The following is a 110,819-nucleotide window of genomic DNA, read 5'->3' on the forward strand; positions in this document are numbered from 1 at the left end:
GGACGGGAGGCACGATGGCCGAACGCATCCGAGGCAGGAAGGGCCAGGCACTGAGGCGCCGACGCCTCGCCCGCACCAACGGACTGTGTGAGGACTGCAAGGCCAAGGGAAAGATCACGGTGGCAACGATCGTCGACCACACCATTCCGCTCGCTCATGGCGGCGAGGATGTGGACGAGAACACCCGCAACCTGTGCGACCACTGCAACCAGAAGCGAACCGCCGAGCAGTTCGGACACCGGCAGACGGTAGGCACCGACGAGGACGGATGGCCCATAGGCCGGGGGGCGGCTGACGCTTCAAGGGCTTAGGGGCCGGACACCGCGCGGGTACTGTAATTTTCACAGTCGCGTAATTGCGATAGGGGGTTCGATGTCTCCACAGATCGAGAGCCGCCGCGTTTCCGACCTCATCCCGTATGAGCGCAACGCGCGCACCCATAGCGCGTCCCAGGTCTCACAGTTGGCGGCCTCGATCCGCGAGTTCGGCTGGACGAACCCGCTGCTGATCGACGGGAAGAACAACATCATCGCCGGACATGGCCGGATGCAGGCGGCGCTGAAGCTTGGCATCGACGAAGTGCCGGTGTTGGTCATTGATCACCTCGACGACGCGCAGCGGAAGGCACTGGGTCTGGCTGACAACAAGCTGGCGTTGAACGCGGCTTGGGACGAACAGATGCTAGCGCTCGAAGTCAGCGAACTTCAGGTGAGCGACTTCGACATGAAGCTGATCGGCTTCTCGAATGCGGAGATCGCCGACCTATCCGCCGAGGTGCAGTTCATGCCGGCCGACGAGGGCGATCAGACCCGGCTGGACGAGAAACCGCTGAAGATGTGTCCGGCGTGCGGCCATGAGTTCTAAGCCAACGCTTCGGCTCGATTGGGCAACCAGCGAGGCGGCGCAGTACGCGTGTCGGACCTGGCACTACACAGGCAAGATGCCCAATAGCGGCGTGAAGATCGGCGTCTGGGAGGACGACAAATTCATCGGCGTGATCCTGTTCGGGGTCGGCGCTGCGAACGCGACGAACGGGAAGGCATACGGCCTTGCCCGATCACACGAGATTGCGGAACTCCAGCGGGTCGCGCTGAAGGCGGGCCATGCCTATCCCGTGTCGAAATACGTCTCGATCGCGATCCGGATGCTGAGGAAGCAATCGCCGAAACTGCGCATGCTGATATCGTTCGCCGATCCCGCGCAAGGGCACCACGGCGGGATATACCAGGCAGGCAACTGGATTTACACGGGCCGGTCGGGAAGCGACCACGCCTTTCGCGTGAAGGGGGAGGTACTTCACTGCAAGACGGTCCATTCGCGCGGCTGGAAACAACAGGTCGCATGGCTGCGCGCCAACATCGATCCGAAGGCTGAGAAGGTAGTCGGCGAAGGCAAGTACCGATACCTGATGGCGCTGGACGCCGAGATCGCCGAGCGGATCGCACCGCTGGCGAAACCCTATCCCAAGCGTGCGAAAGAACAGGCCTCCGAGCGCCCCTCGGAGCTGGGCGGTGTAACTCCGACCCGCACGCTCCAGAACACGTAGGTCGCACCATGACACGAGGCCGCAAGCCGAAGCCCACTCACCTGAAGGTGGTCGAGGGCAACCCGGGCCGTCGCCCGCTCAACACGAAGGAGCCGAAGCCGAAAGGTAATCTCTACGATTGCCCCGAGCACCTGAACGCCGATCAGCGCAAGGTGTGGAAATATGCGATCGAGTGCGCGCCGCACGGCCTGCTGAAGCGTGTCGATCGCTCGGTGCTGTTGGCGTGGGTCGTGGCCGAAGACCTTCACCGACAGGCGACCGAGAAGTTGAACGAGCATTCGCTACTCATCTCGACGCCGAACGGAATGCCCGTCCAGACGCCCTACATCTCGATCATCAACAAGCAAGCGGCGATCATGGTGAAGGCTGCATCGGAGATGGGTTTCACGCCCGCGAGCCGAAGCCGCGTCGAGGTGGACGAACCCGAAGAGGGAAATGAGTTCTTCACCCGATAGGGCGACCGCCTACGGCAGAAAAGTCGTCGCCGGAAAGATTACCGCAGGCCCGCACGTCCGCAACGCCTGCCGCCGCCATCTGGACGACATCAAGACCGCGAAGAAGCGCGGGCTGCGCTGGAACAAGACACTGGCAGCGCGCGCGATCCGCTTCTTCGAGACGCAACTGAAGCTGAGCGAAGGGCAGTTCGAGGGGCAACCGTTCGAGGCGCAGCCCGCGCAGGATTTCATCATCGGATCGCTGTTCGGCTGGGAGCGTAAGAGCAGCGAACACGGCTGGGTTCGACGCTTCCGCCGCGCCTATATCGAGCAGGGAAAGGGCAACGGGAAATCGCCTCTGGCGGGAGGGATCGGCCTCTATGGTCTGATGGCCGACGGCGAGCCGGGCGCGGAAATCTACTCCGCGGGCGCGACCCGCGATCAAGCCGCGATCCTGTTTCGCGACGCGGTGAAAATGGTCGACCAGTCGCCGGAGCTCAGCAAGCGGCTGCGCAAGAGCGGCGGGCCGGGTCGAGAGTCGAACCTCGCCTATCTGCTGACCAGTTCGTTTTTCCGGCCGGTAAGTCGCGAAGCGAAGAAGACAGGCTCGGGCCCTCGCCCGCACATGGCGCTGTGCGATGAAATCCACGAGCATCCCGATCGCGGCGTCATGGAAATGCTTGAGCGGGGGTTCAAATTTCGTCGCCAGCCTCTGCTGTTGATGATCACGAACAGCGGCAGCGACCGCAATTCGGTATGCTGGGAAGAGCACGAACACGCGGTCAAGGTCGCGGCGGGCAATCTCAACGCGCGCAGTGACGACGCAGCCTATCTCGGTGAAGTGGTGGACGACACGACGTTCTCCTATGTCTGCGCGCTCGACAAGGACGACGATCCGCTCAACGATCCGAGTTGCTGGGAGAAAGCCAACCCGCTGCTCGGTGTGACGATCACCAAAGAATATCTGGAGATGCAGGTCGCTCAGGCGAAGGCCATGCCTGGGAAGCTCAATGGCATTTTGCGCCTTCACTTCTGCACATGGACTGACGCCGAAACGGCGTGGATGACACAGGCCAATCTGGCGCCCGCACTCGTCGACTTCGAACCGGTGGACGATCACGCGGGTGCGCCAGTCTTTATTGGTGCCGACCTTAGCCAGACGAAGGACATCACTGCCCTTGGTTACTGCGTGCAGACGGGCGCGGTTGAGGACGGCGAGCACGCAGGAAAGCCGATTTACGATGCGTGGGTTCAGGCGTGGACGCCCGGCGATACGATTGCCGATCGCGCACTTGCTGACAAGCAACCCTACGAGGTGTGGGTCAAGCAGGGTCATTTGAACGCGCCGAAGGGAAAGAGCATCAATTACCGCCACGTCGCGCAAGCGATCGCCGAGGCGGAACACGACTACGATATCCGCTGCCTCGCCTACGATCGCTACGCGTTCAGCCGAATGCTCGAACCGGAGATGCAGGAGCTGGGGCTGAGCGTCGAATGCGTCGAGCATCCGCAGGGCGGGACGAAGAAGGGTAAGCCGACCGAGGCCATGAAGGCCGCGGCGAAGAAGGCAGGACGCGAACCCGAGGGCCTGTGGATGCCCATGAGCGTCCGGCAGGTCGAGACGCTGCTGCTGGAAGGGCGGCTGCGCATCCAGCGCAATCCCGTGACCGTGAGCGCGATGATGAGCGCCGTCACCGACGAGGACCGCTGGGGAAACTATTGGCTCGCGAAAGAGCGATCCACGAACAAGATCGACGCCGCCGTCGCTCTCTGCATGGCGGTGGGGGCAGCCTGCGCATTCGAGAGCGCAAAGCCGAAGAAATATCAGATCCTCGTCGTCTGAAGGAAATCAGTACATGGAAAACCGCGCCTACAGCCTGCTGGAAATCAAGCAGGTCGATACCGAGGAACGTGTGATCGAGGGCATCGCCTCGACGCCGACCACCGATCGCCTCGGCGACATTATCGAACCGATGGGCGCGAAGTTCGCCCTGCCCATGCCACTACTGCACCAGCACAACCACAGCCATCCTGTCGGGCATGTCGAGTTCGCGCAGCCCACCGAGAAGGGCATTCCCTTCAAGGCGCGGCTGGCGCGGATTGACGAGCCGGGCGCGCTGAAGGATCGCGTCGACCTCGCTTGGCAAGAAGTGAAATCCGGCCTCGTTCGCGCCGTCTCGATCGGTTTCCGGCTTCTCGAGGATGGAGCCGAGGTCATGAAGGGCGGCGGCTTTCGCATCAAGAAATGGGAATGGATGGAGCTGTCGCTTGTCACGATCCCCGCCAATGCCGAAGCGACCATCCTTCAGGTCAAGACATTCGACCGTCTCGCTCTTGCGGGTGTGAGCCCCGCTGAAGGCGAGAAGGCAGCAATTCCGCAAGACGACCCGCCTGCCGCGTCCGGCAATTCCGTGCGCGTCGTCAAGCTGGATGACCCGGCCCGCGATCGGGCGAAACCCTTTGTCATCAAATCCATCAAGAGGATTGCATAATGGCGACTATCGCAGAGCAGATCGCGGGCTTCGAGCAGAAGCGCGCCTCGTTGGTTGCGGCCAACGAAACCATCATGACCAAAGCCGCTGACGACGGCACCACCCTGGACGAAGAGCAGTCGGAAGCGTTCGACGGCAACAAGGCCGACATCGAAGCGATCGACAAGCATCTCGACCGTCTCCGCGCAATGGGGAAGGCTGCGGCGAGCACCGCCGTGCCGGTCAACGGCGAAGATCCCGACAAGGCTTCTGCGTCGCGTGGCGGGGAGCGCATTCCCGTGCGGGTCGAAAAGAAGCTCGAACCGGGCATCGCATTCGCGCGCATCGCGAAGGTGAAGGCTCTCGCATCGAAGGACCAGATGAGCGTGCGCGAGAAGGCGCGCGACCTCTACGGTGAGCAGTCGGAGACGTTCGCGCACTTTAACAAGGCGGCCGTCACGGCGACCGACACCTCCAGCGCGCTCGTGGGGGATGAATCCTCGGCGTTCGCCGACTTCGTCGAGTACCTCCGCCCGATGACAATCATCGGCAAGTTCGGTCAGAATGGCGTTCCGGCCCTACGTCGGGTGCCGTTCCGCACTCCGCTTGTCGGACAGAGCACGGCGGGTTCGGCCAACTGGGTCGGCGAGGGCAAGGGGAAGCCGGTTACCAAGCCCGACTTCACCCGCACCACGCTCGATCCGCTCAAGGTGGCGGCGATCACCGTCGCGACCGAAGAAGCGCTGCGTGACTCCAGCCCTGCGGCTGAAGGCATCCTGCGCGACGATTTGGCGGCTGCGGTTGCCGAGCGTCTCGACCGCGACTTCATCGATCCGGCCAAGGCTGCGGTGGCGGGTGTCAGCCCGGCGTCGATCACCAACGGCGTCACGTTCCGCGTGGCGAGCGGCACCGATGTCGACGCGCTCCGCGCTGACGTGCAGGCGGTGTTCGCGAACTTCATCGCCGCGAACAATGCTCCGACCAGCGGCGTGTGGATCATGAACGGCATCACCGCCCTCGCGATCTCCATGCTCCGCAATCCGCTCGGCCAGAAGGAATATCCCGACCTCAACATGGGCGGCGGGACCTTCGAGGGCCTGCCGGTCATCGTGTCGGAATATGTCCCGAACGACTACGATCCCGACGACGCGGGCGCGGCGGAAGCCGGTTCGCTCATCGCGCTGGTCAACGCATCCGACATCTACCTCGGCGACGACGGCGGCATGGCGGTCGATCTGTCGCGCGAAGCGTCGATCGAGATGGCCGACAACCCGACGCAGGACAGCACGGGCCCGACGGCCGCGCAGCTGGTTTCGATGTTCCAGACCAACAGCGTCGCGCTGCGGGCGGAACGGACGATCAACTGGGCGAAGCGTCGTGCCACGGCGGTCGCTGCGATCGCCAGCGCCAACTACGCCTAACGGCTTGGGGAGGGGTCGCCATAGCCCCTCCCCTTTCCTTTTCAGGAGACGAGCATGACGAAGCGAAGCGGCTATATGACGCGCGCGCTGGCATCGAAAGATCGCCGCTATGCGCAGATCCTCGGCAAGCTCGGCTATTCGTCCGGCGACGTGGAGGTCGAAGAAGACCTGACCACGCTGCGCGCCGAGTACAAGGCGAAGATCGGGAAGCAGGCCTATCACGGCTGGGATGCTGCGACGCTTCGCGCGAAGATGGCGGAAGCCAAGTAGATGAAGATCCTTGGGGTCGAGATCACGCGGGCCTCGGTTGCGAAAGCGCTGAACCCCGTGGTCGGCGGCTGGCGCCGAGTCCTCGAATCCTTTTCTGGTGCCTGGCAGCAGAATGTCGAGATCGACCAGAAGACGGTCCTGACGAACCCCGTCCTTTTCCGGTGCATGACGTTGATCGCGACCGACATCGCGAAGATGCGCGTGAAGCTGGTCGAGAAGAAGGGCCGCGTGTCGATCGAGACGACCTCGCCCAGCTTCTCGCCCGTGCTCGCGAAGCCAAACGATTACCAGAACCGCATTCAGTTCCTCGAAAGCTGGATGCTGTCGAAGCTCGGCTACGGCAACGCCTACGCGCTCAAGGTGCGCGATCAGCGCGGCGTGGTCGTGAAGCTATTCATTCTCGACCCCAACCGCGTCCGTCCCCTCGTGGCGACGAATGGCGATGTCTATTACGAACTGCGCCGCGACGACCTCAGCAAGCAGAACGCCGAAATGGTCACGGTCCCCGCCCGCGAGATAATCCACGATCGAATCAACACGATCTTTCATCCGCTGATCGGCACGTCGCCGATCTACGCCGCCGGCCTCGCCGCCGTGCAGGGCGTGGAGATGCACAACCACTCGGCGAAGTTCTTCAAGAATGGAGCGCTGCCCAGCGGTTTCGTAAAGGTGCCCGGCGAGATCAAGCAGGAGCACGCCGACGAGCTGCGTGACCATTGGAACAACAGCTACAGCGGCGACAATGCGGGCAAGGTCGCGCTGTTGAGCGACGGCATGGAGTTCGTCGCGGTCACCGCCTCGGCGAAGAACAGCGAACTCGTCGAACAGCTGAAGATGACGGGCGAAGCCATCTGCACCGCTTTCGGCATGCCAGCGCACAAGGTCGGCGTCGGCGCGCCGCCCGCCTACACGAACATCGAGGCGATCAACCGCCAGTACTACACCGACTGCCTGCAGATCCACGTCGAGCAAATCGAGGAAGTGCTGCGCGACGGGCTGGCGCTCCCCGCTCCCTACGAAGCGCAGTTCGACACGGAATTGCTTCTGCGCATGGACATGGCGACGCAGGCCACCGTCGCAAAGGATCTGGCGGGCGCTGGCATCGCGAAGATCAACGAGATGCGCGAATGGTTCGGCTGGGAAGGCATCGAGGGCGGCGACACGTCCTACCTCCAGCAGCAGAACTATTCCCTGGAAGCGCTCAACAAGCGCGACACGCAGGACGATCCGTTCGCGAAGAGCGCGCCGCCCGCGCTGCCCGCGCCTGATAATGACGACGACGAAACCGAGGACGAGGCCGCCAAGGCCCTCGCCGCGATGAAGAAGGGGCTGGCATGAGCTTTGACGGACAGGCCTTCGGCACCGAGATGGTCGATGTCGTGAAGGGTTTCGTCGAGCGCGCGACAGCGCCGCTCGTCGAGGAGATTGCGCAGCTGAAGGCGCGCAAGTCGGTGTCGAAGGCGTTCATCGACCGCAACCACGAGTTGGTCCTCACCTACAGCGACGGGTCGACCGAAAGCCTCGGTATCGTGGTCGGGAAGAACGGTGAGCCCGGCGAGAACGGGAAACATGGCCTGAACGCCGAAGACGTGGACATGGAATTGCTCGAGGACGGCAAGACGCTGCGCATGAGCCTTGTCACGGGCGTGATCGAGCATTCGTTCGACATCTGCTTTCCGGTGATCGTCGATCGCGGCGTCTTCAGTGAGGGCAAGGAATATGCGCGCGGCGACGCGGTGACGTGGGCCGGATCGCTCTGGATCGCGCAGAAGGACACGAGCGAGAAGCCGGGGGGCGATGGGGACGATTGGCGTCTGGCGGTCAAGAAAGGCCGCGACGGGAAGGATAAGAGCTGATGGCGGCGCTCGTGACAATGGAGGAAGCGAAGCGCCAGTTGCGCATCATCGGAAACGAACACGACGAGGACATTGAGGACAAGCGCGTCCAGGCATCGGAGATTGTGATCGACTATCTCGACCAGCAGGCCGACGAAACGTGGACCGACGCGACCGTGCCCGACCACGTAAAGGCGGCGGTCCTTCTGCAGCTTCGCGCACTCTTTGACGGGACGCGTGACGGCATCCCCGACGGCGTGAAGGACATCCTTCGCCGCACTCGAAAGCCGACCTTGGCATGATGGACTCGCGCAAGCTTGATCGCCTCATCACGATCAAGCGGCCGGGCGCACCGGTTGACGATGGTTATTCAGAAGTGCCCGGTGCGCTCGAAACCTACGCGCAGCGCTGGGCATCGTGGATGCCCGCAAATGGTCGCGAGGTGTTCGAGAACCTCGGACGCGAGGCAAAGTCGGGCGGTTCCTTCTGGCTTCACTACGATGCGATCACGGCTGCGATCGAGCCTACCGACAAGATCGAGTGGGATGGTCGGCTTTGGGAAATCCTGAGCATCGCGCAGATCGGCCGGCACGTCGGCATTGAACTCATCGTCACGACGGAGGATTAAGACATGCTCGTTCGCACCATCCGCAAGCACCAGAACGCCTTCGGCGACAAATACACGAAAAACCTACGCAAGCATTACGAAGTCACCGACGAGCAGGGCCAGCGCCTGATCGCGCAGGGACTGGTCGAGGAAGTCGTCGCGAAGAAGGACGATGAAGGTCAAGTTTGAAGGCGGGCGGCAGCTCGAAGCCGCCTTCCGCGAACTGGACATCACGCAGGCGCGCAAGAAGGGGATCGCTCGCCGCGCCCTCGATCGTGCCGCCGAACCGATCCACGACGATTGGGCGGCGCATGTCGATAAGCAGTCGGGCGACATGAAGAAGTCCATCAAGATTGGCAGCCGGAAGGCCACAAAGGCCAATCGCAAGTTCGCGCGCGGCGCGGGCAAGGATATCGTCGAACGCTTCGTCGGCATCGACCTAACGGTCAACGACCGACTGGCTGTCTACGCGCCGATCGAGGAATTGGGCAGCGAGAAGCAACCCGCCAACCCCGCCGGTCGCGCGGCATTCGAGAGCAAGAAAAACGTCGCGCTGGATCGCCTCGGGGATGATCTCTGGGAGGAAATCGAGAAGGTGGCGAAGCGCGTGAACCGGAAGGTGGGAGCCTGATGGAAGATGCGCTGCGCACTCGGTTGAAGGCCGATCCGGCTGTAGCGGCGATCGTCGGTGCGGGCGTCTATTGGGATGAGCGACCACAGGCGACGGCCTATCCCGCCGTGGTGCTCGAAACGATCTTCGGCCAGCGCGACCAGCACCTGAAGGGGTTCGACGGCTTCCATTCGACGCGGGTGCAGGTGAACTGCTTCTCGACCACCAAGAAGGAAGCGGTTTCGCTTCGCGAGGCCGTGATCGCCGCCATCGTTCCCGCAGCGGCTGAAGGCGGCACCGAATTTCTGCGCGCGCAGGACATCGAGGTTCGGCAGGGACCGAAAAGCACCTCGACCGGCACGACGCACAACGAAATCGTCGAAGCGACGATCTGGCACGACTGAGCCAGCCACGGGGCATGCGCCCAACCCATAGCAAGGAAACGAAATGACGACAGAAGCCCGCATTGGGTGGGGCGCGGAGTTCCACCTCGACGACGATGGCGACACGCTGACCGAAATCGGCGAAGTCACCAATATCACCCCGCCCAACCCGCAGACGGAGGACGTGGAAGCGACGCACCTGAAGTCGCCGAACCGTCGGAAGGAATATATTGCGGGCCTGATCGAAGATGGCGAAGGCACTTTCGAGTTGAACCTCGTGCCTGGCTCCGACAGCGACACGCTGATCCAGACTGCGCAGAACGACGGCGTGGCGCGCGATTACAAGATCGTGATCCCCGACGGTGCGTTCGGCTGGGAAATCACCGGCACCTGCTACGTGAAGGGCTATGATCGCGGCAACATCACTGCCGGCGAGAAGATGACGGCCACGGTCACGCTGCGCTTCACCGGCGACAAGACCGAAGCGGCGGCGACTAGCTAATGGTCGCGCCGATCGACGCGAAGACGGAAATCGAGGTGGAGGGTGAGACGATCACTCTTCGCCTCAACTTCCGCACGCTGGCCCTTGCGAAGAAGGCTGGGGCGAACCTTATGAACGGCACCAGCATGGACGCGCTCGAAGTCGCTGCTGCGATCCGGTGCTTGGCTTCGGTCGACCATCCGAAGATGACCGACGAGGAAGGCCTCGCGATCGCCGTGGTGGCGAGCGACGAGGTGGCGGCCGCGATGGAGCGGCTGGCGGTGGACTTCGGATCGCGGGCGAAGGGGGAGCCGGGAAAGCCGGAGAAGGCGACGACCTAGACTACTACGAGCTACTGGCGAACTGGTGCGAAGCCGGTTTCTCGCCGGAAAGCTTCTGGGATCAGACGCCGCGATCGTTCGACGCTGCGATCGAGGGCGCGATCCGGCGCATCGATCGTGACATCGAGACCGGCCTTCAAGTCGCACACGCGATGGCGCGGTTCAACGCCGCCACCAAGACACGCGAGGGGCTTAAACCCTTTGCCGATTACGTCCGCAAAAAGCTGCGGTCGCCCGCCGAGATGGCCGCGATGTTGAAGTCGATGGGCGCTGGCAGCGACATGGTCGTGCGCCGGGTCGAGTTGAAAGGAAAATAGCATGGCGACGATGTTGGGAAGCCTCCTCGTCTCGCTCGGGCTGGAATCCGGTCAATTCAAGTCCGGCATGAGCGACGCGCAGAAGGAGATGGTGAAGACCGAGCGCAAGTTCATGAAGATCGGCTCGAGGATGCAGTCGATCGGTGCGAAAATGTCGCTTGGCCTGACCGCCCCCATTGCAGCGATTGGTGCCGCGGCCGTGCGCATGGGCGCCGACTTCGAAAAGAGCATGTCCAATATCTCCACGCTGGTCGACACGAACGTCGAGAGCATGGAGGCGATGAAGAACTCGGTGCTCGAAATCTCGAAGCGCACCCCCGTCGCGATCTCCGACCTGACCAGCGCGCTTTACGATGTCCGTTCGGCGGGCATCTCCGCCAGCGACGCTATGCAGGTGCTGGAGCGGTCGGCGCAGCTCGGCGTGGCGGGGCTAGGGTCCACGGCGGAGTCGGTCGATCTGGTCACGTCGTCGATCAACGCATTCGGCCTTGAAGGCGAGGAAGCGTCGAAGGTTTACGACAACATCTTCCGCACGGTGCAGGCGGGCAAGACGACGATCAGCCAGCTATCGCAGGGCTTCGGTTCCGTCGCTCCTGTCGTCGCGCAGGCGAATATCGAACTGGACGAATATCTCGCATCGGTGGGGGCCATGACTTCGGTCGGCCTTCCCGCCGCGCAGGCGCAGACGCAAATCCGCGCCGCCATCGCGGGGCTGTCCCGAGAAACGAAGGAAACGTCGGCGGTCTTCGAGACGTTGGGCGCGAAGAACTTCAAGGATCTGGTTGACAAGAGCGGCGGCATGGTCGCGGCGTTCCAGCGGATCGTCGAAGCCACGGGCGGCAGTGAAGCCAAGATCATCAAGCTGGTCGGTTCGGTCGAGGCGTTCAATGCGATCATGTCGCTGTCGGGACAGACCAACGAGACATTCACGAACACCCTGGCGGGCATGCGCGACGGAACCGATGCCGTTGGCGAGGCCTTCGAGAAACAAGCCGGCACGAGCGCGGCAAAGTGGCAGGAGGCGCAGAACTCGCTTCAGGCCAGCGCAATCAAGATCGGAACCGCCCTGGCGCCTGTCGTGTCGCAGCTCGCCGAGATGCTGGCGGGCCTTGCGGGCTGGTTCTCCAGTCTCAGTCCGGCATCGCAGAAGTTCGTGATCGCCCTCGCCGGTATCACCGCTGCGGCGGGACCTGTCTTACTGGTGCTGGGAAACATCGTGTCGATCATTCCCGCCCTCCTGAAGTTGGGGCCCGTATTCTCAGCTATCCGCGTCGCGGCGCTGGCGTTGATGACCAATCCGGTGATCCTCGGCTTCGCAGCGGTGATTGGAGCGATCTATCTGGCGTGGAAGAACTGGGACAAGATCGCGGCGATCGTCCAGAAGCTCTACAATGGCGTGAAGACGTGGCTGCAGGACAAGCTCGGCGCGGTTCTGCGGTGGGTGGGAAAGAAGGTCGAGAACCTTGCCCTGCCCTTCAAGGCGCTCTACACCGCCGTCGTCGGCAACAGCTACATTCCCGACATGGTGGACGGCATCGGGGCGCACATGAAGCGCCTCGACAAGCTGATGGTCGAACAGGCGGAAAATGCCACGGCCAAGACCGCGCAGAAATTCATGGAGCTGCGCGCGCTTCTCGATCGCCTGTTCCCGGAGTCGGCGCGGCTTCTTCAATTCAAGGCCGAACGCCAGCTTATCGCGGACAGCGACCTTTCGGATGAGTTGAAGGCGGCTGCCGATGCGAAGTTGGCCAGAGACTTCTTCAAACCGACGAAGCTGAATGTCGGCGATCGCATCCTTGGCCACGATCGTTTGGACGGGGAAACTGTCGCCGTTAGCGAAGGGCTGCGGGAACTTCCCCGCCTGATCGACTATGCCGCCGAGCGCATGGAAGATTTCAAACGTTTGGGCAGTGCGGCATTCGGGAAGCTTGGCGACGAACTGAAGGGCGTCGTAATGGGCTTCCAGTCGCTCGGCGATGCGGTGAAGAACCTCGCTTCCCGCCTCGCCGACCTCGCGTTCGACTTCGCGTTCAACTCTCTCGGTCGCGGCTTGAGTATTCCTGGCTTTGCGAACGGCACGAATTTCGCGCCGGGCGGACTGGCCTTGGTCGGTGAGCGCGGTCCGGAGATCGTCAACCTGCCGCGGGGATCGTCTGTCTACACCAACGAGCAAAGCGTTGGGATGATGGGCGGCGTCAAAATGACGATCGTCACCCCGAATGCCGACAGCTTCCGCCGTAGCGATCGTCAGATCGCGCGTCGGTGGCGACGGAAGGCTGTCTGATGGGAGGCTTCGTCGACGAATATCTGCCCGACGCCGTACCGGGCTATCCCTGCGTTTCGTCGCCTCGCACAAAGACCACGATCGTTTCGACGCACGGCGGGCGTGAGCAACGTAATCAGGAATGGGAGCACCCGCTCTACCGCTTCACGCTGCCACGGGGTGTCCGTGAATGGTCTGAAGTCGCTGCGCTGCGCGATCACTGGTTGGCGATGCGAGGACCGCTGCACAGTTGGCCGTGGGTCGATCCCTTGGACTTTACAAGCCGGGAGCTGACCGCGCCTAACCCCGACTACGATCCGCCGATCGGCGCGACCGACCAGGCGATCGGCACGGGCACCGGGTTCACCGACAAGTATCAGCTGGTGAAGCGGTACGTGCGGGGTGCGCAGACCTACGTGCGGCCGATCCATCTGCCGGTCGTCTCGACGGTCACGGTGGCGGTCGACGGGGACGTGGTGGATCCCGCTGACTTCTCGGTTTCGCGCGAGGGCGGCGTGGTGTCGCTGGCCGAGCCTCCCGGCAACGGGCTGGCGGTGACGGCGGGGTTCTTTTTTGATGTCGAGGTGCGGTTCGAGGACGACGACGTGTTCGAGGGCATCCTCCAGACGTGGCAGGCGGGCGGGTTCGCCGATCTCTCCTTTATCGAAGTCCGTCCCTGCTGAGGGGCTGACCTACTGACAATTCAAACGCTGGCGTCGGCATTGCCGCGCGGGGAGGTGTATTATCGCTAATAGGTGGTGCGACGGGCTGGCGCGGTACGGCGGCGACAAGACCAAGATGCTCAACGGCTCGTCGGGGCAGGCATGGGCGCAGAATGATGCCGACAGTGGATCGGGCGGCACGCTGTCGACCACGCATGCACGGACGGGCACGCACTGCTTTGTAATGGGGACGGGAACGCGTCCAAGGCTGCGCCGAGTGTTCGGTGCGGCGCTCCAGGAAGTCTTCCTCGGCTATGCGATGCGCTGTGGGGCGCTGCCGACCAACGAAACTTCGTCGGGAATTATTAGCAATGCCACGAGCGGCGGCGTCTGTCTCTTCCTGCTCGGCGACGCCTCGAACAACTCACAGGCTTCGATCTGGCTTGGCACCGACGGCGCGATCATCGCGCGCAATCGCGACACCCTCCTAGGGCGCAGCACACCAGTCGTCGGCAGCGGAGCGTACAACCATTTCGAGCTTTTTGCCGCCGCGGGCAACGGTACGAGCGGAGCGCTCGAAGTTCGCGTCAACGAGCAGACCGTCCTCAATCTCACTGGGATCGACACGGTAGCTAGTGCCAACCTCGAATTTAGTCAATTTACCGTCGGAGCAGGATCACTCGCCAATCAGGACGAACAGGATTATCGCTTTGCCGATTTCTTCTGCAACGACACGGTCGACGACGGGTCGGGGTGTGACACGTTCATTGGCGATTGCAAATCAGCGCTCCTGCAGTTCGACGGAGACACGGCGCAGGCCGACTTCCTAAAGTCGGCGGGTACGAGTGGGTACGAGCTGCTCGACCTGCCGATCGATGATGCCGGGCACATCTACGACACGACGGGCACGGCGCGGAGCGACTTCACGCTCGCCGACCTGCCTGCCAACCTCACCGAGATCCTGACGGCGCGGCCGTTCGGGCGGGTGAAGAAGGACGACGCTGGGACCGCGCTGTTCGCGCCAACTTTGGTGTCGAACGGCGATAAATCGGTGGTGACGCCGCAGCCGATCACGACGGGCTTCGCCTACCACGACAGCAACGTGCCGTTCGACCCCGACACCGGTGCGCCGTGGACGCCAGCGGCCCTCGCGGCGGCATTGGGTGTGATGGAGCGGACGGCTTAGCGTGACGCAGCAAAGCGTCAGCCAAGGCGGGGTGGAGATCCTCTACCGCGCGACGGCCGAGATGCGTGTCAGTCAGTCTGGGGTAGAGGCGCTTACGAAAGAGCGCCCCGCTATGCGCGTTTCGCAGGCTGGCATCGAGATGCTACACCGCGTCCTGCCGAGCTTCTCCATCAGCCAAGGTGGCATCGAATATCTGAACAAAGCCGCTCCCTGCGTGACGCACCTTGCGCAGATCTGGGCGATCAAGCGGTCGGACGGCGAAACGCTTCGGTTCACCAGCCTTGACCGCGACCTGGAATGGGGCGGGCAGACGTATCACGCTTGCGGGTCGATGAGCCCCAGCGCCAGCGAGAATGCGGCCGAAGCGGGGAGCGTGGGCAATATCGACCTGACCGGGCTTGTCGCGGCGGGGTATGTCACTGAAACCGACCTTCAGGGCGGGAAGTATGACGGGGCGCGGGTGCGAGCGGTGCTGGTGCCGTGGAAGGGTGCGGCGTCCGTTCGCGTGCTGCTGGACGGGACGTTCGGGCGGGTCGAGTTTGACGATCGCAGCTTCACGGTCGAAGTGACGGGATCGGGTGGTCGACTGGCGCAGACGCCGCTGGTGCGGACGATGAAGCCCGGATGCGATTATGTGTTCGGCGACAGATATTGCGGGCGCTCGCTCGACGGGCTGATCGTGTCGGGGGCAGTTGAAACGTCGGGCGACGGGCGCAACTTCACCGACAGCGCGCGTAGCGAGGCGGCGGGCTATTTCACGAACGGGATCGTCGCCTTCATCAGCGGCAACAATGGCGGGGTCGAAGCGCGGATCAAGGAGCATGGCGACGGGGGGCAGTTCACGCTGTGGCCGCGGCTGACGTTCCCGATCGCGGCGGGCGACGAGTATGAGATGACGCCCGGTTGTTCGCAGCATCGGGAGAGCGACGGCGGCACGAACGGCTGCATCTCGTGGGATAATTTTGTCAATTACGGCGGCGAGCCGGACAGCCCCGGCGGCGACGCGGTGGCGCGGCGGCCGGACGTGAAGAAATGAGCTTCAACCCCGCGATCTTCATCGCGCAGCTAGGTGCCAGCTATCTGTTGTCGCGCTTCTCGGCGCAGAGCGGGCCGGGCATCGACGAGCTTGCGGTCGAGATCGGCGATTATGGCGCGCCCAAGCCGCGTGTGTACGGGGCGGCGGTGCGTCTGTCGCTGCCGGTGCTGGCGTGGGACGGGCTGCTCGACGAGACCGAGCATGTGGTCGAGGATTATTCCGAGGTCGCGGGCGCGATCAGCGGCGCGGCGGCGGGGTTCCAGATCGGTGGGCCGATCGGGGCGGTGGTCGGCGGGGTGCTGGGGGGACTGCTGGGATCGGCGGCCCCCGAACAGAAATACTGGACCTATTCGGCAACTTGCGGGTGGCTGCTGGCGGATCGGATCGACGACAAGCCGATCGAGGGGCTGGGGTTGCTGTGGGGCCAAGGACGGCTGATCTTCGACTCCGGCGAGACGCCCGCGATCAGCGAGACGCTCGACGCGGACGGCAATCTGCTGAAGCGGGTGTACGGGGCCAACCGTTATTTCAAGAGCCTGACAATCTACGGCGGCGGGGACGAACAGACGGCCGATCCGGTGTTGGAGGGGCGGTTGGGCGACCAGCCCGGCTATCGCCACCGCGCCTATGTGGTGGTGGAAGACCTGCAGCTCGAAAATTTCGGCAATTCGGTGCCGGGGCTGGAAGGGCTGGTCGAGGCAAACGCCAATGTCACGCTGGCGGACTTTGCCGAGGCTATCTGTGCGCGGGCGGGGATCGACCCCGTCCGCAACCTCTCGACCACCGCGCTCATCGATATGCCGCTTCGGGGCTATGCCATCACAGGCGAGACGAGTTGCTGGGATGCGCTGTCGCCGTTGTTTCCCGTCTATCGCTTCGAAGCGGCCGAGCGGGGCGGACAGATCCAGTTCTTCGAGCGGGCGCAGGCGATGCGCGCGACCATCCCCACGAACGCAATGGGGGCGCACGAGGCGGGGACCAGCCCGAACGCGCCGTACCGCTTCACGCGGGCGCAGGACATCGAACTGCCGCAGGAAACGAGTGTCACTTTCATGGACCCGGCGCGCGATTACCAGCCCAACACCGCCTCGGCACAGGCGGCGCACGGGGACGCGCAATCGAACGTGTCGGTGAACCTCAACCTGGTGATGAGCGCGGAGGAAGGGGCGACCGCGGCAGCCACGCTACACTGGGATGCGTGGCTGGGGCGCACGACGCTGACGACGACGCTGACCGGCGCCTGGGCGGGTATCGCGCCGGGGGTGGCGTATGGCGTCCAGACGAAGGATGCGTCGGTGCTGCCGTTCATCGTGCGGCGGGTGACGCGCGGGGCCAACGGGCTGATCGAGGTCGAGGCGCAGTCGGACGAGGCCATCGCCTTCACGGGGCGGGCCTCGGGTGCGAACGCGCCTATCGAGCATGAAAGCACGTTGTTCGCCGACACGGTGGTAGTGCCGATCGACATGCCGATGACGAGCGACGGGCACGACGATTTCGGCTTTTACGTCGCGATGGGGGCGGGGCAGCGATACTGGAACCGGGGGCGGATCGAGGTGTCGAACGGCGGCACGTTCGCGACGTTGCTCGATCAGCCCGATGCGGCGGTGATGGGGGCCGTAGTCGGGACACTGGGGCCGGACGACGAGACGCTGACGGTCGAGCTGTTGCACGATGGCATGACGCTGGAGGATGCAAGCACGGCCGAGCTGGACGCTTACGCTAACTTCCTGTTTGTCGGGATGGGGCGCGGCGAATATATCCAGTTCGCCAGCACGACGAAGATTGCGCCGAAGACGTGGGAATTGAGCGGACTGCGGCGCGGGGTGCGCGGCAGCGAGGACTTCATCGACCAGCACAGCCCGGGCGAGATGGCGGTGGTGATGGGCGAAGGGGGGATCTACCGGATCCCAGTGACGGACGACAGCGGGTGGGGCGATGCGCTCAGCCTGCGCGGCGTGACTTTGTACCAGGACCCTGCGGGGGTGCCGGTGGTGCCGTTCACGAACGTAGGGATCGCCAAGCGCCCGTTCGCGCCCACCGACCTCGTCGGCAGCTTCGATGCGGGCGACCTCGACCTGGCATGGACCGACCGCAGCCGCTTCTTCGGCGCGGACGGCGATGCGCCGGCCGTGTTCGACGTCGAGATCGTGCGCGGCGGGGTGGTGGTGCGGACGCTGGCGGGTCTGTCGAGCCAGGCGGCGACGTATACGGCGGCGCAGCGGACGAGCGACGGGTTCGCGAGCGGGGAGCCGATCGGGGTGCGGGTGTACCGCGTGAACGACGACTTCGGGCGGAGCGCGCCGCTGGCGGACGAATATCTCGAAGCGCTGACCGCCCACAACAGCTTCATCACTGCCGACAGCACGATGTGGACGGCCGACGGGGAGTAAGATGGCGAAACAGACGATCGACACGGGTGCCGTGCCGAACGACGGCACGGGTGACAGCATCCGCACGGCCTTCGGGAAAGCGAACGCGAACTTCGACGAGCTGTACGACGGGGTCGATGGCAGCCTCGAGGTGGCGGCGAACCTTGCGGACCTCGCGGATGCGGCGGATGCGCGAGACAATCTCGACGTCTATTCGACGGGCGAGGTCGATGCCGTGGTGGCGGGAGCGGGAGGCGGCGGGGGCGGCGCGACCACGCTCGACGGGTTGACCGATGTCGACACGACGACGGCCGCCCCAACCGACGGGCAGGCGCTGATCTTCGACGATGTCGACGACACGTGGAAGCCGGGCGACCTACCAAGCGGCGGTGCCGGCGGCGACCTCTTGGCATCGAACAACCTGTCTGACGTCGCCGATGTCGAGGCATCTCAGCAAAACCTCGGCTTAGCGAATGTCGCTCTTGCACAGCCTGCCACGTTCAACTTTTCTGGCAACGGGGAAGCCCGCTTCTACGCCGATGTCGAAATGACGCTGACGCAGCAGGCCACTAGCGGCACGGGAACGATCGCCTACGAGAAGTCCACGACTGCTTCGCCCGCCACGTTCTCGGGCACGACCAGCCCGATCAGCTTGCAGGCCGGGGCATGGCTCAAGGTTACGGCGTCGGCGGTGACGGGCCTCGTCGCAGTCCATCTGAAGCGCACGGCATGATCGTTCAGACCATGCCGTACCCGCCTCCCGCCGGGGGCACTGCGTATCGCTACATCCGACTATTCTTTCCGGACGGCGCTGACATCAACGTTTCGGGTCGTGTCGGCCTGCGGGAAGTCGAAATAGCCGCCACCCTCGGCGGGCCGGATCAATGCTCGGCAGACGCCAGCATCAACCTGTCAGCCGCCGCCAGCAGCAGCAACGTCACTGGAAGCTACCTTCCACGCAATGCCTTTGATGGAATAACCAGCAGCGGCAACGGGTGGTGTTCCGGCACGGGTGCGGGGGTCAACGCTTGGATCAGATACGATTTCCAAACTGGCATTGGGTCACCTGCTGTCTGTTCGGAAGTTCGGGCGTGGCAGGGTTGGACAACCGTTTGCGGCAGCCCTTCTCGGATCGTCGTTCAAGGCTCGGATGACGCAGCCACCTGGACGACGCTCTTTGAGAGCGCGGCGGGACTCTCTTGGTCGGCCGGCGAAATGAAAACGATAACAGCCTGATGCGCGAGAGCAGCGCGGTCGCCCTGCTTAACGCGCTGCGAATGCGCGAAGGCAAGGCTGGGCTTTACGTCGAAAGGTGAGGCGTGGATCAGGAAGACCTCAAGAATATCGCGGCCGCCGCTTTCCCTCAACCGGTGGACAGTACGCGCGATTGGCCGCTCGACAAGTTCAACGAGCACATCGACGAGCGGATCGACCGGAAGGTCAACAAGCTGGTGGTCACGGTCATGTTGAGTGCGTTCGGGGTCATCCTTTCGGTGATCGTCGGCGCCTGGCACGTCTCCAACGAGCTACGCGACGCGGTCGTGCTTGCCGATAAAAGCGATCAGCGGCTCGATCAGCGTGCGTTGTGGATGCAGCGCCAGGAGCAGCACGATCGCGAGCAGGACCGCGTCCTGCGCCAGCTCGATCCGACCTACCAGCCTCCGGGCTTCCGGGAGACACCGTTATGACGATCTTCTCTACCATCGGCGACAAGCTGCGCCAGCGCTGGGCCGAACTGTCCTTGAATTCGATGCGGCTCGGCCTCGGCGCTGTGGTGCTGCTGCTCTACGTCTTTCTCGATGCGGGCGCGCTCTTGCAGCTGGCCCTGTTCCTGATCGAAAACCCGGCGGCACAGAAGGTGGGCGGACTGGCGGCGTCGATCGGGACTTACGAGGTCATTCGCTGGGCCCGCTTCTCCCGTCAGCAAAAGGTGACGGTGCAGGCCGACGGCCGCGTGATCCGCGCCGAGGGTGTCGAGCTGTGACCAAGGGCATTCCCGGAACCGCGATCGCCGCGATGTTGGCGATCGCCACGCCGCAGGTGGCGCAGCACGAAGGGCTGCGGCTCGAGCCCTATCGCGACGTCATCGGCGTCCCGACGGTGTGTTACGGCGAAACTCGGGTCGAGATGCGGGCCTACAGCAAGGTCGAGTGCGACGCGCTGCTCGCGAAGGCGCTTCGCAACGATTTCGGCCTGCGCGTCGCCAGTTCGGCGCCGGGGATATGGACCCAGCCATATGAATGGGCAGCGCACACCAGCCTAACGTTCAACATCGGCCTCGGCGCCTATCGCAAGTCGAGCGTCCTCCGGCTGTATCGCGAGGGCAAGCCGGTCGAGGCCTGCCGGTTCATGCGGCGCTACCGGTTTGCGGGCGGGCGCGTGATCCAGGGTCTCGTCAATCGCCGCGAAGGGCATGGCGCGACGATCGGGGAATATGAACTGTGCCTGGTCGGGGCGATACCCCGCCAGATTGGGGGAGATCGATCATGATACCGCCCGGGTCGCTCTCTATCGCATGGAATAGCATCCCGACCGTCGTGAAGTGGATCGCGCTTGCGGTTCTCGTCCTCGGCATCGCCTACTGCATCGGTAAGGCCGCAGGCAAAGACGATATGAAGCGCAAAAACGCCAAGGCGCAACTTGAGGTCGAGCGCACCGACAGCGCATCGAAGGAAGAGCGCGCGCAAGAGCGTGTCGTCGACCTGTCGCGCAATCGAGATCAGAAAGAGGAGTTGGACGATGTTCGTGAAGCCAATCCGCCTGGCGACGATCGCCGCCGTGCTCGTGGTTGCGCCATCCTGCGCCAGCAAGGGCGTCACGACGATGCCCGCGCCGCCGGCTGCTGACCTCGCTGTCGAGCCGGAACCGCCCTATCCGATCCAAGCGATCACCGCGCCGACAGAGGAAGAGCGGCAGGACGCCGAGGATGCGTGGGATGATGAAGTGCGGGTGTGGGGCGGTCGCGGATGGGCGCAGGTCGCCCGCCTGTGCCGCTGGGCGGTCGACGTGACGCGCTCGACGGTCCAGTGCCCCGCCTCCAGTCTTGAGGAATAGGCCGGGACCGTAGCCCCGACCTGTTAGGCTATCTCTCCAATTCCCCCAGAAGCCGTTTGACGTCCGCCTCGATGAAATCGAAGGGCTCCCCCTTCACCGGCAGATAATTGTCGAGTTCGTGGTGCTTAATCGCTTCGATCTTGACCTGAACGGCGGCGACATCGGGCGCCGGAAAGTTCACGAGCGTTATCGCCGCGTCCGCTGCGGGCTCGTCATAGGTGCGATAGCCGTGGTCGTCGGCCTTCGAACACCGCTCATGGGCCGCGCGTAGCCGTGGATCATCCTTGTTGCCCCTCGCCTCGCTTTCAGCGCATTCATATTCGTAATTCGCCCGCGCGATCGGACCGAAGTCGTAGTTGCAATCCTGAAGGGCCCGGAGCAGGCGCCAGCGCTTCTCCAGCGTCGCGAAATCGGTCATGCGCCCTCTCCTGACAGGAATCGTCTCGCGTCGGCCATCACTGGAATGACAAGGCGTTTATGCCAGGCCGGGATATACTCTCCGTCCTCGCTGTCGATAACGCGCTCAGATAACAGCTGATCCAGCTTCCATAAAAGCGCTGCAGGCCTCGGTGCCGGACAAATAAGTGCGCGGTCCCGAGCGTCGCCTACCGCCTCACCTACGGCGTCGATCTGCTCATTGATTTCATTCCAGCTCACACTGGCTTCGGCTTCGCGAAGCGCAGCGCGATATTGACGCACTCCATCGATCTTCGCCTCGAAGGTTTCCATTGTTGCGGGTGCGAACGATAGGGTCGACCATCCCCTTGAGCGGTACTTTTCGACCTGCTCGTCGAGGTCCATCGCGTGAGTGAGTTGGCGCTTATCGACGAACATGAAGAAACCGAAGTCGATGTAGTCCTCCGGCCTCGGCGCGGCCTTCTCCAGCTCTTCATTGGCCTGATCCCATTCTGCTGACTTCGCTTCATATGCGAGATCGGCGCGCTCGAATGCCTCGAACGCTTCGTCCCATTCGGACGTGTTCTGGTTTTCCATTGGTGGTCTCTCACAGTTTGGCTTTCCACAGCCGTGACCGCTTCGGGCGGTCGCCGGGGGTTGGAAACACGCTGTGAGACGTGTCGGCGGCTTTTAAGCTTGCGCTCTGGACATGACGCACCGCCCCCGGCTATAAGAGCCGAAGTCAGCGCGTCCCGCCAAGGACGCCTGGGCGAGCCGCCAAGCTCGCTTTCGCAGCAAAACCCACGCCAATGGGCAGAACTGCTATCACAGTCCGGGTTTCCACACCCAGCCGGACTTCTACCCGTCAAATCGCTGAGATTGCAACTCCCCTTCGGGGGAAACTTGCGTCCGCAATCCGCGCGGTCCAGCATCGTGCGATGGAACTGATCCTCGTCATCGCTGCCGTCGCCGCGCTGTTCTACCTGATGCGCCGATCGGAAAAGCCGAAGCCCGCGCCGCGCGAGCCGAGGCCGCTGGCCGAGGTGTTGCCCGAACGCTTCGTGGTTTACGATCTGGAGACGACCGGCCTCAGCCCTGCCAAGCACGAGATCATCGAGATCGGCGCGATCCGCGTCCATCGCGACAGTGACCAGCACGAGACCTTCTCCACGCTCGTCATGCCGAAAGGACGCATCTCGTCGCGGATCACCGAAATCACAGGCATCAACCGCGCGATGATCAAGAAGGACGGCATGGAGCCTGTTGCGGCGCTCGTGGCCTTCCGCGAGTTCGTCGGCGACCTCCCGATGGTGGCGTTCAATGCGCCGTTCGACGCGGGCATGCTGGAAGCCGCTTGCGATCGCCACGGTCAGGATCGCTTCCCGAACGAACACGACTGCGCGCTGGCGCTGTCACGGCGCGTTTGGCCTGGTCGAAAGTCCTATCGCCTCAGCGCCATCTGCGCCGACGCTGGCATTAGCCTCAACGGCGAACACCGCGCCCTCGCCGACTGCGAGCGGGCGCTGCGGATATACGTCGCCGCGCGACAGCTTGGGGACTGATCCATGCCCGATCCATGCCCAGTGGAGTAAATCTCAACGCAAGGGAAATCGCGGAAAACTGCGTAAATCGTCGGGAATGATCGGAAAGGATGGGAAACGGGCTATTCGAGCGCTGATTACACAGTAATTCGCAGATTTCCGAGATAAATGATTGGTAGCGGAGGAGGGACTCGAACCCCCGACACGCGGATTATGATTCCGCTGCTCTAACCAGCTGAGCTACTCCGCCCCAATTCGGGCGCGCGCGGATCGGCCACGATGGCCGGGCGGCGCGGTTGCGAGCCTATAGTCGGGGCGCCCATCGTCGTCAATCGACCTTTCGCCGGGCCGAGGAACCGTGCCGCCCCGCATGTCGTTGCCCTCCCGCAATTGATCAAGAAAGACCTTCAACGATGGAACCCGCAACACCGCTCGACACGCTCTGCCGTATCATCATCCGCGCTCGCGAGAACGAGGCGCAGGTGACGACGAACTACGATGGTGACGAGGCACCGGAGAACGTCGACGGCGACGATGACGACGAAGCCTATTCGGTGCTCGACGACGATATCAACACGAGCGTCGAGGAAGAGCTGATGGGGATCCTCGAGGATCTGGCCGAGGATCAACAGGCCGAGGTCTATGCCTTCGTGCTCATCGGACGCGGCGATTTCGACGCGACCGACTGGGACGAGGCGATCGAAGCGGCGGGCGAGGAAAGCGACATCGTGGAATCGCTCATGGAGACCCCGATGCTGGCCTCGATGCTGGAAAGCGGCATGGCGAGCTTCGATCTCGATTGCGACGGCGTCGGCACCATCACCTGAGCGTCGTCACGCGCGCGCCTTGCCGCGAAACGACCAACTGCCCAGTTCTTCCCACGGCCCGCCAAGATAGCGATTGAGGGTGAGTCCCCTGATCGCAAGCGCCCGCGGGTCGAACGCGGCTTTCTTCTGATCGTACAGCGCGCGCGCGACGTCCTTGTCGACCTTGTTCTGGATGGTGACATGCGGTCTCCACCCCCCCTGGTCCTGCGCCGTCAGCATCCCTTCGAACCGTGCCTGGATCGCCGAACGGATCGCCTGCAATTCGTCCGAATGCACGCGATAGGCCACCCCCCGTCCCATGAACATGACCTCGCTCAACCGCGCGGCCGGCGGCGCGAACTCGCTAGCCAGTGTCGCCAGCAGGCGGCCGACCTCGTCCTCGCAACTGGGCGGCAGCGCATGGAACATCGTCAGATGGGCCTTGAGGTAGTTGCGCTCCGGCGGGAAATGCTCGGTGCGTTCGGAATTCAGCCACGACAGGTCGTCCTGTCCCAGCGCGGCGGTGACGATCAGGGCTCCACTCATGCACGCCGAACGGGCCGCTCGCCGAAAAGTTCGTCTTCGGGGGATGGGCGTCCCCCCTCCCCCTCGTTATAGGCCGCGCCCAGAGGATTGTTTCAGGAGAGACTTCGCATGCGCATCGGCATTCCCAAGGAAATCAAGAATCACGAATATCGCGTCGGCCTGACGCCGACGTCGGTCCGCGAACTGACCTCGTTCGGGCACGAGGTGTTCATCGAGACCAATGCCGGCATGGGGATCGATTTCTCCGATGCCGACTACGAGCGCGTCGGCGCCACCGTCGTCGCTGATGCGAAGACGGTGTTCGAAAAGGCCGAGATGATCGTCAAGGTCAAGGAACCGCAGCCCGAAGAGATTGCGATGCTGGAAGAACGGCATACGCTGTTCACCTACCTCCACCTCGCCGCCGACATGCCGCAGACCGAAGGACTGATGCAGTCGGGCGCGACCTGCATTGCCTACGAGACGGTGACGGGACGCAAGGGCGGGCTACCGCTGCTCGCACCGATGAGCGAGGTTGCCGGGCGCATGTCGATCCAGGTCGGCGCGCATTATCTTGAAAAGGAACAGGGCGGTCGCGGCGTGCTGCTGGGCGGCGTTCCCGGGGTGAACCCTGGCAAGGTGGTGATCCTCGGCGGCGGCGTCGCGGGCATCAACGCGGCGATGATGGCGACCGGCCAGCGTGCCGACGTCACCATCTTCGACGTGTCGAACGAGAAGATGGCCGAACTCGACCTGCACTTCGGATCGACGATCAAGACGCAATATTCCACGATCGAGGCGATCCGTCGCCACATCAGTCAGGCGCACCTCGTCATCGGCGCGGTCCTCGTGCCGGGCGACGCGGCGCCCAAGCTCATCACGCGCGAGATGCTGAAGGACATGAAGCGCGGCGCGGTCATGGTCGACATCGCCATCGATCAGGGTGGCTGCTTCGAAACGTCCAAGGCGACCACCCACGACGATCCCGTCTACGAGATCGACGGCATCATCCATTACTGCGTCGCCAACATGCCGGGCGCGGTCGCTCGGACCAGCACGTTCGCGCTCAACAACGCCACGCTGCCGCACGTCATCCGGCTCGCCAATCGCGGCGCCAAGGAGGCGATGGCCAACGACAAGCATCTGGCCGACGGTCTCAACGTTTCGGGTGGAAAGATCCGTCACAAGGCGGTCGCGACCGCGCTGGCGCTGCCTTACGAACCGGTCTGAGCCGCGGCTTGCTGTTCGGCGATCGCGAGGGCTCCCAGAACGAGCGCGCGTCGGTCCGACCCCTCGGGCGCGCGCTCCTCGAGCGAGCGCAGCGCCGGCAGCGCCGCCTCGCCCTCGCCGCTGCGCACCTGCGCTAGCGCCTTGAAGAACAGCGGCCCCTCCGCGTCCCCGCCCAGTTCGATCGCGCGGTCGAAGGCCAGTTCCGCTGCGGGCGACAAGGTGCCCGCATGGTCGGCCAGCGCATTGGCGTAGAGCGACCAGAGCGCGAAGTTGCGCGGATTCTCGCGCACGCCGCTCGCGTACAGCTTGGCCGCACTCTCGGTATTGCCGATCCGCGTCCGGCTGTCGGCCAGGATCGCCCATTGCTCGACCTGGTTGAAGCGCCCGTAGAAGGCCTCGCGCGCGCCGGTGAGGGCCATCGGCGGTCCCATGTCGGGCCTTTCCGCTACCGGACGGGCGGGCAGGCCGGGGCGCCCCGCGATCGCATAGCCCGCTCCCCCCAGCAGCATCGCCGCCAGCGATAGGGTCAGCGTCGCGCCGCGAACCTTGGCGAGCCACAATCCTGCCGCCACCACGCCGATCAGCAGGATGATGATCAGATAGACGGTCATTCGCCTTTACTCCGCCGCACGAACCGCCGCCTCAACAGCCAGGCCGCCAGCGCCAGCAGCACGAGCGGCGCGGCGAACAGCGGCCAGCTGACCGGATCGCCGGAGACCGGGCGATAGGTCACGACGCTTCCGTACCGATCGACCAGCCACCCGCGTACTTCGGCGGGTCGTTCGCCCTTGGCAAGGCGCGCCCGGACGAGATGGCGCATGTCACCCGCCATGTCGGCATCGCTCTCGGCGATCGACTGCCCTTCGCACGTCAGGCAGCGCAATTCCTCCATCAGCTGCACCGCTTCGGCCTCCAGCGCCGGATCGTCGAGCTGGCGGTCCGCATAGTCGGCCGGCGCGGCGGACGTCGCCGCGGCGAGGAAGAGCGCGGCAAACATCATCGAAGCGCCTCCACACGCGCGAGGATGTCGGGCAGGTCGTCCGCCTCGATCGGTCCCTGCCAATGCGCCCGCACCACGCCGTCCGCGTCGATCAGGAACGTTTCGGGCACGCCGGTAGCGCCCAGTTCGAGCATCGCCTGACTGTCGGGATCCGCCCCGATCCGCGCGAAGGGATCGCCATGCCGGTCGAGAAATCGCTGAACGGCTTCTGGCTCGTCTCGCACCGCGATCCCGTCGATCGGCACACCTTGTCGTGCCAGATCGTCCAGATACTCCGCCTCGGCGATACACGGCACGCACCAGCTCCCGAACAGGTTGATCAGATAGGGCTCGTCGCGGCCGATCGGCTCGATCCCCGTCGTCCCGTCGACCATCGGTGGCAGCGACAATTCGGGCAGATGTTCGCCGACCAGCTGGCTCGTCACCTGCGATCCTTCGGACGGCGACGCGAGACGCCACCCCGCGAACGCCAGCAGCGCCAGCGCGATGGCGAGGGGAAGAAGACGGGCTACCATGCGCGCGCCTGTCGATAACCGCCGCTGTCCTCGGCGTCTCGTTCGGCCATCCGGCGACGCCATCCCCGCATGCCCCGCCCGATCAGCGAGATCAGTCCGCCCAGGACGATCAACATTCCGCCCGCCCAGATGAACGTCACGAACGGCTTCCACCACAGGCGGACCTGCCAGCCTTCATCGAGGCTGCCCGAACCGATAGTCGCATAGAGCTGCCCGTCCCAGTTGGTGAGCAGCGCGCTCTCGCTGGTCACGGTGATCGGGGTATTGAACTGTCGCTGCTGCGGCGCAAGTGCGGCGGCTCCGCGCCCGCGCGCGGCGGCGAGTCGTGCCTCGACCGCGGTGAAATTGGCACCGGCTACGGGCGTCACGTCGCGCATCTCGACGGTCCAGGGTCCGACCTCGGCCTGGTCCCCCGGCTCCATGATGGCGAGCCGCTCGGTGGTGAAGGCGCTCTCGCTGGCGACGCCGAGCGTCAGGATGGCGATTCCGAAATGCGCGATCGCCATGGCCCAGGTCGGCGCCCCGATCCGCCAGGGGCGCTTTCGAAACAGCGGCACGAGACTGGCGATCGCGAGCCCTGCCCCCAGCGCCAGCCCGCCCCGCTCGAGCAGACTGATGTCGAGGCCAAGCACGATCGGTATCACCAGGCCTGCCACAGCGGCCAGCGCGGCCACCCGCAGCGACTTGGGAAGCGGGCGCTTCTGTCGCCGCCACGTCAGGCTGGGCCCGACGAATAACAGAGCGATCAGCAACAGCGCCAGCGGGCCGGTGACGAGATTGAAATAGGGCGGACCCACCGAAATGGCCGCACCGAACACCTCGGCGATCAACGGATAGAAGGTCCCGAACAGCACCAGCGCGAGAATGATCGACAACAGCACGTTGTTGGCGACCAGCGCGCTTTCGCGGCTCGTCACCTCGAACGGCTCACCCGCCCGAACCGTGGCGATCTTCCATCCGTAAAGCGCGAAGGCGGCACCGATATAGATCGTCATCAGGATGAGAATGAAGGTCCCGCGCTCCGGATCAACCGCGAACGCATGCACCGACGTGAGCAGTCCCGAACGCACGAGAAACGTCCCCAGCATGCTCATCGCAAAACCCAACAGGGCGAGCATCATCGTCCACGCCCGAAGCGCCTCACGCGCCGCGAGGACCGACACGGAGTGAAGCAGCGCCGTCGCGGCCAGCCACGGGAGCAGCGAGGCATTCTCGACCGGATCCCAGAACCAGTAGCCGCCCCACCCGAGCTCGTAATAGGCCCAGTAGCTCCCCGCCAGGATCCCCGCCGTCAGGAAGGTCCAGGCGACCAGCACCCACGGTCGCATCGCCTCGGCCAGCGAACGGTCGACCCGCCCCGTGAGCATGGCGCCGACCGCCAGACTGAACGCGACCGAAAGCCCGACATAGCCGACATAGAGAAGCGGCGGGTGATAAACGAGCCCGGGATCCTGCAGCAGCGGATTGAGCCCCCTGCCCTCGATCGCGGGCGGCGACAGCCGCGCGAACGGGTTGGACGTCAGCAGCAGAAAGGCGAGAAATCCCGCCGTCAGCGCTCCCTGGCTCCCCAACGTCACGGACAGCGTCCGCCGGTCGAGCGCTCTCGCGAACAGGGCGAGAAGGCCGCCGAACAATGTCAGCAGCACTACCCACAGTAGCATCGACCCTTCATGGTTTCCCCACGCCGCGGCGAGCTTGTAGAAGGCAGGCTTGGCACTGTGGCTGTTGGTCGCGACGAGCGCCACCGACAGATCGACCGCCGCGAACACGCGCAGCAGCATCGCGAAGGCAAGACAGCAGAGCAGCGCCTGCGCCACCGCCAGTCCGCGCAGGGCCGCAGCACGGTCCTCGGTTCCTCGGGTTGCCGTCAGGCCCCACCCGGCCTGAAACAAGGCTAAGCCGAGCGCGAGCCACAAGGCGGCGTGGCCGATTTCGGCGTTCATGAACCCTCGACGCTGTCGGCCGTGTCGCGTTCCTCGGCCTCGCTCGCCAGTTCGGGCGGCATGTAATTCTCGTCATGCTTGGCAAGGATGCGGTCGGCGACGAACGTGCCGTCGGGGGCCAACTGCCCTTCCGCGACCGCGCCCGATCCCTCCACGAACAGGTCGGGCGTGATGCCGCGATAGGCGACCGTCGTGCTGGCCTCCGTGTCGGCGAGGCGGAAGCGAACCTCGAGCCCATCGGTGCTGCGCTCGATCGATCCGTCCTCGACCATTCCGCCGAGGCGAAGGGGAACGCCGGTTTCCACCGTCCCCTCCACGATCTCGCTCGGCGTCACGAAAAAGGCCGCTCGCCCCTGCAGTCCCCACAAGGCGAGCAATGCCGCACCCGCAATGGCGCCGACGGCGATCAGGACGAGGACGAGCCGCTGTTGCTTGGGCGCCATTATGATCGCCCGTCCCGAAGGTCGCGATGGCGCTGCTCGGCGCGGCGCATCGCGCGCCACGAGACGAGGACCAGCACGGCCGTCGCAACGATCGTGATCGCATAAGCGGCGATGACGAAGGGCCACGGCGCCATCAGTGCTGCGCCCCCAACCGCTGCAACCGCGCCTCGACCTTGGTACGCGCGATGTCCGCGCGCATCCGCATCAGCACGATCGCCGCGAACAGCAACGTGAACCCGAGCGCCGCCAGCAGCAGCGGCCACAGCATCGAACCATCGATGCTCGATCGGCCCTCGACGATGCTGATCGAACGACCCTGATGCAGCGTGTTCCACCAGATCACACTGTAGTGAATGATCGGCAGATTGATCGCCCCGACCAATCCGAAGATGGCCGCAATCCGCCCTTCCTGTCCGGGCCCGCGGGAACGCTCGGCATCCGCCAGCGCGACATAGGCCAGATAGAGGAAGAACAGCACCAGCATGCTGGTCAGCCGCCCGTCCCATTCCCACCAGGTCCCCCACGTGGGCCGGCCCCAGATCGATCCGGTCACGAGGCACAGCGCCGCGAACGTCGCTCCCGCGGGCGCGATCGCCCGCGCGGCGATGGCGGCGAGCGGATGCCGCCACACCAGCACCGCAACGCTGGAAACGGCAATGCCGCCCCATCCTGCCATGCCCAGCCACGCGGCGGGGACATGAACATAAAGAATGCGGAACGTGTCGCCCTGCAGATAGTCGGCCGGGACCAGGAACAGCCCGCCGATCAATCCCGCGATCGTCAGCGCGAGACCCGACCACAGCGTCCAGCCGGTGGCGGGGCGCGCAATCTTCAGGAAGCGGGCGGGGTTGGCAAAACGATGCATGGCGGTGCGCGCTCTTTACCCCGCTTCGGCCCGGTGGGCCAGATGGTCCTTAGCCGCGCCCGATCAGTCGCGCGGCCATGGCGTCGGCGACGGCCGCGGGATCGCGGTCGCTCGCATCGCTCTCGCTCCAGATCTGGTCGAGCCGCCCGGGAATGGCGTCGATCCGCTGGCGCACCAGGTCGGCGCCGCCATCGTCGAGATACTCGGTCGAGACGTTGATGATCCCGCCCGCGTTGATGACGTAATCAGGGGCGTAGAGGATATCGCGAGCGGCGAGCCGCTGTCCGTCCTCGGGCGTCCCGAGCTGGTTGTTGGCCGCACCCGCCACGATCGCCGCCTTGATCGCGGGAATGGTGTCGGCATCGAGAATCGCGCCCAGCGCACAGGGGCTGAGGACATCGGCATCAAGCGCCAGAATATCGGCAGGATCGACGACCGTCGCGCCCGTCTCGCGGGCCAGCGCCTCGGCGCGCAGCGCGTCGACATCCGCGATCGACAGCGTCGCGCCGTCGTTCACCAGGTGACGCGCCAGATGGCTCGCCACGCTGCCCGCGCCCTGGATCGCCACGTGGACGCCCGACAGAGTCTCGCGCCCGAGCTTGCGCGCCACCGCGGCGCGAATACCGAGATAGCAGCCGCGGGCGGTGTGCGGGCCGGGATCGCCGCCCACTTCCTCGCCCGCCTCGACGGGCAGGCCCGCGACATAATCGGTCTCGCCCGAGACCGCGATCATGTCGTCGACGGTGATTCCGACGTCCTCGGCGGTAACGTAATTGCCCGCCAGGCCGTCGATCGCGCGCCCGAAGGCGGCAAGCATCGCGGGGGTCTTGGTGCGCTGGGCGTCGGCCAGGATGACGGCCTTGCCGCCCCCCAGCGGCAAGCCCGCCATCGCATTCTTGTAGCTCATCCCGCGCGACAGGCGCAGCACGTCGCTGACGCCCGCCATGTCGTCGGGATACGGCCAAAAGCGCGTTCCGCCCGCTGCCGGACCCAATGCGGTCGAATGCAAGGCGATAATGGCGCGCAATCCACTGGCGCGGTCGGTCACGAAATGCACGACTTCGTGATCGTCGAAATTGGGGTTGCCCAAAACGGTGCTCATGACGGCGTCGTCTCTCCATCGATGCCGGACAGGAAATGGGGCGATCGACGGGACTTGAACCCGCGACATCCGGTACCACAAACCGGTGCTCTAACCAGCTGAGCTACGATCGCCATGAGCGCCCTGGCTGAGGCGCGCCGGTCCCTTTAGGAGTGCAGGCCGCGCTTGGCAAGCCGCGTGACCGGAGAGCGACGAACGGTGCACCGTTCGTCGAATGTCGGGTTGCAGTCTTTCCCGTAAATCATCATAGGGGCATAGGCTTCGAGCCTGCATCCAATGATGTCAAACCATTAAGATAACAGATAGTTAAAGGCCATGGGGGCGTGGCCGACGGAGTAGCTTTCACCCTTCATGACCATTTCTTTGTTGGATACCGATGTCGACCTCGTGCAAACGCTGGTCGGCACTGGCCTCGCCGAGCCTGCCGCCAGGGCGCTCGCTGCCATTCCGTCGCGGATCGAGCAGGCCCATCCCAAGCGTCCCTTTCGCGAAATCGGCTTCACGCGCAATGAACTGATGTTCGTGTGCACCGGCATTCTCGCCAAGTATCGGACCGACGGAAACGGCCGCCGCCAGATCGTCGCCCTCCGTTTTCCGGGCGAAGGGATCCTCCCCGCGAACGATCGGCATTCGAGTGTGGGATTGGCGGCCATCGTGCCGTCGCGGGTGATGGTCGCCTCGGCCGAAGACCTCGATCCGATCCTCGCCGCCCATCCCGAGATCGCGCAATATTTTCTCAAGCAAGTGCAGCGCGAGAATTCGATCAATTACGAATGGCTGCTCAGCTGCGGACGGCGCGACAGCCTTGCGCGGGTCGCGCATCTGTTGCTCGAAATGGCCCGACGGATGCGCGTATCGGCGGAGGAACACGGACTGCTCAATCCGTTCACGCAGCAGGAAGTCGCCGACATTACCGGCCAGACCTCCGTCAACGTCAACCGTATGTTCGCCCAGCTCGAACGCGACGGACTGATCCGCCGTGAGGGGCGCCGGGTTTTCTTCGAACGGACCGAGGAACTGCGGCGTCTCGCCGGTTTCGAGGAAGCCTACTTGGCCTAGCCGAACGGACCGACGACAATGCACCATCGCCCCCGGGCCGCTCAATGACGGTTCGGTAGCGAGGATCGTGCTGTCGGAAGGTGATTAACGCTGGCGGCATGGTGGGCGCGGCAAGGATTGAACTTGCGACCCCACCCGTGTGAAGGGTGTGCTCTACCACTGAGCTACGCGCCCATGCCGAGCGGCGTGAGGGCGGCCTTTAAGTGAGGCCGCGCACCCTGTCCAGAGCGAAGCATGCGATCACGCTCCGCTCCGACGGGTTCATTTCTGCACGGCGTCCTTGAGGACCTTGCCCGGGCGGAACTTGGGCTGCTGGCTGGCCTTGATCTGCATCGGCTCGCCGGTGCGCGGGTTGCGGCCCGTCGAGGCCTTGCGCTCGGTAACCGAGAAATTGCCGAACCCGACCAGGCGCACTTCGTCGCCGCGCTTCAGGGTCGAGGTAATCACTTCGAGCATGGTTTCCACGGCGCGGCTCGCATCGCTACGGCTCAGCCCCGCGCGGTCTGCAATTTCACCGATAAGCTCTTGCTTGTTCATGCGCATCGCCTCCTTTGGGGCGGTCGCCACCGAGATGTCCTTACGCAGAGACTCGGCTGGACCGCCAATCGAACGAAGCCCCGTTAGACCGTCTCGGCGGGGCAGAGTCAAAGGCACTTGTCCCGAAAATTACCCTTTTCGGGACAGTGCACGATGATTTTTCTCGCTTAATGGCGAATGGTCGCTTCCTCGCCGTCTCCTTTGGGCGGGACCAACGGTTCGGTCGACAATTCGTCGGCGTCAGTCCACTCGATCGCCGTCATCTCGGCGGTCAGCGCCCGCGACAGTACTTCATCCACGTGGCGCACGGGAATGATCTCCAGCGACTGCTTGATCGCGTCGGGAATATCCGCGAGATCCTTCTCGTTTTCCTGCGGGATCAGCACGGTGGTGATGCCGCCGCGCAGCGCCGCCAGCAGCTTCTCCTTCAGCCCGCCGATCGGCAGCACCCGGCCACGCAACGTGACTTCGCCCGTCATGGCAACGTCGCGGCGCACCGAAATCCCCGTCAGCGTCGAGATCATCGCGGTGACCATTCCGATGCCCGCGCTCGGCCCGTCCTTGGGCACCGCGCCTTCGGGCAGATGGACGTGGATATCCTTGCGGGAAAAGACGCTCGGCTTGACCCCGTAGGAAGGCGAACGCGCCTTGACGAAGCTCATCGCGGCTTGGATCGATTCCTGCATCACTTCGCCCAGTTTCCCGGTCGTCTTAATCTGACCCTTGCCGGGAACGGTCACCGCCTCGATGGTCAGCAGCTCGCCGCCCACTTCGGTCCAGGCAAGCCCGGTAACGGCACCGATCTGGTCCTCGTCCTCGCCGATACCGTAGCGATGCCGGCGGACGCCCAGATATTCCTGCGCATTCTCTTCCGTGAAGGTGACGCTCTCGGTCTCCTTTTCGAGAATCTTGCGCAACGCCTTGCGGGCCACCTTGGCAATCTCGCGCTCCAGCCGGCGCACACCCGCCTCGCGCGTATAGTGGCGAATCATCGTGCGCAGTCCGTCGTCGGCGAAGGTCAGTTCGCCCTCTTCGACACCATGCTGTTCGAGCTGCTTGGGGATGAGATGGCGCTTGGCGATCTCGACCTTCTCGTCTTCCGTATACCCCTCCAGCCGGATGATCTCCATCCGGTCGAGGAGCGGCTGCGGCATGTCGAGGCTGTTCGCGGTCGTCACGAACATCACGTCCGACAGATCGTAGTCGATCTCGAGATAATGATCGTTGAACTTGTTGTTCTGCTCGGGATCGAGCACCTCCAGCAGCGCCGAGGCCGGGTCGCCGCGGAAATCCTGTCCCAGCTTGTCGATCTCGTCGAGCAGGAACAGCGGGTTGTTGGTCCCCGCCTTCTTCAGGTTCGACACGATCTTGCCCGGAAGCGAGCCGATGTATGTGCGGCGATGGCCGCGAATCTCGGCCTCGTCGCGAACCCCGCCCAGCGACTGGCGGACGAACTCCCGCCCCGTCGCCTTGGCGATGGAACGGCCGAGCGAGGTCTTGCCGACGCCCGGCGGTCCCACGAGGCACAGGATCGGACCCTTCAGCTTGTTGGTCCGGGCCTGCACGGCGAGATATTCGATGATCCGTTCCTTGACCTTTTCCAGCGCGAAATGGTCTTCATCGAGGACGTTCTGCGCTTCCTCGATATCGCGGTTGAGTCGCGACTTCTTGCCCCACGGCAGCGCCAGCAGCACGTCGAGATAGTTGCGCGCGACCGTCGCCTCGGCGGACATCGGCGCCATCGCCTTGAGCTTCTTCAGCTCGGCCTCTGCGCGGGTCTTGGCTTCCTTCGACAGCTTGGTCTTGCGGATCTTCGACGCAAGCTCCTGAAGCTCGTCGCCCTCCTCGTCCTCGTCGCCCAGCTCGCGCTGGATCGCCTTCATCTGTTCGTTGAGGTAATATTCGCGCTGCGTCTTCTCCATCTGGCGCTTCACGCGGCTGCGAATCTTCTTTTCGACCTGCAGCACGCCCAGTTCGCCTTCCATGAAGGCGAACAGCATCTCCAGACGCTTGGCGGGGTTGAGTTCGCCCAGCAGCGACTGCTTGTCGGCGACCTTCACCGACAGCGCGCTGGCGACCGCATCGGCCAACAGGTTGGGATCCTCGATCTCGGCCAGTTGCATGCCGGTCTCGGCTGGCAGCTTCTTGTCGAGCTTTGCATAATTCTCGAACTGGTCGAGGACCGAGCGCATCAGTGCGGCCGTCTCCGGCCCCTCGCCTTCCTCGGCCTCGACGATCTCGACTTCGGCCATCTGATGACCGCCCTCGGCATCCTCGATCTTCTTGAGGCGCGCACGCTGCGCTCCTTCGACGAGCACGCGGACGGTCCCGTCGGGCAGCTTCAGCAGCTGCATCGCGGTCGCGATCACGCCGAGGTCGTACATCTGATCGGGCTGGGGATCGTCCTCGGCAGGATCGAGCTGCGCGACCAGGAAAAGCTGCTTGTCTTCGGCCATCGCCGCTTCGAGCGCGGCGACCGATTTCTCGCGGCCGACGAAGAGGGGAACGATGCGCTGCGGAAAGACGACGATGTCACGCAGCGGGAGAAGGGGAAGGGTCCGTTTTGTCATGTTCGGACATATGGTGATCGCTTTGTGTGCTGACAATGCTTGTAACCCATGGCAAGAAACGGAAAGCTCGGTCCAACACGCTGTTATTCCGGAGTCTTTGGTATGTTTGTGCGTTCTCTGATGGCCGTTCTGGCGGTATCGACTTCTTTCGCTTCCATCGCCGCCGCGCAGGATCAGCAGGTGTTGCGCGAAAAGGCGCCCGAATGGGTCGTCGAACGCGACGTCAACCGTCCGACGGAAGAGACGGGCGCGGCCGCCGATCTGTTCCTGATGGACAGTCAGGCGCGCGTCGATGCGGAAAAGGCGAGCATCTATCTCAAGATGGTCATGCGGCCGAACAATCGGGCCGGTCTGCAACAGGTCGGCACCGTCTATTTTCCCTGGGTGTCGGATCGCGGTCCGGCCTATCTGCACGAACTCACGATCCATCGCGACGGGACGGTCGTCGACCGGCTGAGCGACGCGGACATCCGCGTGATCGACCAGAACCAGCAGCTCGAGCAATCGATGCTGAACGGCATCAAGACGGTCATGGTCCCGGTTCCCGGCCTGCAGGTCGGTGATGAGGTCCACATCGCTTACGGCTTCGACATGCGAAAGGACCTCTTCGGTCTCCCGCCCGAGCAATTGTATGTGAAGGCCAATCTCGGCGACAATACCGCCTTCTACCAACGCATGGTGGCCGACGAGACGGACGGCATCCGCGTCAAATATACGCCGCACTACGGAAAGGTTTCGGCGCAGGACACGAAGTTCGGCAAGGCCTACGACGTACGGGTCGATCGCCTCGCTCTCGATGGATCGCTCAAGCCTCCCATCGTCCCGGTAAAGGCGGACGACGAGGAAGACGAAACGCTCGCCATCCCCGAGCACGCGCCGGCCGACAAGGTGATCGGCTTCTTCCAGGCGGCTCCTTACGCCACCTGGAACGACGCCGCGGCCGCAATGCGTCCTTTCTACGCCGACGTCACGGACATCGACCCCGATGGCGAACTCGCGCAGGTCGCCGATCGCATCATGGCCGAACATGACACGCCCCGCGCCCGCATGCTGGAGGCCTTGCGCGTGGTGCAGGAAGACGTGCGCTATATCGCCATCCTTCTGGGACAGGGTGCCTTCACCCCGGTCGACCCCGAACAGGCGTTCCGCGACCGCGCCGCCGACTGCAAGGCCTCGACCGCGATCCTGATGGCGCTGCTGTCGCGCATGGGCATCGCCAACGACGCGCTTCTCGTACGGTCCGAACAGGGGGGCATCCTCTCGGGATCGCTGCCCGCTCTGATGCTGTTCGATCATGTCATCGCGCGCGCCCATATCGACGGCCAGACCTACTATCTCGACGGGACCGGCTTCGGCGATCTGCGCGCCGACGATCTCAAGGGGAATGACTTCGAATACGGCCTGCCCCTCGTCGCGAACGCCGACCTGGTCGCGATTCCCCGCGCCATGGGCACCGTTCCCGATATGCAATATGTGATCGAATGGGACGGTTCGAACGGGCTGGCGGGCGAGGTTCCGTTCACGGCGACCATCCGGATGGCCGGTTCCCACGCCGCGGAAACCCGCGCTTCCCTCAGCCAGGCACCGTCCCGCGACGTCCACGACACGATGATGAAATCGATGCTGCCAAGCATTCCCAACGACGATATCGATACCGCCGAACTGGTGGACCGCGACGACGACGGTACGCTCCTTATCCGCTATTCGGGCCTCACGCGCCCCGAATGGGAGGAAAGCACGAGTTTCGAGGGGCTTCCCGAAGATGCCGAAAAGGGCGATCGCTATCGTCTGAACGCTGCCCTCGACGCGACCGACTGGCCGGTCGATTTCGATCGCGAGGAAGGTCCCTATCGCGACTGGGACGTGAACATGGGTTCGCCCTATTGGGAAACCACGCGCGAAACCTTCCTCCTCCCTGCGGCGGACGCCGATCTCTACGCTACCGAGGTCAAGGGTTTCACCGAGAAACTGGCGGGTGCGGACGTGACGCGCACGATCACCCGCGACGGACGACGGGTTGAAATCACGACCGAATATCGGGGCCGGACGGACCGCATCACCGCGGCCGAGGCACGCGCCGCCCAGGAGCGGATCGACGAGATCACCGACGCTGACATCTATCTTTATTCGCCGGTTGGGTTCAAACCGGAAGAGGATCCCGATGCCGACGCCGATGAAGATTTCGTACCCCCGCCCATCGTCAGGGTGGAGCCGACGAACGGCTGATCGCGCCTAGGCCGTCCCCGCCAGTTCGGGAAAGGCGACGGCCAGCGCGGGCAGGCTGTTCTGCAGCATGTGCGTCACCGCCGGCAGCAGAAACGCCAGGACCAGCGACCGTTCGCGCCAGACGACGAACAGCAACGAGAAGATCAGGAAGGGCCACCAGATCACGAGGCCCCAGATGGCGGCCTGCATGCTGTGCGCGACCGCCCAACCCGCCGCGCTCACGATCACCGCATAGCCGGGGCGCATGAACTGGAGGAGGACGAGCAGCACGCCGCCCATGATGAGCGTCTCCACGACGGGCGCGAAGATCACGAGACTGAACAGGATCGTCGCCGGCCCCAGCGCCTGCAACGCCGAAAAATCGGGCGCCTCGCCCTGCGGCAGGAGCGCGCGAACGATCGCCGCAATCATCAGCGACCCCAAGATGCACAGAAGCCACGCCCCGATCACCGCCACGACCGGACGGCGGGGCGTCGTCAGAAAGGTGGGGACGAACGGAGGAAATCGACGCGCGCGGGAAGCGTGCGGCTCGCGGGTGCCGGAGACGGTCGGTTCGTTCATCGACTAGGGGACTGGGTTCAGGCCGCCGTGTCGCCGGCGGCCTTGTCCTTGTCCTTCTTGGCATAGACGCGCACGGGTTCCTTGCGGCCCGCGATGACGTCGCCGTCCACATGCACCTCGTCCACGCCTTCCATCGAGGGAAGGTCGAACATCGTGTCGAGCAGAATGCCCTCGAGGATCGAGCGGAGGCCACGCGCACCGGTCTTGCGTTCGATCGCCTTCTTGGCGATTTCGGACAGCGCATCGTCGGTGAAGACCAGCTCGACGTCCTCCATCTCGAACAGCTTGCTGTACTGCTTGACCAGCGCATTCTTGGGCTCGCGTAGGATCTGTACCAGCGCATCCTCGTCGAGATCCTCGAGCGTCGCGATGACCGGCATCCGTCCGATGAATTCGGGGATCAGCCCGAACTTCATGAGATCCTCCGGCTCGGTATGCTTCAACGTCTCGCCGACGCGCTTCTCCTCGGGTGCGGCGACATGCGCGCCGAACCCGATCGACTTGCCTTCGAGCCGGTCGCCGATGACCTTTTCCAGCCCCGCGAACGCACCGCCGCAGATGAACAGGATGTTGGTCGTGTCGACCTGCAGGAATTCCTGCTGCGGATGCTTGCGCCCGCCCTGCGGCGGAACGCTGGCCGTGGTGCCTTCCATCAGCTTCAGAAGCGCTTGCTGCACCCCCTCGCCCGACACGTCGCGGGTGATGGAGGGATTGTCGGCCTTGCGCGAAATCTTGTCGATCTCGTCGATGTAGACGATGCCGCGCTGCGCCTTGTCGACGTTGTAGTCCGACGCCTGCAGCAGCTTCAGGATGATGTTCTCGACGTCCTCGCCGACATAGCCCGCTTCGGTAAGCGTCGTGGCGTCGGCCATCGTGAACGGCACGTCGAGGATCCGCGCCAGCGTCTGCGCCAGCAGCGTCTTGCCGCAGCCCGTGGGCCCGACGAGCAGGATGTTCGACTTGGCGAGTTCGACCTCGCCGCCGGTCTTGGCGCTGTGGTTGAGCCGCTTGTAATGGTTATGCACCGCGACCGAGAGCACGCGCTTGGCGCGGCTCTGCCCGATCACGTAGTCGTCGAGGACTTCATTGATCTCGAGCGGGGTCGGCACGCCGTCCCGCGTCTTGACAAGGCTCGACTTGGTTTCCTCGCGGATGATGTCGTTGCACAGCTCGACGCACTCGTCGCAGATGAACACGGTCGGCCCGGCGATGAGCTTGCGCACCTCGTGCTGCGACTTGCCGCAGAAGGAGCAATAGAGCGTCGACTTGGAGTCGCTGCTGCCGCCGGAAAGCTTGGTCATCGAGATGTCCTCATACTTGTCTGTGCCGCCCGGGGGCGACATGCTCATGCTAGCAGAACGCCTAGCAAGAACAATTGTCGGAAATGATTAACGTCCCCAATGGTGTGGGGGGTCCTTTGCATCGAATATGGAGATAGCGGGCCATGCCCGCAAGGCCGTGCGCGAAGACTGTCCCGAAGCGATCAGAAACGGCCCCCGGTCGCCACCCCCAGGATCAGCAGCGCGTTCATCAGAAGCGCGAGAATCACGATCCAGCTGATCGGCAAGGGATCGCGCCGCGGTTGCGCCCCGCCATGCTCCTGCACCGCGAACGATACGGCGCGCTCGCCGACCTGCCCCGAAGCGGCCGCGCCCGATTGCCCGATGTCGCGATCGTAGGCCGCCCGCGTCTCCTCATTCGACAGGACGGCGAAGGCATGGTTCAACGCCTGTGCCCGTGCCCCGTCGTCGCGGGCGACGTCGGGATGGGCCGAGCGCATCGCCCGGCGATAGGCCGACCGGATCGTCGCCGCATCCGCGTCACGCGCGATGCCAATGAGGGCGTAATGATCGCTCATTCCACCCTCCTAGCATGTCGCGTGCGCGGACGCGATCCGTCCTAGCTCGGCGTCACGTCGCCCGCGTGGGTGTCGTTGTCCTCGCCCTGTTCGGGGCGCTTGGCGAACACCTGATCGATGATGCCGAATTCCTTGGCCTCATCAGCCTCGAGGAAGGTGTCGCGGTCCATCGCCTTCTCGATCTGCTCGATCGGCTTGCCGGTATATTTGGCGTAGAGCGCGTTCATCCGGCTGCGGATGCGCAGGATTTCCTTGGCCTGGATCTCGATGTCCGAAGCCATGCCGCGCGCGCCGCCCGAGGGCTGGTGGACCATGATCCGCGCGTTCGACAGCGCGACCCGCATCCCGGGCTCGCCCGCGGCGAGCAGGAAGCTGCCCATGCTGGCGGCCTGGCCGATGCACACGGTGCCGACCTTGGGGCGGATGTATTGCATCGTGTCGTGGATCGCCATGCCGGCGGTCACCACGCCACCCGGTGAATTGATGTACATGAAGATGTCCTTCTTCGGGTTCTCGGACTCGAGGAAGAGCAGCTGGGCGGTGATGAGCGAGGCCATGTTGTCCTCCACCCCGCCGGTGACGAAGATGATGCGTTCGCGCAGCAGGCGCGAGAAGATGTCGAAGCTGCGTTCGCCCCGGTTCGACTGTTCGATGACGACGGGGACGAGGGCGCTGGCAATATCTTCGTGGTCGAGGCTCATGGAAATTCCTTATCGTTGGCTTGTGGCCCAACATCGGGATTTCCGCGAACCTTTCAAGCCCCGCTTTGGGCGCTGTTGGGTGCCTCGTAGGACAGGTAGGCGAGCCGCCGTATTTCCTTGCGCGCCCGCGTGACCGTCGCGACGATCAGCCCGGTCATGAACAACAGCCCCGCGACCACGCTCATCCCCGTGACGAGGATCGCGGTCGGGAAGCGCGGCACCTCCCCCGTCTGGAAGAAGGTGATGAACAGCGGGATGGCCAGAAACACCGCCAGCGCCTGTAGGAACACCGCGAAGAAGCCGTAGAAGCTGCGCGGACGTTCGACGCGATAGAGCGTGCCGATCATCTTCAGGATGCGCCATCCGTCCGAATAGGTGTTGAGTTTGCTCTCCGATCCCTCCGGCCGCGCCAGATACTTGGTCGCGACCTCGCCGGTCGGCATCCTGAGCTCGAGCGCATGGACGCTCATCTCGGTCTCGGTCTCGAACCCCTCGCTGGAGGCCGGGAAGCTCTTCACGTAGCGGCGCGAATAGGCGCGGTAGCCCGAGAAGATGTCGGTAAAGCTCTTGCCGAACAGCCGCGCGAGCAGGCCGGTGAAGGCGCGATTGCCCAGCACGTGGCCGCCGCGATAGGCTTCCTGCTCCTCGTGGTGGCGGGTGCCGACCACCATGTCGAGTTGCTGTTCCCACAGCATCTCGACCATCTCGGGCGCGGCGGCGGGATCATAGGTCAGATCCCCGTCGGCCATCAGATAGATGTCGGCCTCGATGTCGGCGAACATGCGCCGCACGACGTTGCCCTTGCCCTGCTGGGTGACCGAGCGGACGACGGCACCGCGTGCGCCCGCGATCTCGACCGTCCGGTCCTTCGAATTATTGTCGAAAACGTAGATGGTGGCGTCGGGGAGAACGGCGCGGAAGCCGTCGATCGTCGCTCCGATCGCGGCTTCCTCGTTATAGCAGGGCAGCAGGATCGCTACCCGTGGCGCCTTGCCCCCCGCCATGCACTAGTCCTTCTTCGCAGACGCCTTCTTGGCCGGAGCCTTCTTGGCCGCCGGCTTCTTGGCAGCAGCCCTAGCAGGCGCTTTCTTAGCAGCCGGTTTCTTTTCGGCGGTTTTTTTCGCGGGCGCCTTCTTGGCGGCGGGCTTCTTGTCGTCCGACTTCTTGTCGTCCGCCGTCTTGGCCGCAGGCTTCTTTCCGTCCGCCTTCTTGTCGTCGGCCTTCTTTTTGGCGGCCGGCTTCTTGGCCGCGGCCTTCTTGGCCGGCGCCTTCTTCTTGCCCGACTTGGCCTTGTCCGCCTCGACCTTGATGTCCTCCTCGCGCTCGAGATCTTCCTCGAGTTCCTCGCGGGTCACGGTGCGATCGGTGATGTCGGCCTTGTCGAACAGGAAATCGACGACCTTTTCCTCATACAGCGGCGCGCGAAGCTGCGCGGCGGCCATCGGGTTTTCCTGGACGTACTTGAGGAACTGCTGCTGCTGCTCGGCGGGATACTGCTGCGCCGCCTGCGCGATCAGCCGGTTCATCTCGGGCTGCGTGATCTCGACGCCATTCTGCTGGCCGATCTCGGACAGCAGCAGGCCGAGCCGCACGCGCCGTTCGGCGATCGCGCGATAATCCGCCTCGTCCGCCTCGATTTCCTTCAGCGCGGCTTCGGGATCTTCCTCATGGCTCGCTTCGTGGCGAAGCTGCTGCATGATGTTCTGATATTCCGCATCCACCATCGTCGGTGGGACGGGGAAATCATGCCCCGCCGCCAGCTGGTCGAGTAGCCGCCGCTTCATGTGCGTGCGGGTGAGATTGTTGAGCTCCTGCCCCGCCTGGTCCTTCAGCAGGTCCTTCAGCTGGTCGAGGTCCTTGAGACCCAGCGACTTCGCGAAATCGTCGTCGATCTTGGTCTCGTCCTCGACGCGGACCTTCTTGACCTTGGTCTCGAAGACGGCGTCCTTGCCCTTCAGGTCCTTGGCCGGATAATCCTCGGGGAAGGTCACGTTGAGGTCGCGGCTCTCGCCCGCCTTCACGCCTTCCAGCTGGTCCTCGAACCCGGGAATCAGGCGGCCCGACCCCAGTTCGATTTCCATGTCCTCGGCGGCGCCGCCCTCGAACGGGTCGCCGTCGACCTTGCCGACGAAGTCCAGCACGACGAGGTCGCCCTTGGCCGCCTTCTTGGTCTTGGCCGCGTCCTTCCAGCTCTTCTGGTTCTTCGCCAGTTCCTGCATCCGCGCCTCGACCGCCTTATCGTCGGTCTCGACGTTCAGCCGCTCCAGCTTAATCCCGTCGATGTCGGGCTGCGGGACGTCGGGAAGCACTTCCAGTTTCACCGAAACCTCGGCGTCCTTGCCATGCTCGTAACCGTCGGCGAGCTTCACTTCGGGCTGGATCGCGGGCTTCAGCTTCTTCTCGCGGATCAGCTTGTCGACGCCGCCCTGCACCGCCTGTTCGATCGCCTGCGCCTGGAGCGCCTCGCCGTGCATCTTGCGGATGAGGTTGGGCGGCACCTTGCCGGGGCGAAAGCCGGGCATCCGAATCTGCGGCGCGACGCGCTTGATCTCGGCATCGACATAGCCGTCGATGTCCTTGGCGGGGATGGTGAGGTCGTAGGCCCGTGTCAGGCCCTCGTTCTTGGTTTCGGCAATCTGCATGGTCACGCTTCAAAAACCCCGTAGTCGGATGGAAGATCGGACGGGCGTTCCTGACCCTCGTGCGGGGAAGCGGCGGTGGTGCGGGCGAAGGGACTCGAACCCCCACATCTTGCGATACTGGTACCTAAAACCAGCGCGTCTACCAATTCCGCCACGCCCGCAGTGGGTAAGTGCCCGAAGTGCAGCGCGCTATAGCAAGATGGACGCGCGGGGCAAGAGACGTGGCCGCGAAACCTGCGAAGGGTCCGACGGGTTGAGGGAAGATGGCCAGCAAACCCCCTCGCCCCGAGCGGCGCGTCACCCCCGATCCCGACCCCGACGCGGACGAACCGCGCCGCATCGACCAACCTCCGCCGCAACCCGGCGAACCGCCGCGCCGCGAACGCGACGATCCCGTGTAAACGGCTGAACCCGCGCGCCTGATCTAGTCGGCGCAGCGCACCCCGTGGACGCCGTCGAGGCATTCGCCGTCGATCCGCTGCCCACCGAGCGATACGCCCAGATGCGTCGCGAGCGTCGGAAGGATGTCGACCGTTCGCGCGGGATCGGGACGTCGCACCGGCGCCTCGCCCGGACGATAGAAGACGATCGGCACGCGCCGGTCGTATTCGTACGGGCTGCCGTGGGTCGAGATATAACCCGCGCTCGGCACCGGGATCGGCATGATGAATTCCTTCAGCACGATCACCACGTCTCCGGAACGGGCGGGATGATGGGTCGCGCGTAGCCGCTGGAGGATCGACCATTCGGTCGGATCCCCGATCGGGATCGGCAGCGCCATGATCTCGGCTTCCGAATACACCCCTTCGACCTGGGGATGCGCGGAATAGGCGGTCTTGAGCGCCGCGATCAGCTCGACCGCGACCGAGGCTTCGAGCGCGGGATCGATGTAGATGTCGCCCGATCCGGCCAGCGCGGTCTCCGGCAGGCCCATGTCGGCAAGCACGCCCGCCGCCAGCGCGCCGAATTCGCGATCGACCCGCGCGGCCTGGTCGTTGCCCATCAGCTTCAGCCGCTCGGGAATGGTCAATCCGCCATGATCGGCCGTCAGCATGACCGCATAGTCCAGTCCCCGCGCGTCGAGCGCCTTGAGGAAACCGTCGAGATTCTGGTCGAGCCCGAACAACTGCAGGCACATTTCGCCACCCTGCGGCCCGAACTTGTGGCCGTTGTAATCCGTCGCCGCCAGCGCGAGGCTGATGAGGTCGGTCTGGTCCTGTCGGCCCAACTCCATCTCGTCGATCAGCGCCGCACCCAGCGCCAGCACCGCGCCGTCATAGGCGGGCGTCGTGCGGAAGGCCGAAAGGTCGCCCGGTTCCCAGCCCAACGGATCGTTGCCGATCCGACCGCGATTCTCGACCGTCACGACCGGCTTGGACGCACAATAAGGCGGAATGGAGAAACCATCGGAGCCCGCGTCGAGAAGATTGCGCGTGCTGACCGTCGCCGCGCTGACCACGCTCGGCGCCGGGGTCGTCTGGTCGGTCATCCAGCCATCGTCGCCCCACCACCAGCGCTGGTCGACCTGCCGGCCGCCGAGCATCACGGCGCTGCGGTCCTTGCCGCCCACGACGACGTTGCGCGCCGCGGGGTTCGCGGACTTCATGTATTCGCCCAGCGTCGGCACCATCAGATGTTCGGGGCTGATGACTTGGCGTGCGCCCTGTTCGCCGCGGCGGTCGGGGTCCTCGGCGCAATAGACGCTCTGCTCCTCGTCGCCCCGTTCGCGCTCGATCCAGTTGTTGGCCACGATCCCGCTCCGCGCGGGAAGGCTGCCGGTCAGGATCGTCGCATGGCCGGGACAGGTCTCGGTCGCCGACTGCGCCTGATATCCGTTGATGAACAGCGTTCCCTCGTTCGCCAGCCGCGCCAGTCCGCCCGACATGCGAGGCAGATATTCCTCCATCAGCTCGCTCGACAGCTGGTCAACCGAAATGACCACGAGAAGATCGGGCTGGCCCGCATCTTGCGCCGCCGGCTGGCCGGGGACCGGCAGTCCCGCGACGCTTCCCTCTTGCGGGGCGGTGCAGCCAGCAAGGCCGAGCGCGGTGGCTGCCAGAAGGATCGTCTTACGCATCATCGTCTCCGTTTTCCCGGCGCGTCCTGCGGGCCGCGGCAAATGCCGGGAATCGAGGAGACGCGCGGTCCTGGCTCCGGCCCTCGCCGGAGCGCGTGAATTATCCGTCCAGCTTCGTCCGCAGGATCTGGTTCACCACCTGCGGATTGGCCTGGCCCTTCATCGCCTTCATCGTCTGGCCGACGAAGAAGCCGAACAGGGCCTCCTTGCCATCCTTATATTGCTGAACCTTGTCGGCGTTGGCGGCCAGCACCTTGTCGACCTCCGCTTCGATCGCGCCGGTGTCGCTGGTCTGCTTCATGCCGTGCTTCTCGACGATCTCGGCGGGCGTCCCGCCTTCGTCGATCACCAGCTCCATGACTTCCTTGGCCTGCCCCTTCGAGATGTCGCCGTCGTCGACCATCTTGAGGATCGCCGCGCTCGTCTCCGGCGTGTTGCGCTCGTCGTCGAACGACACGTCCTTCGCATTGAGCACGCCCGGCAGCACGCTGTTCGCCCAGTTGGACGCAGCCTTGGGCTCGGCGCCCGCGTCGAGCAGCCGGTCGAACCAGCGCGCGGTCTCGACCTCTGCGGTCAGCACCGCGGCATTGTAGGGCGTGATCCCCAGATCCTCGTACCGTTTCAGCTTCGCGTCCGGCAGTTCGGGCAGGCTCGCGCGGCATTCGGCGAGGAATGCGTCGTCGAGCTCCAGCGGCAGCAGGTCGGGATCGGGGAAGTAGCGATAATCGTGCGCATCTTCCTTGCTCCGCAGCGGACGCGTCACGCCCTTGGCGACGTCGAACAGGCGGGTCTCCTGCTGCACCCCCTCCCCGCTCTCGATCGCCTTCACCTGCCGTTTGGCCTCATGCTCGATGACCTGCATCACGAAACGCACGCTATTGACGTTCTTCGTCTCCGTACGCGTGCCCAGTTCCTCGCCAGGCTTGCGGACGCTGACGTTCACGTCGGCACGCATCGAGCCTTCTTCCATGTTCCCATCGCAGCTACCGACATAGCGCAGGATCGAGCGCAGCTTGCGTAGATACGCTCCGGCTTCGGCGGGCGAACGCATGTCGGGCTTGGACACGATTTCCATCAGCGCGACGCCGCAGCGGTTGAGATCGACGTAGGACATCGTCGGATGCTGGTCGTGCATCAGCTTGCCCGCGTCCTGCTCGACATGGATGCGCTCGACCCCGATGGTCTTGGTCTCGTCGGGCTTCTGCTCGTCGGGCGCGACCTCCACCTCGCCCTCGCCCACCAGCGGGTGGTAGAGCTGCGAAATCTGGTAGCCCTGCGGCAGGTCGGCGTAGAAATAATTCTTGCGGTCGAAGCGCGACCATTTGTTGATCGCCGCGTCGATCGCCATCCCCGTACGCACCGCCTGCCGGATGCATTCGCGGTTCGGCACCGGCAGCATCCCCGGCATCGCCGCATCGACGAGGCTGACCTGCGTATTGGGCTCCGCCCCGAACGCGGTCGCCGCCCCCGAGAACAGCTTCGCCTCGCTTGTCACCTGCGCATGAACCTCGAGGCCGATCACGACCTCATATTCGCCCTGCTGACCCTTCACTCGATAGTCGGTCATGCCCGATCTTTCCCGTAATTCAATCGCGCCTGCTCCTCGATTTGCTTGAGCGAGCTTTCGACTGCTTCCCAGCCAGCTTTCCCGAGGTACCGTTCAGGAACGATTTCCAGACCGTCCCGGACAAGCTCCGAATGTCGAATTGCGTCGGCCATCGAAAGCTGACCGGACCGAGCCAACACATCCCATAGATACATGGATGATTTCAGCGCCGCGAACGCGAAACCATAGTCTCGCTGGTCGGCTTCACTATCGCCAAAAATGCTCACCACCACTTCTCCGGTAGCTCGATCTTTGGCGCCCGCTCCTCGATCGCCAGCCCCGCGTTCAGCACCGCCTGCTCGTCCATTTCGTTGCCGATCAGGTGCAGTCCCAACGGTAGCCCGTCGCTGTCGAGCCCGCCCGGCACGCTCATCGCGGGCAGGCCTGCGAGGCTCGCCGGAACCGCGAACACGTCGTTCAAGTACATCGCGATCGGATCGTCCGACTTTTCGCCCAGCCCGAACGCTGCACTCGGCGCGGTCGGGGTGAGGATCATGTCGCATTCCTCGAACGCGGTGCGGAAGTCCTGCTTGATCAACGCGCGGACGCGCTGTGCCTTCGTGAAATAGGCGTCGTAGAAGCCCGCCGACAGAACGTAGGTGCCGATCATGATGCGACGCTTCACCTCGGCGCCGAAGCCCTCCGAGCGCGTTGCCTTGTACATGTCGTGCAGGCCACCGCCCTCGACCGTCTCGCGCAAGCCGTACCGAACGCCGTCATAGCGCGCGAGGTTGGACGAGGCTTCGGCGGGCGCGAGGATGTAGTAGGTCGGCAGCGCATATTGCGTGTGCGGCAGCGAGATCTCGACCGGCTCGGCGCCCGCGTCGCGCAGCCATTCGACCCCCTGCTCCCACAAGGCGTCGATGTCGGCGGGCGTGCCGTCGATCCGATATTCCTTGGGAACGCCGACCTTCTTGCCTTTGAGATCGCCCGACAATTCGGCTTCCCACTGCGGCACCGGCGCGTCGAGGCTGGTCGAATCCTTGGGATCGAACCCGCACATGCTTTCCAGAAGGATCGCGCAGTCGCGCACCGTCCGCGCCATCGGCCCCGGCTGGTCGAGCGAGGAGGCGAACGCCACCACGCCCCAGCGGCTGCACCGTCCGTAGGTCGGCTTGATCCCGCAGATGCCGGTGAAGGCCGCCGGCTGGCGGATCGATCCACCCGTGTCGGTCCCCGTCGCGCCCGGCGCGATCCGCGCCGACACCGCCGCCGCGCTGCCGCCCGACGATCCGCCCGGCGTGATCGCTGCGTTCGATCCCTCGCGCCGCCACGGCGAGATGACGTTGCCATGCGCGCAGGTCTCGTTCGACGACCCCATCGCGAACTCGTCCATGTTGAGCTTGCCGAGCATCCCGGCACCCGCGTCGCGGAGCTTGCCCGAAACGGTGCTCTCGTAGGGCGGCTCGAAATTGCCGAGCATCTTCGATCCCGCGCTCGTCAGCACGCCCTCGGTCGCGAACAGGTCCTTCATGCCCAGCGGAATGCCCGACAGCGGCAGAAGCGCGCCCTTGCCCTTCGCCTCGTCGGCCGCCTTCGCCGCCTCGATCGCCTTCTCGGGCGTCTTCACCAGATAGGCATTCAGCGTGTCCGCAGCGTCCACCGCGGCATTGTAGTCCTCGGCGATTTCGACCGCGGAAAACTCGCCGGCGCGAAAGCCGTCACGAAGCTCCGCGATCGTCTTGTGGGTCAGGTCCGCCATCTATTCGATCACCTTCGGTACGCCGAAAAAGCCGTGCTGGGGCTCGGGCGCGTTGGCCAGCACCTTGTCACGGATGTTTCCGTCGGTGACCCCGTCCTCGCGCAGGCGCATCTGCATGTCGACGACGGTGGCGAGCGGCTCGACGCCGTCGGTGTCGACTTCACCGAGCTGCTCGACCCAGTCGAGGATGTTGTTGAGCTCCGGCAGCAGCGTTTCCGCCTCGCTGTCGGACAGTTGGATGCGCGCCAGATTGGCGATGTGGCGCACCTGATCGATCGTGACTGACATGCGGCTCGCTCTAACGCCGCGAGCCCCCGCCTTCAAGCGATGTTGCAGCGCAGCGCGGGCGCGGCTAGTCGCACGTCCCTATGGCAGCGCGCATCTTTCTCTGGATCATCCTGGGTCTCACCCTTCTCGTCGTCGCGGGCGCTTTCGCATGGCATCAGTTCGGCGATCGATTCCTCGCCGAACAGGCGCTTCCGAAGGTGGAATTCACCGCCCCGCCGCCCGACAACGATCCGACCTACGACACCATCGATGCCTGGTGGTCGCGCCCCGACATGGACGAACCGCTCGCCGACTGGGAGCCGGAGGTCACCGCCGATCCCGAAGCGGAGATTCTCGTCGACGAGGACGCCTCGGACGACAACTTGTCTGCCGCAGACGGATCGGACCAGGACGACAGCGCCGACCCTGCGCCGCAGCGCGAAGGCGCCGCCACCTTCTACATTCATCCCACGACCTATCTGCGCACCGACCGCTGGAACGCCGACATGGACCTGACGGGGATCGCCCGCACCCGTGCCGAACTGTTCATCCAGAGCCAGGCCAGCGCCTTTGCGGAAAGCTCGAACGTCTGGGCGCCCAAATATCGACAGGCCAGCTTCGGCACGTTTCTCTCGCAGAGCGCCAATGCGCAAGCCGCGCTCGATGTCGCCTATCGCGACGTGTCGGCGGCGTTCGACGTCTTTCTGGAAGAAAATCCGAACGGACCGATCATCGTCGCGGGGCATAGCCAGGGCGGTCTCCATGCGCTGCGTCTCCTTGCCGAACGTCGTGAGGAGATCGCCGATCGGCTGATTTCCGCCTATGTGGTCGGTTGGCCGATCGACATGGAAGCCGATCTTCCCGCCACCGGTCTCACCGCCTGCACTAGCCGTGAGGAGACCGGATGCCTGATGAGCTGGCTGACGTTCGGCGATCCGCCCAATCCGGGACTGGTGCTGCGCGAATGGCTGAGCGCGGAAGGCTATGCCGGGATCGAGCGTCAGCGCGAGCGGCTGGTCTGTACCAATCCGCTCACCGGCGGCGCGGAGGGCGAGGCGCTGCCGCAGGACAATCCGGGGCTGATCGTCCCCAACCGGCAGCTTTCCGACGCGATGCTGCAGCCGGGAACGGTCGGGGCGACCTGCGATCGCGGGCTGCTGATCCTCAATGGCGAGGTCCCCGAGTTCGGCCCGTACGTCCTTCCCGGCAACAATTATCACGTCTTCGACTATGCGCTCTTCTGGGGCGCGGTGCGCGAGGACGTCGCTGCGCGGCGCACGGCCTGGACCGCGCGCGAAGCCGCATGATCCAGGCCTCCGCCGCCGCGTTTCGCGCCGCCTGCCCCTCGGGCCGGCTCGCGGGCCTCGACGTGGGGACGAAGACCATCGGATTGGCGACCTGCGATGCGCAATGGAGTTTTGCGGGACCGGCGGAAACGATTCGCCGGACCAAGTTCCAGAAGGACCTCGTCCAGCTGACGGCATTCCTCAAGCGCGAACGGATCGCCGGACTCGTCGTCGGCCTCCCCCTGAACATGGACGGCAGCGATTCGCCGCGCACCCAGTCGATCCGTGCGTTCGCGCGAAACCTCGCCCCGCTCGGGTTGCCCGTCCTCCTGTGGGACGAACGCTGGTCGACGATGGCGGTCGAACGGGCGATGGTCGATGCCGACGTCAGCCGTGCCAAGCGTGCCGGGAAGGTCGATGCCCTCGCCGCCGCGCATATCCTTCAGGGGGCGCTCGACGCGCTGGTCAATCTGCCCGACGATTTGTAGGATCGCGGCCATGGACCTGATCCGCCCCGCCGACCTTTCCGACGACCAGCTCGACCGTATTCTGAAGGAAGCCGACAGGTGGCTCTTAGATAACCGTCAGTCTGTCCGGTCGACCGATCGCCACCCCGGCGCCAGCGTCGTACTAGCCTTCTTCGAACCGTCGACGCGTACCCTGTTGAGCTTCGACATGGCGGCGCAGCGACTGGGGGCGATGGTGACGGTGATGCCGGTGGGGATGAGCTCGATCGCCAAGGGCGAAACGCTCGCCGATACCGCACGGACAATCGATGCGATGCGCCCCGACGTGATGGTGATCCGCCACGCCACTCCCGGCGCTCCCGAAGAAGTCGCCGCTGCGATGGAGGCGAGCGTCGTCAACGCCGGTGACGGCACGGGGCAGCACCCCACGCAGGGCCTCCTCGACGTCGCGACGATCCGCCATCACTTCGGGCACGTCGAGGGACTTAACGTCGCGATCTGCGGCGATATCCGGCACAGCCGCGTCGCCAATTCGACCGCCGAACTGCTCGAACGGCTGGGTGCCGAGGTGCGCCGTGCGGGGCCTTCCAAACTCATGCCCGACGGGCACGACGGACCCGACGGCATCGACGAAGCGGTGGCCGGTGCGGACGTCGTGATGATGCTGCGGGTCCAGCGCGAGCGGCTGGACGAGGACCTTGGCGACGGTCCGGGCGAATATCTCGACCGCTACGGTCTGACGGCGGAGCGGTTCGCCACCGCCGCGCCGGGAGCCGTCGTGATGCACCCCGGTCCGATGAACCGCGGGGTCGAGATCGACGGCGCAATCGCCGACGGCGATGCTTCGCTCATCGCGCTCCAGGTCGAGATGGGGGTCGCCACGCGCATGGCGGTCCTCGACTGGATGATCGAAGACCGCCGCACGCACTGAGCTAGTTCAAGACTGTCCGAAATCAGCCTTTGCGATTGAAGGGCGTGTCGCCCGCCATCTTGCGCACGAAGCAGTCGACACCCGCGGCCTTCACCTCGGTGCAGAAACTGCGCGCATCTGCGTCGCTCGCGAAGCCGTGGGCGGCAAGACGGTAAAAGGTCTTGCCGTCGTGACGGAAACGCGCCGCCATCGGCTGGAACGCCTCGAGCGCGCCGAACCGCTGGGTGGCGATGGCCCAACCATGATCCAGAAGATCGCGATCGTGGTAGGACGCCAGCTGGACGACCGAGCGGCTGGCTTCTTCTGCCGCGACCGCCTTCACACGAAGCGACCCCGCCGATTCCGTCAGGCGCACGGCTTCGGTGCTGAGGCCCGGAGCTGCGGTCGAGCGTGCAGCCTTCACCTCGGCGGCAGCGCGGGCAAGCAGTGCGATCGGGGCGATCGGATCGACATCGAGCGCGGCAACGGTGACGGTTTCTTCGCGGCTGACCTCGGCGGCATCGGCTTCAACCAGTGCCACGTCGTGGATGGGGATCTCGATCGACTTGGTGAAGCTGACCGGCGCATCGTCCAGCGCGACACGCGGTGCCATCGCCGTGCGGACAGGCGCAGGGAGCGGTGCCGCCACCGGGGCGGGCGCCGGCGCAACGTTCTGCGGAGCGAGCGCGGCATAGCGCGGCTGATCCGCATTGCGATTGAGCGCGAGCGCAACCGGCTGGCCGGGGTCGGCCTGCGCGGGCGTGACGCCCGTGAGCGCCGCGACCGCATGGCTGGGATGCTCGGGATTGGCCATCGCCATCCAGCTTTGGAGGCGGGCTTCCAGTTCGTCCGCAGGAACATCCTGCGAAGCGATCGTGCGCGCCTGCGTCCAGTCGCCCGTCATGGCGAACGCGAGCGCGAGATTCTGCCGCGTGCGGGCATCGGCCTGCGGGCTGCGCGCGGCGGTGGTGAGAAGATCGACGGCGACCTGCGGACGACCTGCCAGCGCGACGGCGAGACCGAGGTCCGCCGCATTCACGTAGCCACGCGCCTGTTCGAGGCCGTCGAGCGCCTGCGCCGACTTGCCCTGGGCAATCTCGACCAGCGCCTTCTTCAGGATCACCTGAGGCTGTGCGGGCATCAGTTCGAGCGAATCGCGATAGGCCGCTTCGGCGGACGCGAAACGTCCGGCGGCGAAATAGGCGTTGCCCAGAAGAGTGCGATAGCCGACGTCGCGCGGATTGGTTTCGACCGCCCGCTCGGCAAGCCCGACCGCCGCGACGAAGTCTCCCTCGATCAGCGCGGATTGTGCCTTCATCGCCATGCCCATGTTGGCACGGTCGACGTCGCCCGCGAATCCGCCCACCCGGTCGGTGCTGGCAGTGCAGGCGGCGAGCGCGCCCGCCATTGCGGCGGCGGCGATCGCTTGTCCCATTTGCTTCTTCATCTGACTTTCCCCTTCCCTTGGAATCGTCGTCGTGTCGGTTGTTCGGCTAGTCGGCTCTTTCGCCCCTCGCCTGTTCCACCAGTTCGTCGAGCTCGGTCATTTCGCCGAGCAGGCGGTCCAGTGCTTCGGTCACCATCTTCTGCGCCGACTGCCCCGTGAGAGCGCAGGCGAGCCGCAACTTGAGATGCCGCTGCTTGTCGAGGCGCAGCGTGAACGCGGCCTTGTCCTTCGCGCCGGCCTTGGCCTGCGCAACCGCGTGGCTGGACACTGCGCGCGTTTCGAGATCGACCGGCGCCTCGGCGCGCGGCGGATCTGCCAGTGCCATGTCGGCGTCGAGCAATAGCTCGTCCTCGTCCTCGTCCTCGTCCGCCGGCTCGCTCGGGCCTTCGCTCCGATATTCGGCGAAGGACGATTCCATTGGCTCGGGTTCGAAATGATCATCGCGTGCCGGACGCGTGATGAAGGATGCGAAGCGATTGGTCGTGGCAGGGTCGAAATGCTCGTCCGCTTCCTCGTCCGCAGTCGCTTCCTCTTCCTCGCCGTAGACGTCGCCGTCGGCATCATCGTCGCTTGCGCCGGTAAGGCCCGCCGAACCATCAACGGGATCCGCTTCGAAGGCTTCCTCGCCCTCCTCGTCGCCCCAGGCACCGCCTTCTTCGCGCTGCTGATCGGTAAGCGGCTTGAGATCGGCGACCGTGCGCATCAGCTGCGGCGCGTCGAAATCCTCGGCTTCGGCCTGCTCGTCGTCGCTGCCGAGGTCGCCGACATCCGTCGCGCTCTCGCCGTAGGGAGCGAAAGTGCTTTGCGACACGGGCGCACGATCGAAGCTGGTTTCGCGCGATACAAGCTGCGCGGTCGTTTCCTCCGCCTCGGTGTCATCGCTCGATGCGGCGGGAGCGCTCAGCGCGTCCGACTTCTTCGCATCGCGATTGCCGGTGAAGACGTTGGGGCTTTCGTCGGCCTCCGGATCCCACAGCTCTGCGGTCGAGTCGTCGAGGTCCGCATGGTCGTTGGCATAATCCTCGTCGTCTTCGTGCCCGGCATATTGCTGCGCGAGTTGCGCCTGCTGGTCGTGGACGACGGGCTGACTGGGCGTAAGGCCCGACAGCGGATTGCGTGAAATGGATTCGACGTTGCCGCCCTCTTCGCTGGTGACGGCGGGCTCGGTGCCCATGTCGTTCCAGCCGAGATCCTCGAGACCCTCGGATCCAACCTGGCCGAAATTCTGACGCCGCATGGCGGGGCGTGCCGAACCCTTGCGGGCGAGCAGGCCGCCGGAAAGCGACGCGAATGCCTTGGGTGCATTCATGGTCGCTTCTCCTTATCCGACTACCCGGCGGCCGAAGCCTCCGACAGGACGGGGCGCGGCTTGCGCGCTCGACGGACCGGTCTGACCCGGATTGGGGGTGGCGAAGACGGTACGGCGGAAATTCTTTTCCAGCCGATCGGCGACGTAATTCCACAGCTCGGTGATTTCCTGCGCACTGCGACCTTCGGGATCGATCTCCATGACGGTGCGACCGTCGATCATCGAGGCGGCGAAGTCGGTGCGGTGATGCACGGTAACCGGCGCGACGGTGCCATGCTGCGACAGCGCGACGGCGGCTTCGTAGGTGATCTTGGCCTTGGGCGTCGCGGCGTTGACGACGAAGATGGCGGGCTTTCCGGCGCGGTCGCACAAGTCGACGGTCGCGCCGACGGCACGCAGATCGTGCGGGCTGGGGCGGGTCGGAATAACGACCAGTTCGGCCACCGCGATGACCGACTGGATCGCCATCGTGATGGCGGGCGGCGTGTCGATCACGGCGAGTTTGAAACCCTGCTGGCGCAGCACCTCGAGGTCGCTCGCGAGACGAGCGACGGTGGTCTGGGCGAAGGCGGGCATTTCGTCCTCGCGCTCGTTCCACCAGTCGGCAAGGCTGCCCTGCGGATCGATGTCGATGAGGCAGACGGGGCCATGCCCCGCCCGCTGTGCCTGAACCGCTAGGTGGCCCGAAACGGTGGTCTTGCCCGATCCACCCTTCTGCGATGCCATAGCCAAAACGCGCATTGTCTTCCCCTCGCCGGAATTTGGGACGATTTCGTATCGGGACGAGCTTTGGACGACAGGGAGCTAAAATCTGGTTAACGCTTCATGGGGGTTGTTCATCGTATCTTCGTCGAAGAACGCTTGGCGACGGACCGCATGATATCGTAACCGCATCGCAATGGTTTCATGCGAGGAATCAACGCCATGACGAGGCATCTTTCACTATTGCTGGCGCCCGCTGCGCTGATCGCGAGCCCCGCGGCCGCTCAATCGGTGGCGGACGGGATCGCGGCGTGGCGCGGCGGCGATCCGATGCGCGCGGTCGCGATCTGGACGCCGCTGGCCCAGAGCGGGGATGCCGACGCGCAGTACAATCTGGCGCAGGCCTATCGGCTCGGCCGTGGCATCCGCACCGATGCACGCCGTGCCAAGGCGCTGTTCGAAAGCGCGGCGGAAAAGGGCCATCTTGGTGCCCGTACGAACCTTGGACTGATGCTCTATAGCGAGGGCGAACGCGGAGAAGGCCTGAACTGGCTACGCGGTGCGGCAGATCAGGGCGAACCGCGCGCGCTGCTCGTATACGGGACGGCGCTGTTCAATGGCGACGAACTCGATCGCGACGTCGTCACCGGCTATGCGCTCGTCAGCCGCGCGGCAGCCCAGGACCTCGCCGCGGCAAGGAATACGTTGGCCGAAATGGACGATGTCCTCGACGTCGATGATCGTCGCACCGGCGTCGCGCTGGCGCAACGACTGGCACGGGGCGACGAGCGTCTCGTCGACGTTCTCGCCGCGCCTCCCGCCCAGGTGGTGAGCACCCGTCCGGCTCCTGCCGCCCCCCGACCACGTGCGACCTCCACACCGCGACCCGCCGCGTCGACACCGGTTGCGGCGTCGGCGGCGAGCGTCCCGGCTTCGGCCTACACCGTGCAACTCGGCGCCTTTTCCCGGGACGGAGCGGCGCAGTCGCTATTCGCCTCGCTTCGCACCGAACGCGTGTTCGAAGGCAAGCAGCCCTTCTATCGCGAGGTCGGCAGCGTCACCCGGCTCCGCGTCGGCCCGTTCGCTTCGAACCGCGAGGCCGAGGCCGCCTGCGCGGCAATGGAACGACGCGCGCAACCCTGCTTCGTCGTCGCGCCCTAACCTTCGATCCATTCGGCGCGGGCGATCCCGAGCCCCCATAACAGGGCGTCGAGTCCGTGATGCTCGATCCGCGCGTCCGCTTCTGCTGCGACGCGCGGCTTGGCATGATAAGCGACGCCCAGATCGGCGGCGCGAAGCATCGGCAGGTCGTTGGCCCCATCGCCGATGGCGACGACATAACCCCCATCGAGGCGGGCCCGTTCTTCCTCCAGCACGGCAAGTTTGCGATCCGCATCGACGATCGGGCCCTCGACGGTCCCGGTGAGGCGACCGTCCTGGATGGAAAGCCTATTGGAGACGACGCGGTCGAACCCCAGTCGATCCCCAATCACGTCCGCAAAAGCGGTGAACCCGCCCGACACCAAGACGCAGCGGACCCCGCGCGCCTTCAGCGTCTGAACGAGCGTGCGCGCGCCGGGATTGGGGCGGATCCGCGAGGCGAGCAGCCGTTCGATGACACCGGCATCCAGACCGTCCAATAATGCCAAACGCTCGCGCAGCGCGCCTTCGAAATCGAGTTCGCCGCGCATGGCCCGCTCGGTGATCGCCGCGACCCGCTCTCCCACCCCCGCCACTTCGGCAAGTTCGTCGATGCATTCCTGACCGATCATGGTCGAATCCATGTCGGCGAGGAAAAGACGCGGCTCGAACGGGCTTGGCCGATAAACCACGTCCACGCCTGTCGCGCTGTCGACGCGCCCTTCGATTTCGGCTGCGGAGCCTTCGTCGAGCCAGCGCCATTCGCGCGCACCGGCGATGGTGGCGACCCGGCTGGCCTCGAGCCCGTCGGCTGCTATCAGCGTGGATATGGTCACCAAACCTCCTCTCGCGCTCATCGCGGGTCCGACCGCCAGCGGCAAGTCCGAACTGGCACTGCGGCTCGCGGAAAATGCGAACGGAACGATCATCAATGCCGACAGCGCGCAGATATACGCCGATCTACGAATCGTCGCGGCCAGTCCTTCGGCACGAGAACGCGAACGCGCGCCGCACCGGCTTTACGGGGTTCGCGACGGTGGAGAGGCCTGTTCGGCAGCGGACTGGGCGATGCTGGCCAAAGCGGCAGTCGGGCAAGCCATCGACGCGGGCCGACTGCCGATCATCGTCGGCGGAACGGGTCTCTATCTCCGCACCCTCCTCGAAGGAATCGCTCCGGTCCCCGATATCGACCCCGACATCCGCGAGGCGATCAGGACCACCGATACGGCGACCAACTTTTCCTCGTTGGAACGGGAGGATCCGGCGGCGGCGGAGCGGCTGAACAAGGGTGACACCACCCGGATCGCTCGCGCGCTCGAAGTGGTGCGATCATCGGGCAAGCCTTTATCCTTCTGGCAGGCGCGCAAGGAGGGCGGCATCGCGAAGGACGTCACGCTGCGGCCCCTGTTGCTCCTCCCCCCACGCGATTGGCTCGCCGAACGATGCGACCGGCGTTTCGAGACCATGATCGAACAGGGCGTGCTGGAAGAGGTTCGCGAGCTGCTCGGGCGCGGGCTCGACCCTGCGCTCCCCGTCATGCGGGCCATCGGCGTCCCGGAAATCGCGTCCTATCTTGCGGGCGATCGATCGCGCGAGGACATGATTGCGGCAGGACAGCTGGCCACGCGCCAATATATGAAGCGGCAATATACCTGGTTCCGGAACCAGCCTCCCGCCCACTGGCCGCGCTTCGCCGAACCGCTCGACGACGAGGCGGCGATCGAGCGCGCGCTGGCCCTGCTCTCTCCCGCTTGATAGAGCCGGCGGCATGGACATCATTCGTGACGCCGCCATCGACCCCTCCCCGCTGCAGGGCGAGCGCGTCGCCATCATCGGCTACGGCAACCAGGGCCGGGCACAGGCGCTCAACCTTGCCGATAGCGGGATCGACGTCGTTGTCGGTCTGCGAGAAGGCAGCGAGACCTTCGCGAAGGTCGAAGCGGACGGGCTGACGACCCTCCCCCTCGGTGAGGCTCCGAAAGGTGCCGCGCTGACCATGATGCTCGTCCCCGACGAACTCATGACGGGGATCTATGCCACGATCGAACCGTCGCTCCCGAACGGCAGCGCCCTGGGCTTCAGTCACGGGCTCGCCGTCCATTTCGGCCATGTCGTGCCACGCGAAGATCTCGACGTGCTGCTGCTGGCGCCGAAGGGGCCGGGCACCGCTCTCCGCCAGCTCTATACCGAGGACAAGGGCATGCCTGGCCTGTGGGCGGTCCACCGCGACGCCAGCGGACACGCGAAACCGATCGCGCTCGCCTATGGAAAAGCCATCGGATGCGCGCGCGCAGGCCTCATCGCCTCCTCGTTCGAGGAAGAGGCCGTCGCCGATCTGTTCAACGAGCAGGCAGTGGTGTGGGGCGGCGTACCGGCCCTGCTGCTAGCCGGGTACGAAGCACTGGTCGAGGCGGGCTATTCCGAGGAAGTCGCCTATTTCGAATGTATCGGCGAACTGAAGTTACTCGCGGACCTCATCGAAGCGCGCGGAATTGCGGGCATGCGCGAGGTCATCAGCAATACCGCCGAGCTTGGCGCGGTGCTGGGTGGTCCCGCCATCGCGGATTACCACGTGCGCCAGCGGATGCAGGATATTCTCAAGAGCGTTCGCGGTGGGGAGTTCGCGGCGCAGCTCGCCGAGGAAGCCGCGGAAGGCTATCCTCTCCTCTCCGACGCGCGCGCACGCTCGCGCGCTCATGCCTCGGAAGCGGTGCGCGACCGGCTTCAGACGCTTTCGGCGGACGAATCCGAGGAGGACTCGATCGAACGCTCGCCCACCGACGCGCGTTCGAGATAATGACGCTGAAGCTGCCGATGGGTGTCGGCAGCGTCCGGATGATCGGCGGCCATCGCGCGCTCCATCTCCTCGGCGGCGCGACGCGCGTAATAGATGCGGCTTTCCTGCTTCATCGACCGGTCTCCCCTAGGCCAGACGGAGACATTAGCATCGAGAACATAAAAAGTCTCCTCCCCGGAGCGAGCCGGGGAGGAGCGGTCGCGCAACGAATGGATCAGAAGCTGATGCCGAGCGTCCCGACGATCTGGTGCTTCTCGATGTCGCTGTCATAGTCGGCGTAGCGATATTCGCCGCCGATAAAGGCGCCGCGACCGATATAGTATCGCCCGCCCGCGCCGATCCGGTAGCCGTTCTCGTCGTCCGTGACGATCTCGCGGATCTGGGTGTCGCCATCATCGATGATAAGGTCGAGTTCGTTCTCGAGCCGGGTCAGCCCCGCCTTCACGTAAACGTCCCCAAGGGTCGCGACGGGAACCGTGAGACGGCCGCCGATATAAAGGTCGGAGGTGTTGGTAAGCACGCTGTCGTAGACGACACCGTCCTCCTCGAACACGACGCTGTCCTCGATGCCGCTCTTGCCCGCTTCGACGTCGATCCCGAGCGCCACGACGCCCAGTGAGACGTCATAGCCCGCACCGATGGCGATGTAGCCCCCCTCGGCTTCATATTCGGCACCGAAGTCGGAATTGGCCTTCGCGCTGTCGAGACCCGCCTGCAGCTCGACGCGCGGGCCGGAGGGAGCGAACAGCTGGGCAGCGGCCGGCGATGCCGCGAGAACGGACGCGAGCACGGTGCCGGCGGCGAGAGTGGTCTTGATCATTGGAAACTCCAGAAAAAATACGAATGTTGTGTCCCTGACCGCAGCTGAAAGACTTTAGGCGGTGAACGGATAATGATGCCGCGATTCATCGCCGCGAAAGATCGGTTGCAAGTTGCTGAAACTGCTGACCTAATGTCGACCGAACAATTTTTCTACGTCGCTAAGAGCAAGTTTTACCCACGTCGGCCGCCCGTGGTTGCACTGCCCCGATCTTGGCGTCGTCTCGATCTGGCGGAGAAGCGCGTTCATCTCTTCCACCCGCAGGATTCGACCCGCACGAACCGAACCGTGACAGGCCATCGTGCCCGCAACGAGGTCGATGCGGTCCTGCAGCGTCGGCGCGCTTTCTAGTTCTGCCAGTTCGGCAGCCAGATCCGCGAGCAACTTGGGGGCCTTCACCTTGTTGCCCAGCGGCGCCGGGGTCGCCCGAACGAGCATGGTCGAGGGTCCGAAGCGTTCGATCTCGAGGCCAAGGGTCGCAAGTTCGGCAGCCGCCCCCTCCAGACGCTCGCAATCGGCTTCGTCCAGTTCGACCGGCTCGGCGATCAGTAGCGGCTGACTGGCCACCGGATCGCCCTCGCGCGCCGTGCGCATCGCTTCCAGCACGAGCCGTTCGTGCGCGGCGTGCTGATCGACGATGACCAGTCCGTCCTCCGCTTCGGCGACGATATAGGTGGCTGCGACCTGCCCCCGCGCGGCACCGAGCGGGTGGCGGGCGGCGCTGGGCGCGGTCTCGGCGGCAGGCGCGGCCCGGGCGAACGGGGCAGCGCTCATGACGGCTTCGAAGGAGGGCGACGTGCCCGGGTCGTAGGACGCCTGCGTCTCGGCGACCCGCCTCGGCATGCCCGTTCCCTGCGGCATCGGCTGGCGCAGGGGATCGGGGGGCGGGGCCGCGGCGTCCCCATGCCCTTCGACGGTCCAGTTTGCGGGCTGTGCATGCTGCTCGCGCGCCGCCGATAGATGGCCCGCCTCGTCCAGCGCGCGGCGGACCCCGCCGACGATCAGCGCGCGAACGCCCTGCGCGTCGCGAAAGCGGACCTCGGTCTTGGCGGGGTGAACGTTGATATCGACTTCACCCGTCGGACAACTGACGAACAAGGCGGCGATCGGATGGCGGTCGCGCGCGATGAGGTCGCGGTAGGCCCCGCGAAGCGCGCCGACGAGAAGCCGGTCCTTCACCGGGCGGCCGTTGACGAACAGGAATTGCTGGTCGCCCATGCCGCGATTGAAGGTCGGCAGGCTGACGACTCCCTCAAGCCGCAGATCGCCGCGATGATAGTCTACCGCCACCGCATTCCTCGCCAGTTCGGGGGTCAGCAGCGCGGCGACGCGTTCGGGAGGTGATTGCGGCTGGACGGCGATGATCGCGCGACCGTCATGTTCGAAGCGAAAGGCGACATCGGGCCGCGCCATCGCGAGGCGGCGCATCACGTCCAGCGCGGCAAGATATTCCGACCGTGGCGACCGGAGAAACTTGCGACGGGCAGGGACCTTCGCGAACAGTTCTTCCACCGTGACGCGGGTGCCACGGGGCACGCTGGCGGGGCCGTCCTCGACCCTCGCGCCATGGTCCGTGACGATCCGCCAACCTTCGCCGTCGGCCGGGCGGCTTTCCAGCGTGAAGCGCGACACGCTGGCGATGCTGGGCAGTGCCTCTCCGCGAAAGCCGAAGCTGGAGACGTCCTCGATCGCCTCGTCGGGAAGCTTGCTGGTGGCGTGGCGCTCGAGGGCGAGGCGCATGTCGGCGGGGCTCATTCCGTGCCCGTCATCCTCGACGCTGAGCATCGTCAGCCCACCACCCGACAGGGCAACGGATACCCTCCGCGCGCCCGCATCCACGCCGTTTTCCACGAGTTCCTTCAGCGCGCTCGCCGGGCGTTCGACCACCTCGCCCGCCGCGATCCGGTCGATGAGGGCGCTGGGGAGCCTTCTTATTGACATGTTAACGAGTTTCGCTCACTTGATCGGTGCGCCGAAAGCCTCGGATTTCCAAGAGAAATTCATCGCGCTTTCAACAAAATTTGTTTAACGATTGGAGACTGCCGACGCCTCCGTGCGTTCGCGCCACCATAACAGCAAAACGGAAGAACCCCATATGTTCTGGAACAAATGGTTCAAGTGGATGAGCCACGACATGGCCATCGACCTCGGCACCGCCAACACGCTCGTCTACGTGCGCGGACGCGGTATTGTGCTGAACGAACCTTCCGTGGTGGCGATCGAGACCATCAATGGCATTAAGAAGGTCAAGGCGGTCGGCGACGACGCCAAGCTGATGATGGGCAAGACCCCGGACCAGATCGAGGCGATCCGCCCGCTGCGCGATGGCGTCATCGCCGACATCGACGTGGCCGAAGAGATGATCAAGCATTTCATCCAGAAGGTGCATGGCGGCAAGATGCGCAGCTGGCGCTTCCCCGAAATCGTCATCTGCATCCCCTCGGGCGCGACCAATGTCGAACGCCGCGCGATCCGCGACGCCGCCAGCAATGCGGGCGCGAGCGCGGTCTATCTGATCGAGGAGCCGATGGCGGCTGCGATCGGCGCCGACATGCCGGTGACCGAACCCGTCGGTTCGATGGTCGTCGACATCGGCGGCGGCACCACCGAAGTCGCGGTGTTGAGCCTTCGCGGGCTTGCCTACACCACCAGCGTGCGCGTCGGCGGGGACAAGATGGACGAGGCGATCTCGTCCTACGTCCGCCGCAACCACAATCTCCTGATCGGCGAAGCCACGGCGGAGCGGATCAAGAAGGAAGTCGGCATCGCCAAGCCGCCGAGCGACGGCATCGGCGAGACGGTCTACATCAAGGGCCGCGACCTGGTGAACGGCGTTCCCAAGGAAATCGCGATCAACCAGGGCCAGATCGCCGAAGCGCTGTCCGAACCCGTCGGCACGATCGTCGAGGGCGTTCGCATCGCGCTGGAGAACACCGCGCCCGAACTGGCCGCCGACATCTGCGATCAGGGCATCGTCCTGACGGGCGGCGGCGCGCTGCTCGAAGGACTGGACGAGGTGCTGCGCGACGAGACGGGTCTGCCCGTGATCGTTGCCGAGGATCCGCTGACCTGCGTCGCGATGGGAACCGGCCGTGCGCTCGAGGAAGAGCAGTATCGCGGCGTCCTGCTGACCGTCTGAATTGAGGCGTGGCGGGGGCGAGCAAATTCCGCCGTCCGGGGTGGTCGCGACGGGCGCAGTATAGCCTGTTCTTCAGCTTCGTCGCGCTGGGCGTCGGACTGGTCGTCGGGCTGATCCTGCTCGCCGTCAGCGTCGTCGCGCCGCGCACCTTCGAAGGCATCCGCGGCGGGGCGACCGACCTGTTTAGCCCGGTGACCCGGTCGCTGAGCGCCGTCGGCGCCACCACGAGAGGATTGGCGACCGGCGCGGGCGATTACTGGAATGCTGCCCGCCAGAACAGCGCGCTTCGCGAGGAACGCGACGAACTGGCCCGCCGCGCGCTGCGCGCCGAGGCGATCGAACGCGAAAACCAGCAGTTGAAGGAAGCCTTGTCGCTGCGCGAACGGTCGAGCGAACCGGTCGCCAGCGGCCGGATCGTCGGATCGAGCCAGGATAGCGTTCGCCGCTTCGCGATCCTGTCGGCGGGACGGAGCGACGGGGTCCGCATCGGGATGCCGGTGCGCAGCGCCGACGGAATGCTTGGCCGCGTGGTCGGCACGGGAGCCTTTTCCTCGCGCCTGCTTTTGGTGACCGATCGCGCGCTGATCGTGCCGGGACGGATCCTCCGCACCGACGAGCCGGTCATCGCGCGCGGACGCGGCGAAGGGACGATCGACCTTCGTCCGTTGGAAGTCGGACGCAATCCGTTCGAGCCGGGGGACATCGTCATCACCAGCGGTACCGGCGGCCTTTATCCGCCGCTCGTCCCGTTGGCCCGCGTCCTGCGGCTGGACGACGACGGCGCCATTGCGGTCCCGATCGCAACGCCCGCACAATCGTCGGTCGCGATCGTCTTCCCCCCCTATGAACCCGACTCCCTGAGCGGGTTCGAGGCACCGCTGACGGGCACCGAATGATCCTGCGCCGTCGCCAGCGACGCCCGAGTGCCTTCGAACAGGGCCCGCGCAAGAATGCCGAAGCCCTGCCCGCGGTGAGCGTGGTGGTGGCGGGAATGCTGGCGCTGATCCCGGCCATGTCGACAACCGGATGGTGGCCCGATTTCGGGTTGATGGCGCTGATCGCGTGGCGGTTGCAGCGATCCGACCCCTTTCCCAACTGGGCGGCCATTCCGCTGGGGCTGTTCAATGATCTCATCACGCTTCACCCGCTCGGCCTGTCGGTGGTGTGCTTCACGATCGCGCTGATCGTCCTCGACGTCATGGACGCGCGTCGCATCCGCGGCACCTTCTTCACCGACTGGTTCGTTGCCATCCTGTTGATTTCGATCGCCGAATTCATCCAGCTCTGGATCGCCGCCATTCAGGGTGCTGCAATGCCGCTTAATGTAATCATTGCGCCGATCGTCATCTCTTCTTTGCTCTTTCCGGTCATGGCAGGCATCGTCGCGATGCTCGATCGATACCGATTGCGCAAATAGGCGCCAGCGAGACGACAGGCAGGACAAGGGGCATGGCCAAGCAGCCGAAAAAACCGAATCGGGTGACCGAGAACCAGCGCAAGAACGCCTTTTCGCGGCGGGCGATGGTGGTCGGCGGCGCACAGGCGATCCTCGGCACCGCGCTGGTCGCGCGGCTCGGTTATCTGTCGATCAGCCAGAACCAGTATTACCAGACGATGGCAGAGGACAATCGCGTCCAGATGATCATCGTTCCGCCGCGGCGCGGGTGGATGGTCGATCGCAACGGCAAGCCCGTCGCGATCAACCGCTCGGACTTTCGCGTCGACCTCGTTGCCGACCAGGTCCCCGAGGGGAAGCTGGACGTGACATTGAACCGGGCGGCGAGCCTGCTCGACCTCAATCCCGAACAGATCGACCGGATCGAGACCGAATTGGGCGGCAAATCGGGTTATCAGCCCGTTCAGCTGGCCGAGAACGTCGATTACGACCGCTATGCCGCGGTTTCGGTGCGCTTGCCCGACCTCGAAGGCGTCCTGCCGCAGCGGGGCTTCTCGCGCTATTATCCGGCTGGGGCCGCGGTCGGGCATCTCGTCGGCTACGTCGGGACGGCGAGCCGCGAGGAATATGTCGCGGAAGAAAAGAATCCATTGCTGCTGACCCCCGGCTTCAAGATCGGGAAAGAAGGCCTCGAGCAGGTGCTCGAGAAAGGCCTTCGCGGACAACCCGGCGGGCAACGCGTCGAATTGACGGCGCGTGGCAAGCTGGTGCGCGAGCTCGAGCCCAAGCCCGACCGGTCCGGCGAGACCATGCAACTGTCGATCGACGTCGATCTGCAGGAATATGCGGCGCGTCGCCTCGGGAACGAAAGTGGCGCGGTGGTCGTGATCGACTGCCTGACGGGCGACATCCTTTGCCTCGCCTCGATGCCCGCCTACGACCCCAACAGCTTTTCCGACGGGATCGGACAGGTCGAATGGCAGATGCTGTCGGAGAACGAACGGCGCCCGCTGGTCAACAAGACGGTAAGTTCGCTCTATCCGCCGGGCTCCACGCTGAAGCCGATGGCGACGCTGGCGATTCAGCGCGCCGGGATCGACCCCGAGGAACGGGTGAATTGCCCCGGCGGCTACCAGCTCGGCAATCGTTTCTTCCGCTGCCTCAAGCGTCATGGTTCGATGAACATGTACGACGCGGTGATGAAGAGCTGTAACACCTATTTCTACGCGATGAGCCACCGGCTCGGCTACGACGCGTTCGCCGAGGTCGCCAAGGAACTGACGCTCGGGATGCAGTACGACCTGCCGCTGGTCAGTCAGAGCTATGGCACGGTGCCGACCAGCGAGTGGAAACGCGAGAAATACGATCAGAAGTGGACCGGCGCGGATTCGCTCAACAGCGCGATCGGTCAGGGATATGTGATCCTCAACCCGCTGCAGCTGGCGGTGCATACCGCGCGGATCGCGAGCGGTCGTGCGATCCTCCCCAATCTGATCGGCGTGTCGAAGAAGCCGGCACCGATGATGGAAGGGTTCGATCCCGAACATCTGGCGGTCACGCGCGAAGCGATGTGGCGAGTGGTCAATTCCGCCGGGACAGCGGGCGTGTCTGCCGTTCCGGTCGAGGGCGTCGAGGTGGCGGGGAAAACCGGTACCAGCCAGGTCGTCCGGCTTGCGCTCGGCGACGGGAAGAATGTGCCGTGGAAGTACAAGGATCACGGCCATTACGTCTGCTACGCACCGTTCGACGAGCCGCGCTACGCCGCGTGCATCACGATCGAACATGGCGGGACCTCGGGCGCGGCCACGCCGGTGGCGCGCGACGTGCTGACCTTCCTGTTCGACAAGGAACAGGCGATGCAGCGGCTCGCCGAATATGAAGAGCAATGGGGCGGCTCGCTCGCCGAGCGCCAGGCGGCGTTCCAGCAGCGCGTGCTCGATATTGCCGAAGCCCGGGCAGCGGGCCGCGATCCGCTGGCCGGGAACGACGTCACCTGATGTTCAACGGGATCATCCCGGCGCCGCTGGCGCGACTGCCGTGGGGGGCGATCGTCGTCGTGCTGCTGATCGGCACGTTCGGGATCGCGCATCTCTATTCTTCCGCCGGTGGCTCTCTGCAACCATGGGCGCTGCGACAGGGTGCGATCTTCACCTTCATGTTCTTCGTGGCGCTGGGCGTGAGCTACGTGCCGGAAAGCTGGGTCAAGACCCTGACCCCCCTCGCCTATGTCGTCATTCTGGCGATGCTCGTGGCCGTCGAGTTCGTCGGCTTCGTCGGCATGGGGGCACAGCGGTGGATTGACCTTGGGTTCATGAAGCTGCAGCCGTCCGAATTCATGAAGCCCGTGCTGGTACTCATCCTGGCACGTTTCTACGATCTTCTGCCGACGGGCGATCTCAACAAGTGGCGGGCGATCTGGCCGGCGGCCATCCTGACGGGGCTCCCGGCAGGGCTGACCCTGGTCCAGCCCGATCTCGGCACGGCTCTGGTGCTGATCCTCGGCGGGATCGTGGTCATGTTTCTCGCGGGGCTGCCGTGGTGGTATTTCGCGGGCGGCCTGGCCGCGGTGGCGGCGCTCATCCCGATCGCGATCCAGTTCCTCGAACCCTATCAGCAGCGGCGCATCCTCATCTTCCTCGAGCCTGAGGCCGATCCGCTGGGCGCCGGTTACAACCTCACCCAGTCGAAGATCGCGATCGGATCGGGCGGCATGTGGGGCAAGGGATATATGCAAGGCTCGCAGAGCCATCTCGAATATCTTCCCGAGGGACACACCGATTTCGCGTTCAGCGCGATCGTCGAGGAGTGGGGTCTCGTCGGCGGAACGGTGCTGATCTGCGCCTTCGCGGGCCTGATCGCTTGGGGCATGAGCGTATCGCGGCGGGCCAAGACCCGGTTCGCGCAGCTTGCTGCGGCGGGGCTCACGATGACGATCTTCTTCTACGTCGCGATCAACCTGATGATGGTGATGGGTCTTGCCCCCGTTGTCGGTATTCCTCTGCCGCTGGTGTCGAACGGCGGTTCGGTGGTGATGACGACCATGCTGATGGTCGGGCTTCTGATCGCGTTCGACCGGCAGTCCAAGCGGGCCGACCGCCGCCGGCGCGACGGATTGACGGGAGGATAGGCGACTTAATTGTTGCAATGCGATATCGAGCCCGTTATTGGCCGCGGCTCGCGCGGGCAACGACCCGCATTCGCGACAGTGTGGACGCATAGCTCAGTTGGTAGAGCAGCTGACTCTTAATCAGCGGGTCCTAGGTTCGAGCCCTAGTGCGTCCACCATTTTTTCCCGCCGTTTTTGGCATGATCCGCCATCGGCCTTCGGTAGCGCGAAAATGGGAAAATAGTCGCGCAGCAAGCACGGTTTAAGGAAGCGACGTCGAAAGGCGGCTACGTGCCCCGTTCCACTTCCATCAGGCATGATAGCCCGGTTCCAAAAAAGTCTCGGCAGTAATGAATCAATAGCCTTTGCCACTAGCGTGTCTGGTATCTCCGGGGGGCTTCGATATGAAAGCAATTTGCTCGACCTAAACATTCGTTGCCGCTTGGTTTTTGCCCGCACCGGCGGATGCAAAATTTTACGAGGCATCGGTTGCGCGGAAAAAAGCCTATTTTGTGCAATGTCGACGATCAGGATATCCGGATCAAGATCCGCTAATGCTACGAATGTGTCTACTATGAGGACGCATTGAACACGGGCGGAAAACTCGTCTTCCTAGATGTGGGTGGAAGGTGCGATGTAGAAGCGATCTATCTGAAAGCGTCCGTATCCTGTTACCACTAGGGGTCCAAGTGACCCGCGAAAGAAGCGATAGCAACGAGACGAGCGATGAGTTCGTTTTAGCATAACCTATCGCTTAGAGATGGCATAAAGCGAAAACGCGATTTTTAGGACGAATGGCTACGGGGGGAAGGGACCTTATTTTCCCTTACTCCGCAGAGCTCGCTATGCAGAGAATAAGACTTTAGACTTATTCCTTCACGACGAACCCCTCGGGGATCGAAGGTGGATCGTCTCCACGCGTGGCTCGGCTGTACGACTCACCACCGAACCTCCGCGCGTACGTCCTTGCGGACTGCGTTCATCGCTTTCTCGATTGCTTTATTTCGAGCGCTTTGCGGTAAAACTTGCAGCCCGGTGCGGCTATGGCTTCGAGGATAAATTGCTCGACATCCACCAAACTTGCAGGCCGGTGCCGTGATGGACGGCCATAAACAGGCTGAACATCTAGTCATCCGTAGGTAGAGGGCTCGCTCAAGGCAGGCGCTTGCGACGGTAGCGCCTTGCTTGAGATTCCTGCGATCCGCCTTCGGCGACCGACACCGCCGCCCCGACTTCGACCAGCCTCGAATCATAATCGCCGTCCATTTCAGCGATCGCGCGATTGCTCGACGCGTTTGCAACACGGAAGGCCATCGTTGCCAGGTCGCCGGCCGAGGCAATACGCAGTTGGTCGCCCGTTTCGAGCAAGGGTGAGCCGTAATTCAACGCGACAAGATCATCGTCAACGCTTACGACCTCCAGCGGCTCGACCAGGAAGCTGACGTCACGAGCAATGCGACGCGCGATTTCGCGATGCATTCGGTTATAGGCCGTTTCCGGCGCCACTGCACCGGTCGAGCGCACCGAACCTGCTCGTATGTCATGTCCGGTCTCTATCGGTACGTTCATCGACCGCCCGCCAATGCTCGCTCCACTACGATCGCGGACGATAAAGCTGAGGGTCACTTCGCTCGAAGAACTTGAGATCGCATAGCCATTCTGTCCGGGATCAGGCGCCATGGCCACTCCCCCATCGACGAGAGCGGTCAGCGCAATATCGATTGTCCATCCATGCCCACCGACGCCCACCACGGGGCTAGACGCCAACATCGCTTCGACCTGTTGCCGGAGTGTTGGGAATTCGGAGACGCAATCCTTGACGATCCAACTTCTAAAGGATCGCACAGCAGCAATCATACTCGGCGATGCGAGAAGCGCACTATCGTCCGAATATTCTCGGAAATACTGACAGAATTGCGCCGCCTCGATCTCCCCAATCGAAACTCGTTGCTGGGCATGTGCGGCCGGTATCGCGGCGCAATGCATCAGCATTGCGCCGACGAACAAAAGCGTCTTCGCCAACATCGAAGAACCTATTTCGACGCAAGGGAGGGACGAGCGATCGAACCCACACGCGGAGATTGTGCGAACGCACTGATCATGCGTGCTTTCGAAATTCTGGCCTGAACGTCGGTGACTTCGACCGTACCCAGAAACGTCTCGTTCGAAGCTAGAACTTCGCCAGTTGCCGGATCTAGAATTGCCTCGCCCTGCTCATATAAGCTGAGCGTATCGCCAACACGCATGGCGCCTTCACCGTAATTCAGGACGACAATTCCGCCCGACTGAACGGCAGCGACTTGGATCGGATAAATCGTCGTGACGAGTCCCGTCGCAATGTTGTCCGCGGCCGAGCGCATCAGAGCAGAAACGTCATATTGTGAGTCGCCGTCGCACACAGTGTTGCCTTCTTGCGTTTCGGCAATGCGGGTGACGTAGCGCACCTCACCGGTGTTCGCGTCGGTAATTTTGATATCGGCCTCGAGTCGAACCGTACCCTTCTTGCAGCTCGAATTCCGCGAGCCGAGGAGACCGCCGACGATCGACGCGCCGACATCCGTTTTTGACGTGGATGATACCGACGTGATCGTACCGTAGATGAGGTAATCGATACCCTCGAAGCCCCCCATGCGGTCGGGCGAATTGCTGGTGACGACACCGCCTTGCGCTCGCGCTTGTTCTTCCATCAAACGGCTCAGCCGGGCACGCTCCATGACACGAAACTTGTTGGTCGATGCGATCGAAGTCTCGATCATGGTCGAGAAGGTATTGGACTGCCCAGTGCCGGCCAAATCTTCCATCTTAAAAACCCCGACGATCGGACGTTCCGATTGAGCGACGGCGGGCTCGGGCGCCGCAGCAATCATGCCAAAAAACGCCGAGAAGAGAATGGTGATACGCATTGAAGTGCCCCCAATTCTATTTTGCAGATGTCTGATTTCATCCATGGCATAAGTGGTGCGGCCGACCTCCAGGGGGACGCCGGCCGCTGCCTTTAGGCCAAGGGGTAATCGCTCATTTGGTGAACGAAGATATTGTCCTGCGGAGCTATCATCAGATTCTCCTGGGGTGCCACTGCGGTGGGCGTCCATAGGCTGAAGTTCTCGATTTCGACCGAGCTAACCCCTTCCAGGTAGACCTTGAAGTCGACCCCGTCGGTGATCACACCATCGTCGTTCAGGTCGACATAGACGTAGCCGCCGTTCGCATCCGAAACGAAGAAAATGTTGCGCTGCCCTTGGCCGACACCATCGGCAAGCGCCGCCTCTGCATCCGCCATAGAAGTGAAGCTGCCATAGAATGTAAAATTATCGGTGACGCCATCACCATCCATGTCGAACGCGAATCCAATCTCGTCTTCGCTCGAAAAATCGGTGACCGTATCAACGAACGGGATGTCAGCATTCGAATAAAAAACAGTGTCGGCGCCCGATCCGGTAATAATTGTGTCGTTGCCCTTACCGCCCTCGAGCCAGTCGTTGCCCGAGCCGCCATTCAGAATGTCAGTTCCATCCTGCCCGTCGAGACGATCATTTCCTCCACCACCTGAAAGGTCGTCGTTTCCAGATCCTCCAAAGATTTGATCAAGCCCGCTGCCGCCGACTATTAGATCGTCGCCCGCCCCGCCGTCGGCGTAGTTATTACCACCAATGAGGGTGATCGTATCATCACCCTCCTCACCTAGAACACGATCGCCATTTCCGCCGCTCGACCCTGCAACTATGATATCGTCGCCCCGGCCAGCATAAACGGAGTCTCCCTGAACCCCGTCAACAACAATGTAATCAGCTAGAAAAGATCCAAAAACTCTGACTTCGTACGAACGATCACCGGCCGTCTCGCCAGCGAGTAACTGAAGACCAAATCCATCTGCATCGGCCTCAACAATCTGATAAACCTGAAAAAACATTTCAGAAAAGTCACTGGGGGCGTTTAAGTCGTTTAGAGTGTATTGCATCGCCTGCCCGGCATCTGCACTAACACTAATCCGTTCAAATCCAGAGAAGAGACCTCCGTCGTCGAAACTACGCCCATAATTGATCACGAGGCGGTCTTCGCCGAATTCTGAACCGATAATTTCGTCATTGCCTGATAAAGATCCGATCGCAGCCTGAGTCACACCATTGATTTTCAGATTTCCAGTATGAAATGCAGCGTATACATTGAAGGACTGTTTTCCTTCAATAAGGTAGTTGGCGATTTCGAAATCGCCGCTTCCCGAAACGCGAATTACATTCGACTGTACACTGAGAAATTGAATTGTGGAGTCGCGATCTATTACAAATTCCGGCGTTCTTTCGGAATTCGTATCTTGTATCTTTAAAATATCTAGGTTCGCATTATCCATACGAAGTGAACGCTCGAAAGTGTCATTGACAAAACTAATATCCACCGACCCAGAAACATCTTCTAGATTAACAAACTGATCGTATGAGAGAGAGACACCGTCAAGATCGAAGTCTCCAGATCCCTTGATTGTAATAGACTGTACCGACGAGAAACCTGTCATATTTAAAGATATCGAACTATCAGAGATAAGGACGACGCTTTCAAATCCATTTGCGGTTATATTATTGAACGCATTGTCTGTAGCACTACGGATTTCCAACGTATCGCTTCCGCCAAATTCGTCGATCAAGACGTCTCCGGCATTCAGCGTTCGCTCTGTAGCCCGAATGAAATCATCCGCCTCCGTGCCGTAGAGTGTCTCAACGCCCTCCGTAAGAGAAGATCCCTCCGAGGGGAGGTCTCCAAGGATCGTCGGGTTGGAGGTGATTACGAATGAGCCCCATTTCAGGACCGGTGTCGCACCCGAAGTATCGAACGCAAGCGTTTGGGTGCCATCCTCGTTCGCAAAGCCGAGTTCCATGCCAATGGCGCCGGCAGGGATGCGGATCGTGCCCGTCGGCCCTTCGAGTACCAAGACGGTGCCGACGGCTCTCACGAGATAATCGCTAGAGACACCGGCCAAAATAATCGTGTCACCGCCACGATTGAAACTGGCGTCGAACGTCACGTCGCCCCGAAGGACCTTGATGACTTCGCCGCCAGATGTGGTCCCTGTAACCTCAACATTGTCGCCGCCGATCTCCGCGTCTTCGCCACGCTCTGTCAAAATCAGTCTCATGCTATCCCCCTCATGTCTGTTGTCGCCCGCAGGCAGAAACCGAGCATTGCAGAATCACCGGGTCGACCGCGGCTTTCACCAAACGAGAAAAGCCGTCGGAATGGCGTATGTAATCGAAGTGCAGCACGATTGTTGCTGCGAAAGAAGGACGCCCCCACTGTTACTCTACGCAAAAAACATATCCCACAGCGTTCTTATTTACAAATCATGAATTCTAGAGGTATAACAGCAGTTTGACTTGAAGGGACCTGTCGATGTTCCGCCTGCTACGCCCTTTGCGGGCGACTGCCGCTTTAGCCGAGACAATGTTAATTGGAATGCAAGGTCCCAGCTTCACCGCCCCTTTTACAGGCCGCAGAAAAACGTGCGTGAATCTGATCAACGGGTTGCGGACGCTTTGACCAGCGCCGCTGCGTGTCTTCAGGCCAACCCTAGACTGTTCGCACAATATTGGAGGCAAGTTGCAAGCAGACGTGCTCCGGCGACACGCTTTCACCCAAGAACAGGTCTTTTGAGGTATGTGCTATGGCTATCAGTCAATCCGCGTAGGCCGGAGCGCCTCTCGTTCCAGCTTTATCATCGCGCCGATCCTAAAAGGTTCGAATTGGCGGGCTTCGATACGAACCGCCCTTTCGCCTCGCATGCCATCACAACGATCGCGAGTTCCGAGCATTCTTGGGATTATGGAAACATCCCTTTGAAGCATTCCGACGAAAATTCTTCACGGGGGACGCAACAGGGCTCGAAGTCGTCCCGATTGTCGGAGGTGGCTTGAAATCGTTAGATTTGCCATGGGCTCTTGATCAGCGGGTCCTAGGTTCGAGCCCTAGTGCGTCCACCATTTTTCTTCCCCTTTTTCGACAATTAGGCGGTTCGCTTTGCGGGCATGGCTTGATAATGCCCATATCGGAGCAAGGGGTGTTCAATGCGGATCATTCTCGATGTCGACGGCACGTTGACGCGCAACGGATCGGGCGAAGGCTATGCCGACCGCGCGCCGCGCGATTACGTCGTCGCCAAGGTTCGCGCCGCCCGGGCGGCGGGCCACAAGATCATCCTCTACAGCGCCCGCAACATGCGGACGCATTCGGGCGATATCGGCACGATCAATCATCGCACCCTGCCCATCCTTCTGGAATGGCTCGCGCGGCATGACATTCCGTTCGATTTCATCCACATGGGCAAGCCGTGGTGCGGAAACGACGGTTTCTACGTGAGCGCGCACGGCAAGCGACCCAGCGAATGGGCCGCGGAACCGGACGGATCGCAGTGAGCCGCCCCATCCTCATTACCTCTGGCGCCTACGTCGGCGAGGAGATGCAGGCAGAGTTCGGTCGCATCCCCCCGGCATTTCTGCCCGTGGGCCCCACCTACCTCGTCCGCCACCAACTCGCGCGGCTGCCCGGCGACGCCGACGTCACCCTTTCGCTACCCCACGATTTCGATCTCGAGGCCGCGCAGGCGCGATTTCTGGACGAAGCCGGCGTCCGTGTCGTGCGGATCGATCCCCGAAAGTCGCTCGGCATGTCGGTGTTCCAGTCGGTACTGGAAATGGGAATGGGCCCGGGGATCGAGATCGTTCACGGCGACACGCTGGTCGACGCGCCCGCGACCTGTACCCACGACGGCGTATCGATCGAACGGGTGAGCGAGCAATATCGGTGGGGCACGGTCGAGACCGACGGCGATCGCGTGACGGCCCTGCACAGCGATGCCCTGCGCGGCGGCGACAGCGACGAGGCCCGCATCCTCAGCGGCTATTTCGCGATCGGCGACACGCAGGGGTTTCTCAAATGCCTGTCGCGGAGCGACTTCCGGTTCGTGAAGGCGCTCCATCTCTATGCCCAGGATCGTGACGTCGCGGCACGCGAGGATATTGCGGCGCTCGATTTCGGTCATCTGAAGACCTATTATTCCTCGCGCCACGACCTGGCCTCCGCGCGCCATTTCAATGCGCTGGAGATCGACGATTACACGGTCACCAAGCGCAGCGAGCAGACCGAGAAGATCGACGCCGAAGCGAACTGGCTGGCGACCGTGCCCGCCTCGCTGCAACCGTTCACGGCGCGGATGGTGCGTCATTACGGCGAAGCGCCGAGCGGACAATATGAGACCCATTACGCTCATTTTCCCTCGTTGGCGGAATTGTCGCTCGCGCGTCCGCCGCGGATCGTCTGGCGCAAGATTCTCGAAAGCTGCCGGGAGTTTCTCGAACGCGCGGCGCAGGAAACACGGGACGAGGACAGCGGACTGGTGTGGCTGGGGATCGACAAGTTGCGCGAGCGGTTGCGCGACTATCCCGAGACCATGCCGCGAAGGGACGCGCCGCTGACGATCAACGGGCAGTCGGTCGGCACCCTGGAAACGATCTACGAAGGTGTCCGCGCGAGGATCGAGGACGCGTCCGAACGTCCCGCCTCGATCATGCACGGGGACTTCTGTTTCTCGAACATCCTGTTCGACCCGCGGGCGGACCGCATCATGCTGATCGATCCGCGCGGACTGGTGCGCGGCAAGGCGACGTTGTTCGGCGATGCGCGCTACGACATCGCCAAGCTGGGTCACAGTATCGTGGGACGCTACGACCAGATCATGGCCGGACAGCTCGTCGCCACCCGCTCAGACTTGGGAGCCTTCGAGCTTGTCGTTGACGACAACGATCGCCGCGATTGGCTGGAGCGCGAGTTTCTCGGCATGCGGGCGGCGGGGGTCGCGTTCGACGATCCGGTGGTCGGGGCGCTGATGGTGTCGCTGTTCCTGTCTATGGTCCCGCTGCACGGCGACGATCCGGAGCGGCAGCAGACGTTGTTCGCCAACGCCCTGCGACTGGTGGCGGCGCAGGCGGCGGACGCGCGATGACCCTTGCCAGGGGCGATGACCGCAATATCGGCCGAATGGTCGGGATGGCCGGTGCACAGCTGTTTTCGGCCAAGATCGTGCGCCTGGCGATCACAGTCGGCGCAACGGCGGTTCTCGCCCGGCTGCTGACGCCTGCGGACTTCGGAATTTTCGCGATCGTCGCGGTGTTCGTCGCAGCGGCGCGGGCGGTGCTGGAGGGGCTGATCGACGTGCCCGCCATCCGCGACGACGATCTGGATGCCGAAGGCTTGGCCAATCTGATCTGGACCGGGATGCTGCTGATGGCGGGCCTCGGGCTGCTTCTCGTCCTGCTCGGAAGCGTGGCGGCGGAGACGCTGGGTTCCGCGAACTTTCGCGAGGTGCTGCCGGTCACCGCGCTGTGCCTGCTGATCCAGCCGTTCACCGTCGCGGGCACAGCCGTGCTGCGCCGCACACATCGCTTCGCGGTCATTTCGCTGACCATGCCGATTACCGGCTTTTTGTTCGGTGCGACGGCAATAGCACTGGCGCTCCTGGACTTCGGCTTCTGGAGCCTGGTTCTGGCCGATATCCTCGTCCAGCTCGTGACGATGGCCTATATCGTCGTGCGATCGGGCATCTCGCTGCGCGTTCCGGCGGCGTTTCGACCGAGGCGCGCCTTCTCCAGCGGCGGTGCCAGTCTCGTCACCAAGACACAGGTGTGGGCGTGGGCCAATCTCGATACGTTGTTCGCCAGTATCTTTCTCGGCCCGACGGCGGCCGGCATCTACAGCCGCGCCTACAGCCTGACGACGCAGATGAAGGAGCCTTTCGGCCTGCTCGAACAAGTGGTGCGGCAGGCATTCGTCGGGCAACGCACACTCGACGACGACGTGGCCGCGGCGAACGTGCGCAACGGATTGCGGCTCATCACGCTGGTATCCAGCCTGATGGCGGGCGCGGCCATCGCGCTGCGCGAACCGGTCGTGGCCGTCCTGCTCGGCGCACAATGGGGCGCAGTAGTCCTCCCATTCACAATACTTGCAGCAGTCCTGCCGCTCAAAATCGCGAGGTCCTATCTCGACGGCTTCTCTTATGCTCGCGGATCGATTGTCGCGATGCAGAAGCGAAATTGGATTGTGCTTACGATTTTCTTGAGTTTGCTTCTGTTTTTCGCAGATGAGGGCGTTTCTGCTATCGCTTGGGTGGTCGGATTTACCTACCTTATAGCGCCGTTGTTTGTCGGGGATAAAGTTGATCGACGTTTCGCTGGCAATCGGGTTGAACGGTTCGCCATTATGCTCCCTAGTTGGGCCATGGGTGCGGCGATTGCTCTAACCGCAGAATTGCCATCAAGATTTTTTACCGTCTCACAAAACGAAGATTGGATGGCACGCTTTTTGAGCGCTGGCTTCCTTTGTGCAATAGCCCTTTGGATATCTTCAAGGTATTGGCTGCCAATGATAAGACACAAGACTAGATGAGCTAATTTTTAGTGCTTGGACGGCCTATAGAAAGACCGGATTCGGACAAGAAGCTTAAATGCTTTCGATAATATTAGCTGATAGTCTTTGATGCTCTCTTTATGGTCTAGCCTCTGGATTGCTTCATAAAAGAGATGCCAATTTATGCCGGCAATTGCAGCCATCAAACCTTTTGATGAATGCGGCGCAGCCCTCACTGAAAGTTTATGATCGAAAGAATGAGTGTTTTGAGCCTTCCGATCGATGAGATCGGGTACTACTGACGATCCTCGCCATCGGAGAGATTTGATCACTTCAATGCCCAATAAGCGTACTTTTTGATCGTATAGTTTATCGATCAGTTCAGCCGTCCTATTAGGAAAACTATCGATCCTGCTTCTTATTGGAAAACAATAAGGAAAATCGTCAGAGTCGGCTTCAGCAAAAATCATTTTGAGAGGAATATCAAGATGTACATTTCTGCTGCAAAATATTCGAAGATCCCTAGGGAGCAATGAATCGTGAAAGTCTACCATAGCAGAGGTGCTACCCGCAAAATAGAAATCCATCAGGCCAAAGTCTGCACGATAACAACCCGGCGCCCATAGATATTTTGGATCTTCGCTTTCTATCGCTTTCGATATGGAAGAAAGATCGAGACTCTGATCCGATCTTATTCTGATAATATAATCGGGAGAGAATTTTCTAACGGCTTCGTCAACCCCAGCCTTTGCCGACCGATAGCTACGAAATATGTTGTACCTTAATTGCGTATCGCCTCGCCGACGACCAGCATCATTACCCTCGTCATCAAGTCGAAGTATAGTGGCGCCCTCTACCGTAAATGGGACGCCATCATTCCATGTCGAAATGACTATTCGATCATCAAACAAATATCTGTATTTTGAGATTGTCGATTGTATTTCGTCGCGACAATCGTGTCGAACGATCTCTTCTTTTATCACCTTACCGGTGCCTTCGCGCGAGAACGCTTTTCCGTCCTTGCCCTCTGAAATCAAGGGCCCTTGTATCACAAGAGCAAATCTTGGACTGCCGGACTCTTCCTTATCCATTTGTAAAGTCATTTTGATCGCCTCATATTATAGATTTATCAACCGTATTTACTATGGATGTTCTTTGAATTTCGGTCTGATAGAAGTCGTGTTAAAGCTTTAGAAAAGTCTCGGCAAGGCTACGAAAGACGATTATACCCTCTTGATGACCGACCGTTCGCGCCCCGTGGTGCTCGTCACCAAGACCGCGACCCAGAACCAGGGCAACCAGGCGCTGTCGATCGCCTGGCGCGATTTTCTCGTGGACTGCTATCCCGAGCGTAGCGTCCGTTTGGTCGAACGTGGCCCCGCCTATCTTAAGCGCTACCGCCTCTCTTCGATCGCGAAGGACCGCGATCCGGTCGCCGCCTTCGATCGGATCGCCGAAAAGCTCGTTGCCGCCGTGCCGGAGCGTCCCGATCGCGATCCTTCGACCGGCACGGTGCGGCACGATGCCTCGCAGAAGCAGGCGGTCCGGTTCCTGAAACTGCGCCGGATGCTCAATCTTCGCGGTCGGTTGATGCAGTTGGGGGTCGGGCGCGGCGCCTACCTCGACCGATTGTCCTACCTCTGCAATGCGGGCCTCCTGGTGGTGAATCCGGCGGGCGAGTTCTACAATCGCGCCACCGACACCGCCCTTCACTATCTGCTCGAGACGCGCTGTGCGCAGCTGGCAGGTGTGCCGGTGGCGTTCGTCAATCTGAGCTACGAGATCGAGGATCCCGCGTTGTTGCGGATTGCCCGACACGTCCTCGATCAGTGCGACCTCGTCGAATTTCGGGACGAGGAAAGCAGGCGCCATTTCGCCGCCAATGGCGGCGCAGCTGACCCCGTCATCCTTCCCGACGGGGCGACCATGGCGCCGGTGGAACGGGCCGAGCAGCGCGGCGGACGCGGGCTCGCGCTCGCCATCAACGCGTTACAGGTCAACCATTACGACCTCGTCGAGCCGTGGAATGCGCTGGTCGCGCGGCTGGTCGAACGCGAGCCCGTCACGCTGACCAGCAACGAATGGACCACCGATCACCCCTTCTGGAGCCGATACCTGTCGATGGACGGGGTCAGCGCGGAGGGACGCACCCTGCCCTTCGACGAATATGCGCGCTTGCTGTCGCAGTTCGACGTCGTCGTGAGCTCGCGGCTCCATACCTGCGTGCTGGGTCTGGTCGCAGGCGTGCCGATCGTTCCGGTCGAGACGGGAACGTTCAAGCTGACCGGTTTCTTCAACATGATCGGAATGGGCGACGAGCCCATTCGGATGGAGGGCGAAGACTGGCAGGACCGCATTCTCGAGCGCATCGACGCTGTGACTGCGAACCGGGAAGCACGACTGCAAGCGCAGGACGATGCGATCGCGAAGGCACGGGCAGAGTTCGCTCGCGTGCTCGGCAGGCGGTTCGGAGAGATCGAGTTGCGCTGACCGCAATACCGTCAGGTGCGTCGAGGCGCCTCGATGGCATCGGTCGAGGGCCCTTCCAGCCGCTCGCGCGGAATCGGATCGAGACGCGATTTCAGCAGGTTGAGCACCTTGATATAGCCGTAGAGAAGAACGGTCGGCGCCTTCAGGAAAGCCCAGCGGCCGACGCGAGTACGCGAGGCGCGGTCGTTGCCCATCAATAAGGCATAGGAAAGAAAGGCCCGAAGACGGAAAGGGCCGTCCGCCGGCTTCTTCGCCTTGTGCCCAAACATCCGGTTGGCGTAGTAGCGCGCCTTGTCGTCGCCCGACGTCACGATGAGCGGCTTCTGGGCCTTGTAGATGGCTCGGGCCGGCACCTCCTTCAGCGACACGACCCCCTTTTCCATCGCCATCGAGACGAGCTTCTCCGCCGCCGGAGTGCGGACGACCAGCGAACTGTGCTTGATATTCGCGTCGAGAAAGTCGGGAATGAAGATGTCGCCGATACTGAGATCCGCCTCCGCGCCGAGATGTTCGGGGCAGTGGCGGCACAGGTCCTTCGAGAACAGCCACAGCCGCCGAAAGGTGTTGAATTCGCGGAAGGGGATTTCGATGACGCGGCCGTCGGCCTTTTCCAGTTCGATCCCGCCGCGCATGTACTGGCGGTTCGTGCGCATATCGACAATGTCACGTCGGTCGATTCCCAGCCGTTCGAGCACGAGATGCCACAGATCGACCTCGTTGTTGTGACCGCAGAACAGCGAAACGACGAGTTCGACGTTCTGCAGCCGCGTGCCCTTGGCCTGCAGGCTACGAAGGATGCGGGTCTGGCACGGCAATCCGACCAGCCCCAGCCGACCGTCGAACTGTTCGAGGCGACGCCACTCGCGTTCGATCGGAATGTTGAAATAGACGCTCTTGCCGTATCGCTGGACCTCGTCGGGATCGGTGACGATGTCGATCGAATGGCCGATGTCGCCGCTGGAGAAATCCGCGCGGGACAGGACGACGCCGTCCACGACCCCTTCGCGCAGTGCCAGCGCCATCAGCGATGTGACGAGCCCGCCCGCCGCGACCCGTTCGCGCTCCTCATCGTTCGCCGCAAAGCCTGCCCATAGCTGCCGATAGGGCGCAATCTCGCGCTCCTCGACCGTGCGCGGGTCAGCGACGGGACGCTCGCCCGGTGCGGGTGTTTCGATCAATTCGTTCATTGCCGACTTGCAGCGCTGCGCAGCCTCGTGTCGCCACTCCGGTTGCGCTGACCTGACCACCCCCTAAAAGAAATCCGAATCCGATAAGCCTCGCACCATAGCGGATAAAACATGAAGTTCAGCATCTGTGTCCCGAATTATAATTACGCCGGCTACGTCGGCGAGACCCTCCGCAGCGTTCTGACGCAGGATGCGGACGTCGAGGTGATTGTCGCCGACAATGCGAGCAGCGACGACAGCGTTGCGGTGGTCGAAGCGCTCGACGACGATCGGATCGAGCTGCGCCGGAATGCGACGAACGTCGGTTTTGCCGGCAATCTCGATCGGGCGACGCGGGGAGCGAGCGGGGATCGCATGATCCTCCTGTCCTCGGACGATCTGGCGGAGCCCGAGGCATTGCCTGCCTATCGGGCCCTCGCCGACGCGCTCGGCCCGGCGTCCGAACGGGCGATCTTCGGTTCGACCGTCAACATCATCGATGGCGAGGGCAGGAAAACGGGTTCTGGCGGCTTCCCCGAACGCTTCTGGTCCTCGGCGAAGATCGATCCGGAGCTCAGCGAGCAGATCGGTCACACGGTCTATCGCGCGGCGGCCAGGGACGTTCTTCGCGACGCTTTGTCGGTGCTGCAGACGCCCTATGCGTTCGCCACCACCTGTTATCCGCGTAAGCTCTACGAGGCGCTGGAGGGCTATGTCGGCGGCTATCTCTACAATCCCGACAAGATGTTCGCATGGCGTTTGTTGGCGATCGCGGATGAGGCCTTCTTCATCGACGCGCCGCTCTTCTCCTATCGGGTCCACGACGCCAACCAGCAGGCGGGACAGCGGGCCTCGGGCGCGCTCAAGCATTTGATGGACCAGTATCGGGCGACCTTCGACATCGATCCCGCGGTGCTGGACGCAGCGGGGCTCGACAAGACGGATCTGGCAGCCGCGTTCATCGAACAGGACATCGCGCTACGCGGCCTGAGGCTCGTGGCCGAGGGCGAGCGGAAACTGGCGAGGCGCGGGCTCGATTTCGGCCGCGCGGCCTATCCCGGTCTTGTCGGTCGATCGACGCGGATCGCACAGCTACGTGCGTTGCTGGCGATGGGGCCGCTGGGGAGCGCCGTAGCGAAACGGCGCCTCGACAAGGCCCTGTCAGCCTATCGCGACGGCGCGTTTCGATGACATTGCGGCTCGTGATCGCCAGTCCCGATCTCGACGACGCAGGTCCGCACCGGGTACTCACCGAACTGATCACGGGGCTGGATCGCTCGCGGTTCGATCCCGTGTTGTTGGTGGGGCATGGCGGCGGACGCTATTTCGATGCGGTCGAAGCGACGCTACCCGTCGAGATCATCGGCGGCGGGCGCTATCCGGTCCGTCGCTTCGCGGCGGCGATCGACCAGGTCCGGCCGGACCTCGTCTTCACCACGTTGCGAATGAACCCCACCGCCCTCGCCGCCCGCTATCTGCAGCGGTACCGCCCGCCCGTCATCATCCGGCAGGCAAACGCCATGAGCGTCGATTATGCACGCCTGCGCAACCAGTCGCTCATCAAGCACCGCCTCGCCGAATGGGGCGCGAAGCGGCTGATGCGGACCGCGGATCGTATCGTGGCGCAATCGGAGGAGATGGCGGCGGAAGTCCGCAGCGTCACGCGCGGAAAAGTCCCCGTGCAAGCGATCGGCAATCCGATCTCGGTCGAACAGACGCGGGCCGCGGCAGAGCGGCAACGCGCGGCATCCGGCTTCGAAGCGCCGCCCGGTGCGCCCGCGCTGATCAGCGTCGGGCGATTATCCTATCAGAAAGGATACGACCTTCTCCTTTCCGCTTTTGCGAACATCCTGACCGACCATCCCGGTGCCGTTCTCACGATCCGCGGCGAGGGAGAAGACCGCGCCTCGCTCGAGAAACAGGCGCGAGACCTCGGCATCGACAGGTCCGTTCGCCTGCCGGGAACGAGCGCCACGGTGCTGGCCGAGATAGCGGCCGCCGACCTGTTCGTTTCGTCGTCGCGCTACGAAGGGTTCAGCAACGCGATGCTCGAGGCGATGGCGCTCGACACGCCGGTCGCGGCAACCGATTGCCCCGGCGCGAGCCGCGACATGATCATCGACGGTCGAACCGGGATGCTGGCTTCGAGCGTCGACGCCGATGCGATCGCGGCGGCGGTCCGGCGCGTGCTGTCAGCCGATCGCGCCGCGATCGCCGCAGCGGCGCGGAAACACGTGGTGCGCGCGTACGACAAGGCCGCGATCGTGCGAGCCTACGAGGAGCTGTTTGAGGATGTTGCAGCCGGCTCTTGAGATATCGGCCAGGGCGGCTCGCCGCCACGCAGTTCCTCATATTCGTCGGGAACGCCACAAAAGACGATGGCGTCTCGCGGGATCGACGAATAGGTCACCCGCTCGCCACTTGCGATGAGGTGGTTGTAGATCGGCGCGATGTAGAGTTCGCGGCTTGAGGGCTCGGCCCGTTCGGCGGTCAGTGCCGATCGGAAAAGGTCGATCGAGGCGAACTGGTAGAGCCCGTCACTGCAAAGATTGCTGATCGGCACCTTTTCGGTGGTACGCACGACCGTTCGCCCGTCGTCCGCTGCCTCGACGAAAGACCAGTTATCCCCCTCCCCCTCGAAGATTTCCAGATTGCCGACGGATCCACGGTCGAGAGTGGGGAGCGCAACCTTCGGGTGGCGGAAACTATCGATGTTGAAGATCGTCAACGCCCCCTCCACGCCGTCGGCCTGGTCCAGCCCGATCTCGACCGTTTCCGCCTGTCCCGCCGTTTCGTGATCGAGCCGAACGAGCGCGCGACGCCGAACACCGAGGCGATCGAGACGCGCGTCGAGAAATTCTCGTACGCTGCCCGTCTCGCGGTAGATGAAGACGAGTGTCTCCCGATCGAACTCCCCGCGAAAGCTCGACACGGCATGGTCGAACACCGTGCCACCCCACAGCGGCAGCATGAACTTGGGCTGTTCGTATCCCGCCTGGGTGAAACGGCTGCTCAATCCGGCCATCGGAAGGACGATCATCGCTTGGCCTCCGCGTCGAGGAGCGCGGCGATCTCGTCCGGAGAATGTGTCACGAATTCGGCGAACGAGACCAGCCGGTCGTCGATGACGAGATCGTCGGTTCGCCGAGTGGGTCCCCCCAGCGCAATGCCGTCGAATTGCAGCCCCGCATCCTCCAACCGATCGAGGTCGCGTTGCAGATCATTGAGGTGCCGCGTCGACAGCGCACCGGACGGATCGCCGGGGCGGTCCGCGCCGATGGCGAGCACCATCCTGATGCCTCGCTCGCGATAGGGAGCGAGGGCGCGACGGAATGTCTCGATCGAGACATCGAGTTCGCCGTCCAGACAGGAAACGAGATCGCAGCGGTCGAAGACGAGAGTATCGCTCATGAAAGCGGGGCGTAGCGCATCGGGCGCGTGGACGGTAGCACCCCGCGACGACGACGCCCGCTTGACGCGACCGCCGCGGCTTCTAGCGTGCGATGAACGGTACCGGGGAAACATCATCTATGGCCAACGGCAGCGCCCGTCGCATGACCAGCGCATCGCGAAAAGGACGATCGTCGCGCAGTCCGGTGGAAGGGGGTGAGCGCACGACGGCGACGTTGCTGGAGCGCGAACAGCAAACGAAGGTCGTCCCCTGGGCGCTCGGCATTCTGCTCGTTTCGATGATCGCGGGCGGCGGAAGCACGCGCGGCGGCGCCGTCGAGGCGGTGCTGGTCGTGCTGGGGATCGCCATGATCGCCACGCTCTCTCTCCTGCACTGGACCGGTCTTCGCCGTGTCGGGAGGGGCACGATGACGCTCGTCGCGCTCTACGGCGGACTGGCCCTGCTGGCCCTTTTCCAGATCCTTCCCGTGGCGGGCCCGTGGACGATATCGACATTGCACCTGCTGGCGCAGGAAATTCGACAGGTCGCCGGATGGCAGGGACCGCATCCGACACTGAGCCTCGACCCCGATGCGACGCGACGCTTCGCGGCCAGCCTGTCGATCCCCGCGGCCGTCGCCTTCGCGGTCGCGGGCGCGGGGATGCAGGAGCGGCGCCGTATCCTCTTCGCCATTGCGCTGGTGGCGGGCGCGAGCACCCTCCTGGCTGTGCTGCAGTGGGCGTTGGACGGACAGGCGTGGCTGCTGCCGTACGAGCCGTTCGGCCGGGCCAAGGGGGGATTGATGAACAACGTCAATCACCAGGGCCTGCTCGCCTCGCTGGGATTGCTTGCGGCCGCGGGGCATTACGCCATGCGCAAGCGCGAACCCCTGGTTCGAATGAAGCTGCGCGAACGCAAAGGCTATCGCCGCAATCGCGCGATACCGCGCATCTGGTGGGTCGTCGGCGTGGCCGTCTGGACCGTAGTCGGTGTAGCGGTCAGCCTTTCGATGGCCGCGCTTCTTCTGGGCGCGCTCACGCTGGTAGGCCTTCCGTTCATTCTCCGCTTCGAACGGGCGCCGGGAAAGGCGCCGCTGGCCATTGCCGGAGTGCTCGTCGCGTTGCTGGCCGTCGCAGCCGTGGTGCTGTTTGCCGAACCGCTCACTGATCCCGGCGAGCGCAGCGTCACCGCCCGGTTCGCGGTCTATCCGGCCTTGTTCGACCTGCTTCGCGAAAGCTTTCCGTGGGGGATCGGGCTGGGTGCGTTCGTCGCCTCTTATCGCACACAGGAGAGGCTCGAGACGCTCATGAGCTCCTACCTCAACCATGCGCATAACGAGCCGCTGCAGTTCCTCATCGAAACCGGGCTGCCCGGTCTCCTCGTCCTCGGCATCGTCGGCGTGCTGCTGGCCCGCACGACCCGGCGCCGATGGCACGAACGTTCGCTTCCCAAACGGCGAATGATGCTGACAGCGCTGTTCGCCCTTTTCCTGGTGGCGCTCCATTCCATGGTCGACTTCCCGCTGCGCACCACGAGTATCGCCAGTGCGTGCGCCGCTTTCCTCGCGCTCGTCGTGACACAGGCACCGCGTCCCGCCGATGCGATCCGAGTGGCCCCTGTCCGCCTGCTGGCGGGCGTGCCGATGGCCGCGCTCGTCGCACTGCTAGCACTACCCTCCTACCAGTCGTGGACCGCCCAGCATCTTGCCTCCAGCGGCCTCAGCGAGCGAGCCCTCACCAGCGACCCCGCTCACCCGCAGGCGCTGGCCGGACGGGCGTGGCGTTCGGTGCAGGATCGACCTGCCGACGCTCGCGCCGATGCGCGTGCAGCGATCGCGGGTGCGCCGCTTCAATCGTCCGCACTACGGACCCTCCTCGTTCTCGACGGGGAAGCCGACCGGATCGACCGCGAAGGCTGGTCGCTTGCGGGGCAGCTCGGGTGGCACGACCCCGTGACGCAGACGGTGCTGGCGGTCGACGATCTCCAGCGCGGCGACAACGCAGCGGCATCGCAGCATATCATCGCTCTCCTCAGCCGGGGGGGCATGACTCCCGAACTGTCGGCGCTGGTTCGCCCGCAGTTGCTCAACGAGGATTTTCGTCGATCGCTGGTCGGCAGTCTCGAAGGACGAGGCGCGCTTCTCAACCCACTTGTCCAGGTCGACGCGCAGACCAGCGGCGAGGAACTCGATGCGATCGCCGCCTTGAGCGTCCAGCTGCTGGAGGATGGCCATTCGATTTCGACGCAACGGCTCGTCAGCCTGCTCAACCGGCTGGTGCTCGCCGGTCACCGCGAGCAGGCCGTCGCGGTCGAACAGGCCCGGATCGCCGCCGGCCCCGTCGGGCAGGGATACGGCCCCTCGACGCGATCCCCCTTCGATTTTGCGCCGGGCAACCGCGGCAATGCGCGGATCCGGGTCACGCAGGGGAACGAGCGGCTCATCATCGTCGGCGACGGTGGGGCCAGTGCCAGCCTCGTCGGACGATATCTGCCCGTGGCGCCGGGGCCTGTGCGGATCGAAGCGCAACTGGAGGTGCCGAGAGGCGACCCGCGCGTCGCGCTGCAGCTCGAATGTCCCGGTTCGGGGCAGGCGGAAGTGACCTTCGCCGACCGCGCCGGCACGATCCGGCTGGAGACGGAAGCGCGCTGCTACGCCCCCTTGCTCACCGTGCGGATCGTGGACGCCGACGCCCCATATCGGATCGAGCTGATTGACTGGAACACGATGTGATCATCGGGCGGCTTTATTGATTCATCCTAATATTCCCTCGACATTGCGCGGAGTTATGCGTTAACCGGGTCCGGATTTCGGTCCATTATGGTGCCGCTCGGACAATCCTTATCGATCGAGGCTCTGCCATGCGTATTCTGGCGTTACTATCGTTTCTCTTTCTCGCGGCGTGCTCGACGCCCGGGCTCGACCCCAACAGTCAGGTCGTGTCTGTCCAGAGCGAATTGCCAGAACCCACCGCGACCGACATGGGACGCAACCTCGTCGCCTACCGGCTCGGCCCGACCGACGTCATCAACGTATCGGTGCTGAATGCGGACGAACTGAATCGCGAGGGACAGGTTGACGGCGCGGGCATGTTCACGCTGCCGCTGGTCGGAACGATTCAGGCGGGCGGGCTCACGCCGCAGGAAATGTCGGCGGTAATCGCCGATCGCCTGCGCGGTCGCTATCTCAAGGATCCGCAGGTCTCGGTCACGCTGGTCGAAGCGCGGTCGAACACGGTCACGATCGACGGCGCTGTGACGCAGCCCGGCGTCTATCCGGTGGTCGGCGAAATGACGCTGCAGCGCGCGATCGCGACCGCGCGGGGTCTCAACCGCATCGCGAAGGCGGACCGAGTGGTGGTCTTCCGCACGGTCGGCGGCGAGCGCATGGCGGCGATGTTCGATCTCAATCAGGTGCGCGCCGGTCAGCTCGAGGATCCGCGGATCTTTGGCAACGACATCATCGTCGTGGGGGAAAGTGGGGTTCGCCGCTTCCTGAGCGAATTCGGCGGCGTTCCGATCCTGTCTCGCTTCGTTCCGGCCCCGATTCCCTAGGGCCCCTTCCGACATGAACAATCTTCCCACCCCCTTCCGATCTTCGCCGGACCTTCCGGCCGGGCCCGGCATGGCCGTCTCGTTCGACGGGATGGCCGGTCCCGACGAGCGGCTGACCTCGCCGTTCGATTCGCTGCTGCGCATGCTGTGGCAGCGCAAATGGCTGATCGTCGGCATCACCGCGCTGTTCGTCGCGCTCGGCGTTCTGCTGTCGCTCACCACGACGCCGCAATTCCGCGCCGTCGCGCGGTTGCAGATCGACCGTGCCACGCCCGACGTGGTGCGCGTGGACGCGCTGGAAGGACAGGGTGCTAACGATTGGGAATTCTACGAAACCCAGTACGAACTGCTGCGCAGCCGCCGTCTGTCGGCCAAGGTCGTCGACGCGCTGGCCCTCGACGACGAGGTCGGTTTCGTTCTCGGTGCCGAGGCGACGCAGGAGGACCTCGAGGCGATCGACCCCGAACGGCGGCGCGAGATTGCCATCGGCCGCGTCAATCGTGGCACCACGGTCGACCCCGTCGAGGGCAGCGAGATCGTCGATGTCGCGTTCAGCTCCACCGATCCGGAGTATAGCGCCGCCGTCGCCAACGCGCTCGCCGAAGAGTTCATCGAGATGGACATCGAGCAGAAGTTCGAGGCGAGCGCCCGTCTGCGCACCTTTCTCGAGCAGAAGCTTGAGGAGACGCGCGAGGTCCTGGAGGAAAGCGAACGCGAGGCCGCGGACTATGCGCAGGGTCGCGGGATCGTTCAGACCGAGGCGTCGGGTCTCGATGGCGGCAGCATCAACCAGGCGACGCTGACCCGTCTCAATGGTGAGCTCGCGGCGGCTACGGCTGCGCGGGTGCAGGCAGAAGCCGCATTGCGCGCCAATCGCCAGGGCGCCACCGCGGCCGCCTCGCTCGGCAATACGGGCCTCACCCAGATGCGGCAGGAGCGGGCCAGCCTCGGCGTCGAACTGGCGAAGCTGCAGAGCGATTTCGGCCCCGAATATCCCGCCGTGGTGGCGCTGAAGTCGCAGATCGCCGAAATGGATGACGAAATCTCGCGCGAGCAGGGTCGAACCGGCAGCTCGGTTACCACCCAGCTGCGCGGCGATTTCAATCGTGCCGTTCGCGCCGAGAGCGCGCTTCGCGCCCGCGTGGCGCAGGCCAAGGGCACTGTGCTCAACGAACAGCAGCAGCAGATCGGGCTAAACATCATCCAGCGCGATATCGATACCAACCGCCAGCTCTACGACGGTTTGCTCGAACAGTATAAGGCGGTCGGGGTTTCGGCAGCGTCGGAAAGCAATCGCATCTCGATCGTCGATACAGCGCAGGTCCCCGGCGGGCCCTACACGCCCAATATCCCGATGAACCTCGCGATCGCCTTCGTTCTCGGCCTCGCCAGCAGCATGGCGCTGGTGCTGGTGCTCGAACAGCTGCGCAACTCGCGTCTGACGCCCGATACGCTGCCCTCGAAGCTGCGGGTGCCGCTTCTCGGCAACACGCCGCGGATCGAGCAGAAGAAGGGTGCCGTCGCCTCGCCGCAGGATGCGCAGGCACTGTCCGAAGCCTATTATTCGGCGCTGACCGCGATGCGGTTCATCCAGGAACAGGGCCTTCCCAAGTCGGTGTTCGTGACTTCCAGTCGGCAGTACGAGGGCAAGTCGACGACCGCGGCGGCGATCGCCACCGACCTCGCCGCGCTCGGCAACCGGGTAGTCCTGATGGACATCGATCTTCGCGCACCGTCGGTGCACAAGATCGTCGAAGCGCAGCTGGACGTGGGCGTGGCCGACTATCTGGCCGGCCGCGAACAGCTCGCCTCGCTGGTGCGCAAGAGCGAGACGGAGAATCTCGACCTCGTGTTCGGGGGAACCCCTCCGCCCAATCCTTCGCAGCTGCTGTCATCGGGTCGGCTCGAACAATTGATCGCGGAAGCGGGCGAGATGTACGATTATGTCGTGGTCGACGGTCCGCCCGTGCTGGGCCTTGCCGACGCACCGTTGATCGCGCGCGCGGTCGCGGGGACCCTGTTCGTGGTCGAATCGAACCGGACGCCGGCGTCAACGGCGCGGGCCGCGATCGACCGGCTCGTCTCCGTCAACGCAAGGATCGTGGGGGCGCTGATCACCAAATACGATCCGAACAAGGACGGCTACGGATATTCCTACGGAGGCGGCTATGGCTACGGCTACGGCACCCCCTATCAATATGGCGACTGATCCCGTCGGTCGGGCGAAAGCGCGATGATCCGTTCGCTCGTCTCGACGATCTCGGAGCGGGCCCAGTCACTGCCTGCCATCCTCCTGAACCTGCCCTCCGTCGTTCGGGTGGCGTTCGTGATGGTGCTCGACCTCATCCTGTGCGTCGTCGCTGCGGCGCTCGCGCACGTGCTTCGGATCGGGGAGATCTATCTCGATCCCAATGCCTTCGCGCTGACCGTCGCTCTCGCCGTGCTGACATGGTTCCCGCTGGCATTGTGGAGCGGACTCTACCGCGGAATGGCGCGTTATTTCGGATCCTCGGGGTTCGAAAAGCTCGCCTTCATCTGCTTTCTGCAGACCGTCTTCCTGACCTTCGTCTACCTTTTGACCGCGCCGATCGGCGTTCCCCGGACGCTGGGCGTACTGCAGCCGCTCGTCCTGCTTGCATTGCTCGTCATGTCGCGCGTGATCATTTCCTACGGACTGTTGAGTCACGTCCAGCGGGGTGAGGAAGGCACGCCCCAGGAGGCAGGCCTGCGCCGGACTCTCATCGTCGGGGTGGGCGCCGCCGCTCGCCAGATCGCGGTGTCGATGCGGTACGATCCCTCGCTGCAACTGGTCGGCTTCATCGATCCGGCCGATGCGCTTGCCGGGCGCCAGCTCGAGAACAGCAGTGTGTGGGCACTGCGCGATATCGAGCGCGTCCTCGAGAGCGAGAATATCGACAGCCTGTTCCTCGCCAATGAATCGCTCGCCCGCGCGGATCGTCGCCAGTTGATCGCACGGATCCAGTCGGTGCGTCCCCAGGTGTCGATCCGCATTCTGCCGAGTGTGCGCGAGTTGGCGGACGACCGCATCAGCCTCAACGATTTGAAAGAGATCGAGATTGAGGATCTGCTCGGCCGCGACGAGGTCCGTCCGCTGTCGAACCTGATCCGGCCGATCGAAGGCACCACGGTCCTCGTCAGCGGTGCCGGCGGATCGATCGGATCGCAACTGTGCCGTCAGATCGTCGAAGCGGGGCCCGCCTCGCTGATCCTTGCCGAGGTGAGCGAATATGCGCTCTATCGGATCGAGCAGGAATTGCGCGAGGAATCGGAGCGGCAGCAGGTCGGCACCCGGCTCGTTCCGGTCCTTGCCGACCTGTCGCGCGCGGAGGAATGCGAACGTCTGTTCGCCACCCATCGCCCCGACCGGGTCTTTCACGCAGCGGCCTACAAGCACGTCCCGCTGCTCGAGGCCAACGTCATTCGCGGGGCGGCGAACAACATCCGGTCGACACGCTACATGGTCGAGGCGGCCGAGCGATATCGTGTCGATCAGTTCACCCTGATCAGCACCGACAAGGCCGTCCGTCCCGCCAACGTGATGGGCGCATCCAAGCGAGTCTGCGAGCTGATTGTACAAGCCCGCGCAGTCGAGGCGCCCGATCGGCGCATGTGCGCGGTGCGGTTCGGCAACGTCCTCGGATCGTCGGGGTCGGTGGTACCCAAGTTCAAGCGGCAGATCGCGGCGGGCGGGCCCGTCACCGTCACGCACAAGGACGTGATGCGCTATTTCATGACCATTCCCGAAGCCGCCTCGCTGGTCGTGCAGGCAGGTACGATGGCGGAGGGCGGCGAGGTCTTCCTGCTGGAGATGGGCGAGGCCGTCCGCATTGCCGATCTCGCCCACACGATGATCGAACTGACGGGGCTGACCGTTCGCAACGACGCCAACCCCGGCGGGGACATCGAGATCGTGGAAACCGGCCTGCGCGCCGGCGAAAAGCTCTACGAGGAATTGCTGATCGACGCGGATTCCATTCCCACCGAGCACGACCGTATCGTCAAGGCGCGCGAGGAAATGATCCCCTGGTCGAGGCTCGCCCCCTCGTTGGCGGCGTTCGACGAGGCGTTCGACCGGAACGACCCGGATCGCGTCATCGCGTTGATGGAGGAGCTCGTGGCCGGCTTCGAACCACAACATCGCGTCGGAGCGACCGCCGCGGCGTGAACGTCTGCTAGGACTGGATGGCGGAGGCCATGACGTCGCGTGTCACCTGCGCGGCGCGATCGATCTGGCTCGCGGTGATGGTCGGATGGACGAGCCACATCAGGCTGGTCTCGCCGAGTTCGCGCGCCACCGGTAAGGCTTCGGCCGGTGCGTAATCGGTGCCTTCGAACGCCTTTTCCCGATAGATTTCCGAGCAGCTTCCTTGGAAGCAGGGAATTCCCCGTTCGGTAATTTCGGCGACGATGCGGTCACGCGACCAGCCATCTCGAAGCCGTTCGGGCTCGACATAGGCGTAGAATTTGTAGTCGGCATGGCGCATTCCGGATCGCGGGCGGGGCACGCGCAGCGCTTTCGCCTCGACCGCCTCGCCAAGCGCCTCGACCATGCGCGCCGCATTGGCGTTACGGGCCGCAGTCCATCGGTCCATGCGAGCCAGTTGGATCCGGCCAATCGCCGCCTGCATCTCGAGCATGCGCCAGTTGGTCCCGAAACTCTCGTGCAGCCACCGGAACCCGGGCGGGTGCTCGCGTTCGTAGACGGCCGCGAAGCCCTTGCCGTGATCCTTGTGCGCCCACATCGCACGATGCAGCGCGTCATCCTGGCAGGTGACCATCCCGCCCTCGCCGCCCGTCGTCATGATCTTGTCCTGGCAGAAGGACCACCCCGCCGCATCGCCGAAACTGCCCACGCTTCTGCCGTCGATCGTCGCGCCGTGCGCCTGCGCGCAATCCTCGATCACCGCGACGTCGCGCGAGCTCGCAAGATCCATGAGCGTCGGCATGTCGACCGGCCAGCCCGCCAGATGGACGGGAACGACCCCACGTGTCGCCTGGGTAATGTGCGGCTCGATAGTGGCGGGTTCGATATTCCCGCTGTCGCGGTCGATGTCGGCGAACACGGGACGCGCGCCAGCGTTCACCACGCTCGACACCGAAGCGATGAAACTGCGCGGCGTCACGATGACCTCGTCATGTTCGGATCCGCCGTTGCGCGCGCCGATGCCCAGACCGTGCAAGGCGAGATCCAGCGCGACCGTCCCGTTGGCGAGCGCGATGGCGTGAGCGCAATCGCTGTAGTGCGCGAATTCCCGCTCGAACGCACGCCCTTCCCCACCGGTCCAGTAATTCACCCGGCCCGATGCCAGCACGTCGGCGGCGGCCGTCACCTGTTCGGCATCGAAGTCGGGCCAGGATGCGAAGTCTGTGTCAGCCATCCTCGTTCCCCGTGAAGCGCGGCATGATCCGTCCCCCCTCGGCATCGATCCCCGATCGCGCAAACACCTTGCGTACGGTGAGCGCGAGAATCTTCACGTCGAGCCAGAAGGAGCGATGATCGACGTACCAGACGTCGAGCGCGAATTTCTGCGGCCAGGTAATCGCGTTGCGCCCGTTGACCTGCGCCCACCCGGTGATGCCGGGCCGGACTTCGAACCGGCGTTTCTGTACGGGCGAATAGAGTGGGTAGTAATCGTGCAGGAAGGGGCGCGGCCCCACGACACCCATGTCGCCTCGCGCGACATTCCAGAGCGAGGGAAGCTCGTCGAGGCTGAGCGAACGGAGCAGGCGCCCGAAACTCGTCAGCCGCTGTTCGTCGGGAAGCAGCGCTCCCGAAGCGTCGCGTTCATCGGTCATGCTCCGGAACTTGAACAGGTCGAATTCGCGGCCGCCGAAGCCGGTTCGCGGCTGTCGGAAGATGATCGGACTGCCGAGCTTGAGGCGCACGAGCACCGCGATGACAAGCATCAGTGGCAGAGCGAGGGGGAGCGCCAGCAGAAGCGCCAGCAAATCTCCCAGTCTGGCAATCCGTTCATGCATCGATCAGCGCCTCGGCCTGCTCTCGCCGGGACAGCGACACGATGGCCGCTTCGACGCCGGGTCGGTCGAGCGCGTGGCTGAATTGGGATGTCGGCGACACGTCGCCGTCCAGCGCCTTGCCGGCAGCGAACGGCCTGATGACGAGGGTCGGAAGATCGCGAAGATGCGCCCGGTCGATCGCGGGATCAAGCTCGGTTTCCAGCGCATTGCGATACACGACGAGGCCGTCGAGCGGCAGCGTATCCAGCGCCTCCAAGGCAAAATCCAGCGTGTAGGGGAAACAGAGGAAACGACCGATGGCGCCCTCTTTCTTGAGCGCGGCGATTTCGGCTTCGATGGCCTTCGCATCGTCGCGCATGGCATCGATCCGCGAGGGATCGTCGTCGAGGCCCGGCCGCCACATCCATTGAAGATCTGCGATCGTCTCGATCCCCAGTCCCTCGCAATATTCCTCGATCCGGTGGCGCAATCGATCGCCATCGAACCCGTCTTCGTCGAAATGGGGCGCGGCAAGCTTGGCCACGACGTCGAACGCGACGTCGGGCCGCCGGCGGCGCAACTCGGCGAAAATCGCGCAAGTCTGCGACCAGCTGTCATATTCGTGACTGACGTGCAGCTTGCGAACTCCCAGGTCCCAGAGGGCGCCGTAGAACTCGCCCCAGCCCGCGGTGTCGCGGTCATGCTCCAACAGGCGCATCGTGCCCGCGATGATCTTCCGGGGTGCCATGCGACAGGCTAGCGCGCCGCCTGCTCGTCCATCACACCGACATCGATGGCGCATTTGGTGAGGTGGCGGATCGAGGTTTCGTGCCCCGAAAAGGCATTGCGACCGTGCAGGACCTCGCGATCCTTCCACAGCACCGCGTCCCCCGGCTGCATGCGGATTTCGAGCAGTCGATCGCGGATCGCCGGACTGTTGGCGAGAAAGTCGAAATAGCGTTCGCGCAGCGCGGCGTCCCTTTCGTCAACGTCGTCGGCGACGCAATAGTAGTTCCAGTTGACCAGGGTCGGTGCGCCGCTGCGGTCGATGACCGGCTCCACACGCCGATCGCCCGAGCGCGCATGAGCGAGATCGTGATCGTCAAGCGCATCGAGAAGGTCGGGCGCTTCCTTGGCCAAAGCATCGACCAGGTCGTCGGCAGCGATGAAGATCGTCTCGCCCCCCTCGCCTGCCGCCGCGAAGCATAACATCATCGTCGCATTGGGATAGGACGCGACATAGCTCCCGTCGGTATGGAGCGGCTGGGCGTTGGGCGAATGGCGATAGGCGTCGGGATGGTTCGGGTCGTAGCGAACATCGGTCCACAGCCCGCCGCTTCGCTGGGACTCCCGGTCGCCGAGCGTCACGTCCTCGGCCAGATGATGGGCGGTCCCGATGTCGGCGAGATGGCGTTCGTACAGCGACCGCATCGACGGTTCGTCGGCAGGGCCGCCGCGGATCAGGAACACCTTGATGGCTGATTGCTCCCAGGCCTCGCGCAATTGCGCGAAGGTATCGGCCTCGCTCCCTTCGGCGAGGGTCGCGGTCCATAACATCTTCTCAACGCTCACGATTCAACTCCATCGCGTCCACCATGGCCTCGTTGACCTTTGTGACATCAAAGCGCTCGCGCGCATAGTCCAGCGACGCCGCGCCCATTCGCTCGATCCGCTCGGGATTTTCGATCAATTCTCGCATGGCCTGAGCCAGCGCCGCGGCATTGCCGACCGGTACCATCGAACCGTTGACCCCAGGCCGCACCGTCTCGCGGCAGCCGGGCGCATCGGTCGTCACCACTGCCCGGCCCGTCGCCATCGCCTCCAGCGTCGAACGCGGCGTCCCTTCCCGGTAGCTCGGCAGCACGTAGACGTGACAGTTCGCAAGGTGCGGGCGAACGTCGTCGCTGGGTCCCAACCACTCGAGCGCCCCGTGGGCGTTCCAACTTTCCGCTTCTTCCCTCGAGACGGCGTCGGGATTGCTGTCCCGCGCTCCGACGAGAAGGAAACGGGCGTCGTGCCCCTCGCTTTTCAGCATCGCGGCGGCGCGCGCATATTCCCGTACGCCCTTCGCGGACAGCAGTCGGGAAATCATCAGGAATTGCAGCGGGCCGCCAGGCAATGGCTGCGGCGGGTAATGCGACAGATCCACGCCCGAACCACTGACGACCGTCACCGGAACCTTGGCGGGAAGGAGGTTCATCGAGGCAAACAGCGCCGCATCGTCGGGGTTCTGGAAGATGATCGCGCTCGCCCGCGCCAGTGCAGCGCGATAAAGACGCCGGGCGACCCGCTGAACCGCGCCCCGCCGTCCCGTCGCTTCCCCGGTAAATGCATAGCCAAGGCCGGTGATCAGCGCAGTGCGACGCGGGATGCGCGCCAGCCAGCCGGCCAGCATTCCGTAGACAACAGGCTTGATCGTATAGGCGAGCAGATGCTGCGCTCCGATGCGGCGAAGGGTGGCCACCAGCTTGAAAAAGCCTCGTGCGTCGGACAGCGGATTGAGCCCGGTGCGATCGAGGTCGAGCGGCTCGACCGCGATCCCGTGACCGGTCAGGACGGCGCCGACATCGTCGTGCCTCGACAAGTCGGGGGCAAGGCAGGTCACGTCCAATCCCAGGTCGCGAAACCGAAGCAGTAGCGGCGATCGGAAATTGAGAAAGGATCGGGCATCCGAGGCGATGACGACGACGCGTTCAGCCACGGGCGACAGTCGTGGGCATCGGCATCTGACGCGCATAGATCGTCCGCTGCGCGAAGGCATAACTGACCGCCGCGAGGATCCAGAACATGGCGAAGCGCGCCCCGTTGTGCGCGATGCCGTAGAGGAGGAAGCCGACCGTCATCGCTGCGGTCTGCCAGAAGCCGAAAGCCCGCCAGAGTTTGACGATCCAGTCGATGAGGAATCCGGCGAAGAGAAGAAGACCGATCACGCCATACTTGCCGAAGAAGGATGCGATGGTGCTGTGAATTTCATGTCCCACGACCTCGTGCGAACCGGCGGGTCCGAGCCCGAACAGGAAATGCAACGGATTGCCGTTCAACGAGGCGAAGTAGCCGCGCTCGGCGAAACTGTCGTCCTGCTGCTGGCCGATGTCGGACAAGCGCCGCATGAAGGTCAGATCGTCGAAGACGCCGCTGAACAGGAAGAGGGTCAGCGCGACGAAACCGAGCGACAGGATCAGCATCGCCGCGATATCGCCGAGCTTTTCGCGCAGATAGGACTGAATGATCACGCCGAGCGCAAGATATTGCGCCAGCATCCCACTCTTTGACAGCGCGACCAACGACAGGAAGGTCGTGAGGACCAGACCCGCGATGAGCAGCGCATCGCTGATCCGCCGGGTAAAGAAAAGCAAGGCGAGCATCGCCGTCGCCAGCACCGAGAAATAGGCCAGCTGGTTGGGATTCTGGAACGTGCCGACCGCGCGCTCGATCTGGCCCGTCAGGGTATAGTCTCCGGTGGCGACCAGAACCGTGACGGTGATGAACAGCGCGATGAGCAGCCCATTGCGGATGACGCGGTCGTTGGCGGGGTCGTAGGCCATCTGCCGGATCGCGAGGAAACTGAGGACCGGAAAGACCGTGAAGGCGACATCGTCGAAATAGGCGGGATTGCCCTCTTCAATCGTCACGCCGACGGCGGTTCGGACCAGCGCCACGAAACATAGCCAGCCGAGCAGATGGTCGGCCGGGACGAGGTGAACGGGCCGCGAGATTGCCGCGAGAATGAGGACGAGGGTCGCGAAATGACCGATCTGCGGCCCTCCCGCGGGGAGGATATAGACGGGACTGGTGGCGACCGCGAACAGCAGCACCCACTGAATGAAGGTCATCTGCCACGGTGCCGGACGCACCGCGGATTTCATGGCATGATCCTGATAGGAAAGGTCGCCGCGCATCGGGATCAGAGCCGGAGCGTCGACTGGTCGGCCGCGAACCGTGCCTTAAGGTCGAAGAAGGGCGCGTCTTCGCGGGCATAGGCGCGCAGGCTATCGGCGCCCTGATCGAGGAAGATCTGGTGCGGCACGGCGAGGATCACGGCGTCATAATCGCCCGTCTCGGGTTTCTCCGTCATGGTGACGTCGTAGAGACGCTCCGCATCCGCGGCCTCGACCCACGGGTCGTGGATCTCCACCTCGGCACCGAACTGCTCGAGCTCCCGGACGACATCCACCACGCGCGTGTTGCGGACGTCGGGGCAATTTTCCTTGAAGGCGAGACCCAATACGAGGATCCGCGCTCCCTGCACATGCATGCGGCGTTTGAGCATTTCCTTCACCAGCCGGTTGGCGGCATAGGCTCCCATCGCATCGTTCAATCGCCGCCCCGCCAGGATGATCTCGGGATGGTGGCCGATCGCTTCGGCCTTGTGAGTGAGATAGTAGGGGTCGACCCCGATGCAGTGCCCCCCGACAAGACCCGGACGGAAGGGCAGGAAGTTCCATTTCGTGCCCGCCGCCTCCAGTACCGCGAGCGTGTCGATGTCCATCTTGTCGAACAGAATGGCGAGTTCGTTCACGAGCGCGATGTTGAGATCGCGTTGCGTATTCTCGATCACCTTGGCCGCTTCGGCGACGCGGATCGACGGCGCCTTGTGCGTTCCGGCGGTAATGATCGATCGATAGAATTTGTCGATCAGTTCGGCGGCTTCGGGAGTCGAGCCCGCGGTCACCTTCATGATGCTCGGGAGGCGGTGTTCCTTGTCGCCGGGATTGATCCGCTCCGGACTGTAGCCGACGAAAAAGTCGCGATTGACCTTCAACCCCGATTTCTCCTCGAGGACGGGAACGCAATCCTCCTCGGTGCAGCCGGGGTAGACGGTGGATTCGTAGACCACGACATCTCCCGCCCTCAGGTGCGGACCGATCGTCCGGCTCGCGGCGAGCAGGGGACCGAGATCGGGACTGCGATTGGCGTCGATCGGCGTGGGAACGGTGACGATATAGAAATTCGCCTCTGCGAGATCGCCCGCGTCGTGACTGAAACGCAGCCGATCGGCTTCGGCCAGTTCGTCGGGCTCTACCTCCAGCGTCGCATCGCGACCCTCGGACAGCGCGGCGATGCGGTCGGGATTGATGTCGAACCCGAGCGTTTCGCGCTGCTTGCCGAGCTCGACCGCCAGTGGCAGCCCGACATAGCCCAGTCCGATCACCGCCGGCTTGACCTCTTCAATCTGCATCATGTCGAACGAACCCATCTTTACGCGCCACCTCCCCGCAAGGCAGGGAGTGTTCGAGGCGGCTCCTATCGGGTTTCGTCCGCAAAGACCACCATTTCGGAGGAAAACAGGTCCCCTGACCCGCATCGGCATCACCCTGACCGGCCGCGCGTATCTCCCCGAAGCGCATGCCTATGCGCGTTATCTGGAGGCGCGCGGGCATGAGGCGCATTTGGTCACCTCGGCTCGTCATATCGCAGAAGGCGACGTCGCGATCCTGTTTTCCGCCCGAGACATGCTCGATCGCTCGATCGTCGCGCGGCGGATACACGAATATCATAGCCTCAGCATCGGGCGGCTGGCCTGGCTGAAGGACCGGGTCGCGACCTCTTCGCTGATCCCCGAACCCGCCGGGCTGATCCTTCAAGATGGTCTCAGCCATGACCGCTTCGCATCGCGTCTGCCGTCCGGTCCGCCGCGCTTCCGCCGTCCGATGGGGATCGACGACGCGATCTTCGACTGCGCTCGCGATCCGGACCCGGAGCCCGAGTTCGATCTCGTCTATTGCGGCTCGCTCGAACGGCGTCAGGGGCTGGCCGAGACGCTCGGGGCACTGGCGAAACGCGGTTTCACGATCCTGTGCGTCGGGTATGTCGGAACGGGTCTCCCGATTGCCGAACTCGAACGATTGGGCGTGCGTTTTGCCGGACCGAGTTCGCGCGATGCCATTCCCGGCCATCTCGCATCGGCCCGCGCCGGTCTCAATTGGATGCCCGACATCGCTCCGCTCAACCGGCAGGAGAGCACGAAAATGGTCGAATATGCCGCCGCGGGTCTGCCGATCCTCTCGAACCGCTACCCATGGGCCGAAGCGTTCGCGGCGCAGGAAGGCTCGGGCGTGACGTGGATCGATCGCGTTTATCGTCCCGACGATCTCGACGGACTGGAGCGTCCCTCTCTCGATCTCCGCCCGCGCGAATGGTTCGCCATGCTCGACCGTCTCGACTTTACCGGCTTCATCGAGGCGGCGGCCGCGCGTTAGGCGCTTGCGCCGCGCCATCGCCGTGCCCATCCTGCCCCGCATGTGGCTGTCGCCCCCCGCTCGTTCCCTCGCTCCGCGATTGCTCGCGCCCCTTGGTGCGCTGGGCGATGCGGAACTATTGGACCTCATGGCGGACGACTGGGAGACCCTCAGTACCCGGTTCGAGGAGCATCGCGTCGCCGCGCTCGCGCATTGGTGCGCGCAGCAACGCGGAGACCTCGACCGCCTTCCCGACGCGATCGTCTCACGCTGGGGAGAGGAGCGCGCCGGCCATACGATCCGCTCGCTGCACCTTCAGAGGCGGTTGACCGAACTGGCGCGGCTGTTCGCGAGGGAGGGGTTGCAAGCCGTCGCCCTCAAGGGCGCCTATCTCGCCTTCTTCACCTATCCCGAACCCGCGCTTCGACCGATGCGCGATCTGGATTTCGCCTTTCCAGACAAAACGCAGGCGGTGGCCGCATGGACGCTTCTTCGCCACGCGGGCTATACGCTCTATCAATCGTTCGAAGGCGACCCACGGGCCTTGCTCGATGAGAAGCACCAGCTTCCCACCCTCATCGCGCCTGACGGAGAAGTCGCGATCGAGGTGCAGCATCGCCTCTTTCACCATGGCGCGCGGGACCCGGCGTTCGAAGCGCGTTTCTGGACCGATACGCAACAGAAATGCCTTCTCGATACCGCGATCCGCTTTCCCGCGCCGCACTGGCTCACGCTTCACATCGTCGTGCACGGGGTGCGCGATCATCGCTTCGACAGCGGTCCCAACGTCATCGCCGATATCGCGATGCTGGACCGGGCGGGGGTGCTCGATCGGGAACGCGTCGCATCGCTGGCGGAGGATTGGGGTGCGGGCGCGGAATGGTCGATGATCCGAGAACTGGTCGATGCCCAATGGGGCGAGAAATCGGAGAACTCTCCGGAACTCGTCGATGCATGGTCGCTGATGCTGGCGCCGCCGGAGACGGTCACCCGCGCCCGGCAGCGCAGCCGCGTGCTCGGTGGCACGGGCTCGAACCTGCGGCGAAAGCTGCTGCCGAACCGCGCGCTTCTGGAGGGTCGATACGGCGCCACGGGCCGATGGGGCCTGCTGGCCCATGCCGGCCGGCATTATGCGCATCTCCTCCGCAATCGCCTGCCGGCAATGCTCGAAAGCGCCGAACCGGAAGTCGATGCGGCGATGCGGCGACTGGATGCGCGATTGCGCCAGCGTTGAAAATCGGGAAAGAAACGGGCGTTAAGTTTCAGCGGCCCTTGCCGCCGGCCGGGAGTGAAGCGTTTCCATGAGTATCCTCGTCACCGGAGCCGCCGGCTTCATCGGCAGTCATGTCGTCAAGTTTCTCCTCGCGCGCGGCGAGACGGTCGTCGGGATCGACAACCTCAATGCCTATTACGATCCGACGCTGAAGGATGCGCGGCTCGAATCGATCGGAACACCGCGCGGCTTCACGTTCGAGAAAATGGATTTCTCGGATCGCGCCGCGATGGACGACCTCGCGAAGCGGCACCGGTTCGACGGGATCGTCCACTTGGGCGCGCAGGCGGGGGTCCGCCACTCGATCACCAACCCGCACGACTATGTCGACGCCAACCTCGTCGGTCATCTCAACCTGCTCGAACTCTCGCGGCACCAGGAGGTCGCGCACATGGTCTACGCCAGCTCGAGCTCGGTCTACGGCGGCAACACCAAGCTTCCTTTCAGCGTGGCCGACCGCGTCGACCATCCGATCTCGCTCTATGCCGCGACCAAGCGCGCCAACGAACTGATGAGCGAAAGCTACACCCACCTCTATCGCGTGCCGATGACGGGGCTTCGCTTCTTCACGGTCTACGGGCCGTGGGGGCGTCCGGACATGGCGATGTGGATCTTCGCCAAGGCCATGTTCGCGGGCGAGTCCATCCGTCTCTTCAACAAGGGGAAGATGCGCCGCGACTTCACTTATGTCGACGACATCGTCGCCGGGGTCGTCGCCTGTCTCGACCGCCCGCCCGCCGACGACGGCAGCGTCAAGCCGGGGGGAAGCGCGGGACCCCATTCGATTCACAACATCGGCAACAACCATCCCGAGGACATCGAGACGCTGATCGCAATTCTGGAACGGGAAACGGGCCGCGAGGCGCGCATCGAACTGGCGGAAATGCAGCCCGGCGACGTGCCCGCGACCTATGCCGACATCGATGCCTTTCACGCCGTCACCGGCTTTCGCCCCGCCACGAGCCTTGTCGACGGCGTGCACAAGTTCATCCGCTGGTATGCCGATTATCACGACATCGCCCTGCCGAAGGATTGAGTGCGCAATCGTTGCCATATCGGACCAAATCGGGTAGGTAGTCCGTTAAGCATTTTCACAGTGGAGTTAAATGCATGTTCGGAATGATGGCTTTTCTCGGCGCACTCGTCGCCTCCTCGCCCGTGACCTCGATCACGACGCCGGCGAGCGATACCATCCAGCCCGCCATGCAGGACGCGCAGGCGCAGGCCGCGCTCGAGCCGCTGCCCGCAGGCGTCGCGCTCCGCCAGGACTTCCGACTGCTCAACCGCCGCCTCTGCCGGATCACGACCTACAATCGCGACACGAACGAGGAACTGCGGACCGAAATCTTCCGTCCCGAGGACGAGCAGTTCGATTATTGCCGTCGGTGCGCGGCCGGTCTGATTCCGACCGAGAGCGGCGTGCTTTCCGAAGCGGCGGCTGCACCGGGCACGGTTCCGGGTGTCGCTCCGATCGCGGCAGGTGGCATCGGCGCGGTGCCGATTCTCGCACTGTCGGGTGCAGGCGCAGTTGCCCTCGCCATCGCGGCGATCAGCGACAATCCGTCGACCGACCGTCCGCAGAGCCGCTAAGCCTCTTTTTCGAAAGAATTTCCGCCGTTCGTCGAAGCGATTGACGCTTCGGCGCGTGCCGGCGCGTGGGCAATTGCCTTTTGTGGCGCGGGCGGCATGATGACGCTCGACACGTCAACCTACCAAGGATTTCCCCTGACCATGAACCATCTGCGCCTTCTCGCCGCGAGCAGCTGTCTCGTCGCTCTCGCCGCCGCAACCCCCGCCGCCGCCCAGTCGATCGTCCAGCCCGGAGCGCCCGGCGAAGCATCGCGCTCGCTCAGCACCGAAGAGGCGACCCGTATCGCGGACACCTCCTACATCGAGGCCGACGCCACCTTCATGCAGGGCATGATCCATCATCATTACCAGGCGACGCAGATGACGTCGCTGATCGGCGAGCGGACCAGCAACGCCGCGATCCGCGAGGTCGGCGCGCGGATCGATGCCAGCCAGGCGGACGAGATCTCCTTCATGCAGGACTGGCTGCGCTCGCGCGGGGAACATGCCCCCGATCCGGCGGCCCATGCGGGCATGAGCCACAATGCCGCGATGCAGAGCCATCAGGGCATGGATCATTCGATGATGGACGGCATGGCCGGCATGGCGACGCCCGAGCAGATGGCCGCGCTCGCGGCGGCCCGCGGCGACGCCTTCGTTCGCATGTTCCTGACGCTGATGATCGCGCATCACGAAGGCGCGCTCGAGATGGTCAGCGACCTTTACAATACGCCCGGATCGGCGCGCGATCCGCAGCTGGTCGAGTTCGCCAATGACGTGCGCGGCGACCAATTCGCTGAAATCGCCAAGATGAATCTGCTTCTCGCCGGACAGCAGCGCGATCCGCGCGTCGGACTGTCGGCTGGCTTCGACAATGCGGGCGAAGCGATCTCGGGGCTGGTGAAGCTCGCCGCCCTGCCCAAGCCGGCAGGTTTCTTCGAGCCGGGCAACCCCGCCGGCCTCCCGCCGCTGCAGCCCGGCCGCAACGCAGCCGAAGCTGCCGATGAAGTCGGCGAGCAGGCACGCGCCTGGAACGCGCGATCGCCGCTCCTGTCGTTCGCGCAGACCGACATGGCCTTCAAGGACGACCTTCTGGTCACCGGCAACTATCACGGCTTCAACATCTATCGCCTCGATGAAGGCATGCCCGAACTGCTGAGCTCGGTCGTCTGTCCGGGCGGTCAGGGCGACGTATCCGTCGTCGGCGATCTCTTGATCATGAGCGTCGAGCAGGGCCGAGGCCGTGTCGATTGCGGCCGGCAGGGTGTGGCCGAAGACGTCAGCGCCGAACGCTTCCGCGGGCTCCGCATCTTCGACATCTCCGACCTTACCGCCCCGCGTCAGGTCGGTCTCGTCCAGACCTGCCGCGGCAGCCACACTCATTCGGTCGTGGACGCCGACGACACTCGGATCATCGTCTACAATTCGGGCACCAGCTACGTCCGGGACGAAGAAGAACTGGCGGGCTGTGTGACCGGCGCACCCAACGATCCGCGCACCGCGCTCTTCTCGATCGACGTCGTGGAAATCCCCGTCGCCAACCCGGCGCGCGCGCGGATCATCGACAGCCCCCGTATCTTCGCCGACGACGAAACGGGTGAAATCGCCGGCCTCTTCATGGGCGGCCAGATCGATGCAGACTCGCAGTCGACCGCGCAGACCAACCAGTGCCACGACATCACCGTCTTCCCGGCGCTGAACCTCGCGGCGGGTGCGTGCTCGGGCAACGGCATCATCCTCGACATTTCCGACCCGATGGCGCCCAAGCGCATCGATGCGGTCACCGATCGCGGCTTCGCCTACTGGCATTCCGCGACCTTCAACAACGACGGCACCAAGGTCGTGTTCACCGACGAATGGGGTGGCGGCGGTCGTCCGCGCTGCCGCGCTGCCGATCCGATGGATTGGGGTGCCGACGCCATCTACGACATCGAAAACGGCCAGCTGACGTTCCAGAACTACTACAAGATCCCGGCCGCCCAGTCGGACCAGGAAAACTGCGTCGCGCACAATGGTTCGGCGGTCCCCATTCCGGGCCGCGACCTGTTCGCGCAGGCCTGGTACCAGGGCGGATTGTCGATCATGGACTTCACCGACAGCTCCAACCCGATGGAGATCGCCTATTTCGACCGCGGTCCGGTACATCCCGACCGCATGGTGATGGGCGGTTACTGGTCGACCTATTTCTACGACGGCTACCTCTACGGGACCGAGATCGCGCGCGGTCTCGACGTGTTCGCGCTCGCCCCGACCCAGTATCTCAGCCAGAACGAGATCGAAGCGGCCAAGCTGGCGCAGTATCCCGACGACCTCTTCAATCCGCAGACGCAGACGGTCGTCACCTGGCCTGACGTGCCGGTAGTGGCGAAGGCCTATCTCGACCAGCTCGAGCGGGACGGCGGTCTCGAGGCCGCACGCATTGCCGAAGTCCGCCGCGCGCTCGACGCGGGCGACATGGACACGCTCGGCACGCTGGCCGGCGCGGTCGATGGCGAGGGTCGCCGCGGCATGCTCGCCGAGACGCTTCGCGGGATCGTCGGCGCGGGCGGCTAAGGCTCCGCCGGCTTCGAGGCCGAATGCAAAAGGGCAGGAGCGGGATGACCGCCCTGCCCTTTTTTCATGTCCGTATCCGGCGCGCTGGCCGGAAGCGATGGAGCGTCTACGAGCCGCTCTCGTCGGCGCTGCTCTCGCTCGGTCGATCAAGCCTGTAGCGCGGACGAGGATTGTCGTTGGTGGACGGCCAACCTTCGCGCTGCCGCGCGCGGTCCCCGTCGGTTTCCTCGGTCTGGTCGTGAAAGAGCATGACGTTGGTCTCGAACGGCATGTCGATTCCCGCTTCGGTCAGCGCGTAAGCCACATTCTCGAGAACCCGGCTCGACGTGCGCACCTCGTCGCCGCGCACGCTGTTGTGCCACCAGCGCGCCTTGATGGTGATCCAGCTGGCGGCCAGATCGACGACCAGCACGTCGGGGCCCGGGTCCTCCAGCACGCCTTCGGTACCCTTCACGGCGTCGAGGATGACCTGCTTGGCCTCGCGGATGTCGTCGCCGTAGCCGATCCCGATCTCATATTCGCTGCGCCGGTTTTCGTAGGCGTTCCAGACCTTGAGCGGATCCGAATAGATCTGGCTGTTGGGAATAATGATGCGGCGGTTGTCGAACGTCTTGATGAACGTCGCGCGCGTTTCGATCGCCTCCACGCGCCCGCGATATTCGCCGCTCTCGATCTCGTCGCCGACACGGAACGGCTGACGGATGAGGATGAGAATTCCCGCCAGCAGATTGGAGAAGATGTCCTGAAACGCGAAGCCGATGGCGAGGCCGCCGATACCCAGACCACCGATCAGCTGCGCGGGGGTAAGCGAGGGGATGACGACGGTCAGCGCGATGAAGAGCCCGACCAGCAACACCACCCAATAGGCGACCCGCGCGAACACGGTGGACAGCGCATTGTCGCTGTCGCCGAAACTGGCTCGTTCGATCGCCGACCGCACCACCTTGGCGATGATGATGAAGGCGATGAAGATGAGGATGCCGATGCCGATCTTCGGCAGCACGGCGAAGAAACCATCCACGATCCCGTTGATCGTTTCCATGCTCTCGCCGATGTCGGCGCTGATATTGACGTCTTCGGTCTGGTTGGCAGCCATCGCTGGTCGGTCCCCCGTTCGGTGGAATTTCCTTTAAAGTGACCGAACGGGGGAAGCGGTTCCCTCTAACTTTCGCTCACCGCCTCGACATTGTCGTCGGAATTGCGGTCGATGTAGCGATTGTAGGGATCGATCCCGACGAAAGCGGGCCGGCGCGCACTGGTTAGCGTGATCGTGGCGCGGCCGTTCGTCAGCTGCCGCGGCTCGAGATAGATCACGTCGCCTTCGTCGAACTGGCCGAAGCCCGGGCGGTCGGCGAACAACCCGATTTCGATCGGCGCGTCCAGCGGGACTTCGCTCTCGACGCCCTTTCCGTCAGCCACGTACTTGGCGGCATCAACCGTGATCGTCGTCCGCCACCGGTCCCCGACCTGTTCGCTGGTCGCATCGGCGACCGACAGGTCGAACAGGACGATCTTTTCGAACACATCCTCGATCAGTCGGCGCTCCTCTTCGTTGCGCGCCACCTTGCGGACCTCATTCACGAAATCGATCGAGCGGTGATAGGGCGCACCCTTGAAACGCCACTGATCGATGAAATTGGCGAAGGCCCGGTTGACCCGCTCCTCACCGAGGCGATGCGCGAGCAGCGCCATGACATGTCCGCCCTTGCGATAATGGATGTAGGCCTGGTTCTCCATCCGCAGAAGCGGGAGTTCCTCCAGCGCCTCCCCCTTGCGGCCCGACAGATAGGCATCGAGCTCGTACTTCAGGAAGCGGCGCATCTGATCCTCGCCGAGCAGGTCCTTCATCACCATGATCGCCGAATAGCTGGCCATGGTCTCGGTGGTCAGCGCATCGCCCTGCATCCCCGCGCCGACGACCTGGTGCGCCCAATATTGGTGCGCCAGTTCGTGCGCGATAACGTACGTGATGAAGTCGGTATCGTTCTCCCCGATGTCGGTCGTGAAGCCGATGCTTTCCGAATAGGGCATCGTCCCGGCGTAGGCCTGCGCGAAACTGGCGTAGCGCGGGAATTCGATGATGCGCGCGTGATCGAACTGATAGGGTCCGAAATTCTCCTCGTAATAGGAGATGCTCGCTTCCATCGCGTCGAGCATGCGGTCGACGTTCCAATCGTGTTCGGGGTGGTAGTAGACTGTGTGGGTGACGTCGCCGACGGTCCGGCTCGCCTCCGCATAGTGCCCCGAATTGAGGTTAAGGAAGTTGAGGATCGGCTGCGGGCTGACGAAGCGCGCGATACGGCGATCGCCCTCCACCTCGTCCGACACCTTGTTTCCCGGCGCGATCGGAGTCTGGTCGGCGTCGGTCGAGAACGTGATGTCGCTGTTGACCCAGTCGAGCCCTAGCGCATTTTCGCGGGTCGCGCTCATGTCTTCCAATTTGGCGGGACGCAGTTCGGGCTCCAGCCCCTGCCGTCGCCGAGCCTGACGATCGCTCAGGAGGCCGCTGCGGTTCATCCCGATGGTCGGCGTGAATGCGGCCGAATTGAGGAAGGTCGCGTCGGGCGTGATGTTCGTCTTGGGTCCGCCCGAGGTGAAACCCCGGTAGTGGACGCGCCCGGAAAACCGCATCTGGCTCGTCGCCCCCGGGGCGAGCGGCTCGTCGAACCGATAGATGGCATAGCCATAATCCTCGTCGAACATCTCCCGCGTCGCGCCCCGGATGTCGATCTGGTCGAATTGTGTGTCGCTGTCCTTGGCATTGGCGCGCACGTGCAGGGTCTCGATCGGCTGATCGCTGTCGTTGCGCAGGGCATAGACGCCATCGACGTCGAGCCGCCGATCGTCGGGATACAGATCCGCGCGCATCGTCACGTCGGTGACGACCGGCTGCACCACGTCCTCGTACTTCAGATACTTGCGCTCGAAATCGGCGAGCCGCTCCTCGTTCTCGTCGCTCGTGCGATAGGTATTGAGCTGCGTGAAATTATGCTGGGCATAGAGGCCGAGACCGACCATCGCCGCGACCGCGCCGGCCGCGACCATTCCGTTGCCCAGCCCCACGCCCGTACGCTTCACGCGCCGGAAACGGCTCGACAGCGCATTGTCGGTGCCCCGCGGCCACAAGAGATGCGCGGCCAGCACGAGCAGCAACGCGAACGCGAGCCAATAGGCACGCATCACCCACGCGCCCCACGCGAACGGTGCGGGATCGACCATGTCGGACAGCGGCACCGAAGGCGTGTTGGCGTAGATGTAGAGCGGGCTTGTGTAGCCCATGCTGGTCAGCACGATGGTGCCGAGGAACCAGGCAAGGATGATGCCCCAGCCGACATACTTGTTCGGGCTCAATACCTGCACCACGACCGCGAGGATCGCTATCAGCAGGCCATCGACCGCGGCGGGCAGAATGAACCATCCGAAATATCGACCGATCCCGAATTCGTTGGCGCCCATCACAGCCTGGTAGAAGAGGCCCGTGAGCATCCCGGCGAAATTCACCATGAGGATCACGAGGAACACCGCCGCAATCTTTGGAAGAGTCATCACCCACGCGGGAACGGGCGCACTGTCGACGATCTCGTTTAGTTTCGCATCGCGTTCGCGCCACACCGCCTCGCCCCCGTAGAAGGCCGCGATGATCAGGATGAAGAGCGAAAAATTAGTCCCGACACCGTCGATGGTGCTGGCGACGGTGGGATAGCTCCCAGCGCCATAGTTGCCGCCGCCCCACAGGAAGGCCGCGGTCATGCCGATCGCGATGAGCAGCAGGATGACGAGCCCGGGGCTGCGCAGGATCTGGACGGTCTCGACCTTCAGGCGCGATACGAGCTGGGTCCAGATACTGCCACCGGTGGGCTGAACCCGCGCGCCGCCCAGCGTCGGCTCGATGGCTGCGAGTTGCTCCTCCTTGCGCTTGCGCTTGGCCAGCTTCTTTAGCTGGCGCTTCGACGCGGGTTTGTCCGCGAAGCTGAACCGCCACAGGGTGACGGCGAAGAACGCGGCCGCCAGCAGCAGGACGAAGACCCGGTTGAAGCCGAACAAACCCTCGAGCTGGATCAGCCGCGTATTCTGTTCGGACGCCGTCCAGTAGCGGGTCGTCTCGACGAAGGCCCCGGTGCCGAGCGGCTCGAACCGCGCGAAGAGCTCACGCAAGTCGGGATTGGAGCCCGCCAGTCCGGAGACCACCAGATAGCCGACGACGAAGATCACGACCCCGACGTAACTCCACAGCATCGAACGGGTGAGTGTCGCGAGCATGAAGAGGAATGCGCTGGCCAGAATGACGTTAGGGAGCGCGAGCGTGAGATAGGGCCAGCCGTAATAGGCGAATTTCTGCGGCCCGATGGTTTCGGGATCCACCCACGGCATCAACGTGCCGATGAAGGCGCCGAGCAGGACGGGGATGAACCCGACCGCCGCTACCGCGACACCGCCGCCGAACCGGCCGAGCAGCATCTGGTACTTCGTGACCGGGGTCGCACGGATCATCGGTGCGAACTTGGTCTGGTCGTCGCGAACGATCGAATTGGCGACGAAGGCGGTGATGACCATCAGGTAGAAGATCGTCGAGATGCCGGTGAGCAGCGACAGCGCCCAGGGCGAATTCTCGTACATCTGCCCGCCCGCATTGATCTGGACGGTGTCCGATGCGGTGAGGCCGAACCCCAGCATGAAGAAGATGACGCTGCCGACCCAGAAGGTCGGGCTGGAAAGATGGTAGCGAAGCTCGAAGGCGGCGATCTTGGCGATCATGGCGGATCCTCCTTCTTCAGGCCGCGCGGCGGCTGTCGTGGAGGGTCGCGAAATAGACGTCCTCCAGTCCGCCCTCGACCGGCTCGGTCCCCGCCGGCTGGCTTTCCGACAGCAAGTGGACGATCGTCTTGCCCGCGAACAGGCGTGTCGAAATGACATCATGCTGCTCGCGCATCGCGTCGAGCTGGTCATGTTCGATGGTCTTCTTCCACACGCGCCCGCGAGTGGAAGCGATGAGGTCGGCGGGACGTCCTTCCAGTTCCACCCGCCCGTTCGCCAGCACCGCCATGCGCGGGCAGAGATCCGCGACGTCGTCGACGATATGGGTCGACAGGATCACGACCTTTTCATCGCCGATCCCCGCGAGGAGGTTGAGGAAACGGTTGCGCTCCTCGGGGTCCAGCCCCGCGGTCGGTTCGTCGACAATGATCAGATCGGGGTCGCCGATCAGCGCCTGCGCGATCCCGAAACGCTGTCGCATCCCGCCAGAGAAGCCGGCAATCGATTTCTTGCGGACGGACCACAGGTTGGTCTGGTTGAGCAGT

The 110,819-nt window shown here is 63.9% G+C and carries 109 protein-coding genes and 5 tRNA genes (1 of these 114 running past the window's edge); 63 read left to right on the forward strand and 51 right to left on the reverse strand.

What is annotated here, in order from left to right; translation table 11 throughout:
- The first annotated feature begins 14 nt into the window (after positions 1–14).
- The 30 genes from WJT74_RS05095 to WJT74_RS05240 all read left to right on the forward strand — a co-directional run bounded on the left by WJT74_RS05095 (position 15) and on the right by WJT74_RS05240 (position 21,286).
- Positions 15–311 carry an HNH endonuclease signature motif containing protein gene (locus WJT74_RS05095; protein WP_343347622.1) on the forward strand — a complete coding sequence of 99 codons (297 nt, stop codon included), beginning with the start codon at positions 15–17 and terminating at the stop codon, positions 309–311.
- Positions 312–372: 61 nt separating this feature from the next.
- On the forward strand, positions 373–864 hold the full coding sequence (locus WJT74_RS05100; protein WP_343347624.1) for a ParB/Srx family N-terminal domain-containing protein: 492 nt from the start codon (positions 373–375) through the stop codon (positions 862–864).
- The gene (locus WJT74_RS05105; RefSeq protein WP_343347626.1) at positions 854–1,546 is read left to right on the forward strand and encodes a hypothetical protein; all 693 of its coding nucleotides are present in this window, start codon (positions 854–856) and stop codon (positions 1,544–1,546) included. The genes WJT74_RS05100 and WJT74_RS05105 overlap by 11 nt, the downstream gene beginning before the upstream one ends.
- 8 nt (positions 1,547–1,554) lie before the next feature.
- Positions 1,555–2,001 (forward strand): phage terminase small subunit P27 family, encoded by a 447-nt coding sequence (locus tag WJT74_RS05110; RefSeq protein WP_343347628.1) that lies wholly within the window; start codon positions 1,555–1,557, stop codon positions 1,999–2,001.
- A complete protein-coding gene (locus tag WJT74_RS05115; RefSeq protein WP_343347631.1) occupies positions 1,982–3,823 on the forward strand; it encodes a terminase large subunit in 1,842 nt (613 codons plus the stop codon). The genes WJT74_RS05110 and WJT74_RS05115 overlap by 20 nt, the downstream gene beginning before the upstream one ends.
- A gap of 13 nt (positions 3,824–3,836) precedes the next feature.
- On the forward strand, positions 3,837–4,472 hold the full coding sequence (locus WJT74_RS05120; RefSeq protein ID WP_343347633.1) for an HK97 family phage prohead protease: 636 nt from the start codon (positions 3,837–3,839) through the stop codon (positions 4,470–4,472).
- Positions 4,472–5,872 (forward strand): phage major capsid protein, encoded by a 1,401-nt coding sequence (locus WJT74_RS05125; protein ID WP_343347636.1) that lies wholly within the window; start codon positions 4,472–4,474, stop codon positions 5,870–5,872. The genes WJT74_RS05120 and WJT74_RS05125 overlap by 1 nt, the downstream gene beginning before the upstream one ends.
- A 75-nt stretch (positions 5,873–5,947) precedes the next feature.
- Positions 5,948–6,142: a hypothetical protein gene (locus WJT74_RS05130; RefSeq protein ID WP_343347638.1), complete on the forward strand. Its 195-nt coding sequence runs from the start codon at positions 5,948–5,950 to the stop codon at positions 6,140–6,142.
- On the forward strand, positions 6,143–7,480 hold the full coding sequence (locus tag WJT74_RS05135; protein WP_343347640.1) for a phage portal protein: 1,338 nt from the start codon (positions 6,143–6,145) through the stop codon (positions 7,478–7,480).
- The gene (locus WJT74_RS05140; protein ID WP_343347643.1) at positions 7,477–7,998 is read left to right on the forward strand and encodes a hypothetical protein; all 522 of its coding nucleotides are present in this window, start codon (positions 7,477–7,479) and stop codon (positions 7,996–7,998) included. The genes WJT74_RS05135 and WJT74_RS05140 overlap by 4 nt, the downstream gene beginning before the upstream one ends.
- Positions 7,998–8,279 carry a head-tail connector protein gene (locus tag WJT74_RS05145; protein ID WP_343347645.1) on the forward strand — a complete coding sequence of 94 codons (282 nt, stop codon included), beginning with the start codon at positions 7,998–8,000 and terminating at the stop codon, positions 8,277–8,279. The genes WJT74_RS05140 and WJT74_RS05145 overlap by 1 nt, the downstream gene beginning before the upstream one ends.
- Positions 8,276–8,605 carry a head-tail adaptor protein gene (locus tag WJT74_RS05150; RefSeq protein ID WP_343347647.1) on the forward strand — a complete coding sequence of 110 codons (330 nt, stop codon included), beginning with the start codon at positions 8,276–8,278 and terminating at the stop codon, positions 8,603–8,605. Before WJT74_RS05145 ends, WJT74_RS05150 begins: the two co-directional genes overlap by 4 nt.
- 3 nt (positions 8,606–8,608) lie before the next feature.
- Complete coding sequence (locus tag WJT74_RS05155; protein WP_343347649.1) at positions 8,609–8,773, forward strand: hypothetical protein; 165 nt, start codon at positions 8,609–8,611, stop codon at positions 8,771–8,773.
- Entirely contained in the window at positions 8,757–9,215 is a 459-nt protein-coding gene (locus tag WJT74_RS05160; RefSeq protein WP_343347651.1) for a hypothetical protein, read from the forward strand. Before WJT74_RS05155 ends, WJT74_RS05160 begins: the two co-directional genes overlap by 17 nt.
- Positions 9,215–9,598, forward strand: coding sequence for a DUF3168 domain-containing protein (locus WJT74_RS05165; protein ID WP_343347653.1), 384 nt, complete (start codon positions 9,215–9,217; stop codon positions 9,596–9,598). Before WJT74_RS05160 ends, WJT74_RS05165 begins: the two co-directional genes overlap by 1 nt.
- A 43-nt stretch (positions 9,599–9,641) precedes the next feature.
- Positions 9,642–10,079, forward strand: a complete 438-nt coding sequence (locus WJT74_RS05170) for a phage tail tube protein (protein ID WP_343347656.1) — start codon at positions 9,642–9,644, stop codon at positions 10,077–10,079.
- Entirely contained in the window at positions 10,079–10,399 is a 321-nt protein-coding gene (locus tag WJT74_RS05175) for a hypothetical protein (RefSeq protein ID WP_343347658.1), read from the forward strand. Before WJT74_RS05170 ends, WJT74_RS05175 begins: the two co-directional genes overlap by 1 nt.
- 152 nt (positions 10,400–10,551) lie before the next feature.
- Positions 10,552–10,716, forward strand: a complete 165-nt coding sequence (locus WJT74_RS05180) for a hypothetical protein (protein ID WP_343347661.1) — start codon at positions 10,552–10,554, stop codon at positions 10,714–10,716.
- Position 10,717: 1 nt separating this feature from the next.
- Positions 10,718–13,000, forward strand: coding sequence for a phage tail tape measure protein (locus WJT74_RS05185; protein WP_343347664.1), 2,283 nt, complete (start codon positions 10,718–10,720; stop codon positions 12,998–13,000).
- Complete coding sequence (locus tag WJT74_RS05190) at positions 13,000–13,662, forward strand: DUF2460 domain-containing protein (RefSeq protein ID WP_343347667.1); 663 nt, start codon at positions 13,000–13,002, stop codon at positions 13,660–13,662. Before WJT74_RS05185 ends, WJT74_RS05190 begins: the two co-directional genes overlap by 1 nt.
- A 115-nt stretch (positions 13,663–13,777) precedes the next feature.
- Positions 13,778–14,827 carry a hypothetical protein gene (locus WJT74_RS05195; protein WP_343347670.1) on the forward strand — a complete coding sequence of 350 codons (1,050 nt, stop codon included), beginning with the start codon at positions 13,778–13,780 and terminating at the stop codon, positions 14,825–14,827.
- 112 nt (positions 14,828–14,939) lie between these two features.
- Positions 14,940–15,863, forward strand: coding sequence for a DUF2163 domain-containing protein (locus WJT74_RS05200; RefSeq protein WP_343347672.1), 924 nt, complete (start codon positions 14,940–14,942; stop codon positions 15,861–15,863).
- A complete protein-coding gene (locus tag WJT74_RS05205) occupies positions 15,860–18,253 on the forward strand; it encodes a phage tail protein (protein ID WP_343347674.1) in 2,394 nt (797 codons plus the stop codon). The genes WJT74_RS05200 and WJT74_RS05205 overlap by 4 nt, the downstream gene beginning before the upstream one ends.
- 1 nt (position 18,254) lies before the next feature.
- Positions 18,255–18,965 carry a hypothetical protein gene (locus tag WJT74_RS05210; RefSeq protein ID WP_343347676.1) on the forward strand — a complete coding sequence of 237 codons (711 nt, stop codon included), beginning with the start codon at positions 18,255–18,257 and terminating at the stop codon, positions 18,963–18,965.
- Positions 18,962–19,468 carry a discoidin domain-containing protein gene (locus tag WJT74_RS05215; RefSeq protein WP_343347678.1) on the forward strand — a complete coding sequence of 169 codons (507 nt, stop codon included), beginning with the start codon at positions 18,962–18,964 and terminating at the stop codon, positions 19,466–19,468. Before WJT74_RS05210 ends, WJT74_RS05215 begins: the two co-directional genes overlap by 4 nt.
- 83 nt (positions 19,469–19,551) lie before the next feature.
- Entirely contained in the window at positions 19,552–19,920 is a 369-nt protein-coding gene (locus WJT74_RS05220) for a hypothetical protein (protein ID WP_343347680.1), read from the forward strand.
- The gene (locus WJT74_RS05225; protein WP_343347683.1) at positions 19,917–20,216 is read left to right on the forward strand and encodes a hypothetical protein; all 300 of its coding nucleotides are present in this window, start codon (positions 19,917–19,919) and stop codon (positions 20,214–20,216) included. Before WJT74_RS05220 ends, WJT74_RS05225 begins: the two co-directional genes overlap by 4 nt.
- Positions 20,213–20,722 carry a lysozyme gene (locus tag WJT74_RS05230; protein WP_343347686.1) on the forward strand — a complete coding sequence of 170 codons (510 nt, stop codon included), beginning with the start codon at positions 20,213–20,215 and terminating at the stop codon, positions 20,720–20,722. The genes WJT74_RS05225 and WJT74_RS05230 overlap by 4 nt, the downstream gene beginning before the upstream one ends.
- On the forward strand, positions 20,719–21,078 hold the full coding sequence (locus tag WJT74_RS05235; RefSeq protein ID WP_343347688.1) for a hypothetical protein: 360 nt from the start codon (positions 20,719–20,721) through the stop codon (positions 21,076–21,078). The genes WJT74_RS05230 and WJT74_RS05235 overlap by 4 nt, the downstream gene beginning before the upstream one ends.
- Positions 21,056–21,286, forward strand: a complete 231-nt coding sequence (locus tag WJT74_RS05240; RefSeq protein WP_343347690.1) for a hypothetical protein — start codon at positions 21,056–21,058, stop codon at positions 21,284–21,286. The genes WJT74_RS05235 and WJT74_RS05240 overlap by 23 nt, the downstream gene beginning before the upstream one ends.
- 28 nt (positions 21,287–21,314) lie before the next feature.
- On the opposite strand, the gene WJT74_RS05245 is transcribed toward WJT74_RS05240, so the two are convergent.
- Positions 21,315–21,704, reverse strand: coding sequence for a hypothetical protein (locus WJT74_RS05245; protein WP_343347693.1), 390 nt, complete (start codon positions 21,702–21,704; stop codon positions 21,315–21,317).
- Positions 21,701–22,279, reverse strand: coding sequence for a hypothetical protein (locus tag WJT74_RS05250; protein WP_343347695.1), 579 nt, complete (start codon positions 22,277–22,279; stop codon positions 21,701–21,703). Before WJT74_RS05250 ends, WJT74_RS05245 begins: the two co-directional genes overlap by 4 nt.
- Before the next feature lie 341 nt (positions 22,280–22,620).
- Between WJT74_RS05250 and WJT74_RS05255 the strand changes: the two genes are divergently transcribed.
- Positions 22,621–23,244 (forward strand): 3'-5' exonuclease, encoded by a 624-nt coding sequence (locus WJT74_RS05255; RefSeq protein WP_343347697.1) that lies wholly within the window; start codon positions 22,621–22,623, stop codon positions 23,242–23,244.
- A 152-nt stretch (positions 23,245–23,396) separates the two neighbouring features.
- On the opposite strand, the gene WJT74_RS05260 is transcribed toward WJT74_RS05255, so the two are convergent.
- Positions 23,397–23,473 (reverse strand) — tRNA-Met (locus WJT74_RS05260).
- A 163-nt stretch (positions 23,474–23,636) separates the two neighbouring features.
- On the opposite strand from WJT74_RS05260, the gene WJT74_RS05265 reads away from it, so the two are divergent.
- Positions 23,637–24,050 (forward strand): DUF3775 domain-containing protein, encoded by a 414-nt coding sequence (locus WJT74_RS05265; RefSeq protein ID WP_343347699.1) that lies wholly within the window; start codon positions 23,637–23,639, stop codon positions 24,048–24,050.
- Positions 24,051–24,056: 6 nt separating this feature from the next.
- Here the strand turns inward: WJT74_RS05265 and WJT74_RS05270 are convergent, their stop codons facing one another.
- The gene (locus WJT74_RS05270) at positions 24,057–24,575 is read right to left on the reverse strand and encodes a 2'-5' RNA ligase family protein (protein ID WP_343347700.1); all 519 of its coding nucleotides are present in this window, start codon (positions 24,573–24,575) and stop codon (positions 24,057–24,059) included.
- A gap of 108 nt (positions 24,576–24,683) precedes the next feature.
- On the opposite strand from WJT74_RS05270, the gene ald reads away from it, so the two are divergent.
- Positions 24,684–25,784 (forward strand): alanine dehydrogenase, encoded by a 1,101-nt coding sequence (gene ald, locus WJT74_RS05275; protein ID WP_343347702.1) that lies wholly within the window; start codon positions 24,684–24,686, stop codon positions 25,782–25,784.
- Here ald and WJT74_RS05280 read toward each other — a convergent pair.
- The 9 genes from WJT74_RS05280 to WJT74_RS05320 form a co-directional block, all read right to left on the reverse strand.
- Positions 25,769–26,395 (reverse strand): tetratricopeptide repeat protein, encoded by a 627-nt coding sequence (locus WJT74_RS05280; protein WP_343347705.1) that lies wholly within the window; start codon positions 26,393–26,395, stop codon positions 25,769–25,771. The genes ald and WJT74_RS05280 overlap by 16 nt on opposite strands.
- The gene (locus tag WJT74_RS05285) at positions 26,392–26,784 is read right to left on the reverse strand and encodes a cytochrome c-type biogenesis protein (RefSeq protein ID WP_343347708.1); all 393 of its coding nucleotides are present in this window, start codon (positions 26,782–26,784) and stop codon (positions 26,392–26,394) included. Before WJT74_RS05285 ends, WJT74_RS05280 begins: the two co-directional genes overlap by 4 nt.
- Positions 26,781–27,299, reverse strand: coding sequence for a redoxin family protein (locus WJT74_RS05290; protein WP_343347711.1), 519 nt, complete (start codon positions 27,297–27,299; stop codon positions 26,781–26,783). The genes WJT74_RS05285 and WJT74_RS05290 overlap by 4 nt, the downstream gene beginning before the upstream one ends.
- Positions 27,293–29,242: a heme lyase CcmF/NrfE family subunit gene (locus WJT74_RS05295; RefSeq protein WP_343347714.1), complete on the reverse strand. Its 1,950-nt coding sequence runs from the start codon at positions 29,240–29,242 to the stop codon at positions 27,293–27,295. The genes WJT74_RS05290 and WJT74_RS05295 overlap by 7 nt, the downstream gene beginning before the upstream one ends.
- Positions 29,239–29,685 (reverse strand): cytochrome c maturation protein CcmE, encoded by a 447-nt coding sequence (gene ccmE, locus WJT74_RS05300; protein ID WP_343347717.1) that lies wholly within the window; start codon positions 29,683–29,685, stop codon positions 29,239–29,241. The genes WJT74_RS05295 and ccmE overlap by 4 nt, the downstream gene beginning before the upstream one ends.
- Positions 29,685–29,819: a heme exporter protein CcmD gene (locus WJT74_RS05305; RefSeq protein WP_343347719.1), complete on the reverse strand. Its 135-nt coding sequence runs from the start codon at positions 29,817–29,819 to the stop codon at positions 29,685–29,687. Before WJT74_RS05305 ends, ccmE begins: the two co-directional genes overlap by 1 nt.
- Positions 29,819–30,550, reverse strand: a complete 732-nt coding sequence (gene ccmC, locus WJT74_RS05310; protein WP_343347721.1) for a heme ABC transporter permease CcmC — start codon at positions 30,548–30,550, stop codon at positions 29,819–29,821. The genes WJT74_RS05305 and ccmC overlap by 1 nt, the downstream gene beginning before the upstream one ends.
- 49 nt (positions 30,551–30,599) lie before the next feature.
- Entirely contained in the window at positions 30,600–31,652 is a 1,053-nt protein-coding gene (locus WJT74_RS05315) for a Glu/Leu/Phe/Val family dehydrogenase (RefSeq protein WP_343347724.1), read from the reverse strand.
- A 36-nt stretch (positions 31,653–31,688) separates the two neighbouring features.
- A tRNA-His gene (locus WJT74_RS05320) sits at positions 31,689–31,765 on the reverse strand.
- A gap of 238 nt (positions 31,766–32,003) precedes the next feature.
- Here WJT74_RS05320 and WJT74_RS05325 point away from each other — a divergent pair.
- Positions 32,004–32,711 (forward strand): Crp/Fnr family transcriptional regulator, encoded by a 708-nt coding sequence (locus WJT74_RS05325; RefSeq protein WP_343347727.1) that lies wholly within the window; start codon positions 32,004–32,006, stop codon positions 32,709–32,711.
- 99 nt (positions 32,712–32,810) lie between these two features.
- On the opposite strand, the gene WJT74_RS05330 is transcribed toward WJT74_RS05325, so the two are convergent.
- The 3 genes from WJT74_RS05330 to lon form a co-directional block, all read right to left on the reverse strand.
- Positions 32,811–32,885, reverse strand: a tRNA-Val gene (locus WJT74_RS05330).
- A gap of 87 nt (positions 32,886–32,972) precedes the next feature.
- Positions 32,973–33,254: an HU family DNA-binding protein gene (locus WJT74_RS05335; RefSeq protein WP_343348104.1), complete on the reverse strand. Its 282-nt coding sequence runs from the start codon at positions 33,252–33,254 to the stop codon at positions 32,973–32,975.
- A gap of 161 nt (positions 33,255–33,415) precedes the next feature.
- Complete coding sequence (gene lon / locus WJT74_RS05340; RefSeq protein WP_343347729.1) at positions 33,416–35,818, reverse strand: endopeptidase La; 2,403 nt, start codon at positions 35,816–35,818, stop codon at positions 33,416–33,418.
- 102 nt (positions 35,819–35,920) lie between these two features.
- Here lon and WJT74_RS05345 point away from each other — a divergent pair, with 102 nt between their 5' ends.
- A complete protein-coding gene (locus WJT74_RS05345; RefSeq protein ID WP_343347732.1) occupies positions 35,921–38,044 on the forward strand; it encodes a DUF3857 domain-containing protein in 2,124 nt (707 codons plus the stop codon).
- A 6-nt stretch (positions 38,045–38,050) separates the two neighbouring features.
- On the opposite strand, the gene WJT74_RS05350 is transcribed toward WJT74_RS05345, so the two are convergent.
- From WJT74_RS05350 to WJT74_RS05380, 7 genes are all read right to left on the reverse strand, one after another.
- On the reverse strand, positions 38,051–38,605 hold the full coding sequence (locus WJT74_RS05350; RefSeq protein ID WP_343347735.1) for a CPBP family intramembrane glutamic endopeptidase: 555 nt from the start codon (positions 38,603–38,605) through the stop codon (positions 38,051–38,053).
- Positions 38,606–38,622: 17 nt separating this feature from the next.
- Positions 38,623–39,906: an ATP-dependent Clp protease ATP-binding subunit ClpX gene (gene clpX / locus WJT74_RS05355; protein ID WP_343347737.1), complete on the reverse strand. Its 1,284-nt coding sequence runs from the start codon at positions 39,904–39,906 to the stop codon at positions 38,623–38,625.
- A gap of 182 nt (positions 39,907–40,088) precedes the next feature.
- Positions 40,089–40,463 (reverse strand): DnaJ domain-containing protein, encoded by a 375-nt coding sequence (locus WJT74_RS05360; protein ID WP_343347739.1) that lies wholly within the window; start codon positions 40,461–40,463, stop codon positions 40,089–40,091.
- Between the two features lie 41 nt (positions 40,464–40,504).
- The gene (locus WJT74_RS05365; RefSeq protein ID WP_343347741.1) at positions 40,505–41,164 is read right to left on the reverse strand and encodes an ATP-dependent Clp protease proteolytic subunit; all 660 of its coding nucleotides are present in this window, start codon (positions 41,162–41,164) and stop codon (positions 40,505–40,507) included.
- A 53-nt stretch (positions 41,165–41,217) separates the two neighbouring features.
- On the reverse strand, positions 41,218–42,168 hold the full coding sequence (locus WJT74_RS05370) for a glycosyltransferase family 2 protein (RefSeq protein WP_343347744.1): 951 nt from the start codon (positions 42,166–42,168) through the stop codon (positions 41,218–41,220).
- A gap of 3 nt (positions 42,169–42,171) precedes the next feature.
- The gene (gene tig, locus WJT74_RS05375; RefSeq protein WP_343347747.1) at positions 42,172–43,806 is read right to left on the reverse strand and encodes a trigger factor; all 1,635 of its coding nucleotides are present in this window, start codon (positions 43,804–43,806) and stop codon (positions 42,172–42,174) included.
- A gap of 76 nt (positions 43,807–43,882) precedes the next feature.
- Positions 43,883–43,967: transfer RNA gene (locus WJT74_RS05380), tRNA-Leu, on the reverse strand.
- A gap of 102 nt (positions 43,968–44,069) precedes the next feature.
- Between WJT74_RS05380 and WJT74_RS05385 the strand changes: the two genes are divergently transcribed.
- The gene (locus WJT74_RS05385; RefSeq protein WP_343347749.1) at positions 44,070–44,207 is read left to right on the forward strand and encodes a hypothetical protein; all 138 of its coding nucleotides are present in this window, start codon (positions 44,070–44,072) and stop codon (positions 44,205–44,207) included.
- Between the two features lie 23 nt (positions 44,208–44,230).
- On the opposite strand, the gene WJT74_RS05390 is transcribed toward WJT74_RS05385, so the two are convergent.
- The 5 genes from WJT74_RS05390 to gatC form a co-directional block, all read right to left on the reverse strand.
- Positions 44,231–45,883 carry an alkaline phosphatase family protein gene (locus WJT74_RS05390; RefSeq protein WP_343347751.1) on the reverse strand — a complete coding sequence of 551 codons (1,653 nt, stop codon included), beginning with the start codon at positions 45,881–45,883 and terminating at the stop codon, positions 44,231–44,233.
- 100 nt (positions 45,884–45,983) lie between these two features.
- Complete coding sequence (gene gatB / locus WJT74_RS05395) at positions 45,984–47,450, reverse strand: Asp-tRNA(Asn)/Glu-tRNA(Gln) amidotransferase subunit GatB (RefSeq protein WP_343347753.1); 1,467 nt, start codon at positions 47,448–47,450, stop codon at positions 45,984–45,986.
- Positions 47,447–47,716, reverse strand: coding sequence for a hypothetical protein (locus WJT74_RS05400; protein ID WP_343347755.1), 270 nt, complete (start codon positions 47,714–47,716; stop codon positions 47,447–47,449). Before WJT74_RS05400 ends, gatB begins: the two co-directional genes overlap by 4 nt.
- Complete coding sequence (gene gatA, locus WJT74_RS05405) at positions 47,713–49,191, reverse strand: Asp-tRNA(Asn)/Glu-tRNA(Gln) amidotransferase subunit GatA (protein WP_343347757.1); 1,479 nt, start codon at positions 49,189–49,191, stop codon at positions 47,713–47,715. The genes WJT74_RS05400 and gatA overlap by 4 nt, the downstream gene beginning before the upstream one ends.
- The gene (gatC, locus tag WJT74_RS05410) at positions 49,192–49,479 is read right to left on the reverse strand and encodes an Asp-tRNA(Asn)/Glu-tRNA(Gln) amidotransferase subunit GatC (RefSeq protein WP_343347760.1); all 288 of its coding nucleotides are present in this window, start codon (positions 49,477–49,479) and stop codon (positions 49,192–49,194) included. It abuts the gene before it with no gap.
- An 80-nt stretch (positions 49,480–49,559) separates the two neighbouring features.
- Between gatC and WJT74_RS05415 the strand changes: the two genes are divergently transcribed.
- The 3 genes from WJT74_RS05415 to WJT74_RS05425 are packed head-to-tail and all read left to right on the forward strand — an operon-like array spanning position 49,560 to position 52,142.
- On the forward strand, positions 49,560–50,765 hold the full coding sequence (locus tag WJT74_RS05415; protein WP_343347762.1) for a DUF3089 domain-containing protein: 1,206 nt from the start codon (positions 49,560–49,562) through the stop codon (positions 50,763–50,765).
- On the forward strand, positions 50,762–51,232 hold the full coding sequence (ruvX, locus tag WJT74_RS05420; protein ID WP_343347764.1) for a Holliday junction resolvase RuvX: 471 nt from the start codon (positions 50,762–50,764) through the stop codon (positions 51,230–51,232). Before WJT74_RS05415 ends, ruvX begins: the two co-directional genes overlap by 4 nt.
- Positions 51,233–51,242: 10 nt before the next feature.
- Complete coding sequence (locus WJT74_RS05425) at positions 51,243–52,142, forward strand: aspartate carbamoyltransferase catalytic subunit (RefSeq protein WP_343347767.1); 900 nt, start codon at positions 51,243–51,245, stop codon at positions 52,140–52,142.
- A gap of 22 nt (positions 52,143–52,164) precedes the next feature.
- Here WJT74_RS05425 and WJT74_RS05430 read toward each other — a convergent pair whose 3' ends face one another.
- Genes WJT74_RS05430 through WJT74_RS05440 form a run of 3 tightly spaced genes read right to left on the reverse strand, consistent with a single transcriptional unit; the run spans position 52,165 to position 55,618 of the window.
- Positions 52,165–53,568 carry a tetratricopeptide repeat protein gene (locus WJT74_RS05430; RefSeq protein ID WP_343347769.1) on the reverse strand — a complete coding sequence of 468 codons (1,404 nt, stop codon included), beginning with the start codon at positions 53,566–53,568 and terminating at the stop codon, positions 52,165–52,167.
- 46 nt (positions 53,569–53,614) lie between these two features.
- Positions 53,615–54,877 carry a hypothetical protein gene (locus tag WJT74_RS05435; RefSeq protein WP_343348272.1) on the reverse strand — a complete coding sequence of 421 codons (1,263 nt, stop codon included), beginning with the start codon at positions 54,875–54,877 and terminating at the stop codon, positions 53,615–53,617.
- Positions 54,878–54,889: 12 nt separating this feature from the next.
- Positions 54,890–55,618, reverse strand: coding sequence for a ParA family protein (locus tag WJT74_RS05440; protein WP_343347772.1), 729 nt, complete (start codon positions 55,616–55,618; stop codon positions 54,890–54,892).
- A gap of 183 nt (positions 55,619–55,801) precedes the next feature.
- Between WJT74_RS05440 and WJT74_RS05445 the strand changes: the two genes are divergently transcribed.
- Entirely contained in the window at positions 55,802–56,740 is a 939-nt protein-coding gene (locus WJT74_RS05445) for an SPOR domain-containing protein (RefSeq protein WP_343347774.1), read from the forward strand.
- Here the strand turns inward: WJT74_RS05445 and serB are convergent.
- Complete coding sequence (serB, locus tag WJT74_RS05450; RefSeq protein WP_343347777.1) at positions 56,737–57,555, reverse strand: phosphoserine phosphatase SerB; 819 nt, start codon at positions 57,553–57,555, stop codon at positions 56,737–56,739. The genes WJT74_RS05445 and serB overlap by 4 nt on opposite strands.
- Between serB and miaA the strand changes: the two genes are divergently transcribed.
- On the forward strand, positions 57,548–58,474 hold the full coding sequence (gene miaA, locus WJT74_RS05455) for a tRNA (adenosine(37)-N6)-dimethylallyltransferase MiaA (protein ID WP_343347780.1): 927 nt from the start codon (positions 57,548–57,550) through the stop codon (positions 58,472–58,474). The two genes, serB and miaA, sit on opposite strands and share 8 nt — an antisense overlap.
- Before the next feature lie 13 nt (positions 58,475–58,487).
- Positions 58,488–59,516 carry a ketol-acid reductoisomerase gene (gene ilvC, locus WJT74_RS05460; RefSeq protein ID WP_343347782.1) on the forward strand — a complete coding sequence of 343 codons (1,029 nt, stop codon included), beginning with the start codon at positions 58,488–58,490 and terminating at the stop codon, positions 59,514–59,516.
- A gap of 214 nt (positions 59,517–59,730) precedes the next feature.
- Here the strand turns inward: ilvC and WJT74_RS05465 are convergent, their stop codons facing one another.
- Complete coding sequence (locus WJT74_RS05465; protein WP_343347784.1) at positions 59,731–60,336, reverse strand: porin family protein; 606 nt, start codon at positions 60,334–60,336, stop codon at positions 59,731–59,733.
- 129 nt (positions 60,337–60,465) lie between these two features.
- Positions 60,466–62,277, reverse strand: coding sequence for a DNA mismatch repair endonuclease MutL (gene mutL / locus WJT74_RS05470; protein WP_343347787.1), 1,812 nt, complete (start codon positions 62,275–62,277; stop codon positions 60,466–60,468).
- Positions 62,278–62,431: 154 nt separating this feature from the next.
- Here mutL and WJT74_RS05475 point away from each other — a divergent pair, with 154 nt between their 5' ends.
- The 6 genes from WJT74_RS05475 (at position 62,432) to WJT74_RS05500 (ending at position 68,156) form a co-directional block, all read left to right on the forward strand.
- Positions 62,432–63,475, forward strand: a complete 1,044-nt coding sequence (locus WJT74_RS05475; RefSeq protein ID WP_343347789.1) for a rod shape-determining protein — start codon at positions 62,432–62,434, stop codon at positions 63,473–63,475.
- An 8-nt stretch (positions 63,476–63,483) separates the two neighbouring features.
- Positions 63,484–64,371 (forward strand): rod shape-determining protein MreC, encoded by an 888-nt coding sequence (mreC, locus tag WJT74_RS05480; protein WP_343347792.1) that lies wholly within the window; start codon positions 63,484–63,486, stop codon positions 64,369–64,371.
- Positions 64,368–64,892 carry a rod shape-determining protein MreD gene (gene mreD, locus WJT74_RS05485; protein WP_343347794.1) on the forward strand — a complete coding sequence of 175 codons (525 nt, stop codon included), beginning with the start codon at positions 64,368–64,370 and terminating at the stop codon, positions 64,890–64,892. Before mreC ends, mreD begins: the two co-directional genes overlap by 4 nt.
- Before the next feature lie 32 nt (positions 64,893–64,924).
- A complete protein-coding gene (gene mrdA, locus WJT74_RS05490; RefSeq protein ID WP_343347796.1) occupies positions 64,925–66,868 on the forward strand; it encodes a penicillin-binding protein 2 in 1,944 nt (647 codons plus the stop codon).
- A complete protein-coding gene (gene rodA / locus WJT74_RS05495) occupies positions 66,868–67,998 on the forward strand; it encodes a rod shape-determining protein RodA (protein ID WP_343347798.1) in 1,131 nt (376 codons plus the stop codon). Before mrdA ends, rodA begins: the two co-directional genes overlap by 1 nt.
- 82 nt (positions 67,999–68,080) lie before the next feature.
- A tRNA-Lys gene (locus WJT74_RS05500) sits at positions 68,081–68,156 on the forward strand.
- Between the two features lie 973 nt (positions 68,157–69,129).
- On the opposite strand, the gene WJT74_RS05505 is transcribed toward WJT74_RS05500, so the two are convergent.
- From WJT74_RS05505 to WJT74_RS05515, 3 genes are all read right to left on the reverse strand, one after another.
- Entirely contained in the window at positions 69,130–70,002 is an 873-nt protein-coding gene (locus WJT74_RS05505) for a hypothetical protein (RefSeq protein ID WP_343347800.1), read from the reverse strand.
- An 8-nt stretch (positions 70,003–70,010) separates the two neighbouring features.
- A complete protein-coding gene (locus tag WJT74_RS05510) occupies positions 70,011–70,880 on the reverse strand; it encodes a CsgG/HfaB family protein (RefSeq protein ID WP_343347802.1) in 870 nt (289 codons plus the stop codon).
- Positions 70,881–70,972: 92 nt separating this feature from the next.
- Entirely contained in the window at positions 70,973–73,105 is a 2,133-nt protein-coding gene (locus WJT74_RS05515; RefSeq protein WP_343347804.1) for a calcium-binding protein, read from the reverse strand.
- Between the two features lie 925 nt (positions 73,106–74,030).
- Here WJT74_RS05515 and WJT74_RS05520 point away from each other — a divergent pair.
- From WJT74_RS05520 to WJT74_RS05530, 3 genes are read left to right on the forward strand one after another with little or no spacing between them, the layout of a single operon-like run.
- On the forward strand, positions 74,031–74,378 hold the full coding sequence (locus WJT74_RS05520; RefSeq protein WP_343347806.1) for a capsular biosynthesis protein: 348 nt from the start codon (positions 74,031–74,033) through the stop codon (positions 74,376–74,378).
- A complete protein-coding gene (locus tag WJT74_RS05525) occupies positions 74,348–75,964 on the forward strand; it encodes a phosphotransferase (protein WP_343347809.1) in 1,617 nt (538 codons plus the stop codon). The genes WJT74_RS05520 and WJT74_RS05525 overlap by 31 nt, the downstream gene beginning before the upstream one ends.
- The gene (locus WJT74_RS05530) at positions 75,961–77,406 is read left to right on the forward strand and encodes an oligosaccharide flippase family protein (RefSeq protein ID WP_343347812.1); all 1,446 of its coding nucleotides are present in this window, start codon (positions 75,961–75,963) and stop codon (positions 77,404–77,406) included. Before WJT74_RS05525 ends, WJT74_RS05530 begins: the two co-directional genes overlap by 4 nt.
- Positions 77,407–77,414: 8 nt before the next feature.
- Here the strand turns inward: WJT74_RS05530 and WJT74_RS05535 are convergent, their stop codons facing one another.
- Positions 77,415–78,458, reverse strand: coding sequence for a hypothetical protein (locus WJT74_RS05535; RefSeq protein WP_343347815.1), 1,044 nt, complete (start codon positions 78,456–78,458; stop codon positions 77,415–77,417).
- Between the two features lie 145 nt (positions 78,459–78,603).
- Between WJT74_RS05535 and WJT74_RS05540 the strand changes: the two genes are divergently transcribed.
- Positions 78,604–79,857 carry a polysaccharide pyruvyl transferase family protein gene (locus WJT74_RS05540; RefSeq protein WP_343347818.1) on the forward strand — a complete coding sequence of 418 codons (1,254 nt, stop codon included), beginning with the start codon at positions 78,604–78,606 and terminating at the stop codon, positions 79,855–79,857.
- 11 nt (positions 79,858–79,868) lie between these two features.
- Here the strand turns inward: WJT74_RS05540 and WJT74_RS05545 are convergent, their stop codons facing one another.
- On the reverse strand, positions 79,869–81,044 hold the full coding sequence (locus tag WJT74_RS05545) for a Coenzyme F420 hydrogenase/dehydrogenase, beta subunit C-terminal domain (protein ID WP_343347821.1): 1,176 nt from the start codon (positions 81,042–81,044) through the stop codon (positions 79,869–79,871).
- Between the two features lie 111 nt (positions 81,045–81,155).
- Here WJT74_RS05545 and WJT74_RS05550 point away from each other — a divergent pair, with 111 nt between their 5' ends.
- Together WJT74_RS05550 and WJT74_RS05555 are read left to right on the forward strand one after the other, a co-directional pair.
- On the forward strand, positions 81,156–82,214 hold the full coding sequence (locus tag WJT74_RS05550; RefSeq protein ID WP_343347823.1) for a glycosyltransferase family 2 protein: 1,059 nt from the start codon (positions 81,156–81,158) through the stop codon (positions 82,212–82,214).
- Positions 82,211–83,335, forward strand: coding sequence for a glycosyltransferase (locus WJT74_RS05555; protein WP_343347825.1), 1,125 nt, complete (start codon positions 82,211–82,213; stop codon positions 83,333–83,335). Before WJT74_RS05550 ends, WJT74_RS05555 begins: the two co-directional genes overlap by 4 nt.
- On the opposite strand, the gene WJT74_RS05560 is transcribed toward WJT74_RS05555, so the two are convergent.
- Together WJT74_RS05560 and WJT74_RS05565 are read right to left on the reverse strand one after the other, a co-directional pair.
- Positions 83,296–84,063, reverse strand: a complete 768-nt coding sequence (locus WJT74_RS05560) for a capsular biosynthesis protein (RefSeq protein ID WP_343347828.1) — start codon at positions 84,061–84,063, stop codon at positions 83,296–83,298. The two genes, WJT74_RS05555 and WJT74_RS05560, sit on opposite strands and share 40 nt — an antisense overlap.
- Complete coding sequence (locus WJT74_RS05565) at positions 84,060–84,434, reverse strand: hypothetical protein (RefSeq protein WP_343347830.1); 375 nt, start codon at positions 84,432–84,434, stop codon at positions 84,060–84,062. Before WJT74_RS05565 ends, WJT74_RS05560 begins: the two co-directional genes overlap by 4 nt.
- A 119-nt stretch (positions 84,435–84,553) precedes the next feature.
- On the opposite strand from WJT74_RS05565, the gene WJT74_RS05570 reads away from it, so the two are divergent.
- The 4 genes from WJT74_RS05570 to WJT74_RS05585 all read left to right on the forward strand — a co-directional run bounded on the left by WJT74_RS05570 (position 84,554) and on the right by WJT74_RS05585 (position 92,152).
- Positions 84,554–87,145, forward strand: coding sequence for an O-antigen ligase family protein (locus tag WJT74_RS05570; RefSeq protein ID WP_343347832.1), 2,592 nt, complete (start codon positions 84,554–84,556; stop codon positions 87,143–87,145).
- A gap of 128 nt (positions 87,146–87,273) precedes the next feature.
- Positions 87,274–87,966: a polysaccharide biosynthesis/export family protein gene (locus WJT74_RS05575; protein WP_343347834.1), complete on the forward strand. Its 693-nt coding sequence runs from the start codon at positions 87,274–87,276 to the stop codon at positions 87,964–87,966.
- A gap of 13 nt (positions 87,967–87,979) precedes the next feature.
- On the forward strand, positions 87,980–90,175 hold the full coding sequence (locus tag WJT74_RS05580; RefSeq protein ID WP_343347838.1) for a GumC family protein: 2,196 nt from the start codon (positions 87,980–87,982) through the stop codon (positions 90,173–90,175).
- 24 nt (positions 90,176–90,199) lie between these two features.
- A complete protein-coding gene (locus WJT74_RS05585) occupies positions 90,200–92,152 on the forward strand; it encodes a polysaccharide biosynthesis protein (protein WP_343347841.1) in 1,953 nt (650 codons plus the stop codon).
- A 7-nt stretch (positions 92,153–92,159) separates the two neighbouring features.
- On the opposite strand, the gene WJT74_RS05590 is transcribed toward WJT74_RS05585, so the two are convergent.
- The 7 genes from WJT74_RS05590 to tviB are packed head-to-tail and all read right to left on the reverse strand — an operon-like array spanning position 92,160 to position 99,127.
- The gene (locus WJT74_RS05590) at positions 92,160–93,365 is read right to left on the reverse strand and encodes a DegT/DnrJ/EryC1/StrS family aminotransferase (RefSeq protein ID WP_343347843.1); all 1,206 of its coding nucleotides are present in this window, start codon (positions 93,363–93,365) and stop codon (positions 92,160–92,162) included.
- On the reverse strand, positions 93,358–93,966 hold the full coding sequence (locus WJT74_RS05595; RefSeq protein ID WP_343347845.1) for a sugar transferase: 609 nt from the start codon (positions 93,964–93,966) through the stop codon (positions 93,358–93,360). Before WJT74_RS05595 ends, WJT74_RS05590 begins: the two co-directional genes overlap by 8 nt.
- Complete coding sequence (locus WJT74_RS05600; protein WP_343347847.1) at positions 93,959–94,693, reverse strand: hypothetical protein; 735 nt, start codon at positions 94,691–94,693, stop codon at positions 93,959–93,961. Before WJT74_RS05600 ends, WJT74_RS05595 begins: the two co-directional genes overlap by 8 nt.
- A gap of 8 nt (positions 94,694–94,701) precedes the next feature.
- Positions 94,702–95,517 (reverse strand): TauD/TfdA family dioxygenase, encoded by an 816-nt coding sequence (locus WJT74_RS05605; protein ID WP_343347849.1) that lies wholly within the window; start codon positions 95,515–95,517, stop codon positions 94,702–94,704.
- The gene (locus WJT74_RS05610; protein WP_343347851.1) at positions 95,507–96,646 is read right to left on the reverse strand and encodes a glycosyltransferase family 4 protein; all 1,140 of its coding nucleotides are present in this window, start codon (positions 96,644–96,646) and stop codon (positions 95,507–95,509) included. Before WJT74_RS05610 ends, WJT74_RS05605 begins: the two co-directional genes overlap by 11 nt.
- Positions 96,639–97,811 carry an O-antigen ligase family protein gene (locus WJT74_RS05615; RefSeq protein WP_343347853.1) on the reverse strand — a complete coding sequence of 391 codons (1,173 nt, stop codon included), beginning with the start codon at positions 97,809–97,811 and terminating at the stop codon, positions 96,639–96,641. Before WJT74_RS05615 ends, WJT74_RS05610 begins: the two co-directional genes overlap by 8 nt.
- A gap of 38 nt (positions 97,812–97,849) precedes the next feature.
- A complete protein-coding gene (gene tviB, locus WJT74_RS05620; RefSeq protein ID WP_343347855.1) occupies positions 97,850–99,127 on the reverse strand; it encodes a Vi polysaccharide biosynthesis UDP-N-acetylglucosamine C-6 dehydrogenase TviB in 1,278 nt (425 codons plus the stop codon).
- On the opposite strand from tviB, the gene WJT74_RS05625 reads away from it, so the two are divergent.
- The 5 genes from WJT74_RS05625 to WJT74_RS05645 all read left to right on the forward strand — a co-directional run bounded on the left by WJT74_RS05625 (position 99,126) and on the right by WJT74_RS05645 (position 105,519).
- On the forward strand, positions 99,126–100,145 hold the full coding sequence (locus WJT74_RS05625) for a hypothetical protein (protein WP_343347857.1): 1,020 nt from the start codon (positions 99,126–99,128) through the stop codon (positions 100,143–100,145). The two genes, tviB and WJT74_RS05625, sit on opposite strands and share 2 nt — an antisense overlap.
- Positions 100,146–100,149: 4 nt before the next feature.
- Positions 100,150–101,358 carry a nucleotidyltransferase family protein gene (locus tag WJT74_RS05630; RefSeq protein ID WP_343347859.1) on the forward strand — a complete coding sequence of 403 codons (1,209 nt, stop codon included), beginning with the start codon at positions 100,150–100,152 and terminating at the stop codon, positions 101,356–101,358.
- A 67-nt stretch (positions 101,359–101,425) separates the two neighbouring features.
- The gene (locus tag WJT74_RS05635) at positions 101,426–102,433 is read left to right on the forward strand and encodes an NAD-dependent epimerase/dehydratase family protein (RefSeq protein WP_343347861.1); all 1,008 of its coding nucleotides are present in this window, start codon (positions 101,426–101,428) and stop codon (positions 102,431–102,433) included.
- Positions 102,434–102,507: 74 nt separating this feature from the next.
- Entirely contained in the window at positions 102,508–102,987 is a 480-nt protein-coding gene (locus tag WJT74_RS05640; protein ID WP_343347863.1) for a hypothetical protein, read from the forward strand.
- 96 nt (positions 102,988–103,083) lie between these two features.
- Entirely contained in the window at positions 103,084–105,519 is a 2,436-nt protein-coding gene (locus WJT74_RS05645; RefSeq protein ID WP_343347866.1) for a DUF305 domain-containing protein, read from the forward strand.
- Between the two features lie 106 nt (positions 105,520–105,625).
- Here WJT74_RS05645 and WJT74_RS05650 read toward each other — a convergent pair whose 3' ends face one another.
- The 3 genes from WJT74_RS05650 to WJT74_RS05660 all read right to left on the reverse strand — a co-directional run.
- Positions 105,626–106,615 carry a mechanosensitive ion channel family protein gene (locus WJT74_RS05650; protein ID WP_343347868.1) on the reverse strand — a complete coding sequence of 330 codons (990 nt, stop codon included), beginning with the start codon at positions 106,613–106,615 and terminating at the stop codon, positions 105,626–105,628.
- Between the two features lie 65 nt (positions 106,616–106,680).
- Entirely contained in the window at positions 106,681–110,274 is a 3,594-nt protein-coding gene (locus WJT74_RS05655; protein WP_343347870.1) for an ABC transporter permease/M1 family aminopeptidase, read from the reverse strand.
- Positions 110,275–110,290: 16 nt separating this feature from the next.
- Positions 110,291–110,819, reverse strand: partial view of an ABC transporter ATP-binding protein gene (locus WJT74_RS05660; RefSeq protein ID WP_343347871.1) — the 3' portion only. 344 nt of this gene lie beyond the right edge of the window; the window shows 529 of its 873 coding nt (coding positions 345–873); its start codon lies off the right edge, out of view — the gene reads right to left on this strand; the stop codon is at positions 110,291–110,293.

Source organism: Sphingomicrobium sp. XHP0239 (genome assembly GCF_039555325.1).
Classification (GTDB): domain Bacteria; phylum Pseudomonadota; class Alphaproteobacteria; order Sphingomonadales; family Sphingomonadaceae; genus Sphingomicrobium; species Sphingomicrobium maritimum.

What these genes read in the sequence shown, in the direction of transcription:
- WJT74_RS05190 (WP_343347667.1), top strand. Translation starts at nt 13,000, where the DNA reads ATGGGAGGCTTCGTCGACGAATATCTGCCCGACGCCGTACCGGGCTAT.
- rodA (WP_343347798.1), top strand. Translation starts at nt 66,868, where the DNA reads ATGTTCAACGGGATCATCCCGGCGCCGCTGGCGCGACTGCCGTGGGGG.
- gatC (WP_343347760.1), bottom strand. Translation starts at nt 49,479, where the DNA reads ATGTCAGTCACGATCGATCAGGTGCGCCACATCGCCAATCTGGCGCGC.
- WJT74_RS05520 (WP_343347806.1), top strand. Translation starts at nt 74,031, where the DNA reads ATGCGGATCATTCTCGATGTCGACGGCACGTTGACGCGCAACGGATCG.
- WJT74_RS05165 (WP_343347653.1), top strand. Translation starts at nt 9,215, where the DNA reads ATGGAAGATGCGCTGCGCACTCGGTTGAAGGCCGATCCGGCTGTAGCG.
- WJT74_RS05595 (WP_343347845.1), bottom strand. Translation starts at nt 93,966, where the DNA reads ATGCATGAACGGATTGCCAGACTGGGAGATTTGCTGGCGCTTCTGCTG.
- WJT74_RS05150 (WP_343347647.1), top strand. Translation starts at nt 8,276, where the DNA reads ATGATGGACTCGCGCAAGCTTGATCGCCTCATCACGATCAAGCGGCCG.
- WJT74_RS05565 (WP_343347830.1), bottom strand. Translation starts at nt 84,434, where the DNA reads ATGAGCGATACTCTCGTCTTCGACCGCTGCGATCTCGTTTCCTGTCTG.
- WJT74_RS05115 (WP_343347631.1), top strand. Translation starts at nt 1,982, where the DNA reads ATGAGTTCTTCACCCGATAGGGCGACCGCCTACGGCAGAAAAGTCGTC.
- gatB (WP_343347753.1), bottom strand. Translation starts at nt 47,450, where the DNA reads ATGACCGACTATCGAGTGAAGGGTCAGCAGGGCGAATATGAGGTCGTG.
- mutL (WP_343347787.1), bottom strand. Translation starts at nt 62,277, where the DNA reads ATGTCAATAAGAAGGCTCCCCAGCGCCCTCATCGACCGGATCGCGGCG.
- WJT74_RS05445 (WP_343347774.1), top strand. Translation starts at nt 55,802, where the DNA reads ATGACGAGGCATCTTTCACTATTGCTGGCGCCCGCTGCGCTGATCGCG.
- WJT74_RS05360 (WP_343347739.1), bottom strand. Translation starts at nt 40,463, where the DNA reads ATGAGCGATCATTACGCCCTCATTGGCATCGCGCGTGACGCGGATGCG.
- WJT74_RS05195 (WP_343347670.1), top strand. Translation starts at nt 13,778, where the DNA reads ATGCTCAACGGCTCGTCGGGGCAGGCATGGGCGCAGAATGATGCCGAC.
- WJT74_RS05600 (WP_343347847.1), bottom strand. Translation starts at nt 94,693, where the DNA reads ATGGCACCCCGGAAGATCATCGCGGGCACGATGCGCCTGTTGGAGCAT.
- WJT74_RS05205 (WP_343347674.1), top strand. Translation starts at nt 15,860, where the DNA reads ATGAGCTTCAACCCCGCGATCTTCATCGCGCAGCTAGGTGCCAGCTAT.
- WJT74_RS05515 (WP_343347804.1), bottom strand. Translation starts at nt 73,105, where the DNA reads ATGAGACTGATTTTGACAGAGCGTGGCGAAGACGCGGAGATCGGCGGC.
- clpX (WP_343347737.1), bottom strand. Translation starts at nt 39,906, where the DNA reads ATGACCAAGCTTTCCGGCGGCAGCAGCGACTCCAAGTCGACGCTCTAT.
- WJT74_RS05095 (WP_343347622.1), top strand. Translation starts at nt 15, where the DNA reads ATGGCCGAACGCATCCGAGGCAGGAAGGGCCAGGCACTGAGGCGCCGA.
- WJT74_RS05255 (WP_343347697.1), top strand. Translation starts at nt 22,621, where the DNA reads ATGGAACTGATCCTCGTCATCGCTGCCGTCGCCGCGCTGTTCTACCTG.
- WJT74_RS05160 (WP_343347651.1), top strand. Translation starts at nt 8,757, where the DNA reads ATGAAGGTCAAGTTTGAAGGCGGGCGGCAGCTCGAAGCCGCCTTCCGC.
- WJT74_RS05145 (WP_343347645.1), top strand. Translation starts at nt 7,998, where the DNA reads ATGGCGGCGCTCGTGACAATGGAGGAAGCGAAGCGCCAGTTGCGCATC.
- WJT74_RS05280 (WP_343347705.1), bottom strand. Translation starts at nt 26,395, where the DNA reads ATGACCGTCTATCTGATCATCATCCTGCTGATCGGCGTGGTGGCGGCA.
- WJT74_RS05550 (WP_343347823.1), top strand. Translation starts at nt 81,156, where the DNA reads ATGAAGTTCAGCATCTGTGTCCCGAATTATAATTACGCCGGCTACGTC.
- WJT74_RS05570 (WP_343347832.1), top strand. Translation starts at nt 84,554, where the DNA reads ATGGCCAACGGCAGCGCCCGTCGCATGACCAGCGCATCGCGAAAAGGA.
- WJT74_RS05635 (WP_343347861.1), top strand. Translation starts at nt 101,426, where the DNA reads ATGAGTATCCTCGTCACCGGAGCCGCCGGCTTCATCGGCAGTCATGTC.
- WJT74_RS05435 (WP_343348272.1), bottom strand. Translation starts at nt 54,877, where the DNA reads ATGAATGCACCCAAGGCATTCGCGTCGCTTTCCGGCGGCCTGCTCGCC.
- ccmE (WP_343347717.1), bottom strand. Translation starts at nt 29,685, where the DNA reads ATGGCGCCCAAGCAACAGCGGCTCGTCCTCGTCCTGATCGCCGTCGGC.
- WJT74_RS05505 (WP_343347800.1), bottom strand. Translation starts at nt 70,002, where the DNA reads ATGTTGGCGAAGACGCTTTTGTTCGTCGGCGCAATGCTGATGCATTGC.
- WJT74_RS05245 (WP_343347693.1), bottom strand. Translation starts at nt 21,704, where the DNA reads ATGACCGATTTCGCGACGCTGGAGAAGCGCTGGCGCCTGCTCCGGGCC.
- WJT74_RS05235 (WP_343347688.1), top strand. Translation starts at nt 20,719, where the DNA reads ATGATACCGCCCGGGTCGCTCTCTATCGCATGGAATAGCATCCCGACC.
- WJT74_RS05110 (WP_343347628.1), top strand. Translation starts at nt 1,555, where the DNA reads ATGACACGAGGCCGCAAGCCGAAGCCCACTCACCTGAAGGTGGTCGAG.
- WJT74_RS05290 (WP_343347711.1), bottom strand. Translation starts at nt 27,299, where the DNA reads ATGGTAGCCCGTCTTCTTCCCCTCGCCATCGCGCTGGCGCTGCTGGCG.
- WJT74_RS05185 (WP_343347664.1), top strand. Translation starts at nt 10,718, where the DNA reads ATGGCGACGATGTTGGGAAGCCTCCTCGTCTCGCTCGGGCTGGAATCC.
- WJT74_RS05615 (WP_343347853.1), bottom strand. Translation starts at nt 97,811, where the DNA reads ATGAAATCCGCGGTGCGTCCGGCACCGTGGCAGATGACCTTCATTCAG.
- WJT74_RS05100 (WP_343347624.1), top strand. Translation starts at nt 373, where the DNA reads ATGTCTCCACAGATCGAGAGCCGCCGCGTTTCCGACCTCATCCCGTAT.
- WJT74_RS05130 (WP_343347638.1), top strand. Translation starts at nt 5,948, where the DNA reads ATGACGCGCGCGCTGGCATCGAAAGATCGCCGCTATGCGCAGATCCTC.
- WJT74_RS05120 (WP_343347633.1), top strand. Translation starts at nt 3,837, where the DNA reads ATGGAAAACCGCGCCTACAGCCTGCTGGAAATCAAGCAGGTCGATACC.
- WJT74_RS05200 (WP_343347672.1), top strand. Translation starts at nt 14,940, where the DNA reads ATGCGCGTTTCGCAGGCTGGCATCGAGATGCTACACCGCGTCCTGCCG.
- tig (WP_343347747.1), bottom strand. Translation starts at nt 43,806, where the DNA reads ATGCAGATTGCCGAAACCAAGAACGAGGGCCTGACACGGGCCTACGAC.
- WJT74_RS05650 (WP_343347868.1), bottom strand. Translation starts at nt 106,615, where the DNA reads ATGGCTGCCAACCAGACCGAAGACGTCAATATCAGCGCCGACATCGGC.
- WJT74_RS05640 (WP_343347863.1), top strand. Translation starts at nt 102,508, where the DNA reads ATGTTCGGAATGATGGCTTTTCTCGGCGCACTCGTCGCCTCCTCGCCC.
- lon (WP_343347729.1), bottom strand. Translation starts at nt 35,818, where the DNA reads ATGACAAAACGGACCCTTCCCCTTCTCCCGCTGCGTGACATCGTCGTC.
- tviB (WP_343347855.1), bottom strand. Translation starts at nt 99,127, where the DNA reads ATGATGCAGATTGAAGAGGTCAAGCCGGCGGTGATCGGACTGGGCTAT.
- WJT74_RS05530 (WP_343347812.1), top strand. Translation starts at nt 75,961, where the DNA reads ATGACCCTTGCCAGGGGCGATGACCGCAATATCGGCCGAATGGTCGGG.
- WJT74_RS05580 (WP_343347838.1), top strand. Translation starts at nt 87,980, where the DNA reads ATGAACAATCTTCCCACCCCCTTCCGATCTTCGCCGGACCTTCCGGCC.
- WJT74_RS05525 (WP_343347809.1), top strand. Translation starts at nt 74,348, where the DNA reads ATGGGCCGCGGAACCGGACGGATCGCAGTGAGCCGCCCCATCCTCATT.
- WJT74_RS05385 (WP_343347749.1), top strand. Translation starts at nt 44,070, where the DNA reads ATGGCCAGCAAACCCCCTCGCCCCGAGCGGCGCGTCACCCCCGATCCC.
- WJT74_RS05415 (WP_343347762.1), top strand. Translation starts at nt 49,560, where the DNA reads ATGGCAGCGCGCATCTTTCTCTGGATCATCCTGGGTCTCACCCTTCTC.
- WJT74_RS05135 (WP_343347640.1), top strand. Translation starts at nt 6,143, where the DNA reads ATGAAGATCCTTGGGGTCGAGATCACGCGGGCCTCGGTTGCGAAAGCG.
- WJT74_RS05390 (WP_343347751.1), bottom strand. Translation starts at nt 45,883, where the DNA reads ATGCGTAAGACGATCCTTCTGGCAGCCACCGCGCTCGGCCTTGCTGGC.
- WJT74_RS05325 (WP_343347727.1), top strand. Translation starts at nt 32,004, where the DNA reads ATGACCATTTCTTTGTTGGATACCGATGTCGACCTCGTGCAAACGCTG.
- WJT74_RS05655 (WP_343347870.1), bottom strand. Translation starts at nt 110,274, where the DNA reads ATGATCGCCAAGATCGCCGCCTTCGAGCTTCGCTACCATCTTTCCAGC.
- WJT74_RS05575 (WP_343347834.1), top strand. Translation starts at nt 87,274, where the DNA reads ATGCGTATTCTGGCGTTACTATCGTTTCTCTTTCTCGCGGCGTGCTCG.
- WJT74_RS05225 (WP_343347683.1), top strand. Translation starts at nt 19,917, where the DNA reads ATGACGATCTTCTCTACCATCGGCGACAAGCTGCGCCAGCGCTGGGCC.
- WJT74_RS05560 (WP_343347828.1), bottom strand. Translation starts at nt 84,063, where the DNA reads ATGATCGTCCTTCCGATGGCCGGATTGAGCAGCCGTTTCACCCAGGCG.
- WJT74_RS05305 (WP_343347719.1), bottom strand. Translation starts at nt 29,819, where the DNA reads ATGGCGCCGTGGCCCTTCGTCATCGCCGCTTATGCGATCACGATCGTT.
- WJT74_RS05585 (WP_343347841.1), top strand. Translation starts at nt 90,200, where the DNA reads ATGATCCGTTCGCTCGTCTCGACGATCTCGGAGCGGGCCCAGTCACTG.
- WJT74_RS05365 (WP_343347741.1), bottom strand. Translation starts at nt 41,164, where the DNA reads ATGAGCCTCGACCACGAAGATATTGCCAGCGCCCTCGTCCCCGTCGTC.
- gatA (WP_343347757.1), bottom strand. Translation starts at nt 49,191, where the DNA reads ATGGCGGACCTGACCCACAAGACGATCGCGGAGCTTCGTGACGGCTTT.
- WJT74_RS05645 (WP_343347866.1), top strand. Translation starts at nt 103,084, where the DNA reads ATGATGACGCTCGACACGTCAACCTACCAAGGATTTCCCCTGACCATG.
- WJT74_RS05370 (WP_343347744.1), bottom strand. Translation starts at nt 42,168, where the DNA reads ATGGCGGGGGGCAAGGCGCCACGGGTAGCGATCCTGCTGCCCTGCTAT.
- WJT74_RS05265 (WP_343347699.1), top strand. Translation starts at nt 23,637, where the DNA reads ATGGAACCCGCAACACCGCTCGACACGCTCTGCCGTATCATCATCCGC.
- WJT74_RS05590 (WP_343347843.1), bottom strand. Translation starts at nt 93,365, where the DNA reads ATGGCTGACACAGACTTCGCATCCTGGCCCGACTTCGATGCCGAACAG.
- ccmC (WP_343347721.1), bottom strand. Translation starts at nt 30,550, where the DNA reads ATGCATCGTTTTGCCAACCCCGCCCGCTTCCTGAAGATTGCGCGCCCC.
- WJT74_RS05125 (WP_343347636.1), top strand. Translation starts at nt 4,472, where the DNA reads ATGGCGACTATCGCAGAGCAGATCGCGGGCTTCGAGCAGAAGCGCGCC.
- WJT74_RS05105 (WP_343347626.1), top strand. Translation starts at nt 854, where the DNA reads ATGAGTTCTAAGCCAACGCTTCGGCTCGATTGGGCAACCAGCGAGGCG.
- WJT74_RS05155 (WP_343347649.1), top strand. Translation starts at nt 8,609, where the DNA reads ATGCTCGTTCGCACCATCCGCAAGCACCAGAACGCCTTCGGCGACAAA.
- ilvC (WP_343347782.1), top strand. Translation starts at nt 58,488, where the DNA reads ATGGACATCATTCGTGACGCCGCCATCGACCCCTCCCCGCTGCAGGGC.
- WJT74_RS05425 (WP_343347767.1), top strand. Translation starts at nt 51,243, where the DNA reads ATGGACCTGATCCGCCCCGCCGACCTTTCCGACGACCAGCTCGACCGT.
- WJT74_RS05270 (WP_343347700.1), bottom strand. Translation starts at nt 24,575, where the DNA reads ATGAGTGGAGCCCTGATCGTCACCGCCGCGCTGGGACAGGACGACCTG.
- WJT74_RS05170 (WP_343347656.1), top strand. Translation starts at nt 9,642, where the DNA reads ATGACGACAGAAGCCCGCATTGGGTGGGGCGCGGAGTTCCACCTCGAC.
- WJT74_RS05535 (WP_343347815.1), bottom strand. Translation starts at nt 78,458, where the DNA reads ATGGATAAGGAAGAGTCCGGCAGTCCAAGATTTGCTCTTGTGATACAA.
- WJT74_RS05335 (WP_343348104.1), bottom strand. Translation starts at nt 33,254, where the DNA reads ATGCGCATGAACAAGCAAGAGCTTATCGGTGAAATTGCAGACCGCGCG.
- ald (WP_343347702.1), top strand. Translation starts at nt 24,684, where the DNA reads ATGCGCATCGGCATTCCCAAGGAAATCAAGAATCACGAATATCGCGTC.
- WJT74_RS05215 (WP_343347678.1), top strand. Translation starts at nt 18,962, where the DNA reads ATGATCGTTCAGACCATGCCGTACCCGCCTCCCGCCGGGGGCACTGCG.
- WJT74_RS05295 (WP_343347714.1), bottom strand. Translation starts at nt 29,242, where the DNA reads ATGAACGCCGAAATCGGCCACGCCGCCTTGTGGCTCGCGCTCGGCTTA.
- WJT74_RS05180 (WP_343347661.1), top strand. Translation starts at nt 10,552, where the DNA reads ATGGCGCGGTTCAACGCCGCCACCAAGACACGCGAGGGGCTTAAACCC.
- WJT74_RS05465 (WP_343347784.1), bottom strand. Translation starts at nt 60,336, where the DNA reads ATGATCAAGACCACTCTCGCCGCCGGCACCGTGCTCGCGTCCGTTCTC.
- WJT74_RS05240 (WP_343347690.1), top strand. Translation starts at nt 21,056, where the DNA reads ATGCCCGCGCCGCCGGCTGCTGACCTCGCTGTCGAGCCGGAACCGCCC.
- miaA (WP_343347780.1), top strand. Translation starts at nt 57,548, where the DNA reads ATGGTCACCAAACCTCCTCTCGCGCTCATCGCGGGTCCGACCGCCAGC.
- WJT74_RS05510 (WP_343347802.1), bottom strand. Translation starts at nt 70,880, where the DNA reads ATGCGTATCACCATTCTCTTCTCGGCGTTTTTTGGCATGATTGCTGCG.
- WJT74_RS05210 (WP_343347676.1), top strand. Translation starts at nt 18,255, where the DNA reads ATGGCGAAACAGACGATCGACACGGGTGCCGTGCCGAACGACGGCACG.
- WJT74_RS05175 (WP_343347658.1), top strand. Translation starts at nt 10,079, where the DNA reads ATGGTCGCGCCGATCGACGCGAAGACGGAAATCGAGGTGGAGGGTGAG.
- WJT74_RS05250 (WP_343347695.1), bottom strand. Translation starts at nt 22,279, where the DNA reads ATGGAAAACCAGAACACGTCCGAATGGGACGAAGCGTTCGAGGCATTC.
- ruvX (WP_343347764.1), top strand. Translation starts at nt 50,762, where the DNA reads ATGATCCAGGCCTCCGCCGCCGCGTTTCGCGCCGCCTGCCCCTCGGGC.
- WJT74_RS05625 (WP_343347857.1), top strand. Translation starts at nt 99,126, where the DNA reads ATGTCGAACGAACCCATCTTTACGCGCCACCTCCCCGCAAGGCAGGGA.
- WJT74_RS05555 (WP_343347825.1), top strand. Translation starts at nt 82,211, where the DNA reads ATGACATTGCGGCTCGTGATCGCCAGTCCCGATCTCGACGACGCAGGT.
- WJT74_RS05140 (WP_343347643.1), top strand. Translation starts at nt 7,477, where the DNA reads ATGAGCTTTGACGGACAGGCCTTCGGCACCGAGATGGTCGATGTCGTG.
- mreD (WP_343347794.1), top strand. Translation starts at nt 64,368, where the DNA reads ATGATCCTGCGCCGTCGCCAGCGACGCCCGAGTGCCTTCGAACAGGGC.
- WJT74_RS05475 (WP_343347789.1), top strand. Translation starts at nt 62,432, where the DNA reads ATGTTCTGGAACAAATGGTTCAAGTGGATGAGCCACGACATGGCCATC.
- WJT74_RS05540 (WP_343347818.1), top strand. Translation starts at nt 78,604, where the DNA reads ATGACCGACCGTTCGCGCCCCGTGGTGCTCGTCACCAAGACCGCGACC.
- WJT74_RS05345 (WP_343347732.1), top strand. Translation starts at nt 35,921, where the DNA reads ATGTTTGTGCGTTCTCTGATGGCCGTTCTGGCGGTATCGACTTCTTTC.
- WJT74_RS05350 (WP_343347735.1), bottom strand. Translation starts at nt 38,605, where the DNA reads ATGAACGAACCGACCGTCTCCGGCACCCGCGAGCCGCACGCTTCCCGC.
- mrdA (WP_343347796.1), top strand. Translation starts at nt 64,925, where the DNA reads ATGGCCAAGCAGCCGAAAAAACCGAATCGGGTGACCGAGAACCAGCGC.
- WJT74_RS05440 (WP_343347772.1), bottom strand. Translation starts at nt 55,618, where the DNA reads ATGCGCGTTTTGGCTATGGCATCGCAGAAGGGTGGATCGGGCAAGACC.
- WJT74_RS05315 (WP_343347724.1), bottom strand. Translation starts at nt 31,652, where the DNA reads ATGAGCACCGTTTTGGGCAACCCCAATTTCGACGATCACGAAGTCGTG.
- WJT74_RS05545 (WP_343347821.1), bottom strand. Translation starts at nt 81,044, where the DNA reads ATGAACGAATTGATCGAAACACCCGCACCGGGCGAGCGTCCCGTCGCT.
- WJT74_RS05285 (WP_343347708.1), bottom strand. Translation starts at nt 26,784, where the DNA reads ATGATGTTTGCCGCGCTCTTCCTCGCCGCGGCGACGTCCGCCGCGCCG.
- WJT74_RS05430 (WP_343347769.1), bottom strand. Translation starts at nt 53,568, where the DNA reads ATGAAGAAGCAAATGGGACAAGCGATCGCCGCCGCCGCAATGGCGGGC.